The following is a 115343-nucleotide window of genomic DNA, read 5'->3' as shown; positions in this document are numbered from 1 at the left end:
TCGATGAGTTCAATGTGGAAGGTCTCGCCCGGGGGCATGGCATTGGCGGCGGGCAGATCCACAGGAAAGCCACCCTGGAAGGTGTGGGCCAGCACGTGGTCTTCGGCGTCCATCACAAAGGCGTATGCCACGTCGTTGCCGGCGCTTTTGAGCTCGTCCACGTGGTTCTTGATGCGCAGCAGATCCTGGGCCAGCAGCGGATCGCGGATGCGCAGGGCCAGGTTCTCGCAGAGCATGCGGCCCCATTTCTTGCCCTCGCTGGTCAGGGAGCGGGAAGCCATTTCGTGGAAGGTGGCGGTCATGGCCACGGACACGAACAGCACGATGGCGCTGATGCCAAGCCCCAGCTTGGTGGCAAAGGGCAGGCTGCGGGCGATGGTTCCCGGAAAAAATCTCATTCCATCCCCTCCGTCAGCATGTCTGTCGGTGCCTGGTGCGGCACACGGCCCCGGGCCAGATCCGCCTCCAGGCGGGCCACCAGCTCCCGCACGGGCTCATACTCCGCATCCCGGGCCGGGATCACGGCCTGGATGTGGGCCGCCTCCAGGATGGGCGCATCCAGGGGCGAATTCATGGACAGGGAGAACAACGCCCGCGACACCGCCTCCACCACCTCGGGCGCCAAGCCCTGGCGTGCGGCGAACAGCCAGCCCGGGTACGCCTTGGAGCGGCCCAGGACGGCAATGGTGGAAATGTCGATGCGGTCGGCCAGCAGACTCAGGGTGCCGTCGCGCACCACGCCCACGTCGTACAGCCCGGCGTGCACGGCCAGCACCACTTTTTCCTGCGTGCCGCCCGGACCCGGCGCAAAGGCCACCTCGGCGAAATCTCCCAGGTGCACGCCATGTTCCAGGAACAGGCCCATGGGGAAGAGAAAGCCGCCCGCCGAGGAGGGATCCACGGCCATGAGCCGTTTGCCCCGGCAGTCCTCAATGGTCTTGATGGTCGGATTGTCCGCCCGGACGATGATTTCCCCGCGAAACGCCGGCGAGCCCGTGGGTTCGATGATGCGGGCAAAGGCAAAGGCGCCGCTGCGAGCCATCTTCAGATAGGCGAAGGGGTTGACGTAGGAAATGTCGATCTCCCCGCGCTGCACCATGTCGATGTGTTCGGCAAAGGTGGCCGGGAACACCTGGCGGATGGGCAGCCCGGTCACGGCGCGCAGGTGTTCCACCAGCCGGTAATGCCGGGCATAGGAGATGGTGTGGGAATACTGGGGCAGGTAGGCGTAGGTCAGCCCGTCCCTGGGCAGGTGCGGCATCAGGTCCTGGCGTTTGGAAAAATCCACCTTGCGGGCGGTTTCGCCCTCGCTGCAACACGCCAGGAACAAGCCGGCCAGGGCCAGAAGGAGGGCGGCCCAGCGGATGCCGGACATCATGCCAGGGATGGTCATGCCGAGGAAAATAGACACCCCCCGGCGCAAGCGCAAGGGAATTTCTGGCGGCGGGATCAGCCGCCGGCGTCCTGAAGGAGATTATCCTTAAAAGAAGAGTGGTGCGAGCGGGGGACCATTTCCAAAAGACTTGTATCGTGGTCCAATGTCCTCTTCCAAAAAATTAAAACGCCCTAGCCCGGGGGGGCGGATGTCAGCGACTTGCCGGCGTACAGGGCCTTGATGTCCTGCTGCAGGACGGCGCGGTAGCGGGCCACCATGGCGGGGTCGGCCATGATCATGTCCAGCTGTCGGGTGTGCATGAGCAGGTAGCCCAGCACTTCCAGCTGCCGCAGCATCTTGTCCGGGGGCAGGCTGTCGGCCTTGGCGTTTAGGGCGTCGTCCAGCAAATCGATGGCAAAGCCCTGATCGGCCAGCAGATCGCCCACCAGACGGGCGCGGGTGGCCCGGCGTTCCAAGTCCGCTGCACCGCCGCGGAAGCGGAACAGGGCATAGGCATTGGAGGGATCGGGCGTCACCAGGGCCTCCACCGTGAGAAAGTGAAAGCCGAAGCGCGACTGCAGGCAGACGAAATCCTTGGAGATGATGAAGTAGTTCTTGTTTTGCATGGGTGAGCCGCGGCTCACGTCCAGCATGGGATTGGTGGTGGCCTGCATGAACACGCTCATGAGCCCGCGGGAGTCGATGGGCGGCGGGCCTTCCCAGGGCTTGGCCATCATGCCCCGCCAGACGGCCTGCATGGGCTCGCAGACGATTTCTTCCAGGGTGACGATCTTCTTGACGATGGTCCGCGAGATCTTGCGGCCCATGTACACGCCTTCCACCACTTCCAGCTCCTCGGAGCGGGGCTTCACGCCGCCGCCGAGGTCCAGCACCCAGAACTGCATGGCGTTTTCCGCCACCAGACGGCGGCACTCGCGCATGTCGCAATCGTCCATCTTCTGGTCCAGGCTCTCGGCCTGCTCGAACAGCTCCATGACGATTTTTTCGTGGCAGAAGCGGGTGATGTCGTGCCACGTCTTGCAGGAGGCGGACCGGAAGCTGGGGGCGTGGGGATCCACCATGGTCAGGGGGTCAATTTTTTCCAGCACGGCGCGCATGGCGGTGCGGCCGGGGGTTTGCCCCAGCATCGGCCGCGGCGTGGGCCGCGCGAGCACCTGGCGCACCCGGCCGGGGAAGACCATGGCCAGATCCGCATCCACGGTCAGCTCCTTGCCGGGATGCACGCGCGTACGCGCGTCTTCCAGGCCGAACACCGCCGGCACCCCCATCTCCCGGGCCACATTGGCCAGATGGCCGGTCAGGCTGCCGTGCTCCGTGAGCACCGCCGCGGCCTTGGGCAACAGCGCCGCATAGCGCGGGGAGGCGGTTTCCGCCACCAGCACGGCGCCTTCGGGAAACTGGAGCATGTCCGCTTCTTTCTGGATGATGAACGCCGGGCCGCAGGCTGCGCCGGGGGAGGCGGTGCGGCCCTGGTGCAGCAGCGGCGGGATGCTCGGGGGCAGATGCTGGGTTTGCACGTCCCGGGCCACCTCCAGGGGGCGGCATTGCAGCACCGTGACCGTGTTGGACGCGCCGATGCACCATTCGATATCCACGGGATGCCCGTAGTATTCTTCCATCCGCATGGCCGCGTGGGCCACCTTGATGGCCTGGGCGTCGTCCAGGCTGGGGCGGGCGGCGTCCTCGGGGTTCACCTCCAGACGGCAGACGCCTTCCTCTGGCAGGCAGATGAATTTGCGCTGCTTTATGGCCACGCGGCGTTCCACCACGCGCATGGGGGTGAAGCGGGAGACCATGAAGTGGTCCGTGGGCACGGCGCCGTCCACCACGCTCTTGGGCAGGCCCCAGTTGGCGGCGATGGTCACGGCGTCCAGGCCAGGATCCAGGGGATGACGGGAGTAGGCCACGCCGCCGCAGACGGCGTTTTCCTGGGTCAGCACGCCCACGGCCATCACGGCTTCTGTTTCGCGCATGCCCAGGCGCTTGCGGTAGCTCACGGCTGCCGGGGACCACAAGCTGGCCATCACTTCCCTGATGGCGTCGATGAGCGCATGCTCGCGCACATTGAGCAGGGTGCGGAACTGGCCGGCAAAGGAGGCGCCCGGCGCATCCTCGCCCACGGCGCTGGAGCGCACGGCCACGGCCACATCCTTGCCCTTGAGGGACTGCAGGCGGGCGAACTGTTTCCAGATGGCTTCTTCCAGCTCGTCGGGGAGGGTGGCCGCCATGATGGTCTTGCGGATGCGCGTGCAGGCGGCGTGCAGTTCCTGCGGATTGGAGGGCGACAGGTTGCCGCACTCCATGGCCACCAGATCCGTCAGGCCAATGGCGTCCCGGAACAGGGCGAACCCGTGCACGGTGACGGCGAATCCCGGCGGCACGTTGAAGAGCAGCTGGTTGCGCAGCTCGCCCAGCTGGGCCATCTTGCCGCCCACCACGCCGCCCATGCCGCTGTTCATTTCGGAGATGCGCAACGTCAGCGGGCCGTCGGGGGAGACGAAGGCCGGGCGCAGGGTGGCGTTGATATCCCGGTAGATGTCGCGGAATCGTTCCGTCAGCGCGCTGTATTGCTTCGGAGCCATGGCCTGCAGGGCCTGGAGCATGGTGAAGACGTCGCGGCCGATGCGCACGGTCTGGCTGTCCAGCCAGGCCAGCACGTCCTCGGCAATGGGCTCGGGCAGGGTCTGGCAAAAGTGCCCCCAGACTGTGCCGCACACGGGAATCGCGCTGCACGGCGCCCAGGATGTCGCGCGCGGCCATGGTATGCTCGCCGCGTTCCGCAAACGCCACGGCGGCATAGGTGTCTTCCAACCCGCCATGCCGGGGCTCCCGGGACGCGTTGCCGCCGCCCAGAAAGGACTTGATGGATTGCAGGAATCGAAACATGGCGACCTCCTTGCGACTTCTTTCACATGCGGCACATTGGCGCACCGCACATGACCAGGATTTAACAAGAGGCGTGCCAAGATGGACGGAATGTGGAATTTCGAGCGGTTGCGTGGATTTCCCACACGCCGGGGTGTTTCAACTGGAAACGATTTGAAACAATTTGATAAAAAAAGAACAAGACAATATGGAACAATTCGAAACAGCAACTCAGCCGCGCGGCAGCAGCACCCGGATGTCTGGCGTGCCCGGCCCCAACTCGCCGCGCCCGTAGGCCCGGGCGGCGTCGTCTGCCAGGGCGATGACCGAATCGATCACCTGGATGCGTTTCCACTGCAGATAGTCGTAGAATTCTTCCTCAATGCCCCCGCACAGCACCACATCCACGGCTTCCTTGAGGATCAGCTGGCAGAGATCCTCGGCCGAGGCCTGGGGCAGGACGATGATGGTGCTGCCGGTGATGTGTTCCGGCGTGGCGGCATCCAGCTCGCCGATCCAGACTTCCGTGGCTAGATCGAACCGGGGGGCCACTTCCAGGCCGAGCAGGGGGATGAGCAGACGCGGCATGCCGGACTCCGGGGCTTCTTATGTATCCAGACCGTACAGCTTCATTTTTCGCCACAAGGTGGAGCGGCCCCAGCCGAGCAGATCGGCGGCCTTGCCCCGACGGCCCTTGGCCTGGGCCAGGGCCTGGAGGATCATGCGTTTCTCGATATCAGACCATGCGTCGCCCTCGTGCACGGCCGGGTTGCCGGCTGGCACAGGCAGGGCGGTGGCAGCGGGACCGGCCTCCAGCCGGCGGAAGGCCACGGGCAGGATGTCTGACTGTTCCAGCAGATAGGAAGGCAGGTGGGTGCGTTCGATGCGGCTGCCGTTGCAGACGTTGACGGCGTATTCCACGATGTTTCGCAGCTCGCGCACGTTGCCAGGATAGGCATAATGCAGCAGGATGTCACGTGCTTCGTCGCTGAAGGTCTGCACGTGCTTCTTGAATTCCTCGTTGATGCGGCGCAGGAAGTGATCCAGCAGCAGATCCACATCCTCTTCGCGGTCGCGCAAGGCCGGGATGTGCAGCCGCACCACATTGAGGCGGAAAAAGAGATCCTGACGAAACGTGCCGGCGCGCACCATCTCCTCCAGGTTGCGGTGGGTGGCGGCGATGAGCCGCACATTCACCGGCACGGGCATGCTGCCGCCCAGGGGGGAGATGACGCGGTCGTCCAGAAAGGTCAGTAGCTTCACCTGCAGGGTCAGGGGCAGGTCCCCGATTTCGGTCAAAAACAGCGTGCCATTATGGGCAAGCTGAAACCGGCCGGGCTTGTTTTCGGTGGCGCCGGTGAACGCGCCCTTGCGGTGGCCGAAGAGTTCGGATTCCAGCAGCGATTCCGGCAGGGCGCCGCAGTTCACCTTCACGAAGGGGCCCTTGCCCCGGGGCGAGGCCTGATGGATGGCCTCGGCCAGCAGATCCTTGCCCGTGCCGGTTTCGCCGGTCACCAGCACGGAGGAGTCCGAAGAGGCGATGGAGGGCACCAGCTGGAAAAGCCGTTCCATCTGCGGGGAGCGCCCCACGATGCGGCCGAAGGTGAAGCCGGCCTGCTGCCGGTTGGCCATCTCCGAGAGGGGGCGCAAGTCTTCAATGCATTCGATGTACCCGGCCAGACGGCCCTGGGAGGTGACGGCCGGGGACTGTGTGGCCCGTACGGGAATGCGCTGGCGCAGCTTGTTGATGATGTCTGCCTCGTGGACCACGGCGCGGTCTTCGGCCCCCAGTGCATCCAGGGGGCAGCCGCGCACGCACAGGCTGGAGCGCAGCACGTGGCGGCAGGGCAGGCCCTGGGCGTCTTCCTGGGAAAAGCCGGTGAGGGCCTGGGCTGGCCGGTTAAGCAGAAGCACGCGCTTGTCTTTGGAGAGCAGCACCACCGGCAGGGGGATGCTGTTGAGCAGGGGCAACAGTTCCACCGGGGAATCGAACAGATGTTCCACCAGTGGCAAGGGAATGACGGGAGGGGACGGGGCGGGCGTGGGGTCGGCCATGCGAGTGCGGTGTTGCGCCTGGTTGGAGCCCGGCCAGGCGGCAGCGCCCGGCAACGAAAGTCGGTCTCATCGCGCTGCGCCGGGGTCCAGTTCGGATGCCGTCAGTGCTCGCAATTATTCTATACAGAATAGATGATCGACCACCCCGACACGCATCGGGGGAACCGGGGTCCCCCCGAAAGCGCCCGAACGAAGGCACGCATCAGTGATGATGATGCCCGTGATCTTCCTTGGCCAGATTGTCGCCAAACTTCTTGATGTGCCATACGGCGAGCAGCGCGCTGCCGAGACCAAGGAGGACATAGAACGTGGCCATGATGGGCTCCTTTGCGAGGATGTTTGCACGTCCCTAGCGCATTTCCGGGGCGGGTGCAAGTTCCATTGCGCACAAGCGTAAACGCAGAACGCGCCGGGCGCGCCTCAGCGAGCCAGCCCGGCAAACGCCAGCCGGGCCCGGGCTGCAAAGGCTGCGAGGGTGGCCCAGTCCTTGCTGCCGGCGGCGTCCTCCAGACCGGTGTGGGCATCCACCCCGGCGGGCTGTACGGCTGCCACGGCCGCGGCCACGTTGCCGGGCACAAGCCCGCCGGCCAGGATGACCGGCCGGGGCGATTGCTGCACCAGCCGGCGGCTCACGGTCCAGTCGTGGATCTGGCCGGTGGCGCCCATGGCGCCGCTGGTGGGATCGAAGGTGTCGGTCAGGAAGGCGTCGGCCCAGGGGGCATGCCGCTGCATTTCATCATGCAGGCCGGCTTCGTCGCGCAATCCCACGATCAAGGATTTCATCAGCAGCACGTCGGGCAGCAGGGTGCGCAGGCGCAGGCCGGCCTCGGCGGCGATGTCCCCGTGCAGCTGCAGCGCCTGGGCCCCCACGGCGCGACACAGGCCGGCGGCGGCGCAGGCGTCGTCCTCGTAGGTGATGACGGCGAAGGCCAGCCGCGGGTTGCGGGCTCGTACCGTGGCTACCAGGGCGGCGGCGGCGGCTTCCGAGAGATCCGGGCGATGATGATTGAGCCGCAGGGGAATGCCCACCACGTCCACCCCGGCGGCGAAGCAGCGCAAGGCTTCGTCCGCATCAAAGACGCCGGCAGCCTGGATGAAGGCGTGCGGCAGGCGAGGGGGCGTGTACGGCTTCATGCCGTGTTCGGGGGAATCAGTTGCGCCAGCAGGTGGGATCACGCGCTATGCCTCACCAGTATGCAGCAATGCGTCCAGCAGGGCCTGGGGGCAGTGCTCCCGGGGGCCGGCGTATTGCACGCGGCCCTGGCGCAGGACGAGGACATTGCCAAACACGGGGAGGCAGTCTTCCGGATGATGCGTGACCAGGATCAGGCACGGCCCGGCGGAGGCGGCGCGGGTCAGCGTTTCCAGGAAGAGCCGGCGGGCGGCGGGATCCAGGCCGGCGCAGGGTTCGTCCAGCAGCAGCAGGGGCGGGCAGGGAGCCAGGGCGCGGGCCAGAAACACCCGCCGGGCCTGCCCGGTGGACAGGGTGGAGAGTCGCCGCTGGGCCAGGTCCGCCAGTCCCAGGTGTTCCAGCCAATGCATGGCCATGCGCCGTTGCGCGGAGGTGGGCGTTTCCCAGAGGCCGATGGCCCCGAAAAAGCCGGCAGCCACCACATCCGCGGCGGTGTCGTCATAGGTGTAGGTGGCTTGCAACGCCGGGGAGACCAGCGGCGCGGCCTGCCGGCGCTCCAGGACCGTGGGGACCTCGGCCATGCGGATGCTGCCGCCCAGGGCCGGGGGCAGCTCACCCTGGATCAGGCGCATCAGGGTGGACTTGCCTGCGCCGTTGGGACCGAGCACGACCCAATGGTCGCAGGAGGGGCCGCCGTCCGCAGGCAGGCGGGGGTGCGGAATGGTCCAGGAAACATCGTGCAGCACGTGGGCGCGGTCCACGAAGACATCGGCGTGGGCGATGTCCAGCAGCGGCTCGCGGCCGGGGGCGTGGGGGACCATGGCGCGATGCGTGCCGGCCCGGTGCAGAATGGGGCAGGGCGCGGCGGCAGGGGGGTCGGTCCAGGGCGTGGCGTGGTCCGGGGAGAAGGCGTCCAGGGTGGACTGGTCCACGAGGCGTCCGCCGTCCAGCCGCAGGACGTGGGTCAGGCCGCAGGGCAGCTCGTCGAGCCGATGCGCGGCCAGGATGAGGCCGAGACCGTCCGCCCGGGCCATGAGGGCTTCCAGCACGGCGGTGATGCGCCGGCGCGCCGGCGTGTCCAGGCCTTCCAATCCCTCGTCCAGCAGCAGCAGGGCCGGCCGCTGGACAAGCGGCGCCAGGGCCCGCACCAGCAGCAGGAGCCGCAGTTCCCCCTGGGAGAAGGAGGAGAGCGGCCGCTGCGCCAGATCTGCCGCGCCGCACAGGGTCAGGGTTTCATCCAGGCGGGCGGCTTCGGCAGCGGTGAGGGTCCGGTTGCACAGAAAGGCGTCGTCGAAGCCGGAAGCGGCGATCTCCCGCCCCCGGATGTGCCACCCCTGACGCTGATAGCGTTCCTGCAGCGCCGGGGAGACCAGCCCCATGCGCGTGCGCAGGCCGATGGGCGAGGGGTCAAGCACGCCATCCAGGCCATAGAGCCGGGCGTGGCGGTCCAGGGGCCAGAGCTCGCCGCGGACCAGCTGCAGGAAGGTGGATTTGCCGGCGCCGTTCTCGCCCACCAGCAGCCAGTGCTGCCCCGGGCGCAGTTCCCAGCAGAGGTCCTGCAGCACCAGGGAGCCGCCACGCAGCACCGAGGCGTGGTCCAGGCGGAGAAGGGGAAGGGAAGCAGGCATGCGGCTATCCAAAAAACGAAAGATTCCGGGGGGCGTAGATTGTTCCGGGCTCCCTCGTCGTGGCATCAGCCGCGTTGCCGCGTGGCTTTTTTGTCTTCGGCGCTGCGCTTGCGGCGGGCGGCGGCGGCCTCGGAGCGCTGGCGCTCCTCGTCCGTCTCCAGCAGCAGCGGCGGCACGGGAATGGGGTGGCCGTCGCGGTCCAGGGCCACATAGGTCAGCATGGCCTGGGCGCAATGCTGGGTGCGGCCGGTGATGAGATCTTCCCCGATGACGGACACGGAGACGTCCATGGACGTGCGGCCGGCATACTCCAGCCGGGCGGTGAAGATGGCCAGATCCCCCACGCGCACGGGCTTGAGGAAGTCCACGCGGTCGATGGAAGCTGTCACCACATTGGTGCGGGCATGGCGCATGGCTGCCACGCCGCCGGTGGTGTCGATGTGTTTGAGGATGACGCCGCCGTGGACGCTGCCGTAGGGGTTGGCGTCTTCGGGGAGCATCTGGTGGCTCATGACCACAATGGAATCGGCAATGCGCTTGCCGGGATGGTTCTGGCTCATGGGGTGCACACGGGCTGGCGTTGCTTGGCGGCGTGGTAGTCGTGGAGGTTGTAGACGTTGTCTATGCCCATGTACATGGCCAGGGTTTTGACAGGCGTCTGCAGCAGATCCACGTAGATCAGGCCGTCGAGACAGTTGTTGAAGTCCGGATCAACATTGAAGGAAAGGATCTTCCCGCCCAGCTTGAGGTACTGCTTGAGCAGCACGGGAATGCCCTTGGCTTCGGGTTCGATGTCCGAGACCACCTCGGCCACGTCTTCCATATTGGAGAGCACGGCGCGGAATTCGCGCACCTCGTGCAGCTTCATGCAGCGCAGCCGCGGCGGCTTGCGGGGTTTGACGAGTTTGGAGAACTCGGAAAGGGAGTTGTTCTCCCGCAGGAACCGCACGATCATCTCGCGGGACATCAGCGTGTAATCGTTGGAGATGGAGACCGGCCCGAAGAGCACCTTGTAATCCGGGTGCAGCAGCACGTAACTGGAGATGCCCTTCCAGAGCAGGGGCAGGGCCACGATGCTTTTCTGGTATTCCGGGCGGACAAAGGAACGACCCATTTCCAGGGCCGGGCCCATGCGCTCGAAGAGTTGCGGCTTGAAGGAAAACAGGGAGGAGGTGTACAGCCCCTCGATGCCGTGTTCCTCAATGATCTTGGCGGACTTGCCCACGCGGTACGCGCCCACCACCTCGCGCGTGTCCTGGTTCCAGATGAACAGGTGGGCGTAGTATTGGTCGTAGCGGTCCAGGTCGATGGATCTGCCTGTGCCCTCGCCCACCATGCGGAAGGTCACCTCCCGCAGCCGGCCGATTTCCTGCAGGATGGCCGGGACTTCCTGGGCCGAGGCCACATAGGCCTTGAACTTGCCGCTTTCGGCCAGCAGGTTTTCCGGGGGCAGGCGGGCCACTTCTGCAGCCAGCACGGCGGGGTCCTGGCTCTGTTCGATGGGCGCGGTGGGCTTGGCCACATGATGTGCCGCCGGGAGCACTTTTTTCTTGAGCAGGGAGAGCAAGCGGAACCGGGGACGGCCGCCGGGGGAATCGGGCCGTTTGTCCAGCATGTAGGTGCGCAGGCGCAGATAGGCCAGCAGTTGCTGCTCGTTTTCGTAGCGCTTGAGCTTCTTGGCCGGGATAAGGCTGCCCACCTGCACCTGAAAGCAGCGGCGCTGGCGGCGCACCAGCTCGCGCGGCAGCAGCAGGGTGCGCAGCCGGGGATGGATGAGCCCGGCGGCATTGAACAGCGGCCCGTTGTTGCCGGGGAAAAAGATGGGCAGCACCGGCGCGCCGGTTTTCTGGATGATGCGCGCCACCGTGGGGTTCCAGGGCGGGTCTATCACCCGGCGGCGGTGCAGGTCGAAACTGGAGACCTCCCCGGCCGGGAAGATGGCCAGCATGTGCCCCTCGCGCAGGGTGCGGATGCACTGCTTGAGGGGCTGGATGTTTTTTTTGAGGGAGTCGCTGCCGCCAAAGTTGTCCACAAAAATGACCTTGTCCGCAAGGTCCGGGATGTAGCTGAGCAGGTAGGTGGCCATGAACTGCACGTCCTCGCGAATGCTCATGAGCAGCGCGCCGAGGATGATGCCCTCAATGCCACCGTACGGGTGGTTGGCCACCACCACCACGGGACCCGTGGCCGGGATGCGGGCCCGGGCTTCCTCGGAAAGCTGGATGGTCAGGTTCATGGCCGCAAGCACCCTGGCCCAGAAGTTGGGGCCGGGCGTCTGCGTGGCACGGGCGTAGATGTCGTTGACGCCGGAAAGCTGCGTCACGCGTTCCAGAAGCGGGCCGGCAAGGTTCAGCGCGGCGTGCGCGAAGGGCTTGTCCGGGCTGGCTTCGAGGGTGAAGGGACCTCGTTTCCTCATGGGGAGACGGCTGCTCCTTGGCGGGGGAGTGGTGAAGTGATTCCGAAGCGATGCCCGGCAACAGCCCTGCAGCAGGCAAAGGGCGCCAGCGGCGTGCACGGCATCCGGGATCCCGGAACGAGTACACCAAGACCCCACACTTGCGCAAGCACGGCTGCGGGCCGCGGCGGCCGGGTGTTCCCGAGTCTGCCTGACAAAAAAGGTGTGCGCTACAGCGGCAGACGGCGTCGGCCTGACTGCCCGGCGTGGCAGGGTCCAGGCACGGTCCAGCCTTCCACCCCGTGTTCCCGGGCGTAGGCGGTGAGGGTATCGAAGGCAAAGGCCACCTGGTTTGGGGCGTGGGCGTCGGACGCCGGACAACACGCCAGCCCTCGTTCCATGGCCCAGCCCAGCACCGTGGGGCCGGGATAGATCTCCCGGCAGGGCTTGCGCAGGCCGGCGGTGGAGATCTCCAGCAACATGCCGGCCTGGGCCAGGGCGTCCAGGGCTTCGCCCACGGCGCGGCGGCCGTCGGCGGAATCCAGGAACCGGGCGTGGGTCTCGCGGCTGAAGATCTTCACCAGATCCACATGCGGGGCCACGGTGTAGCGCCGGCTGCGGGCCATGCCGGCCACCAGGGCGTAATAGTCCAGGTAGGCGGCGCGGCGGGCGTCTTCGTCCAGCACGTCCCATTCAGCCTGGGCAAAGTCAAAGCCCCAGGGGCCAATAAAGTGCACGCCGCCCAGGGTGTAATCAAAGGGGGCGGATTGCAGGAATTGTTCAAAAAAGTCTTCATGCTCCGCCACGTAGTCCACTTCCGTGCCGAGCAGGATTTCCGCCTGGGGAAAGGCCTGGCGCGCAGCGAGCACCTCGGCCACATACTGCGAAAACTGCTGCAGCACGTGGGCCTGGAATTCTTCCGCAGGATAGCGAAATCCGGCGGGGCGCGGGGCGTGCTCGGTCATGCCGACGAGCTGGATGCCGCGGTCCAGGCAGGCCTGGACCATGGCGGCCACGTCGGCCGTGCCATGACTGTGGTGGGTGTGCAGATGCAGGTCGGCGGTGGGCATGCGAGGTGTGTAGCAGCAAATCCGGCAAAGGTCATCCGCCATGGCGGCGCCGGCATCGTCTTGACGCATGGCAGGCTTTTGGAGGATAGCATGACGGGACCAATCGAACGCGCAGACTGACCGGCAGAGGAGGGCGCGGGTGGCCATCGATCACATCTTCGTGGACAACATCCTTGAAAGCATGCCCCAGGGCTGCATGGTGATCAATGCCGCCGGCGAGGTGGTGTTCGTCAATGCCGCCATCACTGCCGTGCTGGGGTTCTCGCGCGAGGAACTCACCGGCGGCGGCTGGGGTGAGCGCTTCTTTTCCCGCGAGGAAAACTACGAATTCAATCAGATCCTGGTGGACGTGATCAACCAGGAGCCCATTCACCTGCGCCGGGAAACGCCCTATTCCTTCCCCGGAGAGGATGCCCCGCGGCGTCTGGCCGTCACGTCCTCCTTTTTGCGCGATCAGGGGGCCGTGGCCGGCATCGTGCTGCTGGTGGAGGATGTCACGGAGCTGCACCTCCGGCAGGCGCGGGAAAAGGCCCTGTTTGAGCATGTGCATGCCCTGCAGCAGGAGCGCTCGGAGAGTCTGCGCCGCCTGGCGCTTTCCGTGGCGCATCAGGTTCGCAATCCGGCCATGACCATCGGCGGCTTCGCCTCGCTGCTGCTCAGGGGCGTGCGCCTGCCCGAGCAGGCCCGGCAGAAGCTGGACATCATCCGCGAGGAGGCCGTCAAGCTGGAGCGCACGGTCAAGGCCGTGGCGGAGTATGCCTCCCTGCCGCAGTTGGAGCGGCAGGCGGTGTCCGTGTCCGAGCTGGTGCAGGCGGTGTCCGAGGAGGCCCGCTGCCAGTATTGTTCCGTGACGGCAGACATGCAGTGCAGTGTCCATTGTTTGCCGGGACCGCTGATGGTGGACCCGGTGCAGGTGCGCCGGGCCTTGCGCGCCGTTTACGTCAATGCCCTGGAGGCCGCCGTGGATGGCCGGGTGCGCGTGGAAACGGACGTGCAGCCCGGCCCGCAGGGCGTGGCCGTGCGCATCAAGGACGACGGCTGCGGCATCTCCCCCAAGGACATGCCGTTCATTTTCGATCCCTTTTTCACCACCAAACCCGGCAATGTGGGCATGGGACTGTGCGAGACACGGCTGATCATGCTGGAGCACCACGGCGAAGTGACCGTGGAAAGCAAGCCCGGTGCCGGGGCCACGGTGACGCTTCGGTTCCCCTGCACGCCAGACGGGCAGGAGTCGCCACCGGCTTGACCGCTGACACGCCTTGCGGAGGGGCAATGGCATATTCACTCGCCATCTTCATGACTATGGTATTGATCACGCCCGTTGCGGCGGCAGCCCAGGGCAATGTGCTGACCATCTGGGAGAACGAGAACGCCACCACGGGCCAGGAACTGGCCGTGCCCCGGGAGGATCCTGCCAGAAGCTACCCGGCCATGCGCGAGGTGGAACGGGGCCGGCTGGAATCGGGCATCGTCAAGGTCCAGCGTGCACTAGAGGCGGCGCAGCACTCCCCAAGGCGGGAAGAGCTGCTGATTTTTTTGGAAGAGCTGGAGCGCCGCCTGCAGCTATTGAACAAAAATCCAAATAAATACTTTGCGTTGTACCCATATTCCCCCCCGGAGAACAAATGACGCCCAGGCCTCAAGTTTTTCCTGGGATGGCCGAAGAAGCAGATGTCCAGCCCGCAATCGCATGGACGCGGATGCACCCGGCGCACGCGCCGGAAGGGGGACGTCTCAGAACCAGGGAGGGAGATATGGGATCCGTCATCGAACTGCAGGCCTTCAAGAACGCCCGCACCCACGCCATACAGGAAGCACACCTTGCCAATCTGCGCGCCGCGCCCTCGGGCGAAACCGGCGTGACGGACAAGGATATCTGGACGCTGGATTACACCAGCCTTGCCGGGATGGTCCGCGGCGTGGCCAATGTGCGCCGCATCCTGGACGTGCATCTGCACTTCAATGAAGAATGGAAATTTCATCTGCTGGACGTGCTGGAAAGCCTGACCGCCGCGCATCTGGGCAATGAGGGCCGGGCCGTGCGGCCGGTATCCGACGCCGTGGCGTCCTGCAAGGGCAGCCTGTCGGAAGACCTGACCGTGGCCAACCGGGGCGACCTGCTGCGGGCCATGGTGATTCTGGACCTGCTGGACGCCGGCGCACAACAGGCGGCCCAGGCCGTCTCCCACGTGCTGGATCCGCGGCACTGAGCCTGGGCGCTCACTGCGCCAAATCGATATATATTTGAGTACGCCGCCGGTGGGGACCTCCCTGCCGGCGGCGTAAATTTTTTGTAATGTTTAGAGGTGTCGCTTATCATATTGATTATAAAAACAATCAATATGGCGCGGCATAATGTGTCAAGATATTTAGCTTGACATATTTCGGGGGTCGTTCAAGGTCGTAAAAAAGGAGGATGCCCCCATTTTTGGAGGATGGCCGTTATTGGATGCGTGTGATGGTATCTCTTGAGCCTTTTACCTGCGGAGGTCAAGATGTGTACGTCGAACGGATCAAATGGCGATGGCCCGGACAGTGACAAACGATTTACAAAAATTACCACCAACATTTTGGTATTGCTGGCGGCGCTAACTTTTCTCTTCACTGTGCCCGGCGGGATTGCGGCTGTACAGCCGGCCTGGGCGGCGCTGGTTGAACTCAAGGTCTACATCGTAACACGTCTTTTCCAGGCAGAGCTGCCGCAGCCCGCGAAGGATGAGTTGGGCATCCTCGAAAAACGAATTGAGCGCAGCGGAAAGCGTATGCTGCAGCGCGGTGCAGCGATTGCCCCAAAGGCCTTGCTCTCCGAAAAAACCGTGCACCAGGATGCCGATCAGGTCATTGCCTGGAAGGTTCGGTCAGATCTGAGCGACAAACTTGTGTGTCAGGCATTGGCGCTGCGCTTGAAAGAGCTGAACGCCAGTGTTGAGGCGCGGCACCCCAGCCGTGGCAAACACGCGACATACGACGACCTGCTTGCCGACCTGTTTACGGAGCAGGACCGCCTTGACCAGTATACCATGGCAGTACTCATCGTCACGCTGCAAAAACTCGATGCTCCTCAGGAACTGTATGCCGAATACCAACGCAGGCATTTTGTTTAGGATCCTGGCGTGCTGTTTGGCATGCTTGCTGGCGGTGGGGTGTGCGACGTCCACCCCGCCGCCCCCTGTTGCCCAATACCCTGAGTCTGGCCAGCCTTCCGAACCAGTGCCGCCGCATGCCGGGCCGTTTCGCCCCTGGTTGCAACGCGCTCCGTTCGCACCGCCGTTGCTGCCTCCCCATGCAGGGCCTCCGCCCGGCTATGGACCTCCTCCCGGCTGCGGGCCTCTGCCCGGGCATCGGTTCCCACCGGGCTTTAGGCCGCCTCTTGGCCGCTTTATGGGGGATGGGCCTGGCTGGGGGCCTCCCATGCAGCCGGGGCCGTGGGGTGGACGGCCTCCTTTTGCCCCTGGGCATGCTCCCCCTGGGTCGCCGGAACAGTCGGTGCCGAGTGCCGGGGCGGCACCGTCCGGCGAGGGTAGTGAGCCGGCGGCTCCGCCCGGCGAGGCTGGCGCTCCGCCGCCGCAGCCCCAAGGCGCCATGGGGGATGCCAGGCTGCTTGCGTGCCAGAATGGTGCCGTCCGTCTGTCCCTGGCCCTGGATGGCTGCCTGCAGCGCAAGGACAGCAGCGGGCTGCACGCAGTGGTGCAGCAATGTGATGCGTTGCTGGGGGAGTATTCAACGTGCATGTTTCGCCATCAGATTCTGATGACGCAAGCGTACACGCATGTGCTCCTGGGGGAGGTCAGCTCTGCGCACGAAGTGTTTGCGCAGTTCGACCGGGAAGCCGCCGAAAAGTGGCAGGATTATCCCAATATTAAGCCAATTTACGATGCCTTGAACACATGCGGCACGGATCATGAGGCGCTCCGCCTGTTCGGCATCGCCTTGTTCCATCTCCTGACCGGGAATCAGAAAAATCTTGCCGTCAAGATTGCCCAGGGACGGGACAGGGCCACGTGTCAGGCGGTGCTGCGATTGTATGACGAGCTGGAAAAGGGGCGCAAGGAGTGGTCCGCAGACCGGGAATTCCGACAGCTACCCCTGCACGCAGGCCAGCGCCACGGTGATGTTGTCCCGGCCGCCTTGGCGCAGGGCGGCCTGCACCAGGGCCAGGGCGGTTTCTTCCAGGTCTGGTTCGCGGGGGGAGGCCGGTAGGGCGTCCAGGATGGCGGCTATGCTTTCTTCGGGGGTCTGGTCGTGCAGGCCGTCGGAGCAGAGCAGGAGCACGTCCCGCGGTCGGCAGGCAAAACTGCCCATATCCGGCTTGAATTGCGGGCAGCCCAGGCACTGATCCAGCCGGTTGCGCATGGGGTGCTGGGCTGCCTCGGCCGGGGCCATGGAGCCGCTGTCCAGCAGCGGCTGCAGAAAACGGTGGTCCCGGGTGACGCGCCGCAGCCTGTGGTTGCGGAACAGATAGAGTCTGGAGTCTCCCACGTGCAGCCAGTGGGCGGTGTCGTTGCACAGGGCCGCCACGGTAAAGGTGGCGCCCATGCCCTCCAGCCCCTGGATGCTGCGGCCCATGCGCAGCAGGGCGGCATTGGCCTGCGTGGCCCACGACGCCAGGATCCGGGTGGTATCCCCTTCGCACAGGGCCGAGAAATCCAGCAGCTCCAGCTCGTCCATGGCGGTCTGGGCGGCCAGGCCTCCGGCTGCCTCGCCGCCCATGCCGTCGGCCACGGCCACAAGCCGCCATGGACCATTGTCCAGGCTTGCCGGATGGATGGCGAACCGGTCCTGGTTCTCCAGGCGTTTGAGGCCCACATGGCTGAGGGCGGCGGCAATGATGCGCACGAAGCAAACCTCGCGGTTGAAGACGCCGCGATTGTTGCACGGCTGGCAGGCATCTTACGGGCAAATCGTTGGCGCTGTAAAGGGATGCCCCGCCCGGCCCGTGTTTTTTCATTGCGAATCCCTGTCGAAATCGGCTATATTACGCGGCATGTTCTCCTCCATCGGTGCTAAAATTTTTGCCCTTGTGGCGCTCATCCTGGCCTTGGTGGCCGGGGGGGTCATTGTGCTTGTGGAGCAGGACGTGAGCGAGGCCATGCTTGCCGCGGAAGATCGCTCCATGGACAACGTCCTGAACCTGGTGGAGCTGACCATCGCCGGCCGCTACAACGGCTTGGTGCGGGACAAGGTGGCCGCCACCAACGCCTACAAGGAACGCCTGACCACGTTGACCAGCGTCATCGTGGCGGGGCTTCGGCAGTTTCAGAAGCTGGAGACGCCGGACGCCCAGAAGGCCGCCATGGCCTGGATTGCCGAGCTGCACCAGGGCAACGACTCCTATGTGGTGATCATCGACGCGCAGGATCGCATCCTGATTCATCCCGACAAAACCCTTGAGGGTCAGCCCCAGGATGCCCTGCGGGACATCAAGGGTCGGCTGCTGCTCCGCGCCATGCGCGAGGAGACCCGCCGCTACGGCCAGGCCTTTGCCACTTGGCGGTGGCCGTCGCGCACCGGCGGGGAGGATTCCCGGCGTTTCGGCCTGTTCGTGCCCTTCGATGCCTGGGGCTGGCTGATCTGCATCACCGTGGATGTGGGGCTGGCCGAGGACGCCATGGAACGGCGGCTGGCGGAGACTGTGGAAACCCTGCGCGAGCACATGCCGCGCATCCGGTTTGCCCAGTCGGGCTTTGTCTTCATGTTTGATGGCGCCGGCAAGATTGTGGTGCCGCCGCGCAACCAGACGGCCGATTTTGCCGCTGCCGTCAATCTGCAGACGGGCCGGCCCTTGCTGGAGGATCTGCAGGCCCATGCGCGGGGCGACCGTCACGAGCGGGTGCAGTTTGCCGTGCAGCAGCCCGATGGCCCGGGGCCGCTCATGCAGGCGGACGTCAGTTGGTTCAAGGCCCTGGACTGGCACATTGCCGTCTGCGCGCCCCTGGCGGAGATCCATGCCCCCTCGCGGGCGCTCATCCGGCAGATTTCCCTGGTGGTGCTGGGGATTTTTGTGGTCAGCGTGCTGCTGACGCGGGCCATCATCCGCCGCGTGGCCCGGCCCCTCAGGGATTTGGCCGGCTATGCCGCCGCCCTGCCGGAACAGGACCTCACCGTGCCGCGGGAGGGAGAGTTTCCCCTTGCGGCGCTGGCGGCCAAGAAAGGATTCTCCCGGGACGAGGTGGCCCATCTGGCCGCGGCCTTTGTCTCCATGGAAGGTTCCCTGCGTCAGCGGGTGCAGGAGCTCATGCAGCTGACGGCCTCCAAGGAGCGCATCGAAAGCGAGTTGGGCATTGCCCGGGAAATCCAGCTGGGGCTGCTGCCCAAGATTTTCCCGCCTTTCCCGAACCGCGAGGAGCTGGACCTGAATGCCCTCCTCGTGTCTGCGCGGGAGGTGGGCGGTGATTTGTATGACTTTGCCCTGCTGGACGAGCGCCGGCTGTTTTTCAGCATCGGGGATGTTTCCGGCAAGGGCGTGCCGGCGGCGCTGTTCATGGCCATCGCCAAGACTCTGGTCAAGGGGGCGGCCGAGCGCCGCAGCGACCCGGCCAGGATGATGGCCCAGGTCAACGCGCAGCTCTCCCAGGACAACCCCAACTGCATGTTCGTCACCCTGGTCATCGGTATTCTGGATCTGCAGACTGGGGAAATCCAGCTGGCCAATGCCGGGCATAACCCGCCGGTGATCATGGACGCCCAGGGCGTGCGCTACCTGCCCTGGCAGGGCAGCCCGGTGGCCGGCTTCATGGAAGATGTGGTCTACACCGGCTTCTCCGTCACCCTGGCCCCGGGCGACATGCTGCTGCTCTACACCGACGGCGTGACCGAAGCCATGAACAATGCCCTGCAACTCTACGGCGAAGACAGGCTGCTGACCACCCTGCGCGAGGCCGCGCCCGAGTCGGCCAAGGCTGCCACCGATGCCGTGCGCGATTCGGTGACGCACTTTGCCGACGGGGCCGAGCAAAGCGACGACATTACCATGCTCTGCCTGCGGTGGAAGGGCAGCACTCCTCATTCCTCCTGAAAGGTGGCGCATGGCGCGGATTGTGGCGGACCTGCAGCTTCTGCGTGGCAACGTGCGCGCCCTGGCGGCCCGTTGTCAGGGGCTGGGCCTCCGGTTGCTGCCGGTGCTCAAGGGCGTGGATGCCTGGTTGCCCCTGGCCGCCATCTGCCATGAGGAAGGCGCAGGGCCGGTGGCTGTCTCTTCCGTGGCCCAGGCCGCCCGACTGGCCGCCGCCGGGTTGCCCCGGCCGGTGATGCTCGGATTGCCGCCGCTGTCCCAGGTCCGAGACGTGGCCGCGTTGTGTTGCCGCAGCGTGGTCAGCAGCCTGGAGGTTGCCCGGGCCCTGGCTGCCCAGGCCCAGGCCCTGCGGCAATCCCACCGCGTACTGGTGATGATGGATTTGGGCGACGGCCGCGAGGGCTGCCGGCCGGACGAAGTCCCGGCCCTGGCCCATGCCGTGCGGCAGATGGCCCACCCCTGGTTCGGTCTGGATGGCGTGGCCGCCAATTTCGGCTGTCTGGTGGAAGCGCCGCCCTCGGCGCGGAGCATGGACGACCTGGAAAAGGTGGTCTGCGAGGTGGGCCGCCAGACGGGCGAGGCCGGGGAGGTCTCCCTGGGCGGGTCGGTGCTGCTGCCCTGGCTGGCGCGGCATGCGCTGCCGGCCTGCGTCACGGAGTTGCGCATCGGTTATGCCCTGCTGCTGGGGCACTTCATGGGCCAGGAGTGCGGGGTGGACGGCCTGCGGCGGGATGCCTTCCTGCTGGCTGCCGAGGTGCTGGAGTCCGGGGACAAGAGGACGGACACCGAGGGCTTGCGGCGGCGGATTATCCTGGATGTCGGCGTGCTGGAGGTCTCGCCCTCCCGGCAGACGCCGCTGGAGCAGGGGATGCGTCTGGTGGGCGCATCGTCGGATTATCTGGTGCTCGATGTGCACGAGTGCGCCCGCCGGTTTGGTACGGGCGACGAGGTGTTCTTTCGGCCGGAATACGAGTCCCTGGCCCGGGCGTTCCATTCCTGTTCTGTAAAGAAACCGTATAATGTGGCCCCGCACTGCGCCGACGGCCTGCACTGCTCTTGACGTGGCGCGGGGAGCGTCTATGCTGGGGCGAATCCATGCTGCACCCAGAAGACGCTTTCCGAGCGAGGAACCCGAGCATGCCCTGCCTTCGCCTTTTGTGCTTCGCCCTGCTGTGCTGCCTGGCCTTGCTGCCGGCGACGCCCCTTTGCGCCCAGGACGAGCCTGCCGCCGTGCCGTCCCTGCTGGCCATGGCTCCCGCCAAAAAGGCGGACGGCTCGCGCTTTCGCCTCGGCTATTTCGAAGGCGGCCCCTATGCCCATTATCCGGCCACCCTCAAGGCCACGGTGCAGGGGCTGGTGGAGCTGGGCTGGTGTCAGCCCCTGGAGTTTCCGCCCGTGCAGGATCTCGAAGACGCCCGCTCAATCTGGGCCTTTCTGGCGGCCAATGCGCGCAGCGAATACATCGAATTCGTGGCCGACGCCTTTTACGGCGGCGACTGGAACGAGAGCATCCCCCGCGAGACCGTCAAGCAGGACGTGCTGGGCCGGCTGACCCAAAAACATGACCTCGATCTGATCTTCGCCATGGGCACCTGGGCCGGGCAGGACCTGGCCAACGCTGCGCACACCACGCCCACCCTGGTGATGAGCGCCAGCGATCCCGTGGGAGCCAAGATCATCCCCAGCGCCGACGATTCCGGCCTGGATCACCTGAATGCCCGGGTGGATCCCACGCGCTACCAGCGTCAGGTGCGGCTGTTCCACGACATCATCGGCTTCAAGAAACTTGGCCTGGTGTATGAAGACACCGTGGCCGGCCGCTCCTACGCCGCCCTGGACGACGTGACGCTCGTGGCCCAGGAGCGCGGCATTGTGCTGGTGACCTGCACCGCGGAATTGGAGTCTGTGAACTCCGGCCAGGCCGCGCGCAACCTCAAGGCCTGTCACGAAGAGCTGGCCCCCAAGGTGGACGCCGTGTACCTGACGGAAAATGCCGGCATGCAGCTGCACCGCCTGCCCGTGATCCTGGAGCCGCTGAACAAGGCGCGCATCCCGACCTTCTCCCAGTCCGGCAGCGAGGAAGTGCGCCACGGCGTGCTGCTCTCCATCGCCCAGGCCGGCTTCCGGTATGTGGGCGAATTCCACGCCAGGACCATCGTCCAGGTGCTGCGCGGCGCATCGCCCCGCAGCCTGCCCCAGCGCTTCGAGGAACCGCCCAAGATCGCCATCAACCTCAAGGCTGCGGAGGTGGTGGGGTTTGATCCGCCGGTGGACATCCTCATGGCTGCAGACGAAATCTACGAAGCCATTGCTGTCGCGCCGGACCCCAACGCCGCCAATTGACCGCATCCTTGTCGCAACCGCATCTGGTTGCTCTCTGTCGCGATGTTCTGCCATGAGGCCGCGCATGAATACTCCTGTGTCGAAGCATCCTGACGGCGCATTGTCGCCGTCGTCTTCTCCCTGGCTGGACAGGACCCTGGACACCCTGGAGCGCTGGCTGCAGCATCCCGTGGTCTGGGTGGTGCTGTGCTTTGTGCTTTCGCGTCTGGTGCTGGAGGGCATCGGCCTGGCCTCTCGGGACGGGTACAAGGATCTCATCGACAAGATCTACCAGTGGTTCCTGGTCAAGCAGGTCTGGCTGGACATCTGGGCCGCCTGGGACAGCGGCTGGTATGTGGGCCTTGTGCAGCACGGCTACGACCGCTTTCTCATCGAGACCCTGCCCGACGGCTCCCCCCGGCAGCTGAATCTGGCCTTCTTTCCGCTGTATCCGCTGCTGGTGTGGCTGCTCAAACAGGTGACGGGGCACACCGTGGCCTCGGGCGTCATCATCGCCAATGCCTGTCTGCTGGGGGCCATGTGGCTGCTGTATGTGTACGGTCGGGAACGCTGGGACGATGCCCAGGCCCGCCGGGCGGTGCTGCTGCTGGCGTGTTATCCCAATACCTTCATTTTTTCGGCCATGTACACCGAGTCCCTGTTCCTGCTGCTTCTGCTGGCCTGCATGCTGGCTGCCTCGCGCGGGAAGTGGATGTGGGCCGGGGTGTTCGCGGCGCTGCTCTCGGCCACGCGGGTGCCGGGGGTGTCCATCGGGTTGGCGTTGTTGTGGATGTGGATTGTGCAGAAGCGGGCCGGCAAGGTTGGCTGGGGGCAGTTCGGCTGGCTGTTCCTGGTGCCCATGGGGCTGGTGGGATTCTGCGTGTACCTGTATTTTCACGCCGGGGATGCCCTGGCGTTCCTGAAGATCCAGCAGCAGTTCAGCCGGGTGTCGCAGACGCCGCCGGAAGCTGTCTGGAAAAGCCTGATGCAGGGCGGCACGGACGACATCTACTTCACCATCTATTACCTGGGCTCCCTGTGCCTGGCCGGGGTGCTGGTCTGGTTGCGCCGTGTGGACGAACTGCTGCTGAGCCTGCCGCTCATGCTGCTGCCGCTGTTTTCCGGGGAGGCCGCCACGCCCCTGGTGGCCATTCCGCGATACCTGCTGGTGGTGTTTCCCCTGTATGGCGTACTGGGCTGGCTGGGCAGCCGGCGGCCCCTGCTGTTCTGGTGTCTGGCGTTGTGCCTGGCCACCTGGAGCGGTCTGCTCATGGCTGCCTGGACCTCCAGCCTGAAATTTGTGATGTGAGGAAGGCCGGATGACTGCCGTATTTCCCTCTGCCGCGTCGGAATCGCAGGCCGGGCATTGGATGCGATCGCCCTGGATCTGGGTTCTGGGCTGCTTCCTTGTGTCCCGGCTCATCCTGCAGGCCGTCGGCATCATGGCCCGCTGGGGCTGGGAAGCGTTTATGCTGGATCATTTCCACTGGTTTTCCAGCGTTGCATCCTGGCTGGATGTCTGGTCTGCCTGGGATAGCGGCTGGTACTTCAACATCATCCAGCACGGCTACGATACCAGCGTGACCCACGTGAACCCCGATGGCACGCCCCGGCAGCTCAACTTCGCCTTTTTTCCCCTGTACCCGCTGCTGGTCTGGCTGTTGAGCAAGGCCACGGGCAACCCTTTGTTGGCCGGGGTGCTCCTCTCCAATGCGTGTTTTCTGGCGAGCCTGCGGCTGCTGTATGCTGTGGGGAAACCCCGATGGGGGGATGACGCGGCCCGGGCGGCGGTGGCCATCCTGTGCTTCATGCCGCATTCCTTCATCTTTTCGGCGGTGTACACGGAATCGCTGTTTCTGATGCTGCTGCTTGGGTGTGTGCTGGCGGCGGACAGACAGCAATGGTTCCTGGCCGGGGTGCTGGGGGCGTTTCTGGCCGCCACCCGGCTGGTGGGCATCACCGTGGGCCTGGGCCTGCTCTGGATTTTTCTGGAGCAACGCCGCGCTGCCGGGATCCTGGACTGGCGGCCGCGGCGTGCGGATTTGCGCGTGCTCTGGCTGGGGCTCATTCCCCTGGGCATTGTGGCCTTTGCCGTGTACCTGCATTTCCACGCCGGGGACGCCTTTGCATTCATGAAGGCCCAGCGCGGCTGGTACCGGGTGTGGCATTTCCCGCTGGTGGCCATCGGCAAGAGCCTGTATTTCGCCACGCCGGAGAATGTGTATCTGGCCATCGCCACCTGCCTGCATCTGGCCCTGGCGGCCTGTGTGGTGCTGCTCCGGCGTTGGGACGAAGTGCTCCTGGCTCTGCCGCTCATGCTGGTGCCGCTGCTCTCCGGTCCTGGAGATGTGCCCCTGGCCTCCATGCCGCGGTATTTTCTGGTGGTGTTTCCCCTGGTGGGGGTCATGGCGTACGTGTATCGCCGTGCACCCACCGTTGCCGGCCTGTGTTTTCTTCTCATGGCACTGTGGAACGGCTTTCTGATGACTGCCTGGGCCACGGGGCTGCACATCGTTATCTAGGATCAATCCATGCCTGCCTGCCATTGCGGCCACTCGCCGCGCCCCTCCATCTCCGTGGTGGCCCCGTGCTACAACGAGGCTTTGTGTCTGGAAGAGTTCTACTCCCGCATGCGCAAGAGCCTGCTGGATTGCGGGGCGGCGGATTACGAAATCGTCCTCGTCAATGACGGCTCCCGGGACGCCACCTGGGAGATCATTGCCGGCATCGCGGCCCGGGATCCCCAGGTCATCGGGGTGGATCTGTCCCGCAACCATGGCCACCAGCTGGCCGTGACCGCCGGTCTGGCCGTGTGCCGCGGCGAGTCTGTGCTGCTCATCGACGCCGACCTGCAGGACCCGCCCGAGCTGCTGGGCAAAATGCTGGAGGTGCTGGAGCAGGGATCGGACGTGGTCTACGGCCAGCGCGCCCGCCGCGACGGCGAAACCTGGCTCAAGAAGATGGAGGCCAAGGCCTTCTACCGCTTTTTGAACGCCATGACCGAGGCGCCCATCCCCCTGGATACGGGTGACTTCCGGCTCATGCGCCGCCGGGTGGTGGAGGTGCTCAAGGCCATGCCCGAGCGGCACCGCTTCATCCGCGGCATGGTCAGCTGGGTGGGCTTCACCCAGACGCCGGTGCTGTACAACCGCGATCCGCGCTATGCCGGGGAGACAAAATACACCCTGCGCAAGATGATTGCCTTCGCCACGGACGCCATCACCGGCTTTTCCATCCGGCCCCTGCGTTTCGCCAGCTACGGCGGCGCGGCGTTTTCCTGCCTGGGCTTCGCCCTGTTGCTGTACGTGTTCGCCAGCTACTTTTTCGGGTATGTGGTGCCGGGCTGGGCATCCATTCTGGGCGTGCTGCTGGTGCTGGGCAGTTGCCAGCTGCTGGTGCTGGGCATGGCCGGGGAGTACATCGGCCGCATTTACATGCAGGTGAAGGGCCGGCCGCTGTTCATCATCCGGCGCATCGTGGGGCCGGCGGAGCTGCAGGAAAGCGCCTCCACCCACGCCTTGCCCTGGACCTTCTCCTGCCTGCAGTGCGCCGAGCAACTGGAAGGCGGCACGTGCGACGTGCCCGCTCCCGAGGCCCTGGGGCAGACCACGGCAACACGGCACTCCCTGCGGCCCCGGCGTCCGGTGCGCATCAGAAAACGGCCGGAGCGGTCATCGTGCCGGACCGCAAGGCTCGGACGCTGAGGCCCGGCGCCCAGGCGGCGACGGCATGGTTGCACAGGATGTCCCGCCAGCCGGCGGGGCGTTCCTCCCTGGGCGCCACCTCGCCATAGGTCTGCACCAGTCCGGCGAGCACGGCCTGCCGCAGTGTCAGTCGGCCCATGGCCTGCAACTCCGTCCGCTGCAGTGGCCCTGTCGTCAGGGCGTCCATGGCGTGGGCCGGGGCGAGGATGCCGCCCGCCTGCACAAACAGCAGGTGCACCCCGGCCAGGAACCAGTCCCCGGCGATCCCTCCCACCTGTGCGGCCAGGCCCGGCTGTCCGGCCTCGCGTAAGGCCTGGGCCGTGCCGGCGACCATGCGGGCCAGGTATGCGGATTGATAGACTCCGCCCACGCAGGCCACGCCCCGGGCCAGGGCCAGGGCGGCGTAACTGGTGAACAGGGACGGCAGCAGCCGTCGTGTGGCCAGCCCTTCCAGCACCGCCGCCGGCTCCCAGGGCCAGACGACGGGTGTGCCATCGCGGCAGACGCCGGTCAGCCGCCAGCCCTCGGAGGTTGACTCCAGGCGCAGGGGGGTCTGGCGGCCTTTTGCGTCCGCTGCCCAGAAAAAGCAGGTGCCTGCGCCGGCCAGGTCGTCATGCCCCGGCGCGTCCTGACAGCGCATTCGGGCCAGCCGGTTCAGGCGGTCCAGATTCCAGCAGCCGGCGCAGCCGTCCAGGGCCGTGAGGAGTCGTTCCCGGATCCCCTCGTCCCACAACAAGCCCCACAGCAGCGAAGACGGCTGGACGAGATCGTGCGTCAGCAGCGCCGTCGTGACGGCTTCCAGCTCCAGGAATTCCAGGGGCGGAGCCTGCCCGTCTGCAAAGAGTCCAGTCCACAGCCGCCGATTCCAGCGGGCGGCCTGCTCCACAAACCGATTGCCGGGCAGGTCGTCCGCAAATGCTTCCAGCAGCGCCAGGGCGGGTGTTTTCTGGACCGGCAGCAGACGCAGATCCTCCCGCACGGCCCGGCAGGCCCGACGCAGATTCTCCTGGGTGACGGGCGGGGCAACGGCGGCCATGGTCTGCCGCAGCCGGGCGGGCAGCAGGGGCAGCCTGATGATGCGCGTCTCGTCCGTGTGCGGGGAAAAATTCGAGCAGAGCAGCCCGGCCGGAAAGGTGATGTTGTTCAGGGAGGGCAGCCCCGTGGCCAGCACGGGCACGGGCCTGGGGGTACCGGCGAGCAGATGCGGCAGGGAAAAGGCCAGGGTGGATTGCCAGGACTGGGCCAGGGTGTCCAGCCCGTGGTGATTGGCCGTGAGGGCCACGGGCGTCTGCCCCAGACAGGCCGGCAGGTCATGCCGCGATTGCACGGGCGGCGGCAGGGACGCGCCCAGCATCCGGACATGGTCCGTCAGCAGCCGGTCGCCGGCGGTCTCCAGCAGGGCGGCCAGACCCGGCAGACGCTGGAAAACCTGACGGCAGAGGTTCTCGGCGGAAGGGGTCATTGGGTCCGTCCAAGGTGTCTGGTCAGGAGCCAGAAGAGCAGGGTGGCGGCCAGCACCCCCAGCCCCACGAGTGCGACGCCATCGCCAAGCCCCAGCACCGCCACGGCCATGCCCAGGCACAGGGGCCCGAGCACCTGCCCCAGGCGCTCGATGGCGCTGGTGATGCTCAGGGCCGTGGCTTCGCCCAGGGCCCTGGTCTCGGCCAGATCCAAGGCAAAGGCGCTCTGGGCGGCAAAGGCGATGCTGGCGGACAGGCCCAGCATGGCCGTGGCTGCGGCTGCTGCGGCCATGCCGTCCAGCACGGCGTAGGCTCCCAGTCCCATGGCGGCCAGGATGCCGGCGGCGGTGATCCACACATGTCGGCGGGAGGATTGGTCGATGATCCGGGCCAGGGGCGGCGCAAGATAGATCAGGCAGACGCTGTAGAGCATGAGCACGCGGCCCACGTCGGACTGGCTGGCTCCGCCGCGCACCAGGGCCAGGGGCAGGAGGTAGTTCAGATAGCCGATGAGCCCCAGGGCCCCGGGCAGGATGGCGCAGCAGGCCAGGGCCAGCACGGCCCGGCTGCGCAGGAATCGCGGCAATGCGCCGGGTGTTCTGGTGACGGGGGCGACCGGGGTGCCGGGATGCCCTGCGGCGTGGGCGATGCCGGCCGCGGGGGTGGCATCCCGGAAGAGCAGGGGCAGGGCCAGGGCCAGGGCCAGCAGCAGCGCCGCGGCTATGAGGAAGATGGGCGCATACCCCACGCGTTCGGCCAGCATGGCCCCGGCAGCACCGCCACACAGGCTGCCGGCGTACACTCCGGCAAACAGCTGGGCCATGCCGCGGCCGCGTTCGTCCGGTCTGGTGGCCGCCACCACAAATCCCTGGGTGGCCATGATGCCCAGCCCGTACCCCAGACCGGTGATGCCCCGGGCGGCGATGAAGGTCAGGGCGTCCGGCGCCAGGGCCGAGAGCAGGGACCCCGCCGCCGCGCCGGCCAGGCCGAGCATGCACGGCAGCCGCCAGCCGATACGGTCGATCCAGGCTCCCGAAGCCAGCACCGTCAGGCCGGCGCAGCCCATTTCCGCGGAGATGGGCAACCCCAGGACCACATCCTTGGCCAGCCCGAAGATGGGCGTATACAGCACCTCCATCTGCAGGGGGATGAAGGACAGGCTGGTGTCCAGGGCAAAGAGAAAGAGGAAGGCCACAGGCCGGATGGCGCCATAGCCCACGGAGACCGGCGCGGGGGAAGTCGGCACGGACGATTCCGAAGGGCGAGTCCGCCGCGCGGCGTGCCCGCCGTTGCGCAATGCCAGCAGAATCGTTTCCACCAGAAACAGCAGGGCAATGATGCCCACGGTGGCGGTGTCCAGCACAATCTGCCGCGTGGCCTCGGCCAGATTGGCATGGGAAAGGCGCACCCGCACCAGGCCTGCCGGCTCGGATTGGCCCTGTACCGCGCGTTCCAGCGCAGTGTCGAACTGCAGGGACGGGTCGGCAGGGCTGTCGTCTGCTGCCGTGGCATTGCCGGCGGCCGTGGCGAGGTAGCGGACCTGGCCTGCCGTGTCCAGCACCGCCATGGATTCGATCTCCGCATCGCCGTCGATGAGCGCGCCCAGGCGGCGATCCAGCCCGAGCATGCGTTCCAGGGGCAGGCCTTTGTCCAGCAGGCGATTGATGTCCTGGGCGGCGGCGCCAGCCAGGGCCAGGGATTTGTCCTGCAGCACCTGGCGATGCAGCTGACGGAAGTCATGGATGGTCAATACCGAATAGCACAGCAACGCCAGCCCCGTGGACAGACAGCCGGCCAGCATGATGCGGCGATTGGGGTCGCCTGTCCGGGACCGGGCCGCCAGGGGCAGGGCCACGGCCAGGAGCACGCCTGCGCCGGCCAGGCAGTACAGCATGTGCGTCAGGGCGCTGCGCATGCCGGCATGGATGCGTTCCGTGAAGACGGCCTCGGGAATGCCCAGCACCAGCCGGCCGGCCAGGCTGCCGTCGGGGTTGCGCACGGGCAGCAGCAACTGGCGCATGCCGGCATGGGAGACGGCGGTGGCGTTGGCGTCCCAGTCCGGCCCGAGCACCGCGCCGAGGGATTGGCCTTCCAGCGTCTGGTCCAGGCTTTGGACGATGGCCCCCTCCGCATCGGCGATGGACAACCCGGCCAGGGCGGGCAGGCTCTGCCGGGCGGTTTTGATCCGCTCTTCCATGCCCACCAGCCCCACGCCGGACTGCAACGGCTTGCCGAAGCGCACCGCTGCTTCCAGGGCCTGCCGCAGGGCTGCGCCGGCGGCGTCTGCCTGGGACAGCACGGCCCGGCTCTGCAGCGTCTCCAGCCGGGACAGGGAAAGGCCGGCGGCAAAGGCCATGGCCAGGGCCAGCAGCACCAGCAGCATGGCGGCCAGCCGGCGCAGGGGCGCAGGACGTTCTGCCTTTGATAAAAGCGGCTTGCTCATGGACCTGCCTTGTCGTATTCATGGACGGGTCTTCCGGGAACGCGCAGGCCCGTACCGCGCCGCAACGTCAGGAGCCCGAGCGCCATCCGTTCCACTCTTTCCAGCAGCATACGAAAATTGTTTCATGTCCGCCAGTATTGAGCGCCCCGCGTCCCTCGACTGCATCGAGGAATTCAAGGCCTTCCTCAAAAGCGAGGCCGTGGCCGGCGGCGTGCCTGAAATCGAAATGGGCCGCGTGGCCCTGGCCCTGGAAGAGGTGCTGACCAACATCGTCTATTACGCCTACCCCAAGGCCGAAGGACGCATCAACCCCCGCCATACCATCCAGCTGGCCTGCAAAGCGAGTGATGGTCAACTGCTGATGCGCATTGTGGACAGGGGCAAGCCCTTCAATGTGCTGGCATCTTCCTCGGGCGGTCTGGACATGCTGGGCGGGGGCGGCATGGGCATCTACCTGGTGCGCAAGATCATGGACAAGGTGCAATACGAGCGCATCGGGGACTTCAACGTGCTGCGGCTGCTGTATAAAAGCAAGGCGGCCCGATAGCCGCCCTGCGATGGTCTTCTGCATGGAGCGCGCTGCTTATTCCGTCGGCCGCTCCTGTTCCTCCTTCACGCCTAGCTCCTCGGCCGCCTCGCGCTGCATATGCGAGCGCATGGCCAGGGGCAGGACCCGGTCCTCCAGGCCGAAATCTCCGGGATCGTAGCCCAGCTCCGCCGACAGCGCTTCCAGATGCTCCGGACAGTACAGCCGGTTGGCCGAGTGCCGGCCGCACAGGCGGCACGGCCAGGTGCGCCGCGGCGGGGGGATGTCGTCTATTTCTGGAGACTGGTCGGCCGCCTCTCCCAGAAACCGGCAGGCAGGGCACAACTCGCCGGCTCCGGGCAGTCGGGTCAGCCGATGTGGCATGATGTGGAAGATGGCGCGGCAACGACGGCAGGTGCGCGAGAGCGGCAGCGTGCTCATGCCGGTTCCTCCCCCAGGAGGGCCGGGTGCTGCGCAGTGTTCCCCGGCGTTTGGTCGTCGGGGCTGGCGGATTCCTGCAGGGCGGTGCGCACGGCGGCGCGGGCGTGGTCCCGGATTTCCTGCGCCTCCAGGGCCAGTTCCAGGGGCAGCCATCGGTCCCCCACACGGTGCAGCAGGGCGCCGGTGGCGTCGTCTCGTTGTAGGGTGGACGTGCGGGGCATCGCAAACTCCTTGCAAGACGGTTGCGCGCGCCAGCTGGCGCTGCGTGCTGCAGGAGATGTATCTATTTAGAGAAGAAAGTCAAGTGCGCTTTTCTCTAAAAAGATATATTGAATGCCTCCGAGCCATCACCGTGAAAACTCACGCAATCCTGCCACCTCATCCGGGCCTGGTGCAGCAGCCAGCAGGGTGGCGATGTCGTCCACCCGTCGGCCCATGAGCCCGGTGACGTAGGCCGCGCCTTCGGCCCGCACGGCCCTGCCTCCTTCTCCATGGCATCCGAATGAGTCCTCAAGAAATTGCAATGCCGCTGCCACGGCATAGAGTTCCGCTATGGGATCCTGCTGCATCTACGTCCCCTCCGCAGGGAAATTGGTGATTCGATGAAGGGCCTGCCGCAAACGCAGGCAGGCGGCAGGTGTTTCTATTAATTTATCAATATAGAATGTAATTTGTCAATTCTTGACGGACCGCTTCCGCGGCAGCCGCGCATACCTTCCTGCTGCCTTTGGATATTTTGCTGTCGTTGTGCATGGCGCGGGACGTCTGGGAGGGAAGAGGACTGCAGGGAGGCTGTGCACGGGGGGGAGCGCTGCAACAGGCGGGGGATGCGCATGGGGGAGGCGTTGCAGTGGCCGGAGCCGTCGGGGGCTGCAGGACGCTGCAGGAAGCGGGAGGCTAGAGCACGTTGTTTTTGAAAAGAGCTCTCGGGGAAGAACCTTTCTAAAGAAAGGTTNCTTTTGCAAAAGGTTTCCCCTTTCGCAATGTCCTTTTTCAAGAGTAAAATGTGCTACTTGCGGGTCATGTCGCTCCAGGCCCAGACCACGCGGCCCACCAGGGCCCGGCAGATCTCGCCGCCGTATTCGGCGTGGAAGTCATAGGTCCGGGGCGGGTGTTCCACGGCGTTGTCAGAGTAGAACACCACCCGCAGCCGTCGGTTCTGGTGCTCGAAAATGACGCGTTTGACAGCAAGGCCGTAGTCCGGGGCGGGGTCCTGCACCAGATAGATGTTGCCGGGGGGGTGGGGCTCGCGGTGAATGTCGTTGCGGTCCACCAGCAGGATGTCGCCGGGGTGGATGGTCGGGGCCATGGATGTCTGGGCCTTGCCCACCCGCACGGCCACCAGATTGGACTTGCCGCGGATGGCTTCCTGCCAGCGCCAGACGATGACCCAGTCCCGCACCGTGTGTTCCGGGATCAGCCCTGCGCCAGCCGCCACGGCCTGTTCCACCAGGGGGACGGCCAGGTAGTCTTCGCTGGGGGGGACGACCTTGGCACCCTCGGGCAGGCCGTCGTATTCCTTGATGCTGATTACCGTGGGCGACTCGAACCGCAGTTCCCGCGCCGTTTCCACCTTGTCTTCGGGGAATACGAGGGTGACGCCCAGGGCTTCCAGCCAGCCCAGAAAGTCCTGCGCGTTGGTGTTCTTCTGGCTATTTAGAACCTTGTATACCGTGGCCCGGGGCGCCCCGAGTTTTTGGGCCAAGGCGCCAGGACCGCCGATCTGGCGGGCATGGCGGGTCAACCAATCCAGGGCGCGAAGATAGAGGGAAGGCATGCCCTTGACATAGCACACATTGGGCAGGCTGGCGAGTCTATTTTTAGACTGGGGTTTGACATGTGATCTCTTATTAGATACCTCTTTTCCAGGAGGTGCCCCATGGCCAGACTTGTGCTTGCCGGCTTGGAGACCATGGCCCAGGAGTTGGGCTGTTCCAAAAAAACGCTGTATCGCTGGATCCGCGAGCGCGGGTTCCCGGCGTTCAAGATGGACGGCGCCTGGCGTGCCCTGCCCGGGGAGGTGGAAACCTGGCTCATGGAGCAGCGGGCGCAGCAGGAGGGGCAAGGGAAGCGGCTGCCGAAATGAGCCGGACGTTCATTCCCGGGGGGCATATCGGGCGGCCAGTTCGCGGTCGCGTTCGGCGCGTCGAAACTGTCCCAGGACTTCCATGCAGGTGGCGCGGTCGGCGTAGGCCTGGTGCAGGGTCGGGTCCAGCTGCAGGGCTTCGTCGAACAGGGCGCAGGCGCGTTTGTGCCGGCCCTGCATGGCCAGCCGGACTCCCCGGGCGTGCAGGGCGATCGGGTCGGGCAGGGGAGCGGGACGAAACAGCCGGTACACGCCCAGCACGGTCAGCAGGATCAGGCCCAGCAGGGTGCCGGATCGGCCCAGGGTGTACAGGTTCCGCCACAGGGGCGTGGCTTCGGCCAGGATATCCAGCTCTGTAACGAAGATGGTTTCGCAGGCGCCCATCCCATCGTCGGTGCGGGTCAGGCTGGTGCCGCGGGAGAAGTCCGGCCCGCTGGAATACTCCACCAGTTGGCCGACGATGCGGATTTGGTCTCCCCTGGCGGTCCGGCGCAGGGCGTGCTGGATGGCGGGATTGTCCGTGAGCAGGTGGTTGTTGGAGAAGTGGGCGCTGCTGAAGGGAACCGGCTGCCGCCAACTGGCCTCGCAGGTGAAGGAGGTGTTGGAGAAGGATACTGCCTGCAGAATGTCCGGTCGCAGATTGGGGCCCCAGATCACGCAGAGGTCCTTGACGTTGAGGTAGTCGCCCCAGTGCTGGTGGTAGAAGTCCCACCAGGCGTCGGTGTCGTGGCTGGAGACCACCAGGCCGTACAGCTCGTACTCGGCCTTGGGAGAAATCACGTAGCGCACGCCGCCTTGCTCCACATTGAATGCGGGCTGCAGCCGCTCTTCCTGGCGGGGATCCTGGCGCAGGGCGGGCTGCATGGCTTCCTGGGGCGGGTAGGCATCCTTTTTTGACCATGCCACGGTCCAGAGCAGGGCCAGGGCGATGGTGAGCAGGCGGAGGGGTTGGTGCATGCGGGCTCCCGGCCGGCGGTGCGGGATTTATGCCTGTTTTTCGGAGGATTTTTCGGGGGAAAACCGTTCATCCGAACGGTGCTTCCCCCCTCGCAACGCGTGTATCCCGGCATGCGGAAACAGGCGCTATATGGTTGTCAGAAGGTCGTCCGCATCGACCCGGGGGTGGCGGTCCTGCTTTTGAAAGGGATTGTGCCAGTCGATCGGGGCGTGTGCATCGGCAGCATCGCCACAGTCGCGTGGGGTATCCAGCGGAGCAGGAAAGTACAGCGCAGACCGCAATTGCAGAGACCGTCGCCGCCGTGATGCAGCCAGACGGGTTTTCAGCATGAGCGCCTCCAGTGAATAAGGTTGCAGAGGTGCCTGTTGCATAGCACATGCACTATCTTGCGTCCAGGCGCTATGGTCTTTGGCGCACAATCGTCACCGGGCGGGGCCGGTGCAGCGTATCGCAGCGCGTTGTCATTTTGAAAAAGGACATGGCGAGAGGGGAAACCATTTTGCAAAATGTTCACCCCTCTCGCGCTATCCCTTTTCAAAACTTAGATAATGTCCTTGAATTATAATAAAAGTCTTTGGAAAGGGGGTTCGGGGGAAGAACNCCTTTCTTCAGAAAGGTTTTCCCCCGAGAACTCCTTTCACAGAAAACTTCCCCTAGGGCTGGCCTTGGCAGCAGGGGCCGCACACGCCTTCCAGGCGCAGTTCCATGTCTTCGATGCGGCGGTCGCCTTCAAGATGGCAGGCGGCAATGGCATCGCGCATGCCGGGGTCGTCCAGGCATTCCATTTCTCCGCAGCGCCTGCAGTAGAAGTGCACATGCGGCGCTTCGTGCGGGCTGTGGCGCAGGCAGTAGCGGGCGGCGTTGTCTTTTTCGCCGGCATGCACCTTGGAGATGAGGCCCCGTTCCGCAAAGAGATCCAGGTTGCGGTACAGGGTGACCTTGTTGATGTGCTGGCGCTGCCGCACGGTCTCCAGCAGCTCGCGGGCCGCAAGGGGGCGGTGGGCATCGCCCAGGGCCTGCAGCAGTTCGATGCGCAGGGGGGTGGGCTCCAGGCTGGCGTGGTGCAGGAGGGAAAGGGGGTCGTTCATGATCGGGTCAGGACGGCGCGCAGCCAGCCCAGGGTTTGCACAATGAAGAACGTCAGGGCCGCCAGGGCGATGATGGCCGCACCGGCGGTGACGTCCAGCGAATACGAGGCCCACAACCCGGCCAGGCTGAAGAGCATGGCATACGCCGAGGCCCGGACCATCATCCCGGCCAAAGACTTGGCGCCATATTCCGCCAGACGGGAGGGGATGGTCAAGAGGGCAATCACCAGAATGAGTCCAACCACCTGGATAATCATGACAACAGAGACGCCCAACAAGGCCAGCAGCAGGTAGTGCAGCCGGTCCACAGGCACGCCGGCGGTGCGGGCGTATTCCCTGTCGAAGGAAAGACACAGAAAATCCTGATAGTTGTAGATCACCACCGCCAGCAGCAGCACATTCAGGCCGGCCATGGCCAGCACGTCTTCTGCGGGCACGGCCATGATGGAGCCGAAGAGGTAGCTCATGAGGTCCACGGTGTAGCCGGGGGAGAGATCCAGCAGCAGGATGCCCAGGGCCATGCCCGCGGCCCAGAGCACGCCCACCACGGTATCCGATTGGTCCGTGCGCCGCATGGTGAGCTTGCCCATGAGCAGGGAGGCCCCCAGGGTGAAGCCCAGGGTGGTGGGGATGACCGGCAGCCCCAGAAAAAAGCTGAGCCCCACGCCGCCGTACGCGGCATGAGCAATGCCGCCGGCCAGGAACACCAGACGGTTGACCACCACCAGGGACCCGATGACACCGCAGGCCAAACTGGCCAGCACCGCTGCAGCCAGGGCGTGCTGCATGAAATCGTAGGAAAGCGCGTCGATCATGAAGGCTGATCCTGCCGTGAAGAGAGGGGCATCAGACTCGGCGTGGCGAGCCCGGTGGTTTGGGCGGCCTGGGCGGAGTGGGCGGGGGCGTGCAGCATGCGGGCGATGCCGGCAAGGTAGCCATCCACGGGACAATCGGGGTCGTGGGTGCCATAGAGCAGGGCGAGCATTTCCGGCGTCAGGGGGCTGCGGCCTCCCTCGGTGCTGGCCTGAAGGATGCGGCGATTCACCGCCGCCACGCGCGTCACCTTGGCGCTGGCGGCAATGAGATCGTGGCTCACCACCAGCACGGTGGCCTCGCCGGTCAGGCTGCCCAGCAATTCAAAAAGACAGTGCTTGCCGCGGGGGTCGATGTTGGCGGTGGGCTCGTCGAAGACCAGCAGCCCCGGCCGGGGCGCCAGGGCCCGGGCCACCAGTGCGCGTTGCTGCTGGCCGCCGGAAAGCTCGTCGAAGCGGGCGTGGAGGCAGTCCGTCAACCCCACGCGCTGCAGCGCGTCCAGCGCCCGGGCCTTGCGCTCGGCGCCGGACATGCTGCGGGCCCGCAGGCCCAGCTGCACCACCTGTTCCACGGTGATGGGCAGCCCCTTATGGACCACGGTCTGCTGCGGCACGTAGCCCACGGCGCCGGGCCGCAGGGGAGGCGTGTGCCCCAGCACCCGCACCGTGCCGCGCTGGGGCGTGAGCAGCCCCAACAGACACTTGACCAGCGTGGTCTTACCGCCGCCGTTGGGACCGAGCAGCACCACGAATTCCCCGCGGTCCACGGTCAGGGAGACGTCGTCAAGAATGGTATCGCCATTGTAGGCGAAGCTGAGATGTTCCAGTTGGATGACGGGCTCGGGCATGGTGCGGGATGTTCCAGGACGGCTAGAGCATGTTGTGTTTGAAAGGAGTTCTCGGGGGAAACCCTTTCTGCAGAAAGGTTCTTCCCCGAACCCCCTTTCCAAAGACTTTCTATAGTGCTTTCGGATACGGGTAAAGTTTTGGAAGGGGAGAGCGCGAGAGGGGAGAACCTTTTGCAAAANGGTTTCCCCTCTCGCAACGTCCTTTTTTCAAAGAGGCCCTCCGCTAACGCAGGGCGCTCTTGAAGGCGGCGGCCACGGCGCGCATATTGGCCAGCCAGTCCTGGGCCAGGGGGTCTGCGGGCACCACTTCGGCCCCGATGTCCCGGGTGATGATCTGGGCGGCCTTCATGGAGAACTGCGGCTGCACGAACACAAGCTGCACCTTTGCGTGTTTGGCTTCGTCGATGATGTTCTTGAGTTCCTTTGCGCTGGGCTCCTTGCCGTCGAGCTCAATGGGCACCTGCGTCAGGCCGTAATCCCGGGCAAAGTAGCCCCAGGCAGGATGATACACCATGAACCGGCCGCCCTTGCCGGCGAACAGCTGCGTCAACTCGTCATCCAGGGCCTGCACTTCCTTGAGGAAGGCGTCCAGATTGGCCTGGTATGTGGCGGCGTTGGCGGGGTCCTTGCGGGCCAGCGCCGCGGCCATGGTCCTGGCCATCTGCATCACCAGACGGGGGGATGTCCAGAGGTGCGGATCAAGCTCCCCGGACTCGTGGTGATGCTCGGCGTGTTCCTTGGCATGGTCCCCGGCATGGTCATGACCGTGGGCCTCTTCGGCCTCGTGGCCGTGCCCGTGCTCGGCGTCGTGCCCGTGTTCAGGCAATGCAATCTTTTCCAGTCCTTCGTCAAGATGAACAATCTCCAAGGTCGGCGTGGCGCCGGCGATTTTCGGCAGCCAGCGTTCTTCCCAGGGCATGCCGATGGCGAAATACAGCGTGGATTCCGCCAACTGCTGCATCTGGCGGGGGGTGGGCTCGTAGTTGTGCGGCTCCTTGCCCGGGGTCACCAGGGGATCCACCTCCACCAGCGGCCCGGCGAGGCGCTCCACAAACTGCACCTGCGGCGCGACGGTCACGCCCACGCGCATGGCGGCCTGGCCCGCAACCGGCAGGGATACCAGTATTCCAATCAACAATCCCAGGACGATGCGATGCATGATCTGCTCCTTGATGAGAATGCAACTCGGTTGCACGACCATGCTACAAAGCGGCCGGCCGCGCAAGGGGGCGGCAGCACGGGGCCTACAGTTTGCTTTTGAGCACCAGGTCGGTGATCGGGCCGCGGGAGCGGTCTCCCTTCAGGACGATGTGCGCGTAATTGCCGAACCCTTTGAACTTGCGCACCAACCAGTTGAGCCCGTTGTTGGATTCGGAGAGGTAGGGATTGTCCACCTGGCTGGTGTCCCCCAGGCAGAAGCACTTCACGCCTTCGCCCATGCGGGTGAGCAGGGCCCGCACTTCCGCCCGCGAGAGGTTCTGGGTTTCGTCAATGATGACGATGGCGTTTTCGATGTTCATGCCGCGGATGAAGTTCAGGGGCAGGATTTCGAATTTCTTGGTGTTGTAGCGCGGCATTTCCTCGGCGGGATTGAGAAACAGCTTGTTGGCCGGCCGCAGGGCATGCAGTTTGAGCACCAGATCGTGGATGTATTTGACGTACGGCTCCATCTTTTCCTTGATGTCCCCGGGCAGGTAGCCCAGCTTGGCGCCAAGCTCGATGGTGGGTTTGACCACATAGATTTTCTCGAACGCCCGTTTTTCCAGCACCAGAAACAGGGCCGAGGCCAGGGCCAGGAAGGTCTTGCCGTAGCCGGCCTCGCTCTGCACGCTCACCAGATCGATGTTGGGGTGCTGCATGAGCATGAGGGCCAGATTCTGGTACACCGTGCGGGGCCGCACGTTCCACACGCAGCAGGTGTAGTTCACCAGCTCTTCGCCCATGGGGCCGTGGAACACGGGCTTGCCTTCGTGCCAGGAGAAGCTGTTGGCCAGGGGCGGTGTGTCCGGTGGGCAGAAGCCGGTATAGAGCTGGGATTCAGACTCAAAGGGCTTGGAGTCCTTGAATTCTTCGCTCTTGATGTTGGCCAGGGAGGCCTGCAGGCGCAGGATGCGGTCGTTGGTGACCAGGATGGGATCGTCGATTTCGCGGCTGTCCTGAATTTCCTTCAGGATGTAGTGGTCCACGATTTCTTCGGTGAATGGGGAGCTGGACGAATCGTTGCGGATGAAGGTGATGGAGTCCTTGTTCTCCAGCAGCACATCCACCACCTTGGCCACGATGTGCCGCAGGCGGTTGTTGGTCTTGAGCTGGTTGAGTTCAATGAGAACGTGGTAGGGGATGAAGATGTTGTTGTCGTCGCCGTTGCGCAGACTCAGGATGGAAAGCGGATTCTCAATGAGGACGTTGGTGTCGAGAATGTAGTTTTTTTTCTTTCCGTTCATGGGACACGCCTGGGGCTGGAGGTTCCCCGCCGTTCCGGTCGGTGCGACGGGGGGCTAGAGAAAATGATATGCGAAACGAGTCATCGGGAGAAAACCCTTTTCTGGCGAAAAGAGCTTCCCCCGAACCTCCTTTCAAAAGACGGTCGTTCGTACGAACAAGCCGTTGGATGGTTCTGGAAGAATGGATGGCGGGCGGGAGGAAATTTCTTCAAGCGGATTCTTCTCTGCAAATGTCTGCCTTGCTGCAGGGTGCGCTACCAGCGCTTTTCAAAGCGGTTGCGCAGGAAGATGGCCAGGGCGTTCATGGAGAGCAGCACTGCCAGCAGCACCAGAATGCCGGCGGCGGTGCGCTCGCCGAAGGCGCGCTGAGAGTCCGACGCCCAGGTATAGATCTGCGCCGGCAGCACGGTGGAGGCTTCCAGCATGGATCCCGGCGCTTCGGGAATGTAGGCCATCATGCCCACGATGAGCAGGGGGGCTGTCTCCCCGATGGCGTGGGCCAGGCCGATGATGGTCCCCGTAAGGATGCCCGGCATGGCCAGGGGCAGCACCAGATTCCACATGACCTGCCAGGGCGTGGCCCCCAGGGCCAGGGCGCCGTGGCGCAGGGTTTCCGGCACGGCGCGGATGGCTGCGCGGGTGGAGATGATGATCACCGGCAGCGTCATCAGGGCCAGGGTGATGCCTCCCACCAGGGAGGACGAGCGCGGAATGCCCAGCAGATTGATGAAAATGGCCAGGCCCAGCAAGCCGTAAATAATGGACGGGATGGCCGCCAGGTTGTTGATGTTCACCTCGATGAGCTGGGTGAAGCGATTGTCCGGCGCGAATTCTTCCAGGTAAATGGCCGAGGCCACCCCGATGGGAAAGGACAGCGCCAGGGTGATGGCCAGCACGTACATGGTGCCCACCGCGGCGGCCCAGATGCCGGCGGCTTCGGGGATCTTGGAATCGCCTTTGGTGAAGAAGTCCCAGTTGAACACCAGCCGCGTCTTGCCCGCGGCCTTGAGTTCGTCCACCAGATGGACTTGTGCTTCGTCCAGCCGATGCGGTCTGCCCTTGAGCAACTGATCCACATCTGCCGCGGCCAGCACCCATTCCTCGGCCGTGGTGTCCTGGAGCGCAGGATTCGCCTGCATGCGCAGGGGCAGCTGGCGCAGGAATTCGTGGCTCACAAAGGTTTCGTATTCTTCCGGCACGGCGTAGTTGGGCATTTCCAACACGTCTTCCGTATAGGAAATTTCCATCAGGAGCTGGCTTTGCCGGAAGGCCGGCAGGGCCATGCCGCCGATGGTGAACAGAAAATACACCAGAAATCCCGCCGCCAGCAGAATGGCCACCCGGGTGCACCACTGGAAGCGCTTCTCGAAGGCCAGACGGCGGCGGGTGGCGGCCTTGAGGCTTTGGTCGGTCTTGAACACGGACATGCGTGCAGTTCTCCGGATCCGGCTATTCGTAGTGCTGCTTGAAGCGGCGCACCACGTACAGGGAAATGATGTTCATGATCAGCGTCAGCACCAGCAGCACAAAACCCAGGGCAAAGGCGGAAAGGGTCAGCGGGCTGTTGAATTCCTGGTCGCCGATGAGGGCGTCCACGATGCGTACCGTCACGGTGGTCATGGATTCCAATGGGTTGGCTGTCAGATTCGGATGCAGCCCCGCAGCCATGACCACGATCATCGTCTCCCCCACCGCCCGGGAGACGGCCAGCAGAAACGCCGAGACAATGCCCGGCATGGCCGCCGGCAGCACCACCCGCAAGATCGTCTCGCTCTGGGTGGCGCCCACGGCCATGGAGCCTTCCCGCAGGCTCTGCGGTACGGCATTGATGACGTCGTCGGACAACGAGGAGACAAAGGGGATGATCATCACCCCCATCACCAGCCCCGGGGCCAGGGCGTTGTTGTATACCGCGGAAAGCCCAATGCTTTCAGCAAGGTGTACCACCAGCGGCCCCACGGTGATGGCTGCGAAGTACCCGTACACCACCGTGGGGATGCCGGCCAGGATTTCCAGCGTGGGCTTGGACACCTTGCGGGCAAACGCCGAGGCGTATTCGGACATGAAAATCGCCGCCAGCAGCCCCACGGGCATGGCCACCAGCATGGCGATGCCCGTGATCATGAACGTGCCGGCAAACAGGGGCAGGGAGCCGAATTTGGCCTCGGAGACAGCCCCGCCATCCCGTCCGGCACCCTGCAGAAAGGCGGTGTCCGGATCCCAGGTGGTGCCGGTCAGGAACTCCCAGACCGAGACGAACTTGAAGAACTGCAAGGTCTCGAAGACGATGGACAGCACGATGCCGACGGTGGTGAGCACGGAAATGCAGGAACACACCAGCAGCACGCGCATGATGGTCTTTTCCACGGCATGGATGGCCCGCAGCTCCGGCGTGATGCGCGATATCCCGTACACAAGCCCCAGCCCCGCCACCAGCAGAACGCCTGCGATTGTGGCCAGTGCAGGCGTATCATACAGTCCAACGCTGCGCAGCAGCAGCGAAAGACCGTACACCCCGAAGGCCGGCATGCCTACCCAGACCACGGCATACCAGCCGTAATAGCTGGGGGCGGAGTGGAAGTGCATGCCCGGCGCCATGGGGCGGGCCCGGCGTACGCCGAGCACATAGGCGAACAGCAACAGGGGAACCAGGCCCAGCAGGGCGTACTGCAGCAAGGTGGCACTGTCCAACGTGGCTCCTCGATGGGTTGCGGCCTCAATGAAAGACATTTGGAAGGGGGAGGCGGGGGAGACCCCGTTCTTCAGACAGGTGTCCCCCGGTGGCGCTTTGAACAGCCACGCCTTATTTGACGCTGGCCGGGTCCAGCCGCTTGAGGCTGGTCACATCCTTGCGCGATTTCTCCAGCACATCCTTGGGCAGCGGGATCAGGCCAATGCGTTTGAGCAGGCCGCGGCTGCCGATCATCTTTTCGCTCATGAACAGATCCACATACTCCTTGAGCCCGGGCACTTTGCCGATGTGGTCTGCCTTGACGTAGAAATACAGAGAGCGGGAGATGGGATACTCCCCGGAGGAGACGGTCTTGGGGTCGGGCTTCACGCCGTTGACAATGGCGCCCTTGAGGCGGTCCTTGTTCTCGTCCAGGAAGGAATAGCCGAAGATGCCGAAGGCGTTTTTGTCCTGCACCAGCTTCTGGACGATGAGGTTGTCGTTCTCGCCGGAGGGCACATAGGCCTGATCCTGCCGGATGGCCGAGTATTCCTTGGCCTCCTTGCCCAGTGCCTGCTCATATTCCGGGAAAGCCTTCACGGCCTTGTGCATCACCAGTTCTTCGAAGGCATCCCGCGTGCCGGAGGTGGCCGGCGGGCCGTAGATCAGGATCTTGCGGTTCGGCAGGGTGGGGTCGATCTCCTTCCAGTTCGTGAAAGGATTGGCCACCAGCTTGCCTTTGGAGGGCACCTTTTCGGCCACGGCCAGGAACAACTGCTCCAGGGAGACCTTGAAGTCGGGATTCCTGCTGTTCTGGGCAATGGCGATGCCGTCGAAGCCGATGAGGGCCTCCACCACGCTGGTCATGCCATGGGCGTAGCAGGCTTCCAGTTCGCTTTTTTTGATGCGGCGGGAGGAGTTGGTGATGTCCGGCGTCTCAGTGCCCACGCCGGCGCCGAAAAGCTTGTGTCCGCCGCCAGATCCGGTGGATTCCACTACCGGCGTCCGGAAGCTGGTGGTCTTGCCCAGTTCCTCGGCCACAAAGCTGGAAAACGGAAAGACAGTGGACGAGCCGACGATGCGGACCTGGTCGCGCATGGTCTGGGCCTGGGCCGCGCCGGCCCACATGGTCGCGGCCAGCACGGCGCACAGGGCTGCCGAAAGCAAGGAACGCATGAGAATCCTCCTGTTGAAGCCATCGCGGGAATTCAGATCGTGCAGCATCTCCCCACATAATAGAATCCGATTGTGACGTGGGGATGAATGCTGCGTGACCGTTTGAGGGCAGTCCGGCTCGCACCGGGGCACCTGCATTCCGGGGATGGCTGAGGAAGATCTACGGCAGCGTGGTTACAGTTCCATGACGGCGTTTGCCGTGGAAATGGAATCAGTGCCCATCAAAGCGGGACACGCCGATGCGCCGGCCGCGGTCGTTGTAACAGAAGTAGCAGCGCGAACGGTTGCGGAAGACGGGCAGCAGCACCATGCCGGCCAGAAAGCCCCCGGCATGGGCCCACCAGGCAATGCCTCCGCCCTCGGCGCTGCCCAGGGTGGAGAGCCCCGAGATCAGCTGGATGAGGAACCACAGCCCCAGGAACACCAGGGCCGGAATCTCCACGAAATACGGGATGATGATGATGGGAATGAGGGTGAGCACCCGCGAGTGCGGATACAGCAGGAAGTAGCTGCCCATCACCCCGGCAATGGCCCCCGAGGCCCCGAGAATGGGGGTGGTGGAATCCGGATGGAAATAGGCATGCAGCAACAGCGCCGCCAGCCCGCAGGACACATAGAACAGCAGGAAGCGCCAGGGCCCCATCACGTCTTCGATATTGTCGCCGAAGATCCACAAAAACAGCATATTCAGCAGAAAATGCCCCCAGCCGGCATGCAGAAACATGTACGAGAACAGGTACAGGTGCGTTTCCGGATATTGATGCCAGAAGGACCAGTCCGAATGAAACAACCGGGCCGGGATCACGCCCCAGAAGTGGATGAATTGTTCCTCCAGAGCCGGCGGCAACCCGAGCTGATACAGAAACACCAGGGCATTGGCGGTGATGATCAACAACACGGCCACGGGCCGGTGCACGCGGGGAATGGAATCTCTGAGGGGCAGCATGGTGTGATCCTATCGTGTTTGCAGCAGCAGCGCCAGCCGCCGCCATTCCCGGCGGGCCCGGGTGGCCCGCAGTCCGGCCAGGGTCCGCCGCAGGGCCCGGACGCGGCCGGGCAGGGCGTCCTGGGCGCCGGTGTTGTCCACCACCAGATGGCAGCGGCCCAGCTTGGCCGCTTCACCCCATTGCCAGGCTTCCATGGCGGCGATCTGCGCATCGTTCCAGCCGCGGGACTGTCGGAGCCGGGCATGGCGCTCGGCCCGGTCGCAGTGCACGCCGACGAGCAGATCTGCGCTGCCGGCGGCGGATCCCGTCTCCCAGCCGGCCTCCAGGGCCAGGGGAATCTCGGCCACGGCCAGGGGGCAGGCGGCATGGGCGGTCCAGAAGGCGTCCAGCTTGGTCTTGACCATGGGATGGATCATGGCCTCCACTTCCTGACGCAGCCCCGGCGTCTCGCGCATGGCGGCGAACAGGGCCCGGCGGTCCAGGCGTTCGTTCTCGTCCAGAAACCGATCCCCATAGCGGCGCGTCAGCATGGAGTAGCCGTCTGCGCCGGGGGTGTAGAGTTCGGCCACGCAGGCATCGGCGGAAAACACCGGCACGCCGGCGTCGGCCAGCCCGGCCGTCACGGCGCTTTTGCCGCAGCCGGGCAGGCCAGTGATGATGACCCGCTGGCAACGCCGCGACAACCGCAACAGCGTGCCCCGCATCTCTCGCGGCAGGGGGGAGAGGAAGGCCATGCGGCGGCCGTCCGCAGGATGCGCAAAGGCTGTGCGCCAGGCATGGAGCATCTGCCGTCGGGCTGCGGCGGTGCGCATGGCGGGGAGGTCTCCCGGCCGGCGCACCTGCCCGCCGTAGAGCCCGTCCCCCAGCAGGGGATGCCCGATGTGCCGCATGTGCACGCGGATCTGATGCGTGCGGCCGGTGTGGATGACCACCAGCACCAGGGCCCAGCGGCCGTCGGGATCGGCATGCAGGACGCGGTACTCGCTCACGGCCGGCCGGCCGCCCTTGGGGACCACGGCCATGCACGTCTTTCGGGTGGGGTGCCGGCCCATGGGGGCGTCGATGCGATCCTGAGTCGGCTGAGGCACGCCGTGGCAAATGGCCAGATAGGCCTTGTCCACCTGGCGCTGCTCAAAGGCCGCGGCCAGGGTCTGGCGGGCTTTTTCGTGCCGCGCCACCACCAGCAGGCCGGAGGTGTCCTTGTCGATGCGGTGCACCACGCCGGGCCGCTCCGTGCCCATGGCCGCCAGATCCGGATAGCGGGCCAGCAGCCGGTGCACCAGGGTCTCTTCCCGGCAGCTGGGGGCCGGATGCACGGTGAGGCCGGCCGGCTTCTCCACCACCAGGATGTCATCATCCACATGCAGCATGCGCAGGGCGTCGGCATGGTCCACGGCGGGGGCGCAGGTGGTGGGGATGATTTCAGGCAGATTGCTGAGCCGCAGCAGCATGCCCCGGGTCAGGGACTGACGCGGAGTCCGGCAGGGCTCGCCGTCCAGCAGCACGCAGCCGGCCTTGATCCATTCCTTGACTTTTTCCCGGGAGACGCCTTCCGTCTTCAGGACTGTGGCCAGAAACCGATCCAGCCGCTCGCCCACGGCCTCGGTCGGCAGGGGCAGGGACGCTCCGGCCAGCAGGGCGGCAGGGAAAAAGGCGGGCGATTCCGGGGGGGAGGGGGCAGTCATGGGCGGTCCTTTGCGCTGACGGGACGGTGCGCTGGCAGTAGATTGTGCTGTATGGTCTGGAATTGTGGAAAGAGCGCGCCGCAGCCTTGCCACCCGCCCGATTTCATACTACGCCAGCCAAGGCCTGCGCGGCAAGTCGTCTCCAACCATCATCATCACCCGTTTCCCTGTTCCTTGAAGGAGGAGCCATGGCGGTGCATGTCGTCGATCATCCACTGGTGCGGCACAAACTCGGACTCATGCGACAGCACGACCTGGACGTCAAAACGTTTCGGCACTTGGCCACGGAGATTTCCCGGCTGCTGGTGTACGAGGCCACCAAGGATCTGGAAACCGAGCCCCAGACCATCGACGGCTGGGCCGGTCCGGTGCAGGTGGATGTGATCAAAGGGAAAAAAATCACCGCCGTGCCCATTCTGCGCGCCGGCCTGGGCATGCTGGACGGCGTGCTGGACATGATTCCCAGCGCCAAGGTCAGCGTGGTGGGCATCTTCCGCAACGAAGAGACCTTGGAGCCGGTGCGGTACTTCACCAAACTGGCCAAGGATCTGCCCGAGCGCGTGGCCCTCATCCTGGATCCCATGCTCGCCACCGGCGGCACCCTGGTGGCCACCATCGACCTGCTCAAGGAAGCCGGCTGCCAGTCCATCAAGGGCCTGTTTCTGGTGGCTGCGCCCGAGGGCATCGCCCGGCTGCGGCAGACGCATCCCGATGTGGACATCTACACCGCCGCCGTGGACGAACGCCTGAATGAACACGGCTACATCCTGCCCGGCCTGGGCGATGCCGGAGACCGCATCTTCGGCACGCGCTAGAGCACGTTATCTTTGAGAAGAGTTCTCGGGGGAAAACCTTTCTACAGAAAGGTTCTTCCCCCGAACCCCCTTTCCAAAGACTTTTGTTAGAATTACAAGACACTACTAAAGTTTTGGAAGGGGAGCGCGCGAGCGGGGAGCACCTTTTGCAAAAGGTTTCCCTTCTCGCAATATCCTTTTTCAATATTAAAATACGCTACGCTTCCTGCGCGATGTCCTCCAGGCAGGCGGCCAGGGCCTGTTCCACGGCCCGTTCCAGGGCCTGCATGGGCGTGGGCAGATCGTCCGGCCGGTGCTGCCGTGCCGCCGTCTCCACCTGGGCTGCGGCGTCCGACACTGCCTGCGCGCCGATGGCTGCGGCGTTGCCTTTGAGGGCATGGGCCTGCTCGGCCAGGGCGGCCAGATCGCCCTGCAGCCAGGCGGTGCGTGCGGTCTCCAGGAGTGCCGGTGTCTGGCGCTGGAACAGGGCGGTGAGCTTGTGCAGCAGGGCCGTGCTGCCGCCCAGGCGGGCCAGTGCGGCGTCCCGGTCGGCGCGCCAGGAGGTTCCCGTGCCAGGAGGCGTGGTTGGAGGCGTGGTTGGGGGAGTGGTTGGGGGAGTGGTGGCAGGCAGGTCTGACACGGAGGCCACGGCGGTCGTCTCGGCCAGGGCCTGCACCAGCAGCCGCACATCCACGGGTTTGGCCAGGTGCCGGGTAGCGCCGGCGTGCAGGATGGCCCGCACTTCCTGTTCCATGGTGTGGGCGGTCAGGGCGATGACGGGGATGTCCCGCGGCAGGGCGGGGTCCTCGCCGGCGCGGATCAGGCGCGTGGCTGCCAGGCCGTCCATCACGGGCATCTGCACATCCATCAGCACCACATCGAAGCCGTTCACGCCGTGCGCGACGGGCTGCCGCAGGGCGTCCAGGGCCTCCTGCCCGTTGGCGACGTGCACGATGCGGTGCCCGTAAGGCTTGAGCAAGGCCAGGAGCATTTCCGTATTCTGGGGGGAATCTTCCGCCAGCAGGATGACGCGCGGCGTGACGCATTCGGGAGCCAGCGCCGGGCCGCGTAGGGCGCGCTGGTCCAGCAGGCAGGCATCCGGCGCCTGCAGGCAGGCGGAGAAGAAAAACCGGCTGCCCGCGCCTTCCTTGCTGCGCGCCCAGACATCCCCGCCCATGAGCCGGGCCAACCGGCGGGAGATGGTCAGGCCCAGGCCGGTGCCGCCGTAGCGTCTGGCCACGGAGGCGTCCGCCTGCTGAAAACTGTGAAAGATGCTGGCAATCTTGTCCTGGGCAATGCCTGTTCCCGTGTCGTGCACGCAGAAGAGCAGCTGCGTCATGCAGGCTGAGGGCGGGACATGACGGGGACCGTGCGGCCTGCCGTGCCGGATGGGCCGGACGCTGACGGCGATGCGGCCCCGGGCCGTGAACTTCAGCGCATTGGACAGCAGATTGTTGAGCACCTGGGCGATGCGGGCGGGATCGCCCATGACCACCTGCGGCACGGCCTGGTGGATGTGCAAGGTGAGCTGCAGGCCTTTGTCCGCAACGGCGGGGGAAAAGCCTTCCACCGTGCGCAGCACCAGTTCGTGCAGGGCAAAGGGAATGCACTCCACGGCCAGATGATGGGCTTCAATCTTGGAGAAGTCCAGCAGATCGTTGATGATGGACAGCAGGTGCGCGCCGGATTCCAGGATCATTTCCAGAGGCCGCCGGTTGCTTTCGGCGGGGGCGTCGCGCAGGGCCACCTGGGCCATGCCGAGGATGACATTGAGGGGCGTGCGGATTTCGTGCCCCATGTTGGCCAGAAACTGCGACTTGGCCCGCGTGGCCACCTGCGCCTTGCGGCTGGCCACTTCCAGCTTTTTGGCCGTGCGTCGCTGCTGTTCCATGCTCTGCAGCAGGGATTGATTGGTTTGCATCAGGCTGTTGGTTTTTTCGTGGATGATGTGATCCTGCTCCTGCAGCAGGTTCTGCAGCATGTGCTCCATCTTTTTGCGTTCGGAAATGTCCGTGAGCATGGCCAGCACGGCGGGTCGGCCCTCCCATTCCAGCAGGGCTGCCGCCACCTGCACCCATTTGGCGCCAGTGGCAGGATGGACCAGCCGGCAATCGTAGCTGAACGGCACATCGCGCCCGGCCAGGCGGTTGGCGTGGATGTCCAGCACGCGGGGCTGGTCTTCGGGATGGATGAAGGGCAAAAAGGGCTGCCCCGTGAGCATCTCCGGCGGCTGGCCCACCAGGAACAGCATGAACGGGTTGGCGAACACCAGCTTGCCGTCCGAAAGCACCACAATGCCTTCCTGGGCATAGCTGACAATGGCGGCGAGCTGCTGCTGGCTGTGGGTCAGCTGGAGTTCGGCTTCCTTGCGGCGGGTGATGTCCACGCCGTGGATGATGCTCACCGTCTCGCCGTCGGCATCGGTCATGGGGGCGCTGGTCATGTGAAAATGGCGGTCCTGGTGCCGCCATTCCCAGGACGCCGGGCGGTTGATGTTCAGCCGGAAGGGTAGCAGCTCTTCCGCCCCTGCCAGGCAGGGCACGTGTACGCAATGGCTGCCCAGCAGGTTGCCCAGGAGCTTGCGGCAGACGCGGTTGCAGTAGCGCACGGTCAGGTCTTGTCCCACCAGCAGCACGGGGCCGTCCAGGGACTCCAGCAGGTACTGAAAGCGTTGCTGCTCGCGGCGTACGTGCTCCATGGCCGTGTGCAGCCGGGACAGATCCGTGCCCACCAGCACCAGCAGGGGCGGTTCCTGGCCCTGGGTGCGGTGGACGCGGAATTCCATGGCATAGTGCTCCAGCACTTCCTCGAACACCTGGGATTCGCCGGAACTCAGCGCCTGATGCAGGGCGGTCTGCGGCCTGGGATTGGCCAGCACGGGCAGCAGGGTGTCCAGGGGCTGGCCCAGGGCATGCTCCGGGCGCAGCATGGGGCAGCGCAGGAAGGCGGCCTCGTTGGCGGCCAGCAGGCGGCGCTCTGCATCCAGAATCCACACGGCGTCGGGAATGCCACGCAGCAGCGCATGCACCAGGGGGGCTTGCAGGGCGTCGGCAGGGGTTGGGGCTGACATGTCAGGACTCGCTGTCGGGAAGCGGCGGTGCTGCTGCGTCTCGATGGTCTGGGAGCTGGGCCAGCACGTGGTCCGGAGGCGTCAGGGGGAGGGTGAAGCAGAAGATGCTGCCGCCGCCGGGGGCATCCTCCACCCACAGCCGGCCGCCGTGCCATTCCACGATTTCCTTGCAGATGGGCAAACCCAGGCCGCTGCCGCGGGGCTTGTCGGTCAGGGTGTCGCCCAGCTGCTTGAACTTGTCGAAAATGATGTCTTTGTCCGCATTGGGAATGCCGATGCCCGTGTCGGTCACGGAAAAACGCAGCAGCCCGTCTTCCTGCGCCACGGCGCAGGTCACCGTGCCGGCAGGGGTGAACTTGACGGCGTTGGACAGCAGGTTGATGAGCACCTGGAGCAGACGGTTGTAATCCCCGACGGCGAGGGGCAGGCGTTCCGGGATGCGACGCTGCAGGGCCAGGCCCTTCTGGCTGAACAGCACCTCGCTGCTGCGCAGGGCATGCGCCATCAGGGCGGGCACCTCGAACCGGACCACGTCCCAGACGAACTGCCCGGACTCCAGCCGGGCAAGATCCAGGGTGTTGTTGATGAGTTCCGAGAGCCGGTTGCTCTCCATGACGATGATGTCCAGATTCCCGAGCACGTCCTCAAGGGCCTTGCCTGCCGAATCTCCCTGCACTGCCGGCAGCACCTTGCGTTCGATGCGTTTTTTGATGAGGGAGGAAAAGCCCAGGATGGACGTCATGGGCGTGCGCAGTTCGTGAGACACCAGGGTCAGGAAGTTGGATTTCATGAGGCTCAGGCGTTCGGCCTCATTTTTGGCGTTCTCCAGGGCCTGCAGGGTGGCCTTGCGTTGGGTGGCGTCTTCGCACAGGCCTTCCAGCCGCAGGGGGCGGCCGGTCTCGTCGCGGACGATGCGGCCGGAAAGGGAGACCCAGATGACGCTGCCGTCGCGCCGGCGGTATGGCACCTCGAAGGCCGTCACGCGGTCCTGCCGCAGGAAGGCGGCCAGCAGCCGGCGGCGGTCCTGGGGATGGACGTACAAATCCTCTTCCAGCCGCAGCACCTCGCGCAGCATCTGGGCCGGAGAGGCATAGCCCAGCATCTTGGCCATGGCCGGGTTCACTTCCAGCAGCCGGCCCTCGGGCGTGCTCTGAAAGATGCCTTCCACGGCGTTTTCAAAAATGCTGCGGTATTTTTCCTCGGTCATGGCGCGCTGGAGCATTTCCTGCCGCAGCCGGGTGTTGGCCAAGCGGGCATCCTCGCTGCGCATGCAGGAAAGGCAGGCCCGGGCCAGCTTGCGGTGCAGGGCAAAGAGGGATTCCAGCATGGGCCTGCTGAAGGCCTCGTCGCTGCGCAGCACCAGCAGCAGGCCGAAGCCGGGCAGCTCGAACAGATACCGATGCACGCCGTCGTGTTCCGAATGCACCGGCATGTCGGACAAAAAGGGGTCCAGGTCTCCGGCCTTCACCTGGCCGGGAACCAGGCGGCTGGCCTCCTCCACCACGCCGCCGGGCAGGGGGCGCCGGGGCAGCCGGAAAATGCTGCGGAACTGCGCCCCGCCCTCCCACGGCCGGGCGGCGAAGACCTCGGCAGCCATGCAGGACAGGCGGGTGAGGTACGTGGAAAGCGCTTCCTGCAGCATGGTCTCCATGACCAGGCTGTTGCCCGTGGCCATGGCGATTTCGTGGATGGTCTGCTCCAGGGCCCGGAGATTCATACCTGCTCCAGTATGCCGACCACGCACGCCTTGTTGTGGAAATCCACCCGCCGCCTGCCGGTGTTGGCAATTTCGCCGATGGAGCACGCGCCGACCAGGGGGGCATCCGGAATCTGCAAGGAGTCCAGCTCCCTGGAAAAATCAGCTCCCAGGAACAGGACACGGGAAATGCAGTCCATGACCAGACAAAGCGCCGGGGCCGACGCGGGCGGACGACGGACCTGGACGGCGGCGGCTGCCGCGGCCTGGATCAGACTTTCCTTGCTGCCGTGCAGCACCTCCATGAACGCGCCGGGCGGGATTTCGCCCACGCAGAGCAGGTGGCCGTCCGGCGTGAGATACAAGGGATCGCGCACGATGATCCCGTCATCCAGGCGTGTGATGCCAAGAGGATAGGACTTGGCCATGGCGAACACGTCTGCCCGGGACAGCTGCTCCCCGGCATGGCAGCGCACCAGATTGCCGTACACCTCCAGGGCGGGTTCCCAGTCCAGGCTGATGATGGCGTTGTGCTGGACTTCCGTGGCCTTCAGGGGTGTTTTGCAGGGACCAGGACAGTGCCTGGAAAAGCAGGCGGCGGTCTGGTCGTCGTGAAGGGGCCGCCACCCCAGGCCCACGGCCACGCGGCTGGGCGCATCCAGGGCGACCACCACCCCGGCATCGGCCACCAGACCGGCATTGGTGATGAGGCAGGGCTGTTGCTGAAAGCTCAGGGATCCCGCGCCGCCGCCCAGGTAGTTTCCCTCCAGGCCATGCAGGCAGAACAGGGCTTCGACAAAGGAGACAATGCGGCTGGCCAAGCCGTCCACCAGCACCAGCAGGGTGCGGCCGGCCAGGCCGTCATCCAGGGTGCGTTCCAGCCGGGCCACATAATCCGCCGCCGGGTCCGACAAGCCGTGGATGACGTGGGGGGTGGTCTCCTGGGGCAGTCCCACCACCAGGCTGCCAATGGTGAGTTGTTTCCGCCCGTGGAGAATGGCCGGGAACAGGCCGCCGAACACAGGCACGGAAAGGCCGCGCAGCAAGGCATCCAGGGCTGGCAGGGGATAGCGATTCTCTTCGCACGCCAGCACAAAGAGCGACCGCACGCCGGGCGCTGCCATGGCCGCGTGCAGGGATCGCTCCAGGGAGGCGATGGTTCCCAATTGTTCCAGGATGATGTGCATGCCGCCCCCCTGCCATGGCCGGGCTGGGAACACAAGGTAATTCTTCGTCAGCCTACCATTGTTTATCGAACCCTGGCAAGGCGGGAACTGTCGCTGTCAGTCCCGGGCATTGACATGGCGGCCGGTTTGATGTCTGACATGGACCATGCGCATCACCGGTGTCCATTGCCTGCTTGACTGTTACGGGTGCCCCCGCGATGTCCTGGACGATGTGGCCGGGCTGGAAACGCTGGTCCGCCGGGCTGCGGATGAGGCCGGCGCCACGGTGCTGGAGGTGACGAGCAGGGCGTTCTCGCCCTCCGGCGTCACTGTGCTGGCGCTGCTGGCGGAGTCGCATCTGTCCATCCACACCTGGCCGGAGCAGGGCTATGCGGCGGCGGATTGCTTTACCTGCGGGATGCACTTTCAGCCCCAGCGCGCCTGCGAATGCCTGCTTGCCGGGCTCCAGGCCGCCGGGCACACGCTGCGCGTGGTGCATCGGAGCAACGACGGCAATTGCGGCGAGTAGCCACCCCGTTTGGGAAAGTTCAGGAAGGACTTTTTCAACCGTGACAGCTTCCACCCAGGACTTCTCAGCCCAAGACAGACCATGAAACGACCCCTCTTTTTTCTGTGCCTCCTGTTGTCCTGCGTCCTGTGCCACCATGCCGCCCATGCCGAGCCTCGTCTGCATGCCCTGGCCCTGGGCGACACCCCCAAGTACCCCCCCGGCTTCGTGCAGTTCGACTACGTGAATCCCGACGCGCCCCGCGGCGGCTCCATGCGGCTTTCGGCCATCGGCTCCTTCGATACCTTCAACGGCTTTCTGCCCAAAGGCATCGCCGCCGCCGGTGCAGGCCTGCTCTTCGACACCCTGACCGTGAAATCCCTGGACGAGCCGTTCACCGAATACGGGCTGGTGGCCGAATCCATGGAGCTGGCCGCGGACAACACCTGGATCATCTTCCACCTGCGGCCCGAGGCGCGCTTCCACGACGGCGTGCCCCTCACCGCCAGGGATGTCGCCTTCACCTTCGAGACGCTGCTGGCCAAGGGATCGCCTGTCTACAAGCAATACTACGCCGACGTGGAGCAATGCGAGGTCCTGAACGACCATGCTGTGAAGTTCTCCTTCAAGACCGGGGAGAACCGCGAACTGCCCCTCATCCTCGGCCAGCTCACGGTGTTGCCCAGGCACTATTGGGAAACCAGGGACTTCGCCAAGGCGGACCTGGAAATCCCCCTGGGCAGCGGGGCGTACAAGGTGGAGAAGTTCGAGGCCGGCCGCAGTGTCTCCTATGTGCAGGACCCCAACTACTGGGGCCGGCATCTGCCCGTGAATCGTGGCGGGCTCACCTTCGAACGCATCGCCTACGAATACTATCGCGATTCCACCGTGGCCATGGAAGCCTTCAAGGCCGGGGAATACGACTACCGCGAGGAAAACGTCGCCCGCCAGTGGGCCACCGGCTACACCGGTCCCGCGTTTGACCAGAAGCTCATCGTCAAGCAGGAGATCCCGGATCACACCACCTACGGCCTGCAGGGCATGATCTTCAACACCCGGCGCGAGGTGTTCAAGGATCCCCGCGTGCGCGAGGCCCTGGCCTATGCCTTTGATTTTGAATGGTCCAACGAGAACCTCTTCCACGGCCAGTACGTGCGCAGCGCCAGCTATTTTTCCGGGGGCGAGCTGGCTTCCTCCGGGCTGCCCTCGCCGGAAGAACTGGCCCTGCTGGAGCCCTGGCGGGGCAGGATCCCGGACGAGGTCTTCACCAGCACCTATCAACCGCCCAGCACCAAGGCTCCCGGCTCCCTGCGGGAGAATCTTAAAAAGGGTCTGGAACTCCTCCAGGCCGCGGGGTGGCAGTTGGACGGCGACGTGCTGAAGAAGGACGGCAAGGCCCTGCAGTTCGAATACCTGGAGCGCGACCCGGCCTTCGAGCGCATCATGTTGCCCTTTGTCAAGAATCTTGAGCGTATGGGCGTGAAGGTGGTGGTGCGCATGGTGGACACCACCCAGTGGCTCACCCGCATCCGCTCCTTTGATTTCGACATGAGCACCGTGCCCCTGGGCCAGTCCGACTCGCCGGGCAACGAGCAGCGCTATTATTTCCACTCCCAGGCCGCGGACATGCAGGACTCCATGAACCTCATGGGCGTGAAGGACCCGGCCGTGGACGCCCTGGTGGAAGCCGTCATCTCCGCCAAGGACCGCAAGGCCCTTGTCGCTGCCTGCCATGCCCTGGACCGCGTGCTGCTCTGGGGGCATTATGTCATTCCCTGCTGGCACAACACCGTGTGGCGCGTGGCTGCCTGGGACAAGTTCGACCGCCCGGCCGTGCAGCCCAAGTATGCCGTGGGGCAGGGCTACTGGTGGGTGGACGTGGAAAAGCGGGCCCGCATCCTCAAGGTCCGGCCGGATCTGACCAACAAGGGATTCTGACGAAGATGCTGGCATACATCCTGCGGCGGCTGCTGCTCCTCGTCCCCACGCTGTTCGGCATTGTCACCCTGAATTTTTTCATCATCCAGGTGGCGCCCGGCGGACCGGTGGAGCAGTTCATCAGCACCATGCGCGGTGCCGGAGCCGGGGCCATGGAGCGCGTGGCCGGCTCCCAGACCGGGGACATCCAGGGCGCGCGTCCCTCCTCCCTGGGCGGCGGCGACGTGAAATACCGCGGCGCGCAGGGCCTGGATCCGGCGGTGATCAAGGATATCGAAAAGCTCTACGGCTTCGACAAGCCCCTGCACGTGCGCTATCTGAAGCTCCTGGGCGACTTTCTGCGTTTCGACCTCGGCCGCAGCTTCTTTCGGGACAAGACCGTGCTGGAGCTGATTGCGGAAAAGCTGCCCGTGTCCATCTCCCTGGGGCTGTGGGCCACGCTCATCATTTATATGGTGTCCATCCCCCTGGGGGTGGCCAAGGCCGTGCGCCACGGCAGCCGGTTTGATATCTGGACCAGCGCCGCCGTGATCCTGGGCAACGCCATCCCGGCGTTCCTCTTCGCCATCCTCCTGGTGGTGCTCTTTGCCGGGGGCAGCTACTTCAAATGGTTCCCCCTGCGCGGGCTCACCTCGCCCAATTTCGACGAACTCTCCCTGGGCGCCAGGATCCTGGATTACTTCTGGCACCTGGCCCTGCCCGTGACCAGTCTGGTCATCGGCAGCTTCGCCGCCCTGACCCTCCTGACCAAAAATTCGTTTCTGGAAGAGATCGGCAAGCAATATGTGGTCACGGCCCGGGCCAAGGGGCTCACCGAACGCAGCGTGCTCTACGGGCACGTGTTCCGCAACGCCATGCTCATTGTGGTGGCCGGATTTCCCGCGGCGTTCATTGGTATGTTCTTCACCGGCTCCCTGCTCATCGAGGTCATCTTCTCCCTCAACGGCCTTGGGCTCATGGGCTACGAAGCCTTGCTGCAGCGGGATTATCCGGTCATCTTCGGCACCCTGTACATCTTCACCCTGCTGGGCATGCTGACCAAACTGGTCACCGACCTGACCTATACCCTGGTGGACCCGCGCATCGATTTCGAGGGCAGGGGGTGACGGGAGTGCATGCAATGCGGCAGCGCGTGGTGTGGGATGGACTGGCACGGCTCGTTCAGAACAAACCATGTGGCACGATGTGAGCCACCCCTAAAAAGTCTTTGGGGAGGGGCTGGCTCCTTCTCCCAACAAGGCGACAGCATGGCCTTTCGTATTTCTCCCTTGGCCCGGCGGCGCTGGGCAGCCTTCCGCGCCAACCGGCGCGGCTGGGTGTCGTTGTGGCTGTTTGTGGTCCTGTTTGTGCTGAGTCTGGGCGCGGAATTTCTGGCCAACGACCGGCCCGTGTTCGTCTGGTACGAGGGCAGGGCCTACTGGCCGGTGTTCACGGACTACCCGGAAACCACATTCGGCGGCTTCTTCCCCACCACGGCGGTGTACACGGACCCCGAGGTCCAGGCCCTCATCGAGGAAAAAGGCTGGATGCTCTGGCCGCCGGTGCGCTACCGGTATGACACCCTGAACAAGGAACTGCCGTCTCCGCCGCCCACGCCGCCGTCGGCAGGGAATCTCCTGGGCACGGACGACCATGGCCGCGACATCCTGGCCCGCTGCATTTACGGCTTCCGCATCTCCGTACTGTTCGGCCTGGCGCTGACGCTCATCTCCTCGGTGATCGGCGTGGTGGCCGGCGCGGTGCAGGGCTACTACGGCGGCATGCTGGATCTTGTCTTCCAGCGGTTCCTGGAGATCTGGTCCGGGCTGCCGGTGCTGTTTTTGCTGATCATCCTGGCGAACGTGGTCACGCCCAATTTCTGGTGGCTGCTGGGCATCATGCTGCTGTTCAGCTGGATGAGTCTGGTGGATCTGGTGCGGGCGGAATTTTTGCGCGGCCGCAACCTGGAGTATGTGCGCGCCGCCAGGGCCCTGGGCCGCACGGATGCAGCCATCATGCGCATCCACATTCTGCCCAACGCCATGGTCTCCACCATCACGTATCTGCCCTTCATCCTGGTGGGAGGCATCACCACCTTGACCTCACTGGACTTTCTCGGCTTCGGCCTGCCGCCGGGCTCGCCCTCCCTGGGTGAGCTGTTGGCCCAGGGCAAGAACAATCCCAATGCCCCCTGGATCGGCCTGGCCGGCTTCTTCGTACTGGGCGGCACCCTGGCCCTGCTGGTGTTCATGGGCGAGGCTGCCCGCGACGCCTTCGACCCCAGGCGGCAGCGCTGATGCCCGGTCCTCTCCTCGATATCCAGGATCTGCGCATCGGCTTCCTGACCGGCGATGTTGGCAGCGGTGCAGTGGTCCAGGCGGTGCAGGGCGTCTCCCTGCAGGTGCATGCCGGCGAGACGCTGGCCCTGGTGGGCGAGTCCGGCTCCGGCAAAACCGTCACGGCGCTGTCGGCGCTCAGGCTCCTGCCCCCGCGGGAGACGGTCTATGGCGGACGGATTCTGCTGGACGGGACGGACGTGCTGAACGCCTCGCCCCGCACCCTGCGGCAGTTGCGCGGCGGCGCGGCGGGGGTGATCTTCCAGGAGCCCATGACCGCCCTCAATCCCCTGCACACCGTGGAAGGGCAGATTGGCGAAGTGCTGGCCCTGCACAAGGGGCTGACCAACGCCGCCGCCCGGCGGCGGGTGCTGGAGCTGCTGGAACTGGTGGGCATCGACCGGCCCGAGACCCGGCTGAAGGCGTACCCGCACCAGCTTTCCGGCGGGCAGCGACAGCGGGTGATGATTGCCATGGCCCTGGCCGGGGAGCCGAAGCTGCTCATCGCCGACGAGCCCACCACCGCCCTGGACGTGACCATCCAGGCGCAGATCCTCGAACTCATCGCCGATCTGCAACGCCGCCTGGGCATGGCCGTGCTGCTCATCACCCACGACCTCGGCGTGGTGCGCAGTGTGGCGCATCGCACGGCGGTGATGCATCTGGGTGAGCTCAAGGAAGTGCAGCCCACGGCGGCGCTGTTTGCCGCACCGCAGCACGACTACACCAAAATGCTCCTGGCTGCGGAGCCCGCCGGCGCGCCCGCGCCCGTGCGGCCGGATGCGCCGGTGCTCCTGGAGACGCAGGATCTGCGGGTATGGTTCCCCGTCAGGCGCGGGGTGTTCCGCCGCACCGTGGGGCACGTGAAGGCCGTGGACGGCATCAGCTTCGCCATTCGGGAAGGGGAAAGCCTGGGCATTGTGGGCGAATCCGGCTCGGGCAAGACCACCCTGGGCCTGGCGGCCCTGCGGCTGGAACGCAGCGAGGGCGGCCTGCGTTTTGCCGGGCAGGATCTCCGTACCCTGCAGCACCGGGACGCCGCGGCCATGCGCACCCTGCGCCAGTCCATGCAGATCGTCTTTCAGGATCCCTTTGGCAGCCTCTCGCCGCGCCTGACCATTCAACAGATCGTGGACGAAGGTCTGGTGGTGCAGCAGGTGCGGGACCGGGCGGAGCGCGAACGCCGCGTGGCCGAGGCCCTGACCGCCGTGGGGCTGGACCCGGCCATCCGGGAGCGTTACCCGCATGAGTTTTCCGGTGGCCAGCGCCAGCGCATCGCCATTGCCCGGGCCCTGGTGCTCAGGCCGCGGCTGGTGGTGCTGGACGAGCCGACATCGTCGCTGGATCGTTCGGTGCAGGCCCAGGTGGTGGCGCTGTTGCGGGATCTGCAGACGCGCTACGGCCTGGCCTATTGCTGCATCAGCCACGATCTGAAGATCGTGCGCGCCCTGTGTCACCGCATTCTGGTCATGCGCCAGGGGGTGGTGGTGGAGGAGGGGGATCGGGACGCCATCTTCAACGCCCCGCAGCACCCGTACACCCAGGCCTTGCTGGCGGCGGCGCTGCGGTAGGGCATTTTACTTTTGAAAAAGGGCGTTGCGAGAGGGAAAACCTTTCTTCAGAAANAAAGGTTTTCCCCCGAGAACTCCTTTCAAAGATACCTTGCTCTAGGTTGCATGTCCCGATCCCTGCGGCGTTCGGGCCTGATCAGCAATCGACCATGGTCATGCCAAGGCCGGCGGTACCCATCTCTTTGAAGGCCGCGGGCAGGGCCTTGCCGGTTTGCAGCATGGCCATGATAACCCGGTCAAGGTCCTCCCAATGCTGCGAGGCGATTTCGTTTTTCGCCATCAGCCAGGCGTTGTAGGCCTTGAGCGCCCCGAAGGCGTTGCGCTCAATGCATGGGATGAGCACGAAGCCGCCCACAGGATCGCAGGACATGCCCAGGTGGTGTTCCAGGGCGATGGTTGCGGCCATTTCGGTGACGGCCAGCGGCGCCGCCGACGCATAGGCAACCATGGCCGCAGCCATGGACGATGCCACGCCGATTTCTCCCTGACAGCCCACCTCTGCCCCGGCCACGCTTGCGTTGTTCTTGCACAGAAAGCCCACCAGCGCCGCGGCAAGCAACCCCTTGCGCATGGCTTCCCGGGGCAGGTTCAGGTGTTTGTGCATCACATACACCAGGGCAGGCACGGTGCCGGCAGACCCGAGCGTCGGCGCAGTGACTGCCAGCCGGCCAGCGGCGTTGCCTTCGGAGACGGCCAGGGCGTAACTGCTCAGCAGTTGCATGAAGGCGTCCGGCCCTGGCATGGTTTGCGCCTGCTCGTGAATGCGTCGGGCCTTGCGGTGGAACTCAAAGGGCCCCGGCAGCAGGCCGTCTTCGCGCAACCCAAGTTCCACTCCCTCAAGCATGGTGTCGAGCACCAGATCCAGATGCGCGTCGATGGCGGCCGGGGTGCAGCCCATGATGGCCATCTCGTTTTCACGCATGATTTCGTGAAGCGCCTTGCCCGTCTTCGCGGCCACGGCGGTGAAGGCTGTCATGCTGCCGTACGCATGCACCGGCTTTCCCCGCGGTTGCACCGGCTGTTCCTTCCAGGAGAAGAAGCCGCCGCCGGTGGAATAGTATTCCCGGGAAACAAGCTCCGTGCCGTCTTTTCCTCTGACCGTCATGATCAGGGTGTTGCTGAACGGGAAGTCATGCTCCACGCGATCCCAGACAATGATGTCGTGGCCGACGGTGAAGACCTTTTCGGCGATGGAGATTTGATGGTGTCGGCTTTCGTCGGCCAGGGCGTCCATGACGGCAGGGTCGCAGGTTTCCGGCTTTTGGCCCAGGAGCCCGGCCAGGATGGCCCGGTCGGTACGGTGCCCCTTGCCGGTGGAGGAGAGGCTGCCGAACAGGTGCGCTGCGATGCGCTCGGCTGCGGCAAGCTGATTCGCGGGCAGGCTTTCAAGCAGGCTGCGAAAGTCGCTGGCAATACGCAGCGGGGCCAGGGTGTGGGAGCTGGAGGGGCCAGGGCCGATCTTGTACAGATCCGTGATGGACGTCGTGATCGTGCCGGCCGGCGGGCCAGGATAATGGATGTCTTTGGGCAGGCCGGGAAATGCACTGGCAGGGATGCCGCGCGCATGGGCGCATTGCGCGCCAAGGAAGCCTGTGCCTGCAGTGGCAACGGTTATGGCAACGGGGGTGGCAAGGGTCGATTTGAGAAAAGTCCGCCGATCCATACGGCATCCTCCATGTTTTCCATCCAAGAACATGGGGGTTTTATTCTGTCAAGAAAGGACGCGGAAATCTCTGGAGGGGGCAAACAATCAGCGCTCGGGAGCACGCATTCCAGGGAATGGTTCCTCCCGAGCGCCGGGGAAGCACTGTTCACGCCATATCCGCTTTCGCCAAAGCAAAGGCCTGCGGCGTGCGTGCGTTATTTTCTTTTCTGCTGCTGTTCCTGCTGGTTGCCGTACAAGGCACCGCCCACCACGCCCAGGGCGCCGCCCAGTGCCGCGCCCACGCCGGCGTTGCCGCCGGCAATGGCTGCAATGCCCGCGCCCGCACCCGCGCCGATGACGCCGCCGGAAAGCGCGCCCTGCTGGGTGGGCGTCATGTTCGTACAGGCTGCTCCCAGGAGCAGGCCGGCCAGAGCCAGGGAGAGAAGAATTTTATGCATGACGACCTCACTGCTTGGCGCCAAGTTTGGGGGCCACGAATTGATGCCACAGCACTTCCACCACGGAGTCGGCGCGCTTGTCCGGGTTGGCGGCGTACCACTGGTCCAGTTTGGCCCGCATGTCCACCAGACGCTGATCGCCGATGCCCTTGATCCAGGAATGGATGAGTGTCTTGCATTCGCCGGGGGTGTCGCCCTGTACTTCCTGCTCCAGTTCGATGACGGTGGCCATGCCCGCCAGGAAGGCCAGCTTTTCCTGGGCCGTGGCGTTGGACCAGTGTTCGCCGGTGATGAGGGGCATGTCGCACGTGGTGTCTTGCGCGGCAAAGGCCATCGCTGCCCACAGGCAGACCAGGGCAGCTACGGCGCAGGCCAGTTTTGTCGGCAGTTTCATGAGGAATCCTCCTTTTGCATGCGGCGGCAGTGCGATGGAAAAAAATAAAGATGTATGGGACGATATCCGTAATCGGAGGCCGTGTCCATCCTCTCCGTGGTTTTATTTCGTCACGATGTACGACGCAGGAATTTTCGTCGTATTTTGCCCAGGAGATCCAGCATGGGGGCCGCCGCGTCCGGCATCAGGCGCGCGCTTGCCCAGAGGTAGAGAAGGAAGAAGAGCACCCCGGACAGGCAGATGACCAGAAAGGCCTGCAGCAGCGGCCCGGCCAGGGATATCCGGCCAGCCGTCCACACCATCCCGGCTGCCGGCAGGCCAGCCAGCACGGCCAGCCCCAGGGTGCCCCCCAGCACCCGCCACAGCCCGGCAAAGACCTCGCCGCCGTGACGTCTGCGCCACCAGCCCGCCAGCAACAGCGTGTACAGCGCCACGGACCCCGCGCTGGCCGCCGCAAGCCCGGCTGCGCCAAAGCGGCTGCCCAGCAGCCAATAGGCCGGCACTGCGGCCAGGGTGGCCAGGGTGCCGATGACGGCCGGGCTCACGGTATCCTGTCGGGCATAGAAGGCCCGGCCCACCAGTTGCTGGATGCCCCAGCAGAACACCCCGGCCAGCAGAATCTGCAGGCACAGGGCCGTGGCTGCGGCATCTGCGGCGTCGAAGCGGCCCTGCTCAAAAATCAGGCTGATGGTGGGGCCGGCGACGGCGATCATCCAGATCGAAAGCGGCACCAGCACCGCCGTGGTGTTGCGCAGGGAGGAAGAGAGCGTCTTGGTGAACCCTTCCGCATCGCCCTTGGCCGCCAACGAGGCCAGAAACGGGTAGCTGGCCACGCCTGCGGCCTGGGCCACCACGCCCACGGGCACCAGCATGATGCGTCGGGCGTAGGTCAGCCAGCTCACGGCCCCTTCCTGGGTCAGGCTGCCAAACACCCGGACCAGCTGTTCATCCAGGACCACCACGGACTGCCCCAGCATCAGCGGCAGGGCCAGCAGCAGGAAGCGGCCGAGATCGGGATGCCGCCAACGCATGGCCAGCCGCAGGCCTGCGCCGCCTTCCTGCCCGTGCCCGGGGGCGGTGCGGGCTGCCGCCAGGAAGGGCAGCAGAAAATTGCCCAAAAACGAGCCCGCCAACACGCCCCAGCAGAAGCCTTCCATGCCGTCGCCGGGCAGCAGCAGCCCGAAGAGGATGATGCAGCCGTTATAGATGAGCGGCGAGAGGGCCGGGGCGTAGAACTGCTTGCGCAGGTACAACAGCCCCGTGGCGCAGCTGCCGGCCATGAAGAAGATCTGTGCTGGCAGGATGATGCGAAGAAACTGCGCCAGCCGCTGCAGGCTTTCGGCATCAAATCCCGGTGCGGCCAGCCGGGCCAGCTGGGGCGCAAAGGCCATGGCCAGCCCCGTCAGGAGCACGGCCGCGGCGGTGAGCCAGGTGAGCACGGTGGAGAAGAAGGCCCAGGCGTCGGCCTCGCCGGCCGGGGTCCCACGGCCGAATTTCTCCGCCAGCAGGGGAATGAGCGTGATGGAGAAATAGCCCCCGGCCAGCAGGTAGTTCAGGAAGTCCGGGATGACGAAGGCCGTGAAGTAGATGTCCGTATCCAGGGTCGCGCCATGGACGTAGGAAATGGCCTTGTCCCGGGCCAGGCCCATGAACCGGGAGAGCAGCACGCTGCCGCCCATGACCAGGGCGGCCAGCCCGATGGTGCGCGTGGTGGACATCCGCAACCTGCCTTTTCCCCGGCGTCTGCCGCCCAGGGCAAGTTATCTTTGAAAGGANAAGGTTTCCCCTCTCGCAAGGTCCTTTTTCAAAATTAAAATGCCCTAGCGCGGCAGGATGCGGGCGTGATATTTTTTCAGAAAGCCAATGGGGTGATAGGAGAGTTTGGCTTTGCGCAGGCCTTCGTCGCCCAGGTCCTGTTCCCGGTTGACCACCTTGTAGCCGTTGGCGTCGTGCGCAAGAAACATCTGGTTGATGGCCTGATACACCCCGCGCATGCCGGCCTGGCCTTTCTCGAAGTGGATGACCAGCGTCTCCTTGTCCAGGGGTTCGGCCACGGTGAAGGCCACCATGGCCCCGCCCACATGCAGGGCCCCGCCCATGAGGCCGGGCAGCACGTCCCAGCGGGTGAGCACGCGTTCGATGGCGTTGTTTTCGGCGATGAGGGCCGGGGAGTCCGGCGTATCGTGCCAGCCGCGCCAGGCAGCCTGCAGGGCCAGGGCCTCTTCCACGCAATCCGGCGTCATGGACCGGTATTCGTACTGGTAGGCCTTCTTGAATCCGTTCAGATGATTTTTCTTTTTGTGATGGACGTTGCCGCGCAGCTCGATGAGTTCGGTCACGTCGTACAGGTAGTCCCAGTTGTCCCGGTCCTCGGTGAGGACGAGCCGATCCCCCAGGTGCTCCTGCCAGAGCAGGGCGAGGGTCTCGGGCACGCGGATGACCTCCATGCCCTGGGCCAGGGAAGGGCATTCGTTCCAGGGCAGGCCGTCCCACGGCCCCACGGGAGCCCAGTAGCGCAGGGCGGGTTTGGTCTGGCGAATCCATACGCACTGGCTGCCCCAGGCCCATTCCAGGCCGTATTCCTCGGCCCAGCCCCAGAGGTTGGCGAAGCTGGTGTCGCTGGGATGCTGCGGACAGGCGGCGTAGGCGGCCAGGTATTGTTCCCGCCCGGCCAGGGAAATAGGCTCGAAGTCCTTATTCATGAGGATGTTTCACCTTTTGTTGCGGGTTGCGGATGGTTCCGCCGGACAGGCCGCATGGCGAAGCGGCTCCAGTCCCGGAACAGAAAGAGGGCGAGCAGCGCGCCGCACTGCACTCCCTGCGAGGCGAACATGGCAATCCAGACCCCTTGCGCTCCCCAGCCGGCCGGCACCGCCAGCCAGTAGGCCAGGGGCAGCCGCACCCCCCACGTGGCCACCGCGAGCACGCCCAGGGTATACAGCGTGGCGCCGGCTCCGGTCATCACCCCGGCAAGGATCATGGTGCCGGTGGTGAAGCATATGGCCAGAATGTTCCAATACAAATACGACAGCACTTCGATATGGACAACTGCATCTGCCGCCACCCAGCCGGTGACCGTGCCTGCGACCTGCCACAGCAGGAAGCCGGCCAGGCTGATGCTGCCGCAGCCCAGGGCCAGGAGTTGCAATCCCGATCGTCTGGCCGCGGCCACGTCTCCGGCGCCCAGATGTTGGCCCACCAGCACCGAGGCGCTCATGTTGAAGGCCATGGCCGGCAGGAACAGGAGGGCTTCCAGCCGCTGGCCCGCGCCAAAGCCGGCCATGGCCGGCATGGCCTGGTCCCCCAGCAGGCCCAGCACCACAAACAGCGCCAGATTGCCCACCTGCCAGACCACCTGGGAGGCCCCGGCCGGCCAGCTCACCCGCAGCAGATACCCCCGGGCCCGGCGCTGCCAGCGTCGCGGCGGCATGGCCCGCCAGTGGAGCCGGCCCCGTTTCCAGAGCACCCAGCAGTTCAGCCCTGCCCCCAGGGAGACGGAGAAGAGCGTGGCCAGCCCCAGTCCCGTTGCCCCCCATCCGGAAACGCCCAGCCAGCCCAGGCCCCAGCCCAGACCGAGGGTCAGATCGCCCAGCAGGTTGACCAGGGCCAGGACGGTCACCGTCCACAGGGGCGTGCGGACCTCGCCGTAGGCCCGGAAGATGGCGTTGGTGACCACCAGCAGATGTTGGGCCGGCAGGGTGGCCAGATAGATGACCAGCAGCCGAGCTGCCTCGGGCCGTACATCGTCCGGGGTATTGAGCAGGGAAAGAAACAGGTCGCGGCTGGGCAGGCCGACAGCCATGAGCAGCACGCCCACCCCGGCGGCGGTTACCAGGGAATAGACACCGTAGCGCATGGCCCGCATGGGCCGCCGCGCCCCCAGGGACTGGCTGACCGCCGCCACCACGCCGTTGGAGAGGCCCACGCAGATGATCAGCAGCACGAACAGGCTCTGGGTGATGAGCCCCAGGGCCGCCTGCGTCTGCGGTCCGATCATCCCGGCGGTCCAGACGTCCACGAACCCCACGCTGAAGTGGGCGAACATCATGAGCATCTGCGGCCAGGTGAGCCGGAGGATGGCCTGCCAGGAATGCAGGGCGGGACGGGGGGCGGGACGGGCGGCGGCGTGGTTCATGGACGGGCACGGTGGGGAAACATGGCGGGAAAGAGGGCAGCAGTAACACCGCTGCCGGAACAGGTCAACGCGATGGCGTGTTTGAAGCGCTGCGGCGTCAGCCGTCGGTGATCAGATTGGTCAGGATGGCGTCCGCCACCAGCCAGCCTTCGCGGCTCAGGCGCAGGTAGCCGCCATGAATGCGGATGAGCTCCCGCCTGGACAGGGCCTGTATCTTGGCCGCATGCTGCTGCGTGAAGGAGACGCCGGCCAGCCGCCGGTAGCCGCGCAGGTTCAGCCCGCGGGAGGTGCGCAGGCGCAGCATCACCAGCTCGGTGAGGCGCTGTTCCAGGGTGAGGGGCTCGGCGTCCTGGCCCAGGGTGTCGGTGCGCACGGCCTCGACCCAGGCTGCCAGGGTCTCGGGGTTGGCCCAGCGCCGCCCCTCCAGGGTGGAGACGGCCGAGGGGCCCAGCCCCAGATAGTCCCGCCCTTCCCAGTAGCCCGTGTTGTGGCGGGACTGGAAGCCCAGCCGGGCGAAGTTGGAAATCTCGTAGTGCAGGTATCCTTCTCCTTCAAGATATTCGCTGCCATACACGAACATCTTGCCCTGCTCCTCTTCGTCGGGCAGCGCCAGTGTCCGGGCCAGGCAGAGGGTCTCCAGGGGCGTGCCCGGCTCCACGGTGAGGCTGTAACAGGAAAGGTGTTCCGGCCGCAGGGAGACCACCTGGCGCAGCTCGTCCAGCCAGGTTTTCAGGCGTTGGCCGGGCCGGCCCCAGATGAGGTCCAGGCTCAGATTCTGCACCCCGGCCATGCGGGCGTTGTGCGCCGCGGCCAGCCCCTGCCGGGCCGTGTGGCAGCGGCCGAGCAGCCCCAGGGATTCGTCATCCATGGCCTGCAGGCCGATGGACACCCGGTTGACCCCCAGGGAGACGAGATCGTGCAGATGATGCGCGGTGACGCTCTCCGGGTTGGCTTCCAGGGTGATTTCCGCATCGGGCGCGATGCGGAAGGCCCGGCGCAGCCGGCGGAACACGACCTCCACCACCTTGGCCGGCAGCAGGGAAGGCGTGCCGCCGCCGAAATACAGGGTGGAGATGGTCCGGCGGCCCAGGCGATCCCCCTGGATGGCGATCTCCTGCAGCAGGGCGTCCACATAGGCCTGCATGTCCCCGGCGCGGGGCACCTGGGAGGCGAAGGCGCAATAGGCGCATTTGCGGGTGCAGAAGGGGACGTGGATGTAGCAGAGCATGGTCAGGACACGAACAGCTTTTTCAGCTGCTTGTGGTAGCGATCGTATTCGCTGTAGATGCAGCCGCAATACGGCTGGCGGTAGATGCCCAGGGCCTTGGATTCGTCGATGCCCTGCTGCCATCCGGCGCGGAAGTCCTCGTACAGGAAGGTCAGATTGTAGCGTGCGGCCAGTTCCTCGCCGCATTGCCGGATCAGCTCGTGATTCTGATACCTGGAGTAGAGCAGGGTGGTGGAGATGGCCTCGTGCCCTGTGGCCGCTGCTGCCCGGGCCACGCGCTCCAGGCGCAGGCGGTAGCAGCCTTCGCAGCGCTGGGTATGATCCTGCAGCGGCTCCAGAAAGCGGGCCGGATGGTATTCCGCGTCCAGCCAGAGCATGTCCATGCCCAGGTGCGCCGCCACCTGGGCCATGCCCTCGCGGCGGCGCAGGTATTCCTGCAGCGGGTGGATGTTCGGATTGTAGAAACAGCCCGTCACGTCCACCCCCCGCTGCAACAGCATCGCACCGGGAACCAGCGAGCACGGCCCGCAACAACAATGCAGCATCAGTCGCATGGCAACTCGCTCATGGGGAATGGATTCCCCCTGCACATGAATGGCGCCCTACCCGTGACGCATGGTCAGGGTCAGCTGGGTGCCGTACTGCTGCTCCATGGCCAGGAGCTTTTCCTTTTTGCGGTTGAGCAGATACAGGCACAGCTCCGGCGGCAGGGGAATCTCCAGCTGGGCCTGGCCGGTGTTGGCGCGCAACTGGAAGTAAATCTGCTTGAGGGCCTGCATGGACTGCCATTCCATGTTCCGCCGGAACCCCGTGCCCTGGCAGGCCGGGCATGCTTCCGAGGACAGGGAGATGGCCGAGGAGCCCAGCCGCTGCCGCACCATCTGCAACAACCCGAATTTGTTCAGCTTGCCGATGTCGTGGCGGGCGCGGTCCACCTTCATGGCGGCCTTGAGGGTCTTTTCCACTTCCGCCCACTGCTTGCGGTCCTTCATCTCGATGAAATCGATGACGATCTGCCCGCCCACATCGCGCAGCCGCAGCTGATGGGGGATGGTCTCGGCGGCTTCCATATTGGTGCGGAAGGCGGTTTCATGGAAATTGGACTTGCCGCCGGTGCGGCCGGAGTTGATGTCGATGGCCATCAGGGCTTCGGCCTGATCGAACACCAGCTGCCCGCCCGAGGGCAGGGTCACGTAGCGGCTGTAGAGCTGGTCGATCTGTTTTTGCAGATTGAAGCGCTCCCACAGGGTGCGGTCCGTGGCATCGTGGTGCTTCACCAGGCTTTTGGAGCGGGGGAAGAGGATGGCGGCATAGGCGGCCACGCGCTCGGCGGTGGTGGCGTCATCCACCCAGATTTCGCCCACGTCGGCGGTGAAGTAGTCGCGCACGGCACGTTCGGCCAGATCCGGTTCCTGGTAGATCAGGCTGGGGGATTCGGCCTCCTGCCCGCGCTTGCGAATCTCCTTCCACTGGCGTTCAAGGATCTGCAGGTCCTTGGTCAGATTGGTCTTGGAGAGGCCCTCGCTCACGGTGCGCACAATCACGCCCAGGCCTTCGCCAGGGGTGATGCCGTTCATGATCTCCTTGAGCCGGGCGCGTTCCTCTTCGTCCTCCACCTTGCGGGAGACGCCGATCTGCTCGCGTCCGGGCGTGAGCACCAGATGCCGGCCGGCGATGGAAAGATACGTGGTGAGGAAGGCCCCCTTGGTGCCGGTGGGCTCCTTGCCAATCTGCACCAGGATTTCCTGGCCGGGCTTGAGCACCTTTTGCAGCAGGGGATATTTGTGGCCCTTGGAGGAATCCACGGGGGTGAGGTAGTATTCGGGATGCACTTCGTCAATCTGCAGAAAGCCGTTCTTGACGGCGCCGTAGTTGACAAAGGCAGCCTGGAGGGACGTATCGATGTTGTGGATGACGCCCTTGTAGATGTTGCCTTTGGTCTTGGCCTGGTGCAACATCTCCACATAGTATTCCTGGAGCTTGCCGTCTTCGGACAAGGCCATTTCCACCTGTTCGCCAGGCAGCACGCTGAGGAACATCTTGCTTTTTTTCTTGGTGGTGCGAGTCATGCAAATCCTTCATGCCATGCAGACGGGCCCTTGCGTCGAAGGGGGAGGGCTTGAGGTCGCCGCGGCAGACGGGTCGCGGCGGCGCAGGGCCAGGCGTCTAGATGGCGGAAAAAAATTGTTCGGAGGGATCGTCCGTCTTCGATCCCCGATGTTGAATATGCCCGGACTGCTGCAGTTTTTCAAGGGCCAGTTGCACTGCCACCGCGGGGGCGTGCAGGGCCTGGGCCAGTTGCAGGGCCGTTTGCGGCCGCCGGGAAAGGGACGCCAGCACGGCCTGGGCCAGGGTTTCGGGATCCTGACGGGGCAGGGGCTCGCTGGCGCAGAGCAACGGGGCGCACGCCGTTGTGGGGGCATGCCCGCACAGGGTGGCGCGCCAGCGCCCCAGGGTGGCTGCGTCCACGGCCACCGCTTCCGGATATGCGCCGGGCCGGGAGAGGGTGACAATATCCACCCGGTCCGGCTGCAGCCGGGCCACATAGTCCTGCAGGGCGGCCAGGTTGGCGTTGCTGTCGTTGATGCCTTTGGAGAGCAGGATTTCCAGGAGCAGCCGGCCCGTGTATTCCTGCCGAAAGGCCAGCAGTCCCTGGGCCATGCGCTGCAGATCCACCTGCCGGTGCGGCCGGTTCAGCCGCCGGTATTCCGCTTCGATCAGCGTATCCATGGACGGCAGCACCATGTCCGCCGCCTGCAGTTCGCGCCGGACCTCAGGCAGATGCATGAGGGAGGAATTGGTGAGTACGGCCACGGGCAGATTCGGGAACAGCGCCTTGCAGCCGGCGATAATCGCCCCCAGCCCGCTGTGCAGGGTGGGTTCGCCGGAGCCGCCCAGGGTGAGCACTTCCGGCGGGGTGTGCCCGGCGTCGCGCCATTGCCGCAGCTCGTCCAGCAGCTGGGCCGTGGGCACCCACTCCCGCCGATCCAGGATCAGGCGCGTGGTTGGTTTGACCTCGCAGTACAGGCAGTCGAAGGAGCAGATTTTTTCCCCAAGCAGATCAATGCCCAGGGACCGCCCCAGGCGGCCGGACGTCACAGGACCAAAGACGTGCGCTGAGGAGACAGGCGGCAGGGTCATGGCGTATTACGAGGGGGAGATCAAGGCAGGCATCCGCCGTGCGGTTGACAGCGCAGGCCGCCGCCGCGTAGGCAGCGGGCAACGTCTGCGCAAAGGAGCGATCATGTCACTATCCGGAAAGTTGGTACTCCTGGTGAGCCCCAAGGGCAAGCGCTATTTGCAGCGCATCGAGGAAAAAGGCAGCATTCATACCCACGACGGCTTCATCACCATGGAGACCTTGGCCGAGTGCGACTACGGGGCCATCGTCCCCACGCACATGGGCCGCCCGTATCGCCTGCTCAAGCCCACCCTGTATGATCTGGTCAAGGGCGTGAAGCGGCAGACGCAGATCATCTATCCCAAGGATATCGGCTACATCTGCATGCGCCTGGGCATTGGTCCCGGCATTCGTGTCATCGAGGCCGGCAGCGGCTCCGGCAGCCTCACCCTGGCGCTTTCCTGGTTCTGCGGCCCCACGGGGCAGGTGTACACCTACGAGGCCCGGCCGGAATTCGCCAAGCTCTGCGCCCGCAACCTGGCCTGGGCCGGGGTGGGCGAAAACGTGACCCAGCACGTGAAGGACATTGCCGAAGGCTTTGAGCAGACCGGCGTGGATGCCCTCTTCCTGGACGTGCGCACCCCGTGGGACTACCTGGAGCACGCCGCCGCGGCCGTGGCCCCCGGGGCCACCCTGGGCTTCCTGCTGCCCGTGACCAACCAGGTGAGCCGGCTGGTGGAAGCCCTGGAGCGCGGGCCGTTCGCCAACATCGAAGTCATGGAACTCCTCGTCCGCCGCTGGAAACCCGTGCCCGATCGCCTGCGGCCGGACGACCGCATGGTGGCCCACACCGGGTTCCTGGTGTTCGCCCGGCAGGAGGACCCGTCCTTCAAGGCCGCCTCGGACGCTGCCGCCGCCGCGCCGCAGGAGGCCGATGCAGAGGCGGAAGATACGGGTGATGTGCTGGAAAACAATGACATGTCGGAAGGTTAGAGCAGGGGTCTTGCTTTTCTTCCGCCGATTGGCTATATGCTGGAAGATTGCCAGCATTCCACGATTTCAGGAGCCATCATGACCCGCAAGGACCGCACCGAAGGCATTTACAGCCGCCGCGAGGTGCTCGACGAAAGCGAGCGCCGGCAATACTATCTCATCCAGCTCAAGGAGCTGCTGCAGTACGCCTACCGCTATTCCGAGGACGTGAAAAAGCGCTTTGACCGCGCCCAGTTCCAGGTGGAAAAGTTCCGCACCCTCACGGACCTCAAGCATATTCCCATCCTCAAGAAAAAGGAGCTCATCTTCCTGCAGTCCATGGGGCCGCGGCTGGGCGGGCTTCTGACCAAGGATCTGGGCGAGCTCAAGCGCGTGTTTCTTTCCCCTGGCCCGATCTTCGACCCCGAAGACCGCGGCGAGGACTACTGGGGCTGGACCGAAGGCTTTTACGCCGCCGGTTTCCGCTCCGGCGACCTGGCGCAGGTGACCTTCAACTATCACCTGACCCCGGCCGGCCTGATGTTTGAGGAGCCCCTGCGCAACCTGGGCTGCGCCACCATTCCCGCCGGCCCGGGCAACACCGCCACCCAGCTGGACATCATGGCCAAGCTGCGCGTGACCGGCTACATCGGCACGCCCAGCTACCTGATGCACCTGGCCCAGAAGGCCGAGGAAACCGGCATCAACCTGCGCAAAGATCTGTACATGGAAGTGGCCTTCGTCACCGGGGAAAAATTCTCCGAGAAGATGCGCAACACCCTGGAAAAGAAGTTCGACTGCATCATGCGCCAGGGCTACGGCACCGCCGACGTGGGCTGCATCGGCTACGAATGCTACCACAAGAACGGCCTGCACGTGGCCAACCGCGCCTTTGTGGAAATCTGCCATCCGGATACCGGCATCCCCCTCAAGGATGGCGAGGTGGGCGAAATCGTGGTCACGGCCTTCAACAAGACCTATCCCCTCATCCGTCTGGCCACCGGCGACCTCTCTTACATCGACCGCCTGCCCTGCGCCTGCGGCCGCACCTCCCCGCGCCTGGGCAACATCGTGGGCCGCGTGGACACCACGGCCCGCATCAAGGGCATGTTCGTCTACCCGCATCAGGTGGAGCAGGTCATGGCCCGGTACGAGGAAGTCAAACGCTGGCAGATCGAAGTCACCAACCCCGGTGGCATCGACGAGATGACCCTGTACATCGAAGCCTCCAACTTCAAGCGCGACGAAGAGCTGCTGCACTCCTTCCGCGAGAAGATCAAGCTGCGCCCCGTGCTCAAGGTGCTCGCGCCCGGCTCCCTGCCCCCGCAGATGCGGCCCATCGAGGACAAGAGAAAGTGGGACTGACGAGAAACGCCTCTGCAGGGGGAGTCATTCCCCCTGCACCCCCTGCATGCCCGGTTTCGCGGCGGCCGACGCCTGTCCAAGGACAGGTTCCGGCCGCCGCGGCGCATGCGGCATGGCCCTTGCGCCTGCTGCTCTGTCTGGTGTTGCTGACCCTTGTCGCCGGCGGCTGCACCGCGGGCCGGCGCGTCAGCGTCAGTTGTCCGCCGGAGGGGCAGGGGCCGGCCGCCCCGTTCCCGGACGCCGCATTCTGCCGGCTCCCCGAGGCCGCCTATCTGCTCATGGGTGAATCCCACACCTCGCCCTGCGATCATGCGGCGCAGCGGACGCTGATGGAAATGATCGGCGCAAGCCGGTCCGGGCAGTGGCCCCAGGGCACGCCCGTGGTGGCCCTGGAGATGGTGGCCACGGACCGCCAGCGCGTCCTGGATCGGTTCAACAACAAGTTGATCGGGCTGCAGGAGCTGCGCCAGGAACTGGACTGGGATCGCACCTGGGGCCACCCCTGGGAGCTGTACGCCCCGGTGTTTCAGGCAGCCCGCGATGCCGGGCTGCCCCTGCACGCCGCCAATGTGCCCCAGCGGCTGGTGGAGCTGGTCCGCACCAAGGGACTGGACGCCGCGGCCGCAGAGGCCGGGGAAGACGGGATCCATCTGCCGGAAACCATCATCCTGCCCCAGCAGGAGCAGCTGGAGTTTTTGCGCGAATTTTTCTCCAGGCATTCTGAAATGCTGCGTAAGCAGGACGATGCCGGCTTCGAGCGCTTCATCCGCATCCAGAGCCTGTGGGATACGGCCATGGCCCGCAATCTTGTCCGACTACGGCAGCAGACCGGCCGGCCGGTGCTGCTCATCGTCGGCAGCGGGCATGTGGAGCACGGCTGGGGCGTGAAGCGGCGGCTGCGGGAGTTCGATCCCGGTGCGCCGGTGCTCTCCCTGCTGCCCGTCCGGGATCCCGAGGATCTGCAGGATGCTCCTGCCGGCGAGCTGCGCTTTCTCTGCCCGCCCTCGCATTTCAGCCGCCTGGGCTATGCGGTGGAAGAGGGCGAGGCCGGGGTGGTGCTCACGGCCGTCATTGCCGGGTCTCCGGCCGCGGGCCTGGGCATGCAGGTCGGGGATGTCCTTCTGGCCATCAATGATATCCCCGTGGACGGCATCGGCGACCTGCACGTCATCCCCATGCAGCTCAAGGGCGATACCCTGCGCTACCGCCTGCGCCGTGGCGAAGCCGAGCTGGAACTGACCCTGAATCGCTCCCCTCGCTGACATGCCCGAGCTGCCCGAGGTCGAAACCATCGCCCGCGGCCTGCGACCGGCGCTGGAGGGCAGGGGCATCGTTTCGCTGGACATCCGCCATGCCGGCTCGGTGCGCGGCGGGCTGGATGCCAAGACCCTGGCTGCAACCGTGCCGGGCCGGCGCATCCTGGCCGTCAGCCGCCGGGCCAAGCTGCTGCTGCTCACGCTTTCTGACGATCTGATCCTCGCCTTCCACCTCAAGATGACCGGCCGTTTGCACCTGCCGGCCCCGGATGAGCTGCCGGACAGGCACACGCATCTGATCTTCCACCTGGACAACGGCGGCCGGCTGTTCTTCATGGACATGCGCAAATTCGGCTACTGCGCCGCCCTGACTGCCGGACAGTTGCAGGCGTTCCCGTTCTATGCGGCCCTGGGTCCCGAGCCGTTGGAGACATCGCCGGAAGATCTGGCCGGCCGGCTGAAGGGTCGGCGCGGTCGCATCAAGGCCTTGCTGCTGGATCAGACCGTGCTGGCCGGGGTGGGGAACATCTATGCGGACGAGGCCCTGTTCCGGGCCGGCCTGCGGCCGGATGCGCCGGCGGATGCGGTCTCGGCCTCCAGGAAAATCGGGTTGATGACGCATGTTCGCGCCGTGCTGCAGGAAGGGATCGACAGCTGCGGGGCCAGCATCCGCAATTACGTCGATGCCCGCGGCGATGCCGGCGCGTTTCAGAATACCTTCAATGTCTACGGTCGGGCCGGCCAGCCCTGCCCGCGTTGCGCCGCCTCGTTGGAAAAGATGACCGTGGCCGGCCGCACCAGCACTTTCTGCCCCCGCTGCCAGCACGGTTGAGCGCCCGGCGGGCAGGAGCGTCCTTCGAAGGGCATGCTGTCCCCCGATGGCTCTTTTCAGAAAAATGCAAGGCTTTTGTCTGTGCGTTGATTGTAATCAACACCTTCACCGCGGGAATGGGGTAAGGCAAGACATCCAGACACACTCATTCTCAGGAGGACTTCCTGTCATGTCTACACCACGCATCCTCGTTGTTGGCGGCTCGGCCGCCGGTCCCAAGGCCGCAGCCCGCGCCAAGCGTCTTAATCAGGACGCCCAGGTGACGTTGATCCAGAAAGCGCCGGAGCTGTCCATGGCGTCCTGCGGGTACCCGTATTACGTCAGCGGCCATTTTGATAATCGCAACGCCCTGTTGTGCACGCCCACGGGCGTGGTGCGCAATCCGGCCTTCTTTGCCGGAGCCAAAGGCGTGGAGGCTGTGGTGGAGACGGAGGTGACGGCCATCGACCGCGCCGCCAAGACCGTCTGGTGCAAGCACCTGCCCAGCGGCGAGACCAGCGTTCGCCCCTATGACAAGCTCATCCTGTGCACCGGCGCCAGCCCGCGGGTGCCGCCCATCCCCGGCCGGGAACTCCGTGGCGTGACCACCCTGCATGCCATGCGCGATGCCGACTACCTGCGCACGGTGCGCGACGAGGGCAAGGCGAAACGGGCCGTCATCGTCGGCGGCGGGCTCATCGGCGTGGAGGCGTGCGAAGCCCTGCGCGAGGCCGGATTGGACGTGACCGTGGTGGAGCTGCTGCCCCAGGTGCTCATGTTCCTGGATTGGGAAATGGCCCGGCACGTGGAGAACCACATGCGCGCCAAGGGCGCGGCGGTGATGCTGAACAACGGCGTGGCGGAATTTTTGGGGCAGGACGGCGCGCTGACCGGCGTGCGCCTGAACGACGGTACGCATCTGCCCTGCGATGTGGCCGTGGTGGCCATCGGCGTGGCGCCCAACGTGGCCCTGGCCCGGGATGCCGGGCTGGAGATCGGCGTCACGGGCGGTATTGCCGTCAGCGAGCACATGCAGACGTCGGATCCGGACATCTACGCCGCCGGGGACTGCGTGGAGGTGCTGCAGCGCATCACCGGCAAGAAAACCCTGGCCCCCTACGGCGACCTGGCCAACCTGGAAGGCCGCGTGGCCGGTGAGAATTGCGTGCTGGGCAACGTGGCGCGCTTTCCCGGCACCATCCACAGCGGCATCTGTAAGGCGTTCGACTTTACCGCCGGCTCCGTGGGGCTGTCCGAGCGTCGCGCGAAGGAAGAAGGCTTTTCGGTGGTCACGGCCATCAATGCCAGCCCGGACAAGCCCGGCTTCATGGGCGCAAAGCTGCTCATTTCCAAGATGGTGGCCGACGCCGCCACCGGCCGCATCCTGGGCTTCCAGTGCCTGGGGCCCGGGGACGCCAGCCGTCAGCTTGCCGCCATGTCCATGGCCGTGAGCCACGGCGCCACCGTGGCCGATGTGTGCATGGCCGACATGCCGTATGCCCCGCCGTTCTCCCTGGCCATCGATCACTTCATCGCCACGGCGCACATTCTGGAGAACAAGATGCGCGGCCTGCTGGACGGCCTCTCCAGCGTGGAAGTGCAGGCCATGCTGAACAACGGATCCCGGCCCTTCCTGCTGGATGCCCGCTCCCCCGAGGAATTCGAGGAAATGCGCCTGGGCCAGGGCGAAACCCTCATCCCCCTGGGCCAGCTCCGCAAGCGGCTGGACGATCTGCCCCAGGACAAGGCCGCGCCCATCGTGGCCTACTGCAAGATCTCCATGCGCGGGTACGAGGCCCAGCGGGTGCTCAACCACCTGGGCTGGACCAACGTCAAGGTCATGGAAGGCGGGCTCATGGCCTGGCCTTTTGCGCGGGAAAAATAAGCCTGCGGTACGCATCAAAACACCGGACCCGGAGGGAGTGCCCTTCGGGTCCGGTGTTTTTTTGACGATCAGGCGTTACAGCAGGCTCGGGGGCGGCGGGGGCGGACCATCCTCCACGGGCTGGCGCACCTCGCTGCCATACAGGTACTGCTGGGAGGCCGGCACGTTGGGAGAAAGCAGGGTGCCGTCGGTGGCGTTGGCCTGGTTCACCTGCCGCTGATGCGCCAGTTGCTCGGGCGTGGGCCTGAGCCAGCGCTGCATGGGGATGGCCATGTTGCGGGCAATGGAGGCCGTGATGGCGTACACCGGGTCGGCGGGGAGATTGTTTCTGAGGAAGAAGACCAGATAGTCATGCGTCTGGATGGATTCCATGCTGCCGGAATGCGCCATGGACCAGACGAGCTGCCCGGAACGGGCGTCGTAGATCTCCAGGCGGATGGCCACCTCGCTCTTGCCCACGCTGCCGCCGGCGAGCAGCCGCGTCACCCGGCCGGTGATGGCCAGATCCGCCCCCTTGGAGCGCGCAATGGCCACGGCCTGGCTCTGCCCGAAGTTGGCGTGCTGCCCTGAGATGCTTTCCTCGAACTCCATCACCGGGAACAGCTTTTGCGACAGCCAGGTCTGATAGAACAGCCGGGCGACCTCGCGGCCGTAATGGCTGGAGTGGTCCATGGCCTGCTGCATGCGGAAGGGCAGAAACACGGCGGTGTACGGCCGTTCCGCATGCTGGGCCGGGTGGACATACACCTGCGGCGAGTACGCCACCGTGACCGGCGGTTCAATCTGCAACACCGGCGTGGAGGCAAGGTCGAAGGAGCTGCCGGAACAGCCCGCGGTGAGCAGGGCAGCGGCGACAAGGGTCCATTTGTGCAGAAAGGTGCGAAACATGCTCGTGCTCCCATGGTGGCAGGAACCGGCCGCAACGCGGCAAGCGTCACGCGGCTGGCGGGATGCCGTGATGGAAGCAAGAATCGTTCCGCAACAAACGGGTGCCAGGGCATTTTATCTTTGAGAAGAGTTCCTGGGGGAACCCCTTTCTGTAGANCTTTTTCAAAATTAAAATGCCCTACTGCAGAGTGGTGGTGGGCGCCGGGGCGTTCTGCACCGTCTCCATGAGCTGGTTGCGGGAGTGCAGCAGACTTTTTCTGATCTCCAGACGCTTCTGGGAAGAAAGCCGCCGGAATTGCGGGGTGGCCGCCAGCCGGTCCAGCTGCTCCATTTCGTCCATAATACGCTTGATGCGCTCCTGAAAGGCATGCTGCCGGGGCCACAGGGCGCGACACAGGCCGGCCAGTTCGCGCAGTTCCCGGGCCAGGTCGCGGAAGGATTCGGCCGTCAATTCGCGTTCCAGTTGACGGCGTTCCCGCAGGGCGTCAAGCGTCCGACGCAGATCGTGGCGCATCTGGCACAGCCGCGTGCGCATCCAGGCGCGCAGCCTCCGCAGCATCAGGCCCCGCCTCCCAGAATGGACAGCCCCACCCCCAGGCCAAGGGCCAGGAGCATGCCCAGCACCGCGAACAGGACGGCAACAAGGACAATCACGAACAGGACGGCCAGGATCACCCTGCCATAGCTGGTGCCGTGGATGTTCTTCAGGCTGATGAACATCAGCACAAAGCCCCAGATACCGCCGATAACCGGACCCACGAATGGAATGATGGTGCACAGTGACACCGCGGTGCCATAGGCCATGGCGCGGAAGGTGCCTTCGTAGCCGTTGCCGGCGGCCTTGAAGACGCGCAGGGCCAGGGTGGTGAAGAAGGAGTGGATGCACAGGCCGATGGCGATGAGGAGCGGCATGGCGACGACCAGGCCGATGGTCACGGCGGCCAATGCGGTCTGGCTCATGCCGGCGTCGTCGTTCAGGGAAATCGAGAGGCCGGCTTCCTGATAGATCAGGGTGATCAGCGCCTGGAACGTGCCCATGAGCATGGCGAAGATCAGGGGCTTGGAGACGCCGCCGCCCACGGGCATGTGGCGGAAGAAGGACGAAGGCGCGAACAGCACGGCCTTGCTGGTGGCGACCAGGGCCTTCAGCCAGCCGCCATGCTCCCGGGGGTGTTCCCAGGGGACGTCGTTGTGCCGGCCGCCGCGTTCCTGCTGGCGCTGGTGGTCGCGCATGTAGGAGGGCTGGGCAAAGTCCTCGGCTGCGCCCCTGGTCTGAGAGGTCTGAGAGGTCTGCGAGGCATGAGAGGGCTGGGCGGCGCCTGTGTTGCGGCGGGTATAGCGCAGGAAGCCCGGTTCGCCCTGGGCCTGTTCCGCGGCCTGTTCCTGGGCCTGTTCCGCGGCATATTCGGCTTCTGCGGCTTCTTCCAGGGGGTTTTTGATCAGCCTGTGCGTCTGGGCTGGCCCTGCCGGCTGGCTTCGATCACGCCCGGCAGCAACGCCCGGGGGGAACCCTGGCGCCGGGGAACCATGCCTGGACGGCGCGGCGGTATCCGGATCAAAGGCCGGGGGCACGGCACCGGGAGGCATGGCCTCCAGGCGGTTCCAGATGCCTTCCCCGGGATCACCCGGCGCGGTCGGCGGCCTGAGGCCCACACGGCCGGGGGCCTGCGCCTGCCGGGAACCCGGCAAGGGCGGCGCGCTGGCAGGCGGCGGAGGCGTTCCCGCCGCCGGTGGCGTTCCTGCAGGACGGGCGGGCGGTGCCGCCGGCGCAGCGGCTTCGTCCGGCAGCTCCCGAAATTGAAATTTGATCTTGCATCTCGGACAGGTGGCCACCTTGGCGTTGGCAGGCACCTTGTCGTCGGGAAGCTCGCGGGCAAACTGGCACTTGGGGCAGACGATTTGCATGGAACACCTTCATGATGTCTGAATAACGCCTCATATCCCGACACGTTCGCCAAATCAAGGGCGCGATGCAGGACGCCCCGCAACACCATCGAATTTTCTCCTGTCCGGCGGGGATCACGCGCCGGGAGCGCCCAGGCGTCGCGGCAGCAGCAGGCCTTCCGGCGCGGCCGCCAGGAGGTGGTGCAAGACGTTTCGTGGCAGGACAGGATATTCCTGCTGCAGCAGGTGTTGCGGCCGTCCGCCCAGCACATCGAACCGGGCCAGCTTGGCTGCCAGATCGGCCGGGGTTTTGCGCAGGCGCTGTTCATGGCGGATATGCAGCTGGCAGGCCACGGCCTGGCCGCCGGGGAGGGAATCCACCCCCTGGAGCCGCTCGTGCACGGCCCCGGCAAAGTGCAGACCCGGCCGGCGGCGGAAGAGCCGCAGTTGCAGATCCGGCCACAGGCCGTAGCCGATGAGGCAATGTTCGGCATCCGGGTGCAGCGTCTCCCGCGGCAGCCACCAGGCATCCACATCCGGCGCAGCCATCAGGGAGGGCAACGCCGCCCAGACCTCCGGCGGCAGGCGCTCGTCGGCGTCCAGCAACAACACCCACTCGCCGCCGCACAGGGACAAGGCATGGTTGCGCTGCTGATGGAAGCCGTCCGTCAGCGGCCGGGCTTCCTGCCGCACCGGCCAGGGCGTTGCCGGCATGTCTGCCAGATCCCGGAGATCTGGCGCATCCCACACCAGCACGGCCTCGGTGAGCCAGGGCGGCAGGTGGGCGAAAAATCCCGCCAGATCGGGTTCCTGTGGATGCAGGATGGCCGCCAGACTGAGGGACGGCGCAACGGTGGCAGGCGTTGCAGGCACGGAAAAGGGCCGCACTGCCGGCAGCAGCCGGGCCAAGCGCACCAGGGCGTCTTCCTGTGGGGCGGTCTGCAGGGGCTGCACGGTCTCGCCGGCCCAGCCGGCCGCAGTCAGCAGCAGCAGCAGGGCCCAGGGAGAGGAGTCCGCCAGCAGGGGAACATGGGGCCAGGCCGCGCGGATGTGTCGGGCATGATCCAGGCGGGTTTCCACCACCAGACACGGCAGGCCGGTTGCGGTCAGGTGCGGCAGCAGGGCCGTTTCCGCGCCGAGCGCCAGGAGCCGGCTGCGGCCGGCAGCCTGCATGAGCCGCTGCGCCCGGGCCAGCAGAGCCTGAGGCGAGGCAACGGGACCAGAAAGTGCGGCCGCGTCGACGTGGCCTGCGCCTGCCATGCGGAAGGACAGGACTTCTGCGGTCCAGGTGTCCAGAATGTACCGGGCATCCATCATTTCCAAAGGGGATACCACCACGCCGCCGCTGTCAACAAGAATCGACAATGCATTGCCACACGCTCCATGGCGTGGCATACTGGTGGCAATCAAACATCACACGCGGTGCGTGTGGGGCATACCTATACGGAGGAACAAGGCATGCGAAGGCTCAACGTGGCGTTGCTGCTGGGGCTGGCGGTGTGGGTGTTCGGCAGCATGGGGAACGCGATGGCCCAGCCGGCGGCCGGCAAGGGCGACGGCGATGGCCTGGAACCCCGGGCTGCTGCCGTGTATCGGAACATGTGCACCGCCATGGATGCGCTGCAGAGTTTTTCCGTGCAGGCAGACGTGCTGGTGGATACCGTGTTTGAGGACGGCGTCAAAATTCAGTACGGCCGCCAGACGTCGCTGGATGTGCGCCGGCCGGACCACTTCCGTACCGTCACCCGAGGCGATGATTTCACCGTGTCCACCTATTTCAACGGGCAAACCTTCACCCTGGCCCTGCCCAAGATGGGACGCTACGGCGCCGTGCAGGCAGGCACGGATACCAACGCCCTGCTGCAAAAGCTCTCCACGGAATACGGGCTTGATTCCCCCCTGGGCGACGTGCTCATGAACAAGCCCTGCGAGGCCGTGCAGCCCACTGACGGCTATTACATCGGGATATCCATGGTGGAGGGCGTGGCCTGCCATCATCTGCTGTTCGTGGGCGAGGACGTGGACTGGCAGCTGTGGGTGGAGGATTCCTCCCGCTCCCTGCCGCGCAAACTGGTCATTACCGAAAAGCAGTTGCCGGCCTCGCCCCAGTTTGCGGCCGTGTTGCGGGACTGGAAAATGGTCAAACATCCGAGCACCACCTTTGTGTACACACCGACTTCAGGATGCACTTTCGATGCCGCCATGTTCGCCAACACCACGGCCGCCGCGCCCTAGGAGGTCGTCATGTCCAGCCAATGGAAACGCATGGCGATGACGCTCGTGCTGGCAGTCTGCCTGCTGGTCACGGGGGTGCCCTTGGTGGAAGGCAGGGGAGGGCGCGGTGGTGGCGGCGGGCCTCGCGGTCCGGCCATGCACGCGCCCAGGGGCGCGGTGGGCGCAAGACCCAAGCCCGCCATGCGCGCGCCGGCGCCGCGTCCTCCGCAGGCTTCGCGACCGCCGCAAGCCTCGCGGGCTGGCATGGGTGCTGCGCCGCGAGGACGCGTTGGCGCACCACCTCCCCCGGCGCGAGCAGCCGGGGGGGCATGGGTGCCGGCCCCGGCCCAGCGTCCTCCGGCAACCAGACCTCCCGGTGCACGTCCTCCCGGCGCACGTCCTCCTGGCGCACGTCCTCCTGGCGCAGTGCCTCCTGGCGCAGTGCCTCCTGGGGGACGCCCTCCAGTGCCCCCACCGCCAGGGATGCGGCCGCCCGTGCCGCCGCCCGTTCGTCCGCCCGTGTATCCGCCGGTCCGGCCACCCGTGCCCGTGCCCGTGCCTGTGCCCGTGCCGCGGGCCTATGCCCCAGGCTACGTCAATCCGTATGCCGTGGGAATCGCCGCGGGGGCGCTGCTGGCATTGCCGGCAACAGCCATCCTCCTTTCGACAAGCAACAACCAGAAGGTCTATGTGGTGGACACGAAATGCTACCTCGAACACCGCGACAGCAGCGGCAAGGCGTACTATGAAGAGATTGTCTGCCCGTAGGCAAGGGATTGTCAGCCTGCACGCCGCCGTCCGGGACCATCGCCCGGGCGGCGGTTTTTTATGGAAGAGACGTCGCGGGGAGGGACGAGACGGCCCCGGCCAGGAACTGCGCCGTGCGGCGGGCCGTGGGCTCGTGGTGGATCATCCCCACATGGCACACCGGTGCGCCGGCTTCCAGGGTCCAGCCGGGCAGGGCGATGTCGCTGCCGTCGGCCGGCAGGACGAAGTTGTCCAGGGGGGTGGTCAGGGCCAGGACCGGACACGCCGGCGGCTGGTCCCGGGCCTCCAGCACCCGGATGAGCGGGCCGTGATACAGCAGGGACCGCGCCAGCCGCCCGATGCCCAGGGCGGCCAGCCGGCTGCCGCCATGGGGCGCGCCGAGGGTCACAGCGGCGGCCACCTTGCAGGTTTCGCCGTCCATGCAGTGCGGGCTGGAGAGGTAGCCGCGGATCAGCAGGCCGCCCAGGCTGTGCCCCACCAGCACCACCGGTTCGCCGGGGTGGGCGGCGCGCAGGGCATCCACGGCGCGGGCGAGTTTTTCCAGAATGGTGAAATAGTCCGTGCCAAAGGACCAGTAGTGCAGGGCCTTCGTGCGGGTGAAGCCGTCTCGGGCCAGCCAGCGCCGGAAGAGCAGCCAGGCGGAGGCGTTGTGGTACAGACCATGAACAAACAGCACCGGCGGCCGCTCGGACTCGCCCTCCGTGCGGTGCAACGCGGGAAACAGGCCCAGGGGATAGAGGCCGTAGGCCAGCACATGCGATCGGATGCTGGAGAGCAGCAGCCGGACCATGGCCTGCGGCAGGGAGAGTCGCCATCGTGTGGCCAGGAACCCCGCGTGGCCGGTGTTCACGGCTTCGTACAACCAGAACAGGCTGGTAAGCCCGGTCATCACCAGAATCCCCAGGGCCAGCGGCAGCAGCACGGCGACGATGACAATTTGCATGGCATGCACTATACGAAGGGGAAAGTTGTACTGTCAACCAGGAGGATTCCATGGACTGTCTGACCGCCATTCACACCCGCCGCAGCATCCGGGACTACACGGCAGCGCCCGTGACCGAGGCCCAGGTGGAAACCCTGCTGCGAGCGGCCATGGCTGCGCCGTCTGCCGGCAATGCCCAGCCCTGGGAATTCGTGGTGGTGCGGGATGCCGCCATGCTGCAGGTGGTGGCCGAGATTCACCCCTATGCCAGGATGGCCCCCAAGGCTCCCCTGGGCGTGCTGGTGTGCGGGGATGTTTCCCGCGAGAAGTACCCCGGCTTCTGGCCGCAGGACTGCGCCGCCGCGGTGCAGAATCTGTTGCTGGCTGCCACGGCCCTGGGCCTGGGCACGGTCTGGACGGGGATTTATCCTGTGGAAGAGCGGGTCGCCGTGTTCCGGGCACGTTTCCGCCTGCCGGAACGGCTGGTGCCGTTCTGCTTCATTCCGGTGGGCCATCCACGGGAGGCCAAGGGGCCAGTGGATCGGTTCGACGAATCCAGAATCCATGCTGAGGGAGTGTAAATTTTAGTCAACACCAAGGGGGGGTTGGAGGATAAAGCGCAGTAACATCGCTAGTTTGAGCCTGTCTGCCCTAATAATTAAGCACCCCGTGGCCGATATGAATGACAATGGAAGAAGTGGCCGCGGCGGCGGTCCAAAATTGTCAAGGGGCGGCAGATGGATGTCAAAAAGCTCATCGCAGGCGCGGAAGTCTCTCCCGAAGAGACGACCAGGGCCAGGCAACGCGGCACGGAGGCTCGCCAGCACGGGACATCCTCCAAGGATCGCGTGACCCTGAGTGCCCGCCGCGTGACAGCCGATGACGCTGCCGCGCACGCCGCCGAACAGGCCGCCCGGGCCGAAAAGGTCCGCCTGCTCAAGGAAGCTGTCCGCACCGGGTCATACCGGGCAGACATCCAGGAAGTGGCCCGCAATCTGCTCTTCAGCGATTTCAAGCCGCTGGAATAACAATCACGATTTGTTTTTATCGCTGTGTGGACGGGGGGCGTCCCGGTTCGGCAGGCTCAGAATATGGGCCTGTCGGGCCAGGATGCGCGTCACATAGTCCCGCGTTTCGGCAAAGGGCGGTACACCGCCATATTTCTCCACGTTCTGCGGCCCGGCGTTGTAGGCAGCCAGGGCCAGGGACGTCTCCTTGAAGGTGCGCAGCATCCATCGCAGGTAGGTGGCCCCGGCCTTGATGTTGGCGTCGGCGTCAAAGGGCGTGGTCAGGCCCAGCAGACGCTGCGTATCCGGCATGATCTGCATGATTCCTTCCGCTCCCTTGGGGGAGACGGCCGTGGCGCAGAAGTTGCTCTCCTGTTCGATGACGCAATACACCAGCACCGGGTCCAGCAGGTTGGCCGTGGCATGGCGCTGGATGGCGGCCATGAGCGCGCGGGTGGCCTGGGGATGCGGATAGGGCCGCGAGGCGGCCCAGGCTGCCAGCCGATCCGGAGACCAGGAACTGGCCGGCGTGCCCCTGAATACGCCCGGGGGCGGAGCCGGCGGCAGGTTGGTGAAGCCGGTGAGGGGGCCTTGCGGCTCCATGATGGCCTGCTTTTCCCGCAACAATCGCAGCAGTTCGACATGGGCCGGTCGTGCCGTCTGGCCACCGCCCGTCTGGCCCGTCTGGCCCGTCTGGCCCGTCTGGCCAGTCGCGCCAGTCGCGCCAGTCGCGCCAGTTGCAGGGGCCTTCAGGCCCCGCGGCGGGCGCTCGATGGTTCCCTCGTACAGCGGCTTGTACCGCTCGTTCACCCTGGTGCGGGAAAGATGCAGCATGCCCAGGGGATCTTCGTAGCCATACACGGTATAGGCCGCGGCCGGCGCGCCGTGCAGCACGCACCAGACCAGCAGACCCGGCACCACAAGAGCGTAAAGGGGACGAATGGACATGTCTCCAGTGTAAGGGACATTCCGTTCCAGTCAAGCCGGCGGGCGAGGACACGCGAAATACACCTTCGCTTGTGTTTATTCCGCACAGCATGTAAGGAAGAAACTCGAGAAAAATTTTCGCAGTCCGCCTTTTGTCAAGGAGAGAGCACCATGCCCCAGCGTTGCGCTGCTGGAATTGCCCGCGATTGCCGCTGGAACCCGATCCCTCGCTTGCTGTCTGCCTGGCTGCCGGTGCTGCCAGCGGTGCTGCTGGCGGGCCTCGTGTGGCTGACGGGCGTGGCGGCGGCCCAGTCTCCGCCTGCAGCCGCTGCCGGCAATGCCGTGCGCATCGCCGCCATGACCATGGACGGTCAGGCGCGCAGTTTCGTGCTCATCGCCTTCGACCAGCCCGTGGCCCAGGGCCGGGTGGGCAAGATCACCGGCGGCGCGCCCGCGGTGCTGGATCCGCGTATTGAGGGGACTTGGTCCTGGATCAGCCCTTTTGTGCTGCGATTCGACGCCAATACGCCCCTCAGGCAGAACGCCCGGTACAAGATCTCCTTCAACCAGGCCCGGCTGCTGCCCAAAGGCATGCGCCTGGCGGATGGTGAGACGGCCTTTCTGAAAACCGGCGTCTTCGGCGTTCGCAAGCTCGAAGTCACGCAGGAAACCGATCCCAAAGCGCCCGCCAAGACCATCCTGCGCGGCGTGCTGGAGCTGAGCGAGGCCGTGGATCCGGAACAGCTCCTCAAATTCCTTACCCTCAAGGACCCTGCCGGCAAGCAGCAGGAGATTTCCCTGCAGACCACGTGGCGCTCCCGCCACCTCACCTTTGCCGCCGGGCCGTTTCCTCGTACCAAGGACGCAGCGAAGTACACCTTCACCCTGGCCAAGGGCCTTCGACAGGCCGAGGGCGATCTGGAGCTGGAAGCGCCCTTCACCCGACTGGTGACGGTGCAGCTCAATCCCAACCTCACGGTCAAGAACGCCTCCGCCGTCAGCCGGTCAGGGCAGGGCACGGTGACCATCACCCTTTCCGCCGGAGTGGAGCAGGCGGCAGCGCGGGACGCCATCCGCGTGGAGCCGCCGGTGGCCTATTCCGTGGTCGCCTCGGGGGAAGAGGTGCTGCTTAACGGGAAGTTCGCTCCCGGGCAGACGTACACCATCACCCTGGCCAAGGGACTCAAGGCCCTGGACGGCGCCCGGCTGCAGCAGGGCGTGACCGTGCGGGCCGACATGCCGGATCTGGAACCCACCCTGGGCTTTTCCGGCAAGGGCGTGTTTCTCTCCAAGGCCGGTTTCAAGACGCTGGGCCTGACCTCGGTGAACACCGACACCGCCAGTCTGGCCGTGGATCGCGTCTACCGCAACAATCTCTTCCTCCTCCTGGGTCAGTATTCCAGCGGTACCCTGCTGGAAGACGAGAACTACGGCGGCGAGGTGTACGATTACCTGGGCGACCGGCTGCTCTCCAAGGACATCACCCTGCCGGCGGACACGAACGTGGAGCAGGCGACGCCCCTGGAACTGGACAGCCTGATTCCCGCAGACGAAAAAGGCCTGTTCCGCATCTCCGCCGCCCTGCCGGGACGCTACAGCGCCGCCCAGCGCTGGGTGCTGCTCACGGATATCGGGCTGGTGGCCAAACTGGGCGTGGATGAACTGGTGGTCAGCGCGGCCTCGGTGGATTCCCTGCAGGCCCTGCCGGACGTCAGGCTGACGCTGCTCAGCTATCAGAATCAGGTGCTGGCCACGGGCAAAACCAGCGAGCAAGGTCTGTGGGAAGTGGCCCTGGACAAGGCCGCCCTGGAAAAGCACCGGCCCTATCTGCTGCTGGCCGAAACCGACGACGACTTCTCCTTCCTGCTCTTCGATCAGTTCCGCATCGACCAGACCGGCCAGGACGTGGGCGGCCTGCAGATGGCCCAGGCCGGCTACACGGCCTATCTCTACGGCGAACGCGATCTCTACCGCCCCGGCGAAACCGCCCACGGCGTGGCGCTGCTGCGCGATGCCAGCCTTGGCACCCCGCCGGCCATGCCCCTCAAGCTCGTGCACAAGGATCCCCGCGGCCAGGAGCTGGCCGCCATGGTGATCAAAAGCGATGCCCAGGGCGTGGCGACATTCGATCTGGACATCCCCCCCTTCGCCCTGACCGGCCGCTATCTGGTGGAATGTCTGGTGGCGGACAAGGTGGTGGGCGAATATCGCTATCAGGTGGAAGAATTTCTCCCGGACCGCATCAAGGTGGACGTGCAGGCCCCGGACGCCGAACCCCGGGTTGGTCAGGCCCTGCGCTTCACCGTGGACAGCCGCTACTTTTTCGGCCCGCCGGCCTCGGCCCTGCCCGTGGAAGCCACGGTGCGGCTCAAGCCCGCGCCGTTCTCCTCCAAAGCGTTTCCGGGGTATCTGTTCGGCAATGCGGACCTGAAATTCCAGGATCAGGAAATTTTCAACAAGGAAGGGGTGCTGGATGAGGAAGGGCGCATCAGCCTGGAGACCGTCATCCCCGAGGGCGTGCGCCCGCCTGCAGCTCTGCAGGCGGAAATGGTGGCCCGCGTGCGCGAGCGCGGCGGCCGCGGCGTGGCGGCCCGGCTCACCCGCACCGTGCACGCCTACGCGCGCTATGTGGGCATCAAGCAATTGGGCCGCACCGGCGTGAATCCCGGCGAGCCCATGACCTTTGACTATGTGGTGGTGGACCCGGACGGCAACCGCACCGAGGCCGCCGCATCCCTCAAGGCCGTGATCTGGAAGGATCAGTGGCAGACTGTGCTGCGCAAGACGCCTTCCGGCAGCTTCCGCTACGAGTCCGAGCGCCAGAGCGTGCCCATGGAGGAACTCAGCCTCACCGCGGCCGGCGGGCAGGGCAGCTTCCAGTGGACGCCCCCGGACTTCGGCAGCTACCGCGTGGAGATTGCGGACGAGCAGGGCGGCGCGGCCTCCCAGGCCACCTTCTATGCCGGCGGCTGGGGCTATTCGCCCTGGGCCGTGGAGAATCCGGCCACCCTGGAACTGGTGCCGGACAAGGCCGAGTACAAGCCCGGCGAGACGGCCACCGTGCAGATCCGCGCCCCCTTTGCCGGCCGTGTGCTGGTGACCGTGGAAAAGGATCGCGTCTACGATCTGCAACTGCACCCCATGGAGGGCAACACGGCCACGGTCTCCTTCCCCGTCACCGAGGCCTATTCGCCCAACGTGTACATAAGCGCCATCCTGGTGCGCAAGGCCGGGGAAATCGAGCCCGGCATGGTCGGCCGCGCCGCGGGCTGGACGCCGCTGTTTGTGGACCGCGAGGCCAATCGTCCGGCCATCGCCTTTTCCCTGCCCCCGATGATGCGTCCCGAGGGGCCGTTGACCATCGAGGCCGTCACCGATCCTGACGCCGTGGTGACCCTGGCCGCCGTGGACGAGGGCATCCTGCAGCTCATCAATCAGAAAACCCCTAACCCCTTTGGCCATTTTTACGCCAAGCGGGCCTTGGAGATGAATTCCTACGACACCTTCGCCATGCTGCTGCCCGAGGTGAATCCCACCGAAGGCCGATCCCCGGCCGGCGGCGACGATGGCCGTGCCGGCCAGTTCGTGCGCACGGAATCCCTGCGCCGGGTCAAGCCGGTGCGGTTCTGGTCCGGCCCGCTGGTGGCCGACAGCCAGGGCAAGGTGCGCTGGACCATCGAGGTGCCGGACTTCAACGGCGCACTGCGGGTGATGGCCGTGGTTGCCAAGGGCAAACGGTTCGGCTCGGCGCAGGAACAGGTCCAGGTGCGTGCGCCGGTCATCGTCTCGGCCACCTTCCCCCGATTCCTGTCCTTTGGGGAAGCGGTGAAGATTCCCGTGTCCGTGCGCAATGATATCGGCCAGGACGCCACCTTCCAGGTGCAGTTGATGGCGGATGGACCGGCCGGGGTCAAGGGCGGCAACCAGACCGTGGCCGTGTCGCAGGGGCGGGAGTCGCTGGTCTATTTCGATCTGACCACCGAGGACGCCGAAGGCATCGTCGCGGCCACGGCCACGGCGGGCACCATGAACGGCACGCAGGCCCTCTCGGGCAAGGACGGCGTGGAATTCATGGTCCGGGCGCCGCTGCCGGCCCGCACCGTGGTCGAGTCTGGCTCCCTGGCGGAATCCTCCGTGACGGTGGCGATTCCCACGGAAGCCGCCTTCATCCCCGGCACGGTGCGCCGCGAGGTGCATGTGGGCCGCTTCCCGCTGCTGCGCTATGCCGGCAGCCTCAAGGACCTGCTGGGCTACCCGTACGGCTGCCTGGAACAGACCGTCTCCCAGGCCTTCCCGTTGCTGTATTTTGCAGACATGGCCGCGGCCCTGGAGCCGGCGCTGTTCCGGCAGCGCAGCGCCCAGGCCATGGTGCAGAGCGCCATTCGTCGCGTGCAGACCATGCAGACCCAGGACGGCGGCTTCGCCATGTGGCCCGGCAGCAAGAAGTCCTGGCCCTGGGCCACGGTGCAGGCTGCGCACTTCCTCACGGAAGCCAAGGCCGCAGGCTTCCAGGTGGGCGAGGCCATGTATGCCAAGACCCTGGACGCCCTGGGGACGATGCTCAAGGAACATGAGGACACGTCCTCCGCCGGCCTCAAAACCCTGGCCTACGCCGCCTTTGTGCTGGCCAAGGCCGGCAAGGCCGATCGCGGGTCCATGGACTATCTGCAGGAAGAGCACGGCAAGGCCCTGCGTCCCGGGGCGGCCACACTGTTGGGCGGCGCGTTTGCCTTGTCCGGCAATGTCCAGGCCATGGAAAGCCTGCTGGAACACAAGTGGAAGGTGGAGGACCTCGCCCGCAGCACCGGCGGTGCGCTGGATTCCTCCATCGGCAACCTGGCCCTGCGCGTGCTGGTGCTGCAGGAAGTCCTGCCCGGCGACCGGCGCGTGGAGGAGCTGATCAGACATCTGGTACGGTTGATGGACGCCTCGCGCTTCCGCAGCACCCAGGAGAACAGCTTCGCCTTCCTGGCCCTGGGCAGCTATTTCCGGGCGCAGCAGGCCAAGGGACCGTTCTCCGGCGCGGTGTACCGGGGCGAGGAGAAGCTCGGCACCTTCAGCGACACCGCCCCCCTGTCCCTGACCGGCACAAAGGCCATCATGGATGACGGGCCGCTGACCATCGCCCTGGATCCCGGCAGCGCCCCGCAGGAAGGCGCGGTGTACTACACCGTGTTCACCACCGGCCTGCCCGAAACGGCCTCGCACAAGCCGGTGGCTGACGGCCTGGAACTGCAGCGCGAGTTCCTCACCCGCGACGGCAAGCCCGTGAACATGCAGGCCCTCAAGCAGGGTGATCTGGTGGTCATGCGCACCCGGCTGCGCTCCACCGTGGGCGGTGTGGACAACGTGGCCGTCTCCACCCTGTTGCCGGCCGGGTTGGAGGTGGAGAATCCCCGTCTGGCCACCTCCGAACGGCTGCCCTGGGTGGAGCAGGTGGCGGAAGTGGGACATCAGGACATTCGGGACGACCGCATTGTCACCTTCCTGGATCTGCCCGGCAAGGACTGGGTGAACCTGTATGCCCTGCTGCGGGCTGTCACGCCCGGGGCCTTCATCACCCCGCCGGCCCAGGCGGAAGCAATGTACGATCCGGCCCTGCTGGCGACGGGCGAGCTGTCCACCACAGTCATCGGCGTGGATCAGACCGGCGGTGGCAAGGCGGCTCCGGTGCCGACACGAACCATCAAAAAGAAGACGGCCGAGGAGGCCGATTCCGGAGCCGGCCATGCCCTGGCCAGCGTGGTGCAGTAGGATTTTCCGGCGGCGCGCCTTCGCCTCGCTCGGCCTCTGGGGCGGGGGCGCGCTGTTGCTGCTCTGGCTGGTCTTTCTCGGGCTGGACCAACTCTTTCCCTTTCCCTGGGATGCCCTCAATCAGACGCCGGCCGTGACGGTGCAGGACCGCCATGGCAGGCCCCTGCGCGTCTTTTTGCCGCCGGATGGCCGCCGCCGGCAGCCTGTGCCCCTGGCGCAGGTCTCGCCGCTGTTTCGGGCCGTGCTGGTGGCTTCCGAGGACCGCCATTTCCACCGCCATCCCGGCGTCAATCCCCTCGCCATCCTGCGGGCGGCCGTCATGAACCTGCGGGCCGGGCGGGTGGTCTCGGGCGGGTCCACCATCACCATGCAGCTGGCCCGGCTGTGCGAGCCCCGGGAGCGGACCATCGGGGCCAAACTTCTGGAGTCCTTCCGCGCCCTGCAACTGGAATGGCGGCTCTCCAAGGATGAAATCCTCGAACGCTACATCAACATGACGCCTTACGGCGGCAACGTGGTGGGCGTGGCTGCAGCGGCGGAAAGCTATTTCGGCAAGGATCAGCAGCATCTCTCCCTGGGGGAGGCGGCCCTGCTCACGGTGCTGCCGCGCGCGCCCCAGGGGTACGATCCGGTCAAGAACCCCCAGGCCGCCCGCCGGGCCCGGGATCGCCTGCTGGCCGTGCTGGAGCGGCGCGGCAGGATTGATGCCGTCCAGCGTCGTCAGGCCATGGCCCAGCAACTGCCCGAGGGCGTGACGCCCCTGCCGCGTCTGGCGCCCCATCTGGCGGAACTGGCCAAGGCCCTGGCCGAGCAGCGCCTGCCGCCGGGCGATTCCGGTCGGGTGATGGTGGCGACCACCATCGACCGCGCCCTGCAGACCGCCGTGGAGTCCCGCCTGCGCGACAGCGCCGAATGGATCCGTCGGCAGCGTCTGGAGAATGCGGCCGTGGTGGTCATTGAGAACGAGACCCGCGCCGTGCGCGCCATGGCCGGCTCCATTGAATACATGGACTTCGAGCATCACGGCTTCATCAACGGCTGCCTTATCGCCCGTTCGCCCGGCTCGGCCCTCAAGCCGTTTTTGTATGCCCAGGCCATGGACATGGGGCTCATCGTCCCCAAGTCTTACCTGCTGGATATTCCAACGGATATTTCCGGTTATTCGGTCAGGAATTTCGACGGCACGTTCCAGGGGATGATCACGGTGGAGGCGGCGTTGGTGCAGTCGCGCAACGTGCCGGCCGTGCGGCTGCTGGCCCAGGTGGCCCCGCCGGCGTTCCTGGAGCTGCTGCGGCAGGCGGGCCTCTCCACCCTGAAAAAGACCCCGTATGAGTACGGGCTGCCCCTGGCCCTGGGCGCGTGCGAGGTGACGCTTCTGGAACTGGCCAACGCCTACGCCAGCCTGGCCACCCTGGGCCAGTACCGGCCGCCGGCGCTGCTGCTGCAGGAGGAACAGGCCCCGCCGCCGGCCGCGCGCATTCTTTCCCGCGAGGCCTCCTGGCTGACCCTGGACATGCTCACCCGCGTGGAACGGGCCGACCTGCCCCGCAGCTGGCAGCACGCCAAGGACGCCCCGTCCGTGGCCTGGAAGACCGGCACCAGCTTCGGCCACCGCGATGCCTGGGCCGTGGGCGTCTCCCGGCAATACACCATCGGCGTCTGGGTGGGAAACCTGGATGGCCGGGCGGAGATGGGCATCTCCGGAGCCACCCATGCCGGGCCGTTGCTGTTCGATCTCTTTCGCGTGGTGGAAGGCGCAGGCGCAGCGCTGACGCGGCCCCTGGATCTGGCCCTCACCACCATGGCCGTGTGCGCGGCGGATCATCTGCTGCCCGGCCCGGCCTGCCCCGATCGTACGGAGGTGACGGTCATCGAGGGCCGCACCCGCCTGCCCCGCAGCGAGCTGCATCAGCGGATCTTCGTTCATCCCGAGACGGGCGAGCGCGTGGCCGGGGATTGCCTGCAGCACCTGCCGCACGTGCCACGGCTCGTCAGGCAGTATCCCGTGGAGTTTACCGCCTGGATGCGCGCCCAGGGCGTGCAGGGAGAGGCCATGCCGGCCATGCATCCGACCTGTCACGCCGCCGCGGCCGGCGAGGGACCGCAGGTGGTGTCGCCAGACCCGCGCACCCCGTATCGCCTGCGCAGCGATGCGCCTCGGGAGTTCCAGCGCATCGGTCTCAAGGCCTTTGCCGGGCCGGACGTGCGGGAACTGTTCTGGTATCAGGATGGCAGCCTCAAGGGCTCGGGCGCGCCCGATGCCCAGATCTTCCTGCCCCTGGAGCCGGGCCGGCATACGCTGGTGGTGGTGGACGACCAGGGCCGCGCCTCGCAGGTGGAATATCGCGTGGAATAGCAGCGCGTTCGGAGGGATTTTATCCTTAAAAACAGCTTGTTGGAATGTGTTGGCAGGAGAGGGCGCGAGCGGGGGAGGGCGGTGGATGATTTTTTTGCGGGGGGGTGGATTATTGCTTGCTTTGGAGAATGATTTTCCATAAAGAATGAAAACTGAAGTCTTTGAACAAGCCCTGTCCCGGAGCCTCTCTTCATCACAATGGCGACGCAATGGTTGCCGGTGCAACATCATATCCACACAGGACCAGGAGCATGCCATGGCGAATGACAAGAAGACGCTGACCACGGCCTTCGGCGCCCCCGTGGGCGACGATCTCAACAGCCACACTGCCGGCGCCCGCGGCCCGGTGCTCATGCAGGACGTGCACCTGCTGGAGAAACTCGGTCATTTTGACCGCGAACGCATCCCCGAACGCGTGGTGCACGCCAAGGGCGCCGGCGCGTACGGCTATTTTGAATGCACAGCAGATGTCTCCCAGTACACCCGGGCCGGATTCCTCACCAAGGGCAAGAAGACGGACGTCTTTGCGCGCTTTTCCACCGTGGGCGGGGAAAAGGGGTCTGCCGATGCCGAGCGCGATCCTCGCGGCTTTGCCGTGAAGTTCTACACCGAGGAAGGCAACTACGATCTGGTGGGCAACAACACCCCGGTGTTCTTCATCCGCGATCCGCTGAAGTTCCCGGACTTCATCCACACCCAGAAGCGCAACCCCAAGACCAACCTCAAGGATGCGGACATGTTCTGGGATTTCCTGTCCCTGACGCCCGAATCCATCCACCAGGTGACGGTGCTCTTCTCCGACCGTGGCACCCCGGCCACCTACCGCAACATGAACGGCTACTCCAGCCACACCTATCTGTGGTACAATGCCGCCGGCGAAAAATTCTGGGTGCAGTACCACTTCAAGACCGACCAGGGCATCAAGAACTTTACCCGGCAGGAGGCCGCGGCCATGCGCTCCGCCGACCCGGACCATGCCACCCGCGACCTCTTCCAGGCCATCGAACAGGGCGACTCCCCTTCCTGGACCCTGGAAATGCAGATCATGCCTTATGAGCAAGGCCTGAACTACCGCTACGACATCTTCGACATCACCAAGGTCTGGCCCCATGCGGACGTGCCGCCCATCGTCATCGGCAAGATGGTGCTGAACCGCAATCCCGAGAACTACTTTGCCGAGGTGGAGCAGGCCGCCTTCAACCCCAGCAACTTCGTGCCCGGCATTGCGCCCTCGGCAGACAAGATGCTCCAGGGCCGGCTGTTCTCGTATCACGATACGCACATCCACCGCCTGGGCTCGAACTATCATCTCATTCCCGTCAACTCGCCCAAGCATCGCCCCGAGGCCAGCTACCAGCGCGACGGCGCCATGCGCGTGGACAACGGCGGCGGCTCCGGCCCCAACTACTGGCCCAACAGCTTCAACGGCCCCGGCCCGGATCCCGATGTTCGCGCACCCTTCCTGCCCGTGGAAGGCGTGGCCGGTCCGCAGCCGTACCCGCATCCCAACGACGACTTCGAGCAGGCCGGCGCGCTGTACTCGAAGGTGATGACCGATGAGGACCGGACCAACCTCGTCGGCAACATCGTGGAGCATCTGGCCGGCGCCCAGCGGCGCATCCAGCTGCGGCAGGCGGCCGTGTTCTACAAGGCCCACCCGGAATATGGCACCCGCGTGGCCGAGGGCCTGGGCCTGCCGGTGGAGGAAGTGCAGCGTCTGGCTGCCATGACCAGCGAGGAGCGCGCCAAGGCCACAGCGGCGTAATGTCGTGTGGTGAGTCGGAAGGCGTTGACGTCTGGCGTAAAACGATTACAGTTGGTTGCATGTGACCAACCCCCGGGCCGGTGCGGCGAATACGCTGCGCCTGCCCGGGCTTTCCCACGAATATCAATGGAGGAGGATTCATGGAGACTGCCCTGAGCAAGGAACAGCGTCGCGAAAAGGTCATTGAAGTGCTGAACAAAGCCCGCGGCATGGAGCTGCATGCCATCACCCAGTACATGAACCAGCACTATGCGTTGGATTCCATGGACTACGGCGAACTGGCCCGGGACATGAAGCTCATCGCCATCGACGAAATGCGCCACGCCGAGCAGTTTGCCGAGCGCATCAAGGAACTGGGCGGCGAGCCCACCACCGAGCTGGCCGATGTCGTGACCAAGGGGCAGGACGTGCGCGTCATCTTCCCCTTTGATGCCGGTCTGGAAGACAACACCATCGACATCTACAACCAGTTCCTGGAAGTCTGTCGCGAGATGGGCGATAACATCACGGTGAAGTTGTTTGAAGCCATCATCGAGGAAGAACAGACGCACTACAATCACTTTGATAACGTGGGCACCCACATCGCCAACCTGGGCGATGTGTATCTGTCCAAGATCGCCGGCACCTCTGCTTCCACAGGCCCGTCCACCAAGGGCTTTGTGCTGCAGCCGTAGGCATTCGGCCGCGCGTGATGCCTGGGGGGCGGCCCGGTTGCCGCCCCCTGTCATCATGATGCCAGATCGAATTACAGCGTATTGATGAGCATGCGCGTGCCCACCACATACAGCAAAATGGCGAAGGCTTTCTTGAGCTTGGGCACGGGCAGGCTGTGCGCCAGCTTCACGCCCCAGGGCGCGGTGAGCACACTCACCAGCACAATGCCCAGCAGCGCCGGCAGATACACGAAGCCCAGGGAGTACCCCGGCCGCTCGGCCACGCCGAAGCCGTTGAAGATGTAGCCAAGGGTGCCAGCCACGGCAATGGGAAACCCGATGCCGGCAGAGGTGCCAATGGCCCGGTGCAGCGGCACGTTGTGCCAGACCATGAACGGCACCGAAAGCGTGCCCCCGCCAATGCCCACCAGCGCCGACACCACGCCGATGACCCCGCCGGCCCCCAGCATGCCGCCCATGCCGGGCAACTCGCGAGACGCCTTGGGCTGCTTGCCCAGGAGCATCTGTGTGGCCACGTAATACAGGAAAATCACAAAAAAGATTTTCAGCGCCGTGGTGGGCAGGGCAGAGGCGATGAATGATCCGCCAAAGGTGCCCAGCAACACGCCCCCGGCAATGCCTTTGACGATGCTCCAGTCCACCGCGCCGCGCTGATTGTGCGCACGCACGCTGGACACCGACGTGAAGCAGATGCTGGCCATGGAGGTGGCCAGGGCAAGCTGCATCATGATGTCGTTGGAAATACCTTGCTTGGTGAAGCAAAACAGCAGCATGGGCACGATGACCAGCCCGCCGCCAATGCCGAACAGGCCGGCCAGCAGCCCGGCCAGGGCACCGACCATTACATACATGACAATCAGTTCAAACACGGGAGTTCTCCTTACGCAGTTTGGCCCAAGCAAGGGGGCTACCGCTTGGGAAACGGCCCGTCAAGAGGAAGCAGGGTTTGAGCCGCTGGCGCCATCTTTACATTTGGGGGCGATGTGGGATATGAACACCGATTCTTTCCAGGCTGCAATTGGAGTGTGTACATGGACCCGAAAGACATTGAATATTTCCGGAACCTTCTCCAGAAAATGCTTGAGGAGGCCCAGTCCAAGGGCGAGGCCACGCTGGAAGACATGAACGAGATGGAGATCTTTGCCGATCCTGCCGACCGCGCCACGGTGGAATCCGACCGCACCTTCACCCTGCGGCTGCGTGAGCGCGAACGCTACCTTATTAAGAAAATTCAGGAAGCCCTGCAGCGCATCGAGGAAGGCGAATACGGCATGTGCGAGGATTGCGGCGAGGAAATCGGCGTGCCCCGACTCAAGGCCCGCCCGGTCACCACGTTGTGCATCCACTGCAAGAGCAAGCAGGAGACCGAAGAAAACCTTCGCGGCGAATAGCCTTTTTGCATAGCCGGCGTTGCGCCGAGTCCGGGAGCGCCCATGGAGGCCAGTTTTTTTCGTTGTCTGGCCGTTGAACTGGCCGCATTGTGTCGCGGGGCGCTTGTCCGCAAGGTGTACGGCCCTGCCCCGGATGTGTTCGTCCTCACCCTGGATCGTGGCGGCCTGGCCTCGTCCCTGGTGATCCGGCTGGGCCGGCGCGATCCCTGCCTCTTCCCCTCCAGCATCACCCCGCCCAACCCCCCTGCGCCTTCGGCCACGGTCATGTGGCTGCGCCGCCATGTGCAGGCGCGGCGGTGCATGGAGTTTGTGGCCGACTGGCCCCAGCGCCGTCTGGCCATCCGCCTGGGACCTGACGACGGCGAGGGCTGGTGCATCATCGATCTTCGGCATGGCCTGTTCCTGGCCTTGACCCTGGACGAGCTCCCGCAGCACTGGACCATCCCCCCGCAGTCCGGCTTTGTGCCGCCGGACGTGCCGCCCGTCTGGAATGCCGCCCCCGAGTGGCCGTCGCTGGAAACGCTGCTGCAGCAGGAAGACATCTGGCGCACGCATCCGCACATTTCCCCCCCCTTGCGCAAGATGTTGCTGACCCTGCCGCCGGATGTGGCCGGGCCCATGTATGCCACGGTACAGGCCGGCGGCTGCGGGGCGTTCTATCTGTATGATGCGGCCGGCCCCTTCGTCTGGGCCGATCCCACTGCCGCTGAGCCGCCGCAGGTGTTCACCAGTGCGGCGGAAGCCGCCGCCGAGGCCGGTCGCCGTCAGGTGCTGCCGGCGGTGGTCGCCACCCAGCACAAGGCCGAGACCGATGCCGCCAGCGCGCGCCGCAAGCGCCTGTCCCGCAATCTCAAGGCCCTGGAGCAGGAGGAGCACCGCCTGCACGGATTGCTGCTCCAGCGGGAGGAAGCCTTGCTGCTGCAGGCCAATCTGTTCCGGCTCAACGCCCAGGAGAAGGCAAGGCGGGTCAAGGTGATGGATGCGCACGACGCCGAGGTGGTCCTGGAGCTGGATCCGCGCCTGACCATTGCCGAGAACATGGCCCGCCGCTTCCGGCAGGGAGCCAAGGCGGAACGTGGCTTGGAGATTGCCAGGACGCGGCGCGAGGTCATCGAGGCGGAACGCGCTCGGATTCTGGAGCATGGCGCGCCGGCCGCGGCGACTGCCGGTGCCGGCCAGCCGCCCCGGGCCCGTCCGCGTCCGAAAGTTTCGGAGGGGGCAGAGGGGTTCCGCCTGTTCCGCTCTTCGGACGGGTTCCGCATCATGCAAGGCAAGAATTCCAAGGCCAACCACAGGCTGGTGACGCGGGAGGCCAATGCCTTCGATTACTGGCTCCATGCGGCCGATGGCCCCGGCAGTCATGTGCTCATCAAGCGCGACCACGCCGGGCAGGACGTGCCCCGCCGGACCATTGAGGAAGCGGCGGTGCTGGCTGCCCTGCGCAGTTGGCAGGCCGGCGAAGGCAAGGTCCGCGTGCTGCTGGCCCTGGCCAAGGACGTGCACCCGATCAAGGGCGGTGCGCCAGGGCAGGTTCGTGTGGATACGCTGCTGGAGACGGTGCAGACGGCCATGATGAAGGACCTTGAACTGCAACTCGCCATAGTTTAGAGTACGTTGTTTTTGAAAAGAACTCTCGGGGGAAAACCTTTCTAAAGAAAGGTTCTTCCCCCGAACCCCTTTTCCAAAGATTTTTTATTGTGATTCAAGGGCACTATTAAAGTTTTGGAAGGGGAGAGCGCGAGAGGGGAGAACCTTTTGCAAAAGTTTTCCCCTCTCGCAATGTCCTTTTTCAAAATTACAATGCTCTAAAAGACTATTGCGAGCGGCAAGATCCTTTCGCCAGACAGGGATGCCCCGAGAGCATTTTTCAACAATACAATTGACACGCGAGCAAAAACTGCTTGCCGGTGCTCGGCGAGTAGATTGCCACATGCCAAATAAAACGAGGAGTCGTTCTCTGTGGGGAACGACTCCTCGTGGCGTGATCATCGTATTCGAATCCGACATCGCCCTGTGCCGGCGCAGGGGAAGCTTATTCCTCGCGCGTGATGGCGGCGCGCAGATCCGGATGCAAGGAAACGAGCTGCAACAGCTGGTCCGTCCTGGTGAAGAGCCGCTCCACCAGGCTGCCGCACATGGCCTTGTACAGGGTGTAGCCGAATTCGTGGTCCGTATCCATGAGCTGGCGCAGGGAAGCGGCCTCAATGGCAATGCACTCCGTCTCTCCCTGGCTCACGGCGTCGCTGCGGTAAATGCCGTTGGGCAGCAGGGCGGGCCAGCCGAAGCAAGACCCGGGCGTGATGACGGAAACCGTGGCGGTGATGTCCCGTGCAATGGCTTGCTCGGAGAGCACTTCGCCCCTGTGGCAGATGAAGAAGTGATGCGCCGGTTCGCCCATGGCATAAATGCGCTCGCCGTCTCCGGAACGACGCATTTCGGAAATGGGCACCAGACGGGACAGCATCTCAACCCCGACAGAGCGGAGCATGGGAATTCTGAGCAGATCAACGGTGATGGGGGCTGGCATGCTCGTCTCCTAGACCGTAAGCAGCATGATGATCGATACGCACAAGAACGCCACAGTTGCAAACGCCGTCAAGCCAATGGGAGTGGTGGCGGTTTCCAGCGCCGGCCGGATTTCTCCCTGCAGTTTCTCCCGCGCCTCCTTGGGCATGAGCAACAGCATGGGACTCAGCAGCCACGTGGAAAAGCGCCAGGGGGCCTGCGTATGCACCCGCGCCAGCCAGGCGAACAGGCCATCCACCACCAGGGCCTCGCACCATGCATTGAGCCGGTTGAACAGGGAATCCATGGCGGCATAAAAGATCAACGCCAGGCGGCGGTACACGATGTCCACATCCAGATTGATGCCCTTGACTGCCGCTGGCAGCATGCCGGCGCGCAGCAGCACCAGAAACGCCAAGCCGGTGAAGAACAACACCTGGAACTGGGAAACCAAGTGCCCTGCAGAATACAGGTGGTAGTCCATGGCGTTCGGCAGCAGGCTGTAAAACGCTGACGGGAACAGGCCGACGAGCAGGCTGGCCCCTGCGGTCAAGGCCATGCCGATGCGCATGCCCCAGGGCGCTTCGGAAACCGCCAGTCCCTGGTAGGAGGTGGGGGCTGTCGGCTGCCCGAAGGCGACATACACCACGCGCAGGCCGGCAAGGAACACGCCGGCGGAGGCGAACATCAGCAGCATCCATACGGTGCTCAGGTGCGCCTCGGCCGTGGCGGAAATGATCAGGGATTTTCCGGCAAAGCCGCAGAACAGGGGCACGGAGATGGAAGCCACGCCGGCGCAGGCAAAGGCGAAGGTCCATGGCATCTGACGGGCCAGTCCGCCCATGCTTTGCAACCGGGTGGCCTCGCAGGTGCCGGCCTGGGCCAGCACGGCGCCGGCGCTCATGAACAGCAGGGCTTTATACAGGATGTGCACGAAGGCATGGGCGCAGACGCCGTTGATGGCCAGCTCGCTGCCGATGCCGATGCCGATCATCATGAAGCCCACCTGATTGATGAGGCACCAGGCGAGGGTGCGCCGCAGGTCGTTTTCAAGCATGGCATACAGCAGCGGGAACACGGCCATGACTGCGCCGATCCAGATGAGCGTCTCTTCCCCGGCAAAGCTGCGCGCCAGTACGTACACCGCGCCCTTGGTGGTGAAGGCGGAAAGGAACACCGTCCCTGTGGGGCTGGCGTTGGGGTAGGCGTCCGGCAGCCATGCATGCAGCAGTGGCCACGCGGCATTCACGCCAAAGCCCAGGAAGATGAGCAGTCCGCCCGGTGAATCCAGCCCGATGGGCCCGAAGGCCAGGGAGCCGGTGTGGTGCACCCGGAGCACAATGCCGGCCAGCAGCAGCAGCCCGCCCACGGCATGGACCAGAAAATAGCGGAACCCGGCACCGCGGGCTGCGGCATCGCCCCTGGTCCAGATGATGACGGCTGCGCACACGGTCAGGCTTTCCCAGAACAGGAACAGGGAGAGCATGTCCCCGGCAAAGACCACGCCCTGCGCCGCGGCGGCGTAAAGCATGGCAAAGACGCGTTCCGTATTATCCTTGGACTCCCAGGCGTAGACGATGCCGAAAATGGCGGCCAAGTGGAAGATCAGTCCGAAAATGAAGGAAAGCTTGTCCACTTTGGCCAGGATGACTTCCTGCCCAAGAAACGGCAGCACAAAATGCACGCCTTCCGGGATGGCCAGCAGGTTGCACAGGGACAGCACGGCGAATGCCAAGGCCAGGCCGGCACGCACTGGCCGTGCCGAGAACAGGGGCAGCGTCAGCGCGCCCAGCACGAGCAGGAAAAATGGCGGCAGCAAGAAGGGCATGTCAGCTCCTGTCCGTGTCGTAATAGTCTGCCGGGCGCTTCACCAATGGCCGCAACACGAAGCCCGCCGCCAGGCACATGGCGCCGCAGACAACAAAGGCGAACACGCCGAAAAATCCCGGCACGTTTTCCCAGGGAAAATGCGCGTGCATGTCCACAAACAGCCCGGCAAGCACAGAGACGCATGCCAGGACAAGCAGTACGAGAAAAGGTCTATCGATAAAGGCCGATGTCGATCGGGTGTTCATGCCTGCTCCCTAATGTCTGCCGCCCATGCCCGCAAAAACAGCCGCGATCAGGAAAGCAACGCCCAGCGCCATGGCGGCGGCGAACACTTTTCCGTATCCCGGGCGGGGCGCATAGGCAGTTGGCTCAACTTCGTGCTGGTTGCCGGTCATGGCCATTCCTCAGCAGTTCTCATCCATTACATGCCGGAGATTCGCGCCGCAGCCATTTGCGCCAGCTGCAGAAACGGTTGCGGATAAATCAGCAGGGCCACGCTGATGACCGCCGTGATGGCGGGAGGCGCCACGCAAAATCCCTGGTATGGATAAAATTCTTTGTGGAAGTGCACCGCAGCGGCAGGTTCCTTGAAAAAGGCGCGATAGATGATGGGCATGAAATACGCCGCATTCAGCAGAGAGCTGCCCAGCAGTACCACCATGAAGACGATCTGATCAGCGTCCAAGGCTCCCTGCAGGATATACCATTTGCTGATGAACCCGCCGCATGGAGGCAATCCGATGATGGACAAGGCCCCCAGGAAGAATGCAGCCATGGTCACGGGCATGGCCCGGCCGAGGCCGTCCATTTCGCTGATCTTGGATTTGCCGGTGGCAACAAAGATTGCCCCGGCGCACATGAACAGCGTGATCTTGCCGAAGGCGTGCAGGGCGATGTGCATGAGGCCGCCCGTGAGTGCTTTGGGAGAAAGCAGCGCCGCGCCCAGCAGGATGTAGGAGAGCTGTCCGATGGTGGAAAAGGCCAACCGGCGTTTGAGGCCGTCCTGGGAAAGGGCGATGAGGGAGGCCACGATAATCGTCACCGAGGCGATGGCTGCCACCAGATTGCCCAGATTGAAGGCGGCCAGGATGTCCACCCCGAAGACATGGGTGATGACCCGGAAGACGGAAAACGCCCCGACCTTGACCACTGCCACGGCGTGGAGCAGGGCGGAGACGGGCGTGGGGGCCACCATGGCGGCCGGAAGCCAGCTATGAAACGGCATGACCCCGGCCTTGGCGAAGCCGAAGACGAACCCCAGCAGCAGCAGGGCCGTCATGCCTGCGGTGAGGGCGATGCCAGTGCCGCCAGCCTGCGCCGTCATGTGGCCTGGACGAAGGACTGCTTCGGACAGGATGCCGTGGGGCGTGAATTCCAGGGTCCCAGCTATCCCGAATACCGCCACCATGGCTGGCAACGCCAATCCGATGGATGCGCCTACAATGTAGCCAAGGTACTTGCGGCCGGAGCGTCGTGCCTCTGCATCCTGGTGGTGTGTGACCAGTGGCCAGGTGGCAAAGGACAGGAGTTCGTAAAAGAGGTACAGCGTGAACAGGTTGGCGGAGAAAGCCACACCAATGGTGGCGCACAGGGCCAGCGCAAAACAACAATAGTATCGCGTCTGCGCATGCTCGTTTTCCGTGCGCATGTAGCCGATGGAGTAGCAGCTGGTGAGAATCCACAAGGACGAGGACACCAGGGCGAACAGCAGGCCCATGGCATCCACGCGCAGCGCCAGGGTCAGTCCTGGTGCAAAGGTCGCCACGTGGCACGCAGGTTCCTGCCCGGCCAGTACGGTGGGGATCAGCGAGAGCACCAACAGGAATTTGATGATCGCCGCGCCGAATGTCCAGCCTTCGCGAATGTTCGGCGATCGCGACGTGGCGATGCCGGCGATGGCGAACAGGCTGACCAGGACCGCAGCCAAAGGAATCAGGGAGGGTACGAGCGCCGGAGCAGTCATGGAGCAATCTTCCTAGAGCAGCGTCGGCGGCAGGGCCGAGTCGATGAGGTCCACAAGCCAGGGAGTGGCGAAGCCCAGGGCGATGCACGAGATCGCAGCCACAATCAGAACGGCGACCATGGAGAACGGTGCTTCCTGCAGCACGATGGCGTCGTGCCCGTCGCCATGGCTGCCATGGCCATCGCTGTGTCCATCCTCGCCGTGGCCGGCAGTGCCGTGTCCGTGTCCGGCTTTCATCGGTTCAAAAAAGCCGATCTCGAACACTCGGAAGAACAGGATGACGTTGACGAGACTGGAGAGCAGCAGCGCCACCACATAGGCGTATTGCTGTTGCTCCATGCCGGCGCGCAGCAGATACCACTTGCTGAAAAAGCCGCAGGTGGGGGGGACGCCGATCATGGCGATGGCGCCCACGGCCATGGCGCCCATGGTTACCGGCATCTTGCCGAATGCGCCTTTCAGGTCGGTCAGCTGGATGCGACCGAGCTGATGCGTCAGGCAGGCGGCAGCGAGAAAGACTGTCACGGTCATCATGGCATCGCCCACCAAGTGCAGGGCCGCGCCGGTTACGCCCATACGGGTGCCAAGCCACGTGCCGCCCACCATGTAGCCCACCTCGGAGAGGATGATGCAGGTGAGCATCCGTTTGAAGTCCTTGGCGGCAAGGGCCATGACCGCCCCGACGATGATGGCTGCCGTCCCTGCCCAGACCAGCAGGTCGGTCATGGCTGGCATGCTGTAGGCCATATCGGGGGTGAAGATCGTCAGCACCATGCGCAGCACCACATACACCATGACCTTGGTGGTCATGGGGCCAAGCAGGCTGGCGGCGGTGGAGGAGGAGAACGTATAGGCATTGGGCAGCCAGGCATGCACGGGGAAGCAGGCCATCTTGATGAGCATGCCCAGGACCATGAGGGCAAAGCCGGCAAGGATGGTCGGCTCCTGCGCAATGGGCTGGATGCGCTGGGCAAGATCCAGCATGTCCAGCGTGCCTGTCTTGATGTACAGCAGCCCCACGCCCAGCAGATAGAAGGATGCGCCGATGGTGCCGATGAACAGGTAGTTCAGCACGGCATGGTAGGCGCGGGGGCGGCCGATGGCCAGCAGCGCATAGCCTGAAAGCGCCGTGATTTCCAACAACACGTACAGGTTGAAGGCATCCGCAGTGATGGTCATGCCCAGGTGGCCGCACAGGGCAAGCTGCGCCAGGGTATAGAACGCTGGCTCCTTGCCGAAGTGCTCGCGCTCCACCGCTGGTTTGGTGCCGGCGATGACGTACAAGGCCACCACACTCATCACCGCAAGCACGGCGGCGTTGAGGCCGTCCACGCGATAGGTGATGCCGACGGGGGCCGCCCAGCCGGCCAGCTTGTAGAGAACAGGACCGTGCTCCAGTACGTGCACCACCAAGGCTATTCCCATGCAGGAGCAGGCAGCGGCGGTGAACAACGCAAAGTAGAACGATCGCCTGCCGCCCAGCCACCCATGCAGGGTGGTGATGAAGGCCATCAAGAGCGGCACCGTGACCATCAAGGCCGGGAAGTGGGGGCTCATTTCCGCAACTGTTCCAGGATTTCAGGTTCTTCCAATGTCTCGTGCTCTCGATACACCTTTTGCACCAGGGCCAGCGCCACGCCAAGGGTGGCCACGGAGACCACGATGGCCGTGAGCATCAACACGTGAGGCAAGGGATTCAGATAGTCTGCAGCACGCACATGCAGGTCATGCCCATGCGCGCCATGCGCGTCGATGATGGGCAGCGTGGCGTTGGTTTTGACGGAGATGGAAATGTAGAACAGCATGATGGCAGTCTGGAAAATGCTCATTCCAAGAATCTTCTTGGGCAGGTTCCGCTTGCCTATCATGGCCCACAACCCGATGCACATCAGGAAGATGAAGCCAGCATAGTTGTATTTTGTGGCGATGATGTCCAGGAGCATGTCAAACACGGCGTCCCCCTACAGTCCTTCGTCGCAGCGGCCGGCGCTGGCCAGGAAGTTGTACAGCAGGATCATCGTGGCCATGACGGTGAAGCCGACGCCCACTTCCACTACAAAAATGCCGAAGGAGCGTGAGGCGACCGGGTCAAGTCCAAAGAGCGGCCCCAGGAAGCTGTAATCCAGGAAGTTGCCGCCGTAGAGCATGGCGAGCACGCCCGTGCCGGCATAGATGAGCACACCAGTGGCGACAAAGACGAACATCTTGCGCTCGGCGTATCGGTCGCAGGCAGACTGCAAATCATGGGAAATGGCCAGCAGAATCCAGGCTGAGCCAAGGATGACGCCTCCCTGGAACCCGCCGCCGGGGCTGTGGTGGCCATGGGCGATGACGTAGAGACCGAAAATCTGCAAGAATGGAATCATTAACCTGCAGACTTTGGCTGTGATGAAGTCGTAGCGCTGGCTGACAGACTCAACCCGCTTGAAGCTGGAGCCCAGGGGCAGGTTGATGCGTCGGGCGCTGCGGATGAGGATTCCGGTTTCAAGGTGCCGATACAGTTGCTGGCCGGACACCTCGCAACCAAGCACCCGCAGGATGAAGAAACACGCCATGGCCGCAGTGAAGACCACCGCGGTTTCGAACATGGTGTCGTAGCCCCGGTAGTCGGCCAGCAGTGCGGAAACGATGTTCGGCACGCTGGTTTCCGGGATGGCCTGCTCGATGTAGTGCGGCGAAAGATGCAACGATGCCGGCGAATTGGGGTCTCCCCAATCGGGAAAGTTCGTCGCCACGTACAGCATGGCCACGCCAAGCAGCACACAGCTGATCCAGGCAAGCGCTTTCAATCTGTCGTCCTCCTGGAAGTGCGGAAAATGGCCGCGATGAACAGCACGGTGGAGACGCCGGCACCCACAGTGGCTTCGGTAAAGGCCACGTCCACTGCGCCCATGATGGCCCACAACACGCACATCATGAAGCTGTATGCACCGAAAAAGAGGGCTGCGGACAGGTTGTCCTTGATGGACAACGACGCGATGGCGCAAATGATCACCAGGGTGAGCACCAGATTGTCGATCTGCCAGAACATCAGTTCTCCTCCTGCGGCGTGTCATCGGCCGGCGTGGACGCGCCTTTGCGTTTCGACCAGAAGTCGTGGCGGCTGGCGAGGCCTGCATCGACGATGGCATGCGTGGCCGTGGGGCTGGCAAGGAAGATGAATACAATGATGAGCATGATCTTGAGCGCTGTCAGTACCGTGCCCAAATTCACATGCTGCAGTTCAAAGATGGCGCAGCCAGCCAGCATCATCAATGCGCCGAGGCTGTCCAGCTTGCCGGCAGCATGCAGGCGGGCATAGAAATCTGGAAAACGGATGATCCCGACCGTGCCGCCGGTGTAAAACACCAGTCCCAGCACGTTCAGGGCGATGCAAACTATAATGATGGCTTGTTCCATGGCGCAGCTCGTATTGCAGTGGCGTGTGCAGACGCTATTTCTTGGGTGGCGTGTAGTAACACACTTCGCGATTCTGCCCCCGCCGCTTGTGGAAATACTTGGCCGCTGCGATGACGGCGATGAAGTTCAACATGGCGTAGGCCAGGGAAATATCCACAAACATTTCCGGCCGACCGTACAGAAAGCCGATGAGAATCAGCAGCACCGTGGTCTTGGAACCGATGGCGTTCACGGACAGGATGCGGTCCAGCACTGTGGGGCCAGCGATGCCCCGGTACATGGAGGCGATCATCAGCAGTACAAGAAACACGCCCGTGTACAGGAAAAACTGGTCCATGGATCAGACCTCTCCAAAAAGCTTGGCAATGCGCGTTTGCATCTCGTTGGTCTCCGCTTTGAGCAGGCCTTCGGCAATGCCGCTGTCCAATGCATGCACGGTGAAGACGCCGTCGTAGTCCACTTCCACCGTGATGGTGCCCGGCGTCAGGGTGATGGAGTTGGCCAGGGTGACCATGGCCAGCCGGCTCTTCAGGGTGGTCTTGAACGTGATGAGATGCGGGTCGATGGCACGTTCCACGTCCTTGGCGAAGCACAGCTTCAGGACATAGATGTTGGCCTTCCAGATTTCGATGATCAGATAGAGGAAGTAGCCCGGAAAGCCCATCCAGATGCGCCATGTCTGGCTCAGGCGGACAGAGGTGGGCGTGGAGAACAGCAGGTCGTGGGAACTCCAGGCGACAATCAGGCTGGAAATGATGCCCAGGGACAGATGGAACGAGTCGAAGAATCCCGAAAGAATGCACCACGTCAGCATCATGATGATGAAGGTGAGCACAAAACCCGTCAGGCTGCCGCCATTGCTGCCGCCATTGCCGCGACGGTGCTCATCCATGTGTTCGAATGCAGTCTGCGTGTCGTGCGGGACTGAGGACGCCGGCGCAAATGCAACACGCATCGGCTGCTGGGAGGATACTTGATCTGTCGAATTCCCGGAGTGGGAGGCATGTTCTGTCACTGCGTCTGCCCCGTATGCATGGACCAGGATGCAGGGCGCAGCAGTATAAGGCAGGGCAGCGCATGTCCTGGTGTTCAGCGCCGTCGCGCGGCGCGTTATGGTAGCAGAAGGTTGTCCTTGGCCCGCCTGATTGGCTGGAGAAGCATTACACCAGGGGAACGGCTTCTGACAAGTATAATCTGAAATAAATCGGTTGATTGGAGAATCAGCGTGTTCGCCGCCTGGTCATTTGCTGATCCACAGCGCAAAATCTTCAATCAAATGCAGGAGGTTTTGGGTGACGGATTTACCCTGGCGCGTTGGTTCCCCGCCATGGCCTTCCCGGCTGCGGCGTCCCAGCGCCACCACGGCATAGTGTCCCTGGCGGGCCTCCTGCAAAATTGTCTGGGCAGGGGCATCTGAGGCGACCACTTTTTCATGTATTTGTTGTGGGTTGACGCCATTTTCCAGAAGGGCCTCCCGTGCGGTTTGAAACATGGCGGCGCTGCGATCCTCGGCCCGGGTGCGCACGTGCAGCAGTTGCACGCGGTGCCGGGGCGCGGAGCCGAGCATGAATCCCACGTGATCTGCCATGCGCATCGAGGCCTCGGACCCGTCCAGGCACAGGAGTACATCCCGGGATAAGCCTGTCTCAGGTCGGCGACAAATCCATACGGGGAAATCGATTCGTTCCTGGAGGATCCGGTTCGTCGCCGAGTCGTCCAGCAGCTCCTCAAACCAGGAGACGCACCGTTTGCCCAGCACCACGGCGTCGTACTTGCCGGCATGGCCTTCCTGGATGATGTCGTGCACGGTGCCGAAGCGGGAATACACCGCCTTGGTTTCGATCTTGCCAGCGCCGCAGCCTTCAGCCACCAGCCATTCCCGGGCATGCTGCAGGGCTTCGCGCGCCTCGGGGGATTTGATTTCCTCCACCGGCACCTGACGTTGATGGCCGGTTTCGAGGGCGCTGGGCACGAAGTGGTATTCCTGGTCCATGGGCCGGGAGGCGACGTAGAACAGCGTGATGCGCAGGTCGCACAATGCGTCGAAAAAATGGCGGATGAATCGAAGGTTGGACGACGCTTCGCGGTCTGCGGAGACGGTCAGCAGCAGATGTTTTTCCATGCACTCCTCGAACGGGTTGTCGGTAAATGGTGCGGCAGCGGCTTGCGCAGCGGGCGACTATTGCGTACCACACCACTCGTCATGACAGCAAAACACAGACTCCCAGAATGCATTACCCCGGAGCGTGCCGCCAAGGTGCGCCGTGTCGCCACAGCCAGACAGCACGACCTGACCCTGGTGTTGGCCAACATTCACGATCCGCACAATGTCTCGGCCGTGTATCGCAGCTGCGATGCCTTTGGCGTGAGCACGGTGCATCTGTATTATACGGATACCGCCTTCCCTGTGCTGGGCCGCAAAACGTCTGCCTCGGCCCGTAAATGGGTGGAGACACAGCGCCATGCGGATGCCGGGGCCATGGTGGCGGGCTTGCACACGCAGGGAATGCAAGTGTTGTGCACGGCCTGTTCGGAAAAGGCAAGACCGCTGACGGACTATGACTTCACGCGTCCCACGGCCATCATCTTGGGCAACGAGCACCGCGGGGCAGACCCGGAACTGCAAGCCCTGGCGCATGATGAACTCTACATTCCCATGATGGGCATGGTACAGAGCCTGAACGTCTCCGTGGCGGCGGCGATCATCCTCTACGAAGCGTGGCGGCAGCGCATGGCCAAGGGCATGTACGACGCCAGCAGCCTGGATGACGAGGCACTGGAACGACTGGTCCAGACGTGGAGTGCGTGGTAACGTCAGGTACGTGCTATTCCACTTCCCCCAGCCGATTCAGCTTTCTTGCCAGATCCTCCAGCGTGCGCGCGGAATCCATTGCCGCCAGTTGCCCGGCTTCTTCATCGGAGAACAGACCCTCCATGGCTGCCTTGTTGGCGCGGATTCTGGCTTCCTGAAACGGGGTGCGTGCCTGGGACAGGCTGGAGTGCTGCAGGTGGCGCACCCGCAGGTGCCCGGCGCACACGGCCGGAAACCCGGCCAGGGCAGACCGCAAATCCCGTGCGGCATCATCAAACTGGCTGGGGGAGAAGGTGAGATCAAAGCCGCCGCCGGCGTCCAGGGCCGGGCGTGTCAGCAGATGGCAACAGCCCGTCACCGTGGCGGCGGGGCGTTCATGGTCAAAGAGTCCCAGGGCCGGCTCGCCCAGGCCGTTATCCAGGATATGGAGGCGTTCGCGCAGGTCCACAAAGCCGGAGGGGCACAGGGCCGGCGGCAGCAGGTGGAAGTCTGCGGCCTGCAGGGGAAAGGGCGCATGCGGGCCGACAATCTGGCAGCCCACGGCCCCGGCCTGGGGATGCCGCGCGGCTGTTTCCAGCAGCGCCCAGAGCCAGTGCGGGGGGACAATGGCGTCGTCATCCAGAAAGGCCACCCACTGCGCTGCGGCCACGCCGGGTTGTGCCAGCAGCCAGTTGCGGGCAGCCGGTGCGCCGATGTTCACGGGCAGGGTGAGGATGTCCACGGGATGGGGCGCGCGGCGGGCGTAGTCCTCCAGCACGGCCGGGGTGGCGTCGGCCGACCCGTTGTCCAGCAGGAGCACGCGGGCCTCGCCGAGATCGCTGCGGGCCAGGGCGTCCAGGGCCTGGGCCAGGGGGCGGGCCTTGTTCCAGGTATACAGACAGATCACCGTCCTGCGGGACATGGCCAGGGTCTGCGCCGTGGCGCCGCAAGCCCGGGGCAGGAACAGCAGGTCGTGCAGGCTGCAGGCCAGGTTCACATGCCAGGGCATGGCCTGCCAGGCTGGCCGCAGGGCCTGGGCCGCGGCGGCATGGTCGCCGGTCTGGCGCAGCAGGAAGGCGCGGGCCACGGCGATCCAGCCGGCGAACAGCGGGGCGGCGTCTTGCCGTCGATCCAACTGCGCCAGCAGATCCATGGCGGCGGTGGCATCATCATATAAGAGTGTCTGGGCCTGCAGCCGCAGGGCCAGGCCGGCCAGGGGCGGCGGCAGGGGACGGGTGCGCAGCACCTCGCGGCAGCGGGACAGATCCCCAGCCTCCCAGCCGGTCTGCCAGGCTGCATCCAACGAGGCGAGCAGGGTTTTGAGGCGCAGCATGCCCTGCAGCGCAGTGCGGGCGTGTCCGGGCAAAAAAGGCGTCAGCCGTTCCAGGGACAGGAAGGTCTCCAGCAGATCGGGACTGGTGGGCCGCTGCTGCCACATCCAGAAGCCCATGCCTGCGGCTGGTCCCAGAAAGCGGGCATCGTCCGCCGCGGCGGTCAGGGCCTGTTCCAACGATGCCTCGGCGCACACCCGGCCCTGCACGCCAAATTTCCAGAGCAGGAGCCGCCGGGCGAGGGCGTCGTACAGCGCCGGGCCGGGCCAGGCAGGGGAGGGCGACCGATTCGGGAATGTGGTGGATTGCATGGGCATGACTTGCGAAAGCCTCGCGCTCGGGCTAGGGCTAGGGGTGCAGCAGACATGTGGGACGCAATGCATCGTCCTGTCAAGCAGAGGACCACCACCATGGCGGCGTTCGCTTCTTCCGTTTCCTCACAGTCCCCCATTTTTCTGGCGTCCTGTCCTGCGCCGGTGCTGGAGCGCCTGTTGCACGGTGTTTCCGGCCGATACCATCTGGAAACCACCGCCCGGCTGGCCCTGACGCATGCCATGGACGGCCACGCCCTGCGTCGGGACGCCGCGGGGCAGACCTGCGCCCGGCTGGGGGCCTCGCTCCTGGCCCTGGCCTGGGAGTATGATCCCCTGGATGGTGCCCTGGCTCGCGACGCCCTGACCGCCGCCGGCATGGTTCCGGATCTTCCCCTGCCCCGGGAGGCCATGGTGGCGGCGGTGCATCACTTTGAAACTCCGGCCGAGGCGCAGCAGCTGCGTCAGGCGCAGATGGATCGGGATCTGGACCGCGTCCGCCTGCTGTGCGGCCGCATGTTGCTGGATGCGCCGGGCAGCGCCTTCTGGATGCGCGAGGCCGTGGCCCTGGCCGTGTATCGCGGCGAGCTGGACTGGCTGGATTCCCTGCTGCAGCGCTTTCAGGAGCATGCCCCGCGCCCCCTGGCCTGGGTGGCCCAGCGGCTCATGGGCGACGTGCGCCTCTTCGGCGGCGATCCCGAGGCCGCGCGATCCCTCTACGCCAAGGCCATGGCCCAGGTCAGGGCCCTGGAAGGCGGCGAGGGCGAAACCCTCTGCCAGTTGCGGCTGGCGGAAAGTTTCTGGCGGATGGACAGGGTGGACCGCGCTGCCCCTCTCTGGCAGCAGGCCCTCAATCAGCGTCCCTGGCTGACCAGTCATCTGCTGATGGTCCACGACCGACTGGCCGGCATTGCCGATGTCCTGGAGGTTCCCCGGGACCCCGTGGCCATCTGCCTCTACAGCTTCAACAAGGCCGCCGACCTGAATCTGGCCCTGGAATCCATCGCCCAAAGCCGGCTGCACGGCGCGCGGCTGGTGGTGCTGGACAACGGCTCCACCGACGCCACCCCCGGCATCCTGGCTGCCTGGCGGGCGCGGCTCAAGGACAGGCTGACCACCATCCAGCTCCCCGTGAACATCGGCGCGCCGGCTGCACGCAACTGGCTGCTGGCCGCCCCCGAGGTGCGGGCCTGCGGCGACATCATCTTTATGGATGATGATGCCACCGTGCCCGAAGACTGGCTGGAGCGGCTCTTTGCCGCCAAGGCGCGCTACCCCGAAGCCGGCGTCTGGGGCTGCAAGGTGGTGGATGCGGGCGCGCCCTGGCGCATCCAAAGCGCGGATTTCCAGCTGGCGGAACCGCCGCCCATGGCCGAACCCGGCGGATTCGCGCCGGCGTATCCCCGCCGCATCCGCCTTTCCGGCGTCCACCACGAGGATATGGACGTTGGGCAGCACGACTACCTGCGCCCCTGCGCCTCGGTGACCGGCTGCTGCCACCTGTTCACCCGGGAGGGCCTGGAACGGGCCGGCGGGTTCGATCTGCGCTTCAACCCCACCCAGTATGACGACCTGGAGCACGACCTGCGCCTGTGCCGCCGCGGCGAGTTCCCGGTATACCAGGGCAGCCTGGCCATTGTGCACAAGAAAGTCAGCGGCAAAAGCTCCCAGCAGGAGCGGCGCGCCATGGCCAGCTCCCTGGGAAATCTGTACAAACTGGAAATGGACTACACGGATGAAGAGGTCCAGGACCTGCGGGAACGCTGCCTGGCCATGCTCCTGGCAGATATGCACGCCAAGGCCGCAGCCCTGGAAGCCTACGGCATGCGGCCGGTGCGCAGCGCGTGGTGCTCGGGCGTCTGAGCAACGCAGCAGCAAAGAGCCTTCTTTTTTAGTGGCGCACTGCGGCAAAGCAGGGTATGGTGTCCGTTCCTGGCAAAACTGCCCGGAAAGACGCTTTTTCATGCAATACCCCTTGACAGTGTAAGGGGTGTTGGATAGACCAGATGGGCTTTGCGTCGCTCCATGACGACGCGTCACCTTACGGCTTGGTCTCTAAGCCGGGGGGTTCTTTTTATTTTTTGGAGCTTTTACGGAGGAAGGCAATGCCTACCATCAACCAGTTGATCCGCAAGTCTCGCCTTGAGGTGAGCAAGCGCAAAAAGACCCCGGCATTGCAGGCCTGCCCCCAGCGCCGCGGCGTCTGCACTCGCGTGTACACGACCACGCCCAAAAAGCCCAACTCGGCCTTGCGCAAGGTTGCCCGTGTGCGTTTGACCAACCAGATTGAGGTCACCGCGTACATTCCCGGCGAAGGCCACAACCTGCAGGAACACTCCGTGGTGCTGATCCGTGGCGGCCGTGTCAAGGACCTTCCCGGTGTCCGCTACCACATCGTGCGCGGCACCCTGGATACCTCCGGCGTCAGCGATCGTCGTCAGAGCCGTTCCAAGTACGGCGCCAAGCGGCCGAAATAGCCATCTTCAAGTAAGGAAGCCCCCTCATGCCTCGCAAGAAAGGTTCCACTCCCAAGCGCAGCATTCAGGCTGATCCGGTGTACGGCAGCCGTATGGCCGCCAAGTGCATCAACCGCCTCATGCTCAGCGGCAAGAAAGCCGTGGCGGAATCCATTTTCTACAAGACCCTGGAACTGTTGGCCGAGCGTACTGGCGAGCAGCCCATGCGTGCCTTCGAGCGCGCCCTGGACAACGTGAAGCCGCACATGGAAGTCAAGCCCCGCCGTGTGGGCGGCGCCACTTATCAGGTGCCCATGGAAGTGCGCCCCGAGCGTCAGGTTGCCCTGGCCCTTCGCTGGCTCATCAACTATGCCCGCGCCCGCGGCGAGAAAGGCATGGTAAACAAGTTGTCTGGGGAGCTCACGGACGCCTTCAACAATCGTGGCGGCGCCGTGAAGAAGAAGGAAGACGTCCATCGTATGGCGGACGCCAACAAAGCCTTCGCCCACTACCGCTGGTAGTCTGCCTCACGGCCAGAATAGTCCAGGCAAGTCAAGGAGCATCCCCGTGTCACGCGTCGTCCCTTTGAATCGGCAGCGCAATATCGGCATCATGGCCCACATTGATGCCGGGAAGACCACCACGACCGAACGCATTCTGTATTACACTGGCGTTTCGCACAAAATCGGTGAAGTGCATGATGGCCAGGCCACCATGGACTGGATGGTTCAGGAGCAGGAGCGCGGCATTACCATTACGTCTGCCGCCACCACCTGCATCTGGAAAGATCACCGCGTCAACATCATCGATACGCCCGGCCACGTGGACTTCACCATGGAAGTGGAGCGCTCCCTGCGCGTGCTCGACGGCGCCATCGCCGTGTTCGATGCCGTTGCCGGGGTGGAGCCGCAGTCTGAAACTGTCTGGCGGCAGGCGGACCGTTACCGCGTGCCCCGGATCTGCTTCGTCAACAAAATGGACCGCATCGGCGCCAACTTCCAGCGCTGCGTGGACATGATCCGCGACCGGCTGCGCGCCAAGCCCGTGCCCGTCCAGTTCCCCATCGGCAGCGAAGACAACTTCCGCGGCATGGTGGACCTGATCCAGGGCAAGGCCATCCTGTTCGACGATGAATCCAAGGGCTCCAAGTTCTCCATCGAAGACGTGCCTGCCGAGTTCATGGACGAGTTCGATACTCGCCGCCTGGAACTGCTGGAAGCCGTGGCCGAGGAAGACGAGTCCCTGATGGAAAAGTACCTCAGCGGCGAGGAATTGACGCCTGAGGAACTGACCATCGGCGTACGCAAGGCCACCATCGCCATGGTGTGCACCCCGGTGTTGTGCGGCTCGGCCTTCAAGAACAAGGGCGTGCAGCCCCTGCTTGATGCCGTGGTGGACTTCCTGCCTTCCCCCATCGAAGTGCCGGCCATCAAGGGATTGAACACGAACACGGGCGAGGAAGTGGAATGCCCCTGCGACGACAGCCTGCCCCTGGCGGCGTTGTCCTTCAAGCTGATGTCCGACCCTTACGTCGGGCACCTCACCTTCCTGCGCATCTACTCCGGGAGCATCGAATCCGGCATGAGCGTTGTGGTGGGTGCTTCTGGCAAGCGTGAACGCATCGGCCGTCTGCTCAAGATGCACGCCAACAAGCGTGAAGAAATCAAGTGGGCCGGCGCTGGCGACATCGTGGCTGCCGTGGGCCTCAAGTATGCTGCCACCGGCGATACCCTGTGCGACGAAAAGCGGCCTATCGCGCTGGAGTCCATGACCATCCCCGAGTCGGTTATTGAAGTTGCCATCGAGCCCAAATCCAAGGCTGACCGCGACTCCCTTTCCGACTCCCTGGGCAAGCTGGCCAAGGAAGACCCCTCCTTCCGCGTCAAGAGCGACGAGGAAACCGGGCAGACCCTGATTGCCGGCATGGGCGAACTGCACCTGGAAATCATCGTGGACCGCCTCACCCGCGAGTTCGGTGTCAACGCCAACGTGGGCAAGCCCCGCGTGGCCTACCGCGAGACCATCAGCAAGCCTGCCAAGGTGGACCACAAGTACGCCAAGCAGTCCGGCGGTCGCGGTCAGTACGGGCACGTGGTCATCGAGGTCGCGCCCAATCCGGAAGGCGGCTACGAGTTTGTGGACGGCATCAAGGGTGGTGTGATCCCCAAGGAATACATCCCCGCGGTGGACAAGGGCATCAAGGACGCCATGAAGAGCGGCGTCATGGCCGGCTACCCCGTGGTGGACCTCAAGGTGACGCTGGTCTTCGGTTCCTACCACGAAGTGGACTCCTCCGAACAGGCGTTCTACATCGCCGGTTCCATGGCCTTCAAGGAAGCCTGCCATCAGGCCTCCCCGACCCTGCTGGAGCCCATCATGGGTGTGGAAGTGGTGACCCCGGAAGAATACCTCGGCGATGTGATGGGCGACCTGAACTCCCGTCGCGGCCGGGTGAACACCATGGAAGCCCGCCCCGGCGCCCAGGTGGTGAAAGCGGAAGTGCCCCTGTCGCAGATGTTTGGCTATGCCACGGATCTGCGCTCCAAGAGCCAGGGTCGCGCCACCTTCACCATGCAGTTCGATCATTACGAAAAAGTACCGGCCCAGCTGGCCGAAGAAATCATCAAGCGCAAGTAGCTGCGGGCGCCGCAAGAGCACGACCCGTTCTCTACGAGACGAGGAGACCATACAATGGGCAAGGCAAAATTCGAA

General features: G+C 64.9%; 102 protein-coding genes (1 of these 102 cut by a window edge). 39 read left to right on the top strand and 63 right to left on the bottom strand.

Annotated elements, in window-relative coordinates:
* The 10 genes from DGI_RS13605 to DGI_RS13560 form a co-directional block, all read right to left on the bottom strand.
* Positions 1–398 carry the 5' portion of an ATP-binding protein gene (locus tag DGI_RS13605; protein WP_021761718.1) on the bottom strand. The gene continues 1735 nt to the left of window position 1, outside the view, so only the first 398 of its 2133 coding nucleotides appear in the window; the start codon lies at positions 396–398; its stop codon lies beyond the left edge, outside the window.
* Positions 395–1375, bottom strand: a complete 981-nt coding sequence (locus DGI_RS13600) for a phosphate/phosphite/phosphonate ABC transporter substrate-binding protein (protein WP_021761717.1) — start codon at positions 1373–1375, stop codon at positions 395–397. The genes DGI_RS13605 and DGI_RS13600 overlap by 4 nt, the downstream gene beginning before the upstream one ends.
* A 191-nt stretch (positions 1376–1566) precedes the next feature.
* Complete coding sequence (locus DGI_RS13595) at positions 1567–4113, bottom strand: PEP/pyruvate-binding domain-containing protein (RefSeq protein WP_021761716.1); 2547 nt, start codon at positions 4111–4113, stop codon at positions 1567–1569.
* 379 nt (positions 4114–4492) lie between these two features.
* On the bottom strand, positions 4493–4849 hold the full coding sequence (locus tag DGI_RS13590; RefSeq protein ID WP_021761715.1) for a NifB/NifX family molybdenum-iron cluster-binding protein: 357 nt from the start codon (positions 4847–4849) through the stop codon (positions 4493–4495).
* Positions 4850–4867: 18 nt separating this feature from the next.
* The gene (locus tag DGI_RS13585) at positions 4868–6316 is read right to left on the bottom strand and encodes a sigma-54 interaction domain-containing protein (RefSeq protein WP_021761714.1); all 1449 of its coding nucleotides are present in this window, start codon (positions 6314–6316) and stop codon (positions 4868–4870) included.
* A gap of 420 nt (positions 6317–6736) precedes the next feature.
* Entirely contained in the window at positions 6737–7492 is a 756-nt protein-coding gene (trpF, locus tag DGI_RS13580) for a phosphoribosylanthranilate isomerase (protein ID WP_154661658.1), read from the bottom strand.
* A 3-nt stretch (positions 7493–7495) separates the two neighbouring features.
* Positions 7496–9076: an ATP-binding cassette domain-containing protein gene (locus DGI_RS13575; protein ID WP_051286272.1), complete on the bottom strand. Its 1581-nt coding sequence runs from the start codon at positions 9074–9076 to the stop codon at positions 7496–7498.
* A 65-nt stretch (positions 9077–9141) separates the two neighbouring features.
* Positions 9142–9636, bottom strand: a complete 495-nt coding sequence (locus DGI_RS13570) for an acyl-CoA thioesterase (protein ID WP_027192874.1) — start codon at positions 9634–9636, stop codon at positions 9142–9144.
* The gene (locus DGI_RS13565) at positions 9633–11492 is read right to left on the bottom strand and encodes a lysophospholipid acyltransferase family protein (protein ID WP_021761709.1); all 1860 of its coding nucleotides are present in this window, start codon (positions 11490–11492) and stop codon (positions 9633–9635) included. Before DGI_RS13565 ends, DGI_RS13570 begins: the two co-directional genes overlap by 4 nt.
* A gap of 209 nt (positions 11493–11701) precedes the next feature.
* Positions 11702–12610 carry a histidinol-phosphatase gene (locus DGI_RS13560; RefSeq protein ID WP_158407335.1) on the bottom strand — a complete coding sequence of 303 codons (909 nt, stop codon included), beginning with the start codon at positions 12608–12610 and terminating at the stop codon, positions 11702–11704.
* Positions 12611–12680: 70 nt separating this feature from the next.
* Here DGI_RS13560 and DGI_RS13555 point away from each other — a divergent pair, with 70 nt between their 5' ends.
* From DGI_RS13555 to DGI_RS18515, 5 genes are all read left to right on the top strand, one after another.
* Entirely contained in the window at positions 12681–13790 is a 1110-nt protein-coding gene (locus DGI_RS13555) for a sensor histidine kinase (protein WP_021761707.1), read from the top strand.
* A 26-nt stretch (positions 13791–13816) separates the two neighbouring features.
* Positions 13817–14173: a hypothetical protein gene (locus DGI_RS13550; RefSeq protein WP_021761706.1), complete on the top strand. Its 357-nt coding sequence runs from the start codon at positions 13817–13819 to the stop codon at positions 14171–14173.
* A 125-nt stretch (positions 14174–14298) separates the two neighbouring features.
* Complete coding sequence (locus DGI_RS13545) at positions 14299–14754, top strand: hypothetical protein (RefSeq protein ID WP_021761705.1); 456 nt, start codon at positions 14299–14301, stop codon at positions 14752–14754.
* A gap of 285 nt (positions 14755–15039) precedes the next feature.
* Positions 15040–15648 (top strand): hypothetical protein, encoded by a 609-nt coding sequence (locus DGI_RS13540; protein ID WP_021761704.1) that lies wholly within the window; start codon positions 15040–15042, stop codon positions 15646–15648.
* Positions 15649–16030: 382 nt separating this feature from the next.
* Positions 16031–16744: a hypothetical protein gene (locus DGI_RS18515; RefSeq protein WP_144284198.1), complete on the top strand. Its 714-nt coding sequence runs from the start codon at positions 16031–16033 to the stop codon at positions 16742–16744.
* Here DGI_RS18515 and DGI_RS13535 read toward each other — a convergent pair.
* Positions 16625–17380 carry a PP2C family protein-serine/threonine phosphatase gene (locus tag DGI_RS13535; RefSeq protein WP_021761702.1) on the bottom strand — a complete coding sequence of 252 codons (756 nt, stop codon included), beginning with the start codon at positions 17378–17380 and terminating at the stop codon, positions 16625–16627. The genes DGI_RS18515 and DGI_RS13535 overlap by 120 nt on opposite strands.
* 148 nt (positions 17381–17528) lie before the next feature.
* Here DGI_RS13535 and DGI_RS17450 point away from each other — a divergent pair, with 148 nt between their 5' ends.
* The 6 genes from DGI_RS17450 to DGI_RS13505 all read left to right on the top strand — a co-directional run bounded on the left by DGI_RS17450 (position 17529) and on the right by DGI_RS13505 (position 25582).
* Positions 17529–19559: a SpoIIE family protein phosphatase gene (locus tag DGI_RS17450; protein ID WP_021761701.1), complete on the top strand. Its 2031-nt coding sequence runs from the start codon at positions 17529–17531 to the stop codon at positions 19557–19559.
* Between the two features lie 10 nt (positions 19560–19569).
* Entirely contained in the window at positions 19570–20616 is a 1047-nt protein-coding gene (locus tag DGI_RS13525) for an alanine racemase (protein ID WP_021761700.1), read from the top strand.
* 77 nt (positions 20617–20693) lie between these two features.
* Positions 20694–21899, top strand: coding sequence for an ABC transporter substrate-binding protein (locus tag DGI_RS13520; RefSeq protein ID WP_021761699.1), 1206 nt, complete (start codon positions 20694–20696; stop codon positions 21897–21899).
* Between the two features lie 64 nt (positions 21900–21963).
* A complete protein-coding gene (locus tag DGI_RS13515; protein ID WP_158407334.1) occupies positions 21964–23187 on the top strand; it encodes a glycosyltransferase family 39 protein in 1224 nt (407 codons plus the stop codon).
* Between the two features lie 10 nt (positions 23188–23197).
* Positions 23198–24400: a mannosyltransferase family protein gene (locus DGI_RS13510; RefSeq protein WP_021761697.1), complete on the top strand. Its 1203-nt coding sequence runs from the start codon at positions 23198–23200 to the stop codon at positions 24398–24400.
* A 9-nt stretch (positions 24401–24409) separates the two neighbouring features.
* Positions 24410–25582 (top strand): glycosyltransferase family 2 protein, encoded by a 1173-nt coding sequence (locus DGI_RS13505; RefSeq protein WP_021761696.1) that lies wholly within the window; start codon positions 24410–24412, stop codon positions 25580–25582.
* Here the strand turns inward: DGI_RS13505 and DGI_RS13500 are convergent.
* Positions 25530–27044, bottom strand: coding sequence for a hypothetical protein (locus DGI_RS13500; protein WP_021761695.1), 1515 nt, complete (start codon positions 27042–27044; stop codon positions 25530–25532). The genes DGI_RS13505 and DGI_RS13500 overlap by 53 nt on opposite strands.
* Positions 27041–29485, bottom strand: coding sequence for an MFS transporter (locus tag DGI_RS13495; protein ID WP_021761694.1), 2445 nt, complete (start codon positions 29483–29485; stop codon positions 27041–27043). The genes DGI_RS13500 and DGI_RS13495 overlap by 4 nt, the downstream gene beginning before the upstream one ends.
* 124 nt (positions 29486–29609) lie before the next feature.
* On the opposite strand from DGI_RS13495, the gene DGI_RS18830 reads away from it, so the two are divergent.
* The gene (locus DGI_RS18830) at positions 29610–30032 is read left to right on the top strand and encodes an ATP-binding protein (protein WP_021761693.1); all 423 of its coding nucleotides are present in this window, start codon (positions 29610–29612) and stop codon (positions 30030–30032) included.
* Between the two features lie 36 nt (positions 30033–30068).
* Here the strand turns inward: DGI_RS18830 and DGI_RS13485 are convergent, their stop codons facing one another.
* From DGI_RS13485 to DGI_RS13475, 4 genes are all read right to left on the bottom strand, one after another.
* Positions 30069–30452 (bottom strand): hypothetical protein, encoded by a 384-nt coding sequence (locus DGI_RS13485; RefSeq protein WP_021761692.1) that lies wholly within the window; start codon positions 30450–30452, stop codon positions 30069–30071.
* Positions 30449–30673, bottom strand: a complete 225-nt coding sequence (locus tag DGI_RS13480) for a hypothetical protein (RefSeq protein WP_021761690.1) — start codon at positions 30671–30673, stop codon at positions 30449–30451. The genes DGI_RS13485 and DGI_RS13480 overlap by 4 nt, the downstream gene beginning before the upstream one ends.
* A 126-nt stretch (positions 30674–30799) precedes the next feature.
* Positions 30800–30925 carry a hypothetical protein gene (locus DGI_RS19450; protein WP_268741843.1) on the bottom strand — a complete coding sequence of 42 codons (126 nt, stop codon included), beginning with the start codon at positions 30923–30925 and terminating at the stop codon, positions 30800–30802.
* A 536-nt stretch (positions 30926–31461) separates the two neighbouring features.
* Positions 31462–32229, bottom strand: coding sequence for a S24 family peptidase (locus tag DGI_RS13475; RefSeq protein WP_021761688.1), 768 nt, complete (start codon positions 32227–32229; stop codon positions 31462–31464).
* A 102-nt stretch (positions 32230–32331) separates the two neighbouring features.
* Between DGI_RS13475 and DGI_RS13470 the strand changes: the two genes are divergently transcribed.
* Positions 32332–32538: a helix-turn-helix domain-containing protein gene (locus DGI_RS13470; protein ID WP_034606992.1), complete on the top strand. Its 207-nt coding sequence runs from the start codon at positions 32332–32334 to the stop codon at positions 32536–32538.
* A gap of 9 nt (positions 32539–32547) precedes the next feature.
* On the opposite strand, the gene DGI_RS17445 is transcribed toward DGI_RS13470, so the two are convergent.
* The 11 genes from DGI_RS17445 to coaE form a co-directional block, all read right to left on the bottom strand.
* A complete protein-coding gene (locus DGI_RS17445) occupies positions 32548–33495 on the bottom strand; it encodes a tetratricopeptide repeat protein (RefSeq protein WP_021761687.1) in 948 nt (315 codons plus the stop codon).
* A 654-nt stretch (positions 33496–34149) separates the two neighbouring features.
* A complete protein-coding gene (locus tag DGI_RS13460) occupies positions 34150–34584 on the bottom strand; it encodes a Fur family transcriptional regulator (protein WP_021761685.1) in 435 nt (144 codons plus the stop codon).
* Entirely contained in the window at positions 34581–35399 is an 819-nt protein-coding gene (locus DGI_RS13455; RefSeq protein WP_021761684.1) for a metal ABC transporter permease, read from the bottom strand. Before DGI_RS13455 ends, DGI_RS13460 begins: the two co-directional genes overlap by 4 nt.
* Positions 35396–36244, bottom strand: coding sequence for a metal ABC transporter ATP-binding protein (locus DGI_RS13450; RefSeq protein ID WP_021761683.1), 849 nt, complete (start codon positions 36242–36244; stop codon positions 35396–35398). The genes DGI_RS13455 and DGI_RS13450 overlap by 4 nt, the downstream gene beginning before the upstream one ends.
* Positions 36245–36467: 223 nt before the next feature.
* Positions 36468–37403: a metal ABC transporter solute-binding protein, Zn/Mn family gene (locus DGI_RS13445; RefSeq protein ID WP_027192877.1), complete on the bottom strand. Its 936-nt coding sequence runs from the start codon at positions 37401–37403 to the stop codon at positions 36468–36470.
* An 85-nt stretch (positions 37404–37488) separates the two neighbouring features.
* Positions 37489–38688 carry a PhoH family protein gene (locus tag DGI_RS13440; RefSeq protein ID WP_021761681.1) on the bottom strand — a complete coding sequence of 400 codons (1200 nt, stop codon included), beginning with the start codon at positions 38686–38688 and terminating at the stop codon, positions 37489–37491.
* A 254-nt stretch (positions 38689–38942) separates the two neighbouring features.
* Positions 38943–40115, bottom strand: a complete 1173-nt coding sequence (gene pstA / locus DGI_RS13435; protein WP_021761680.1) for a phosphate ABC transporter permease PstA — start codon at positions 40113–40115, stop codon at positions 38943–38945.
* Positions 40116–40137: 22 nt separating this feature from the next.
* Complete coding sequence (gene pstC / locus DGI_RS13430) at positions 40138–41379, bottom strand: phosphate ABC transporter permease subunit PstC (protein WP_027192878.1); 1242 nt, start codon at positions 41377–41379, stop codon at positions 40138–40140.
* A 112-nt stretch (positions 41380–41491) separates the two neighbouring features.
* Positions 41492–42535 carry a PstS family phosphate ABC transporter substrate-binding protein gene (locus DGI_RS13425; protein ID WP_021761678.1) on the bottom strand — a complete coding sequence of 348 codons (1044 nt, stop codon included), beginning with the start codon at positions 42533–42535 and terminating at the stop codon, positions 41492–41494.
* Between the two features lie 211 nt (positions 42536–42746).
* Complete coding sequence (locus DGI_RS13420; RefSeq protein ID WP_021761677.1) at positions 42747–43481, bottom strand: rhomboid family intramembrane serine protease; 735 nt, start codon at positions 43479–43481, stop codon at positions 42747–42749.
* 9 nt (positions 43482–43490) lie between these two features.
* Complete coding sequence (gene coaE, locus DGI_RS13415) at positions 43491–45167, bottom strand: dephospho-CoA kinase (RefSeq protein ID WP_021761676.1); 1677 nt, start codon at positions 45165–45167, stop codon at positions 43491–43493.
* A 188-nt stretch (positions 45168–45355) separates the two neighbouring features.
* On the opposite strand from coaE, the gene upp reads away from it, so the two are divergent.
* Complete coding sequence (upp, locus tag DGI_RS13410; RefSeq protein ID WP_021761675.1) at positions 45356–45982, top strand: uracil phosphoribosyltransferase; 627 nt, start codon at positions 45356–45358, stop codon at positions 45980–45982.
* A gap of 196 nt (positions 45983–46178) precedes the next feature.
* Here the strand turns inward: upp and DGI_RS17440 are convergent, their stop codons facing one another.
* The 3 genes from DGI_RS17440 to DGI_RS13395 are packed head-to-tail and all read right to left on the bottom strand — an operon-like array spanning position 46179 to position 51914.
* Positions 46179–49031, bottom strand: coding sequence for an ATP-binding protein (locus DGI_RS17440; protein ID WP_051286282.1), 2853 nt, complete (start codon positions 49029–49031; stop codon positions 46179–46181).
* Position 49032: 1 nt separating this feature from the next.
* Positions 49033–50748 carry a sensor histidine kinase gene (locus tag DGI_RS13400; protein WP_051286284.1) on the bottom strand — a complete coding sequence of 572 codons (1716 nt, stop codon included), beginning with the start codon at positions 50746–50748 and terminating at the stop codon, positions 49033–49035.
* On the bottom strand, positions 50745–51914 hold the full coding sequence (locus DGI_RS13395; protein WP_021761672.1) for an FIST signal transduction protein: 1170 nt from the start codon (positions 51912–51914) through the stop codon (positions 50745–50747). The genes DGI_RS13400 and DGI_RS13395 overlap by 4 nt, the downstream gene beginning before the upstream one ends.
* Positions 51915–52059: 145 nt before the next feature.
* Here DGI_RS13395 and speD point away from each other — a divergent pair, with 145 nt between their 5' ends.
* The 5 genes from speD (at position 52060) to DGI_RS13370 (ending at position 58225) form a co-directional block, all read left to right on the top strand.
* The gene (speD, locus tag DGI_RS13390; protein ID WP_021761671.1) at positions 52060–52422 is read left to right on the top strand and encodes an adenosylmethionine decarboxylase; all 363 of its coding nucleotides are present in this window, start codon (positions 52060–52062) and stop codon (positions 52420–52422) included.
* Positions 52423–52503: 81 nt separating this feature from the next.
* On the top strand, positions 52504–54339 hold the full coding sequence (locus tag DGI_RS13385) for an extracellular solute-binding protein (RefSeq protein WP_021761670.1): 1836 nt from the start codon (positions 52504–52506) through the stop codon (positions 54337–54339).
* A 5-nt stretch (positions 54340–54344) separates the two neighbouring features.
* The gene (locus DGI_RS13380) at positions 54345–55445 is read left to right on the top strand and encodes a microcin C ABC transporter permease YejB (protein ID WP_021761669.1); all 1101 of its coding nucleotides are present in this window, start codon (positions 54345–54347) and stop codon (positions 55443–55445) included.
* 141 nt (positions 55446–55586) lie between these two features.
* Positions 55587–56615: an ABC transporter permease gene (locus DGI_RS13375; RefSeq protein ID WP_021761668.1), complete on the top strand. Its 1029-nt coding sequence runs from the start codon at positions 55587–55589 to the stop codon at positions 56613–56615.
* Positions 56615–58225 carry an ABC transporter ATP-binding protein gene (locus tag DGI_RS13370; RefSeq protein WP_021761667.1) on the top strand — a complete coding sequence of 537 codons (1611 nt, stop codon included), beginning with the start codon at positions 56615–56617 and terminating at the stop codon, positions 58223–58225. Before DGI_RS13375 ends, DGI_RS13370 begins: the two co-directional genes overlap by 1 nt.
* Positions 58226–58361: 136 nt before the next feature.
* On the opposite strand, the gene DGI_RS13365 is transcribed toward DGI_RS13370, so the two are convergent.
* The 10 genes from DGI_RS13365 to DGI_RS13320 all read right to left on the bottom strand — a co-directional run bounded on the left by DGI_RS13365 (position 58362) and on the right by DGI_RS13320 (position 69226).
* The gene (locus DGI_RS13365; RefSeq protein WP_021761666.1) at positions 58362–59888 is read right to left on the bottom strand and encodes an L-serine ammonia-lyase; all 1527 of its coding nucleotides are present in this window, start codon (positions 59886–59888) and stop codon (positions 58362–58364) included.
* A 197-nt stretch (positions 59889–60085) separates the two neighbouring features.
* Complete coding sequence (locus DGI_RS13360; protein WP_027192881.1) at positions 60086–60328, bottom strand: hypothetical protein; 243 nt, start codon at positions 60326–60328, stop codon at positions 60086–60088.
* A gap of 7 nt (positions 60329–60335) precedes the next feature.
* Positions 60336–60722, bottom strand: coding sequence for a hypothetical protein (locus DGI_RS13355; protein ID WP_021761664.1), 387 nt, complete (start codon positions 60720–60722; stop codon positions 60336–60338).
* Positions 60723–60832: 110 nt separating this feature from the next.
* The gene (gene murJ / locus DGI_RS13350) at positions 60833–62440 is read right to left on the bottom strand and encodes a murein biosynthesis integral membrane protein MurJ (protein ID WP_021761663.1); all 1608 of its coding nucleotides are present in this window, start codon (positions 62438–62440) and stop codon (positions 60833–60835) included.
* A gap of 102 nt (positions 62441–62542) precedes the next feature.
* The gene (locus DGI_RS13345; protein WP_021761662.1) at positions 62543–63424 is read right to left on the bottom strand and encodes a DUF2156 domain-containing protein; all 882 of its coding nucleotides are present in this window, start codon (positions 63422–63424) and stop codon (positions 62543–62545) included.
* Entirely contained in the window at positions 63421–64857 is a 1437-nt protein-coding gene (locus DGI_RS13340) for an MATE family efflux transporter (RefSeq protein WP_021761661.1), read from the bottom strand. Before DGI_RS13340 ends, DGI_RS13345 begins: the two co-directional genes overlap by 4 nt.
* 97 nt (positions 64858–64954) lie before the next feature.
* Entirely contained in the window at positions 64955–66085 is a 1131-nt protein-coding gene (hemW, locus tag DGI_RS13335; RefSeq protein ID WP_021761660.1) for a radical SAM family heme chaperone HemW, read from the bottom strand.
* 2 nt (positions 66086–66087) lie between these two features.
* A complete protein-coding gene (locus tag DGI_RS13330) occupies positions 66088–66639 on the bottom strand; it encodes an epoxyqueuosine reductase QueH (RefSeq protein WP_021761659.1) in 552 nt (183 codons plus the stop codon).
* A 48-nt stretch (positions 66640–66687) separates the two neighbouring features.
* Positions 66688–68154: an Rne/Rng family ribonuclease gene (locus DGI_RS13325; protein ID WP_021761658.1), complete on the bottom strand. Its 1467-nt coding sequence runs from the start codon at positions 68152–68154 to the stop codon at positions 66688–66690.
* Positions 68155–68251: 97 nt separating this feature from the next.
* Entirely contained in the window at positions 68252–69226 is a 975-nt protein-coding gene (locus tag DGI_RS13320) for a radical SAM protein (RefSeq protein ID WP_021761656.1), read from the bottom strand.
* Positions 69227–69329: 103 nt separating this feature from the next.
* Here DGI_RS13320 and DGI_RS13315 point away from each other — a divergent pair, with 103 nt between their 5' ends.
* The 5 genes from DGI_RS13315 to DGI_RS13295 all read left to right on the top strand — a co-directional run bounded on the left by DGI_RS13315 (position 69330) and on the right by DGI_RS13295 (position 75495).
* Entirely contained in the window at positions 69330–70199 is an 870-nt protein-coding gene (locus tag DGI_RS13315) for a tRNA (adenine-N1)-methyltransferase (RefSeq protein ID WP_021761654.1), read from the top strand.
* 78 nt (positions 70200–70277) lie between these two features.
* Entirely contained in the window at positions 70278–71543 is a 1266-nt protein-coding gene (locus tag DGI_RS13310; protein WP_021761652.1) for a phenylacetate--CoA ligase family protein, read from the top strand.
* Positions 71544–71662: 119 nt separating this feature from the next.
* Positions 71663–72805 (top strand): ChaN family lipoprotein, encoded by a 1143-nt coding sequence (locus tag DGI_RS13305; protein ID WP_021761650.1) that lies wholly within the window; start codon positions 71663–71665, stop codon positions 72803–72805.
* A gap of 1 nt (position 72806) precedes the next feature.
* Positions 72807–73631, top strand: a complete 825-nt coding sequence (mutM, locus tag DGI_RS13300; RefSeq protein WP_021761648.1) for a bifunctional DNA-formamidopyrimidine glycosylase/DNA-(apurinic or apyrimidinic site) lyase — start codon at positions 72807–72809, stop codon at positions 73629–73631.
* Positions 73632–73800: 169 nt separating this feature from the next.
* Positions 73801–75495 (top strand): FAD-dependent oxidoreductase, encoded by a 1695-nt coding sequence (locus DGI_RS13295; RefSeq protein ID WP_021761646.1) that lies wholly within the window; start codon positions 73801–73803, stop codon positions 75493–75495.
* Between the two features lie 75 nt (positions 75496–75570).
* On the opposite strand, the gene DGI_RS13290 is transcribed toward DGI_RS13295, so the two are convergent.
* From DGI_RS13290 to DGI_RS13275, 4 genes are all read right to left on the bottom strand, one after another.
* The gene (locus DGI_RS13290; protein ID WP_021761645.1) at positions 75571–76383 is read right to left on the bottom strand and encodes a hypothetical protein; all 813 of its coding nucleotides are present in this window, start codon (positions 76381–76383) and stop codon (positions 75571–75573) included.
* A 178-nt stretch (positions 76384–76561) separates the two neighbouring features.
* Complete coding sequence (locus DGI_RS13285) at positions 76562–76942, bottom strand: hypothetical protein (protein ID WP_235619963.1); 381 nt, start codon at positions 76940–76942, stop codon at positions 76562–76564.
* Positions 76942–78288: a YIP1 family protein gene (locus DGI_RS13280; protein ID WP_021761640.1), complete on the bottom strand. Its 1347-nt coding sequence runs from the start codon at positions 78286–78288 to the stop codon at positions 76942–76944. The genes DGI_RS13285 and DGI_RS13280 overlap by 1 nt, the downstream gene beginning before the upstream one ends.
* Positions 78289–78402: 114 nt before the next feature.
* Positions 78403–79632 (bottom strand): glycosyltransferase, encoded by a 1230-nt coding sequence (locus DGI_RS13275; protein ID WP_051286617.1) that lies wholly within the window; start codon positions 79630–79632, stop codon positions 78403–78405.
* Between the two features lie 93 nt (positions 79633–79725).
* Here DGI_RS13275 and DGI_RS18825 point away from each other — a divergent pair, with 93 nt between their 5' ends.
* Positions 79726–80502 (top strand): DUF2092 domain-containing protein, encoded by a 777-nt coding sequence (locus tag DGI_RS18825; RefSeq protein ID WP_051286616.1) that lies wholly within the window; start codon positions 79726–79728, stop codon positions 80500–80502.
* Here the strand turns inward: DGI_RS18825 and DGI_RS18900 are convergent.
* Complete coding sequence (locus tag DGI_RS18900; RefSeq protein ID WP_162148910.1) at positions 80499–80747, bottom strand: hypothetical protein; 249 nt, start codon at positions 80745–80747, stop codon at positions 80499–80501. The two genes, DGI_RS18825 and DGI_RS18900, sit on opposite strands and share 4 nt — an antisense overlap.
* Before the next feature lie 229 nt (positions 80748–80976).
* On the opposite strand from DGI_RS18900, the gene DGI_RS18895 reads away from it, so the two are divergent.
* Positions 80977–81249 carry a hypothetical protein gene (locus DGI_RS18895; RefSeq protein ID WP_162148909.1) on the top strand — a complete coding sequence of 91 codons (273 nt, stop codon included), beginning with the start codon at positions 80977–80979 and terminating at the stop codon, positions 81247–81249.
* Between the two features lie 58 nt (positions 81250–81307).
* Here DGI_RS18895 and DGI_RS17430 read toward each other — a convergent pair whose 3' ends face one another.
* A complete protein-coding gene (locus tag DGI_RS17430; protein ID WP_021761634.1) occupies positions 81308–82192 on the bottom strand; it encodes an esterase/lipase family protein in 885 nt (294 codons plus the stop codon).
* Between the two features lie 50 nt (positions 82193–82242).
* Between DGI_RS17430 and DGI_RS13250 the strand changes: the two genes are divergently transcribed.
* Both DGI_RS13250 and DGI_RS13245 read left to right on the top strand, forming a co-directional pair.
* A complete protein-coding gene (locus tag DGI_RS13250) occupies positions 82243–82752 on the top strand; it encodes a nitroreductase family protein (RefSeq protein ID WP_021761633.1) in 510 nt (169 codons plus the stop codon).
* 156 nt (positions 82753–82908) lie between these two features.
* Positions 82909–83199 carry a flagellar biosynthesis anti-sigma factor FlgM gene (locus DGI_RS13245; protein WP_021761632.1) on the top strand — a complete coding sequence of 97 codons (291 nt, stop codon included), beginning with the start codon at positions 82909–82911 and terminating at the stop codon, positions 83197–83199.
* Positions 83200–83202: 3 nt separating this feature from the next.
* On the opposite strand, the gene DGI_RS19280 is transcribed toward DGI_RS13245, so the two are convergent.
* Complete coding sequence (locus DGI_RS19280; RefSeq protein WP_021761631.1) at positions 83203–84126, bottom strand: lytic transglycosylase domain-containing protein; 924 nt, start codon at positions 84124–84126, stop codon at positions 83203–83205.
* A gap of 150 nt (positions 84127–84276) precedes the next feature.
* On the opposite strand from DGI_RS19280, the gene DGI_RS13235 reads away from it, so the two are divergent.
* From DGI_RS13235 to DGI_RS13220, 4 genes are all read left to right on the top strand, one after another.
* On the top strand, positions 84277–89859 hold the full coding sequence (locus DGI_RS13235; protein WP_021761630.1) for an alpha-2-macroglobulin family protein: 5583 nt from the start codon (positions 84277–84279) through the stop codon (positions 89857–89859).
* Entirely contained in the window at positions 89834–92215 is a 2382-nt protein-coding gene (gene pbpC, locus DGI_RS13230; protein WP_021761629.1) for a penicillin-binding protein 1C, read from the top strand. The genes DGI_RS13235 and pbpC overlap by 26 nt, the downstream gene beginning before the upstream one ends.
* 256 nt (positions 92216–92471) lie before the next feature.
* Complete coding sequence (locus DGI_RS13225; protein WP_021761628.1) at positions 92472–93980, top strand: catalase; 1509 nt, start codon at positions 92472–92474, stop codon at positions 93978–93980.
* Positions 93981–94120: 140 nt separating this feature from the next.
* Entirely contained in the window at positions 94121–94654 is a 534-nt protein-coding gene (locus tag DGI_RS13220; protein ID WP_021761627.1) for a ferritin-like domain-containing protein, read from the top strand.
* Between the two features lie 71 nt (positions 94655–94725).
* Here DGI_RS13220 and DGI_RS13215 read toward each other — a convergent pair whose 3' ends face one another.
* Positions 94726–95523 carry a sulfite exporter TauE/SafE family protein gene (locus DGI_RS13215; RefSeq protein ID WP_021761626.1) on the bottom strand — a complete coding sequence of 266 codons (798 nt, stop codon included), beginning with the start codon at positions 95521–95523 and terminating at the stop codon, positions 94726–94728.
* Positions 95524–95685: 162 nt separating this feature from the next.
* Here DGI_RS13215 and dksA point away from each other — a divergent pair, with 162 nt between their 5' ends.
* Both dksA and DGI_RS13205 read left to right on the top strand, forming a co-directional pair.
* Positions 95686–96045, top strand: a complete 360-nt coding sequence (gene dksA, locus DGI_RS13210) for an RNA polymerase-binding protein DksA (RefSeq protein WP_021761625.1) — start codon at positions 95686–95688, stop codon at positions 96043–96045.
* 42 nt (positions 96046–96087) lie between these two features.
* Entirely contained in the window at positions 96088–97653 is a 1566-nt protein-coding gene (locus DGI_RS13205; RefSeq protein WP_021761624.1) for an NFACT RNA binding domain-containing protein, read from the top strand.
* A 424-nt stretch (positions 97654–98077) separates the two neighbouring features.
* Here the strand turns inward: DGI_RS13205 and DGI_RS13200 are convergent, their stop codons facing one another.
* The 13 genes from DGI_RS13200 to DGI_RS13145 all read right to left on the bottom strand — a co-directional run bounded on the left by DGI_RS13200 (position 98078) and on the right by DGI_RS13145 (position 107864).
* The gene (locus tag DGI_RS13200) at positions 98078–98572 is read right to left on the bottom strand and encodes a cyclic nucleotide-binding domain-containing protein (RefSeq protein WP_021761623.1); all 495 of its coding nucleotides are present in this window, start codon (positions 98570–98572) and stop codon (positions 98078–98080) included.
* Positions 98573–98581: 9 nt separating this feature from the next.
* Positions 98582–100378, bottom strand: a complete 1797-nt coding sequence (locus tag DGI_RS13195) for a Na(+)/H(+) antiporter subunit D (RefSeq protein WP_021761622.1) — start codon at positions 100376–100378, stop codon at positions 98582–98584.
* Between the two features lies 1 nt (position 100379).
* Positions 100380–100625 carry a hypothetical protein gene (locus tag DGI_RS18495; protein WP_021761621.1) on the bottom strand — a complete coding sequence of 82 codons (246 nt, stop codon included), beginning with the start codon at positions 100623–100625 and terminating at the stop codon, positions 100380–100382.
* A 9-nt stretch (positions 100626–100634) separates the two neighbouring features.
* Positions 100635–100775, bottom strand: a complete 141-nt coding sequence (locus tag DGI_RS18820; protein WP_154661672.1) for a hypothetical protein — start codon at positions 100773–100775, stop codon at positions 100635–100637.
* Between the two features lie 26 nt (positions 100776–100801).
* Positions 100802–102343: a monovalent cation/H+ antiporter subunit D family protein gene (locus tag DGI_RS13185; protein ID WP_021761620.1), complete on the bottom strand. Its 1542-nt coding sequence runs from the start codon at positions 102341–102343 to the stop codon at positions 100802–100804.
* A gap of 12 nt (positions 102344–102355) precedes the next feature.
* The gene (locus DGI_RS13180; protein WP_027193227.1) at positions 102356–103900 is read right to left on the bottom strand and encodes a proton-conducting transporter transmembrane domain-containing protein; all 1545 of its coding nucleotides are present in this window, start codon (positions 103898–103900) and stop codon (positions 102356–102358) included.
* Entirely contained in the window at positions 103897–104286 is a 390-nt protein-coding gene (locus DGI_RS13175; protein WP_021761618.1) for a cation:proton antiporter subunit C, read from the bottom strand. Before DGI_RS13175 ends, DGI_RS13180 begins: the two co-directional genes overlap by 4 nt.
* Before the next feature lie 18 nt (positions 104287–104304).
* Positions 104305–105132: a Na(+)/H(+) antiporter subunit B gene (locus tag DGI_RS13170; protein WP_027193225.1), complete on the bottom strand. Its 828-nt coding sequence runs from the start codon at positions 105130–105132 to the stop codon at positions 104305–104307.
* Positions 105129–105374 (bottom strand): Na(+)/H(+) antiporter subunit B, encoded by a 246-nt coding sequence (locus DGI_RS13165; RefSeq protein ID WP_021761614.1) that lies wholly within the window; start codon positions 105372–105374, stop codon positions 105129–105131. The genes DGI_RS13170 and DGI_RS13165 overlap by 4 nt, the downstream gene beginning before the upstream one ends.
* Positions 105374–105742, bottom strand: a complete 369-nt coding sequence (mnhG, locus tag DGI_RS13160; RefSeq protein WP_021761611.1) for a monovalent cation/H(+) antiporter subunit G — start codon at positions 105740–105742, stop codon at positions 105374–105376. Before mnhG ends, DGI_RS13165 begins: the two co-directional genes overlap by 1 nt.
* Positions 105743–105776: 34 nt before the next feature.
* Positions 105777–106079: a monovalent cation/H+ antiporter complex subunit F gene (locus tag DGI_RS13155; RefSeq protein ID WP_021761609.1), complete on the bottom strand. Its 303-nt coding sequence runs from the start codon at positions 106077–106079 to the stop codon at positions 105777–105779.
* 3 nt (positions 106080–106082) lie between these two features.
* Positions 106083–106634 carry a Na+/H+ antiporter subunit E gene (locus DGI_RS13150; RefSeq protein WP_051286614.1) on the bottom strand — a complete coding sequence of 184 codons (552 nt, stop codon included), beginning with the start codon at positions 106632–106634 and terminating at the stop codon, positions 106083–106085.
* A 348-nt stretch (positions 106635–106982) separates the two neighbouring features.
* The gene (locus DGI_RS13145; protein WP_021761605.1) at positions 106983–107864 is read right to left on the bottom strand and encodes an adenine nucleotide alpha hydrolase family protein; all 882 of its coding nucleotides are present in this window, start codon (positions 107862–107864) and stop codon (positions 106983–106985) included.
* Between the two features lie 81 nt (positions 107865–107945).
* On the opposite strand from DGI_RS13145, the gene DGI_RS13140 reads away from it, so the two are divergent.
* Positions 107946–108554, top strand: a complete 609-nt coding sequence (locus tag DGI_RS13140; protein WP_021761603.1) for a TrmH family RNA methyltransferase — start codon at positions 107946–107948, stop codon at positions 108552–108554.
* Positions 108555–108567: 13 nt separating this feature from the next.
* Here DGI_RS13140 and DGI_RS13135 read toward each other — a convergent pair whose 3' ends face one another.
* On the bottom strand, positions 108568–110181 hold the full coding sequence (locus DGI_RS13135; RefSeq protein ID WP_021761602.1) for a glycosyltransferase family 2 protein: 1614 nt from the start codon (positions 110179–110181) through the stop codon (positions 108568–108570).
* 93 nt (positions 110182–110274) lie between these two features.
* Between DGI_RS13135 and DGI_RS13130 the strand changes: the two genes are divergently transcribed.
* The 4 genes from DGI_RS13130 to fusA all read left to right on the top strand — a co-directional run bounded on the left by DGI_RS13130 (position 110275) and on the right by fusA (position 115268).
* Positions 110275–112038, top strand: a complete 1764-nt coding sequence (locus tag DGI_RS13130) for a glycosyltransferase (RefSeq protein WP_158407333.1) — start codon at positions 110275–110277, stop codon at positions 112036–112038.
* A 242-nt stretch (positions 112039–112280) separates the two neighbouring features.
* A complete protein-coding gene (rpsL, locus tag DGI_RS13125; protein WP_021761598.1) occupies positions 112281–112652 on the top strand; it encodes a 30S ribosomal protein S12 in 372 nt (123 codons plus the stop codon).
* Positions 112653–112678: 26 nt separating this feature from the next.
* Positions 112679–113152: a 30S ribosomal protein S7 gene (gene rpsG / locus DGI_RS13120; RefSeq protein ID WP_021761596.1), complete on the top strand. Its 474-nt coding sequence runs from the start codon at positions 112679–112681 to the stop codon at positions 113150–113152.
* A gap of 46 nt (positions 113153–113198) precedes the next feature.
* Positions 113199–115268, top strand: a complete 2070-nt coding sequence (gene fusA / locus DGI_RS13115; protein ID WP_021761594.1) for an elongation factor G — start codon at positions 113199–113201, stop codon at positions 115266–115268.
* The last annotated feature ends 75 nt before the right edge of the window (positions 115269–115343 follow it).

The sequence above is a fragment of the Megalodesulfovibrio gigas DSM 1382 = ATCC 19364 genome (assembly GCF_000468495.1).
GTDB classification, from domain to species: Bacteria; Desulfobacterota; Desulfovibrionia; order Desulfovibrionales; family Desulfovibrionaceae; genus Megalodesulfovibrio; species Megalodesulfovibrio gigas.
This window is presented reverse-complemented; position numbering and strand designations above follow the sequence as displayed.

Coding starts and splice junctions, on each gene's coding strand:
- DGI_RS13600 (WP_021761717.1), bottom strand. CDS start 1,375: ATGTCCGGCATCCGCTGGGCCGCCCTCCTTCTGGCCCTGGCCGGCTTG.
- DGI_RS13590 (WP_021761715.1), bottom strand. CDS start 4,849: ATGCCGCGTCTGCTCATCCCCCTGCTCGGCCTGGAAGTGGCCCCCCGG.
- DGI_RS13585 (WP_021761714.1), bottom strand. CDS start 6,316: ATGGCCGACCCCACGCCCGCCCCGTCCCCTCCCGTCATTCCCTTGCCA.
- DGI_RS13575 (WP_051286272.1), bottom strand. CDS start 9,076: ATGCCTGCTTCCCTTCCCCTTCTCCGCCTGGACCACGCCTCGGTGCTG.
- DGI_RS13570 (WP_027192874.1), bottom strand. CDS start 9,636: ATGAGCCAGAACCATCCCGGCAAGCGCATTGCCGATTCCATTGTGGTC.
- DGI_RS13565 (WP_021761709.1), bottom strand. CDS start 11,492: ATGAGGAAACGAGGTCCCTTCACCCTCGAAGCCAGCCCGGACAAGCCC.
- DGI_RS13560 (WP_158407335.1), bottom strand. CDS start 12,610: ATGCGTCAAGACGATGCCGGCGCCGCCATGGCGGATGACCTTTGCCGG.
- DGI_RS13550 (WP_021761706.1), top strand. CDS start 13,817: ATGGCATATTCACTCGCCATCTTCATGACTATGGTATTGATCACGCCC.
- DGI_RS13545 (WP_021761705.1), top strand. CDS start 14,299: ATGGGATCCGTCATCGAACTGCAGGCCTTCAAGAACGCCCGCACCCAC.
- DGI_RS13540 (WP_021761704.1), top strand. CDS start 15,040: ATGTGTACGTCGAACGGATCAAATGGCGATGGCCCGGACAGTGACAAA.
- DGI_RS17450 (WP_021761701.1), top strand. CDS start 17,529: ATGTTCTCCTCCATCGGTGCTAAAATTTTTGCCCTTGTGGCGCTCATC.
- DGI_RS13525 (WP_021761700.1), top strand. CDS start 19,570: ATGGCGCGGATTGTGGCGGACCTGCAGCTTCTGCGTGGCAACGTGCGC.
- DGI_RS13520 (WP_021761699.1), top strand. CDS start 20,694: ATGCCCTGCCTTCGCCTTTTGTGCTTCGCCCTGCTGTGCTGCCTGGCC.
- DGI_RS13515 (WP_158407334.1), top strand. CDS start 21,964: ATGAATACTCCTGTGTCGAAGCATCCTGACGGCGCATTGTCGCCGTCG.
- DGI_RS13510 (WP_021761697.1), top strand. CDS start 23,198: ATGACTGCCGTATTTCCCTCTGCCGCGTCGGAATCGCAGGCCGGGCAT.
- DGI_RS13505 (WP_021761696.1), top strand. CDS start 24,410: ATGCCTGCCTGCCATTGCGGCCACTCGCCGCGCCCCTCCATCTCCGTG.
- DGI_RS13500 (WP_021761695.1), bottom strand. CDS start 27,044: ATGACCCCTTCCGCCGAGAACCTCTGCCGTCAGGTTTTCCAGCGTCTG.
- DGI_RS13495 (WP_021761694.1), bottom strand. CDS start 29,485: ATGAGCAAGCCGCTTTTATCAAAGGCAGAACGTCCTGCGCCCCTGCGC.
- DGI_RS18830 (WP_021761693.1), top strand. CDS start 29,610: ATGTCCGCCAGTATTGAGCGCCCCGCGTCCCTCGACTGCATCGAGGAA.
- DGI_RS13485 (WP_021761692.1), bottom strand. CDS start 30,452: ATGAGCACGCTGCCGCTCTCGCGCACCTGCCGTCGTTGCCGCGCCATC.
- DGI_RS13480 (WP_021761690.1), bottom strand. CDS start 30,673: ATGCCCCGCACGTCCACCCTACAACGAGACGACGCCACCGGCGCCCTG.
- DGI_RS13475 (WP_021761688.1), bottom strand. CDS start 32,229: ATGCCTTCCCTCTATCTTCGCGCCCTGGATTGGTTGACCCGCCATGCC.
- DGI_RS13470 (WP_034606992.1), top strand. CDS start 32,332: ATGGCCAGACTTGTGCTTGCCGGCTTGGAGACCATGGCCCAGGAGTTG.
- DGI_RS17445 (WP_021761687.1), bottom strand. CDS start 33,495: ATGCACCAACCCCTCCGCCTGCTCACCATCGCCCTGGCCCTGCTCTGG.
- DGI_RS13460 (WP_021761685.1), bottom strand. CDS start 34,584: ATGAACGACCCCCTTTCCCTCCTGCACCACGCCAGCCTGGAGCCCACC.
- DGI_RS13455 (WP_021761684.1), bottom strand. CDS start 35,399: ATGATCGACGCGCTTTCCTACGATTTCATGCAGCACGCCCTGGCTGCA.
- DGI_RS13450 (WP_021761683.1), bottom strand. CDS start 36,244: ATGCCCGAGCCCGTCATCCAACTGGAACATCTCAGCTTCGCCTACAAT.
- DGI_RS13445 (WP_027192877.1), bottom strand. CDS start 37,403: ATGCATCGCATCGTCCTGGGATTGTTGATTGGAATACTGGTATCCCTG.
- DGI_RS13440 (WP_021761681.1), bottom strand. CDS start 38,688: ATGAACGGAAAGAAAAAAAACTACATTCTCGACACCAACGTCCTCATT.
- pstA (WP_021761680.1), bottom strand. CDS start 40,115: ATGTCCGTGTTCAAGACCGACCAAAGCCTCAAGGCCGCCACCCGCCGC.
- DGI_RS13425 (WP_021761678.1), bottom strand. CDS start 42,535: ATGCGTTCCTTGCTTTCGGCAGCCCTGTGCGCCGTGCTGGCCGCGACC.
- DGI_RS13420 (WP_021761677.1), bottom strand. CDS start 43,481: ATGCTGCCCCTCAGAGATTCCATTCCCCGCGTGCACCGGCCCGTGGCC.
- coaE (WP_021761676.1), bottom strand. CDS start 45,167: ATGACTGCCCCCTCCCCCCCGGAATCGCCCGCCTTTTTCCCTGCCGCC.
- upp (WP_021761675.1), top strand. CDS start 45,356: ATGGCGGTGCATGTCGTCGATCATCCACTGGTGCGGCACAAACTCGGA.
- DGI_RS17440 (WP_051286282.1), bottom strand. CDS start 49,031: ATGTCAGCCCCAACCCCTGCCGACGCCCTGCAAGCCCCCCTGGTGCAT.
- DGI_RS13400 (WP_051286284.1), bottom strand. CDS start 50,748: ATGAATCTCCGGGCCCTGGAGCAGACCATCCACGAAATCGCCATGGCC.
- DGI_RS13395 (WP_021761672.1), bottom strand. CDS start 51,914: ATGCACATCATCCTGGAACAATTGGGAACCATCGCCTCCCTGGAGCGA.
- speD (WP_021761671.1), top strand. CDS start 52,060: ATGCGCATCACCGGTGTCCATTGCCTGCTTGACTGTTACGGGTGCCCC.
- DGI_RS13385 (WP_021761670.1), top strand. CDS start 52,504: ATGAAACGACCCCTCTTTTTTCTGTGCCTCCTGTTGTCCTGCGTCCTG.
- DGI_RS13380 (WP_021761669.1), top strand. CDS start 54,345: ATGCTGGCATACATCCTGCGGCGGCTGCTGCTCCTCGTCCCCACGCTG.
- DGI_RS13375 (WP_021761668.1), top strand. CDS start 55,587: ATGGCCTTTCGTATTTCTCCCTTGGCCCGGCGGCGCTGGGCAGCCTTC.
- DGI_RS13370 (WP_021761667.1), top strand. CDS start 56,615: ATGCCCGGTCCTCTCCTCGATATCCAGGATCTGCGCATCGGCTTCCTG.
- DGI_RS13365 (WP_021761666.1), bottom strand. CDS start 59,888: ATGGATCGGCGGACTTTTCTCAAATCGACCCTTGCCACCCCCGTTGCC.
- DGI_RS13360 (WP_027192881.1), bottom strand. CDS start 60,328: ATGCATAAAATTCTTCTCTCCCTGGCTCTGGCCGGCCTGCTCCTGGGA.
- DGI_RS13355 (WP_021761664.1), bottom strand. CDS start 60,722: ATGAAACTGCCGACAAAACTGGCCTGCGCCGTAGCTGCCCTGGTCTGC.
- murJ (WP_021761663.1), bottom strand. CDS start 62,440: ATGTCCACCACGCGCACCATCGGGCTGGCCGCCCTGGTCATGGGCGGC.
- DGI_RS13345 (WP_021761662.1), bottom strand. CDS start 63,424: ATGAATAAGGACTTCGAGCCTATTTCCCTGGCCGGGCGGGAACAATAC.
- DGI_RS13340 (WP_021761661.1), bottom strand. CDS start 64,857: ATGAACCACGCCGCCGCCCGTCCCGCCCCCCGTCCCGCCCTGCATTCC.
- hemW (WP_021761660.1), bottom strand. CDS start 66,085: ATGCTCTGCTACATCCACGTCCCCTTCTGCACCCGCAAATGCGCCTAT.
- DGI_RS13330 (WP_021761659.1), bottom strand. CDS start 66,639: ATGCGACTGATGCTGCATTGTTGTTGCGGGCCGTGCTCGCTGGTTCCC.
- DGI_RS13325 (WP_021761658.1), bottom strand. CDS start 68,154: ATGACTCGCACCACCAAGAAAAAAAGCAAGATGTTCCTCAGCGTGCTG.
- DGI_RS13320 (WP_021761656.1), bottom strand. CDS start 69,226: ATGACCCTGCCGCCTGTCTCCTCAGCGCACGTCTTTGGTCCTGTGACG.
- DGI_RS13315 (WP_021761654.1), top strand. CDS start 69,330: ATGTCACTATCCGGAAAGTTGGTACTCCTGGTGAGCCCCAAGGGCAAG.
- DGI_RS13310 (WP_021761652.1), top strand. CDS start 70,278: ATGACCCGCAAGGACCGCACCGAAGGCATTTACAGCCGCCGCGAGGTG.
- mutM (WP_021761648.1), top strand. CDS start 72,807: ATGCCCGAGCTGCCCGAGGTCGAAACCATCGCCCGCGGCCTGCGACCG.
- DGI_RS13295 (WP_021761646.1), top strand. CDS start 73,801: ATGTCTACACCACGCATCCTCGTTGTTGGCGGCTCGGCCGCCGGTCCC.
- DGI_RS13290 (WP_021761645.1), bottom strand. CDS start 76,383: ATGTTTCGCACCTTTCTGCACAAATGGACCCTTGTCGCCGCTGCCCTG.
- DGI_RS13285 (WP_235619963.1), bottom strand. CDS start 76,942: ATGCTGCGGAGGCTGCGCGCCTGGATGCGCACGCGGCTGTGCCAGATG.
- DGI_RS13280 (WP_021761640.1), bottom strand. CDS start 78,288: ATGCAAATCGTCTGCCCCAAGTGCCAGTTTGCCCGCGAGCTTCCCGAC.
- DGI_RS18825 (WP_051286616.1), top strand. CDS start 79,726: ATGCGAAGGCTCAACGTGGCGTTGCTGCTGGGGCTGGCGGTGTGGGTG.
- DGI_RS18900 (WP_162148910.1), bottom strand. CDS start 80,747: ATGCCAGCCCGCGAGGCTTGCGGCGGTCGCGAAGCCTGCGGAGGACGC.
- DGI_RS17430 (WP_021761634.1), bottom strand. CDS start 82,192: ATGCAAATTGTCATCGTCGCCGTGCTGCTGCCGCTGGCCCTGGGGATT.
- DGI_RS13250 (WP_021761633.1), top strand. CDS start 82,243: ATGGACTGTCTGACCGCCATTCACACCCGCCGCAGCATCCGGGACTAC.
- DGI_RS13245 (WP_021761632.1), top strand. CDS start 82,909: ATGGATGTCAAAAAGCTCATCGCAGGCGCGGAAGTCTCTCCCGAAGAG.
- DGI_RS19280 (WP_021761631.1), bottom strand. CDS start 84,126: ATGTCCATTCGTCCCCTTTACGCTCTTGTGGTGCCGGGTCTGCTGGTC.
- DGI_RS13235 (WP_021761630.1), top strand. CDS start 84,277: ATGCCCCAGCGTTGCGCTGCTGGAATTGCCCGCGATTGCCGCTGGAAC.
- pbpC (WP_021761629.1), top strand. CDS start 89,834: ATGCCCTGGCCAGCGTGGTGCAGTAGGATTTTCCGGCGGCGCGCCTTC.
- DGI_RS13225 (WP_021761628.1), top strand. CDS start 92,472: ATGGCGAATGACAAGAAGACGCTGACCACGGCCTTCGGCGCCCCCGTG.
- DGI_RS13220 (WP_021761627.1), top strand. CDS start 94,121: ATGGAGACTGCCCTGAGCAAGGAACAGCGTCGCGAAAAGGTCATTGAA.
- dksA (WP_021761625.1), top strand. CDS start 95,686: ATGGACCCGAAAGACATTGAATATTTCCGGAACCTTCTCCAGAAAATG.
- DGI_RS13205 (WP_021761624.1), top strand. CDS start 96,088: ATGGAGGCCAGTTTTTTTCGTTGTCTGGCCGTTGAACTGGCCGCATTG.
- DGI_RS13200 (WP_021761623.1), bottom strand. CDS start 98,572: ATGCCAGCCCCCATCACCGTTGATCTGCTCAGAATTCCCATGCTCCGC.
- DGI_RS13195 (WP_021761622.1), bottom strand. CDS start 100,378: ATGCCCTTCTTGCTGCCGCCATTTTTCCTGCTCGTGCTGGGCGCGCTG.
- DGI_RS18495 (WP_021761621.1), bottom strand. CDS start 100,625: ATGAACACCCGATCGACATCGGCCTTTATCGATAGACCTTTTCTCGTA.
- DGI_RS18820 (WP_154661672.1), bottom strand. CDS start 100,775: ATGACCGGCAACCAGCACGAAGTTGAGCCAACTGCCTATGCGCCCCGC.
- DGI_RS13185 (WP_021761620.1), bottom strand. CDS start 102,343: ATGACTGCTCCGGCGCTCGTACCCTCCCTGATTCCTTTGGCTGCGGTC.
- DGI_RS13180 (WP_027193227.1), bottom strand. CDS start 103,900: ATGAGCCCCCACTTCCCGGCCTTGATGGTCACGGTGCCGCTCTTGATG.
- DGI_RS13175 (WP_021761618.1), bottom strand. CDS start 104,286: ATGCTCCTGGACATCATCGCCACAAAATACAACTATGCTGGCTTCATC.
- DGI_RS13165 (WP_021761614.1), bottom strand. CDS start 105,374: ATGTTCTGGCAGATCGACAATCTGGTGCTCACCCTGGTGATCATTTGC.
- mnhG (WP_021761611.1), bottom strand. CDS start 105,742: ATGGAACAAGCCATCATTATAGTTTGCATCGCCCTGAACGTGCTGGGA.
- DGI_RS13155 (WP_021761609.1), bottom strand. CDS start 106,079: ATGGACCAGTTTTTCCTGTACACGGGCGTGTTTCTTGTACTGCTGATG.
- DGI_RS13150 (WP_051286614.1), bottom strand. CDS start 106,634: ATGGATGAGCACCGTCGCGGCAATGGCGGCAGCAATGGCGGCAGCCTG.
- DGI_RS13145 (WP_021761605.1), bottom strand. CDS start 107,864: ATGGAAAAACATCTGCTGCTGACCGTCTCCGCAGACCGCGAAGCGTCG.
- DGI_RS13140 (WP_021761603.1), top strand. CDS start 107,946: ATGACAGCAAAACACAGACTCCCAGAATGCATTACCCCGGAGCGTGCC.
- DGI_RS13135 (WP_021761602.1), bottom strand. CDS start 110,181: ATGCCCATGCAATCCACCACATTCCCGAATCGGTCGCCCTCCCCTGCC.
- DGI_RS13130 (WP_158407333.1), top strand. CDS start 110,275: ATGGCGGCGTTCGCTTCTTCCGTTTCCTCACAGTCCCCCATTTTTCTG.
- rpsL (WP_021761598.1), top strand. CDS start 112,281: ATGCCTACCATCAACCAGTTGATCCGCAAGTCTCGCCTTGAGGTGAGC.
- rpsG (WP_021761596.1), top strand. CDS start 112,679: ATGCCTCGCAAGAAAGGTTCCACTCCCAAGCGCAGCATTCAGGCTGAT.